Consider the following 115,343-nt stretch of genomic DNA (forward strand, 5'->3'; position numbering starts at 1 on the left):
TCGGCAGCCGGCTGCAGTTGTTCAAGAATTTCACCCGCGGGACGTTCCGAACTGTTATGGATGGAAAACACGGAAGTGAACCCTTTTTCTTCAAGTGTTTTTTTTGCTGCCCTGAAGTCTTCCCCTGTGTAATCCGATATCTTAACAGTCCTTTTCCCCCTACTGGAGACGACTGTGACTTCCGTTTCTTCAGGAACCCTGCTGCCAGGAGAGGGGCTTATCTGAATTACGTCGCCTTCCTCCACGTCATCGGAATAGGCACTTCCTCTTTCCACCTGCAGACTGGAATCGAGAAGAGTGCTGTAAGCATCTTCATATTCCATTCCGGTAACATCAGCCACTTCGACTTCTTTCGGTCCAAGAACCATTGGTACTGCTACAGCCGCCCCTCCACCTATAAACAGAAAAATGATAAATGCGATAATCCAGACTCTGCCCTTTTTCCTCTTTTTCTCCCTCAGAGGTTTGCCGCCTGCATGTCGTAAAGTCTCTTCCGCGCCCCCGGAACGGTAGTCTTCCGTCACCACAGGAATCGCCTTCGTTTCTTCGCCTTCTTCCTCCGGGAGTTTAAAAGGAGCAGGGTTTCTTTCCGTCAGACATCTGCTTAAATCTTCATCCATTTCTTCAACTTCAGAGTAGCGGTGCAGGGGGTTTTTGGCAGTGGCTTTCAATACGATATTTTCTATACTTTGCGGGACTTCAGTATATTTGGATATGGAAGGTGTATCATGCTGGAGATGTTTCAGTGCGACAGATACCGGAGACTCCCCGGAAAAAGGGAGGCGGCCGGTCAATAGTTCGAACAGGACGATACCGAGAGAATAAATGTCTGATCTTCTGGTCGCTGTACCTCCTCTGGCCTGCTCCGGTGATAAATAGTGGACGGAACCGAGCACAGAATTCGTCTGGGTAAGTGCAGTGGAGGAAAGTGCCATGGCTATACCAAAGTCGGTCACTTTCACTGTTCCCTGAGGGCTGATAAGAATGTTCTGAGGTTTAATATCCCGGTGAATCAGACCGTTGGCATGAGCATAATCCATAGCTTCGGTGATCTGTCTCATAATGCCGACAGCTTCAGCAGGGTCGACCGGGGAATGGTACTGTATGTATTTTTTCAGCGTCATCCCTTCTATGAGTTCCATTACCATGTAATAGATGCCCTGTTCTTCGCCCACATCAAATATATTTACGATATTGGGGTGGTTAAGACTTATGGAAGCCTGGGCTTCACGATGGAACCTGGCGATGAACTCTTCATCTTCCCCGTACTCCATGCGAAGCACTTTAACTGCCACTTCCTGCTCGCTGACAGTGTCAAAAGCTAAATAAACATACGCCATCCCTCCGCCGCCAATCATTTCCTTTACAAGAAAGCGGTCATTTAGCCATTGATTTTCAAGCATTATCTTTCACCTTCTTTATCAGTAAAAGCAGACCTTTTAATGACGGCAAGAGAAATATTGTCTTCTCCTCCACGCTCATTTGCCAGGTCAATCCAATGTTGTACGAGCCCTTCGTCCTGCTCGCTGAAGTCCTGGAGTTTTGAGAGTTCCGGATCCGATACCTTATCTGTCAAGCCGTCGGAACAAAGCAGAATTCGTGTAGTTCCTTCTGTTGAAGGAAAGTACAGATCAGGTGAAATATTCTTCTCTGTTCCGATAGCCTGGGTAAGAATATTTTTTCTCGGGTGGTCTTCTGCTTCTTCCTCGGAAATCCGGCCGGCACGTACCATTTCATTAACGAGGGAGTGGTCGCTGGTAGCCTGATGGAACCCGTTAACATCAGCTATGTAACAGCGACTGTCACCGACGTTCACTATGCCGATCATATGCGGTGTACACACGGCAGCTACAACCGTCGTACCCATCCCCTGGTACTCCCTGTGTAGAGAGCCAAGGCGGAGGACTTCCCCGTTGATTTCATGAATTATCTCTTCGAACCAGCCTTTTATATCTTTGGAATCTGTAAAAGACTCCTTTTCGTTAAAAGATGCTTTCATACGATCTACGGCAATTTTGCTTGCTACATCTCCCGCCCGGTGTCCGCCCATACCGTCCGCAACGACGGCCAACCAGAAATTTCCATACGGGTGTTTACTGACAGAACCCGAATCTTCATTGTGAGGTCTTACTTTCCCTTTATCTGTGCGAAAAAGTCCTTCCACACTCTCACCTCATTTCGATTTTTTTCTGAGCAGAGTAACAAAAAATCCGTCGGAGTCCGCATCCTGAGGGAAAATTTGAAGACCGACCCGGGAAACGACCCGATGCTGTAAGTCTTCCGGCACTTTGTCGCCGAAATCTTCCGTTTCAAACGCCGGGTGGCGCTTCAGAAAATCCCGTACTGCTTCGTCATTTTCATGCCGGTCTACTGTACAGGTGCTGTACACCAGCAGACCATTCTCTTTCAACAGTGGTGCCACGTGATCCAAAATATGGTCCTGAACTTCCCTCAATCTGTAAATATCTTCTTCTTTCTTACTGTATTTAATATCGGGTTTACTCCGTATAACTCCAAAACCTGAACACGGAGCATCTACCAGTATATGGTCGAACGTTTCATTGTTATGCTTATCCTGAAGTTTTCTGGCATCGTAATTCTCCGCATGAATGTTCGTCAGCCGGAGAGTATTCGCCTTCTCTCTAATAAGACCTGCTTTCTTCTTATGGAGATCGTAGGCATAAACGGCGCCCTCATTCTTCATCTTTTCGCTTATATGAGTGGTTTTTCCTCCCGGGGCGGCACAGGCATCAAGTACTGTCTGTCCCGGCTCGGGATTCATCAGTTCGGCCACAAGCATGGAACTCTGATCCTGAATAGTCACAAGCCCTTCCCGGAAAAGGCGATGTTTAATGATATTCCCCTCATGTACAATGATCCCCTGGGAGGAAAAGCGGGACTCTTCGACCTCAAACCCGTCCCGTTCAAGTTCTGTTACGGCCTCTGCCCTGCTCAGAAGTAAAGGCTGTACTCTTATGCTTTCCGGCATGCGAAGCTGGTTCGTCATGCACATACTTTCTGTAGTCTCATACCCGTACTGATCGATCCAGCGGTTGACCAGCCAGTAAGGATGGCTCGTTCGTATAGCGAGTCTTTCGGCAGAGTCTTCGATTTCGTCTGCAGAACGGACTCCTTCCCTTTGTACAGACCGCAGAACCGCGTTTGTAAACGAGGCTGTCCCCTTGTGACCTTTTCGTTTGGATATGGATACAGCCTCATTCAACACAGCATGATCCGGGATCCGGTCAAGCATTTCCATTTGATACACGGACATATAAAGGAGCCACTTCACCCAGGGAGTGATTTTCTTCTGCTTTTTCATAAAGGGCTCCAGCCAGTAATCCAGCAGATCTCTGTGCTGAAGCGTTCCATATACGAGTTCGGTGAGAAGACCGGAATCCTGAGAGGAGAATTGGCCATTTTCAATTTCCCGATTGACGAGAACGTGGCTGAACCCGCCTTCTTCCCCGACACGAGTCAAAAGATATAGAGCTGATTCCCGCACTGTATTACTCATCGTTTTCACCCAGCACTTCTCCGATTTCCATCGTCTGGCCGATACCATTGATAAAAGAAGTTCCATCCATCCGTTTTTTACCGGAAGGCTGCAGTTCTGTAATAACAACGCTGTTTCCGTCCCCGCAGACGACGACTATTCCCTCTTTTGTTTTATCCATCACTGTACCGGGAGCCTGGCTCCCGGTCTGGTCGTATTTTTGTGCAGCCCATAACTTCAGCGGTTTCCCGCCCCAGTAAGTATAGGCGACCGGCCACGGGCTCATTCCGCGTATATGCCCCCACACCACGTCACGGGGTAGGCTGAAATCGACGAGTTCTTCCCCTCTTTTAATGGTAGGAGCGAAAGTAGCTTTGGAAGCATCCTGCTCCTCTGCCTCAATGGTGCCATTTATAAGAGATGGTAAGGTTTCCGACAGCAATTCAGCGCCGGTCTGCGCCAGTTTATCATGCAGACTGCCTACATCATCTTCTTCATTCACATTTATCCTTTTCGCGGAAAGCATATCTCCTGCATCGAGTTCCGGAACCATATACATAATGGTTACACCGGTCTCTTTCCTGCCATCCATCAGCGCATAGTGGATAGGAGCCGCTCCCCGATATTCGGGAAGAAGGGATGCATGAACATTTATCGCTCCAAGTCGCGGGTAATCGAGAAGGCTTTTCGGTAAAATCTGCCCGTACGCCGCAGTGATTATCAGATCCGGGTCATACTCCAATATTTTCTGATATTCTTTCTTCACTTTTTCGGGCTGAAACACCGGGATACCCGATGCTTCCGCCGCTTCTTTCAACGGTGGAGGGGTTAAAATCTTCTTTCTCCCTTTCGGCCTGTCCGGCTGTGTTACTACAAGTGAGATGTTGTATCCTTCTTCTATAAGTCTATTCAAAACCGGAACAGAAAAATCCGGTGTTCCCATAAGTACAATGTTCGTCATAAAAATATCCTTCCCTTTACATAAGCTGGTACGGTTGAAAATCAACGATAATCTGTAAACCGTTCTGCTCTTTCATTTCGCTTTCATAGTAATTCATTATTCTCTGAACATACTTCTGCTGGTCCGGTTCTGATTTGTATTTTACCATTGTTTGATAGCGATATCTATTATTGATCCGTTCAAGCGGGGAAGGAGTCGGCCCCAGCACCTCGGCAGTCTCCGAGAGATTCTGCTTCAGATATTGAGCGATTTTTCTGGTGACTTCCTGCGCCTGGAATGTATTGGGGTGCGAAACAGTGAGCAGCGTCAGGTAATAAAAAGGAGGGTAATGGAACATTTTTCTGTACTTCATCTCCTCCTCGTAGAACCGGTTGAAGTCATACGTACTGGCCAGCTGGATGCTGTAATGATCGGGAGTATACGTCTGAACGACCACCTCGCCCTCTTTCTCGTGACGTCCCGCTCGACCGCTCACCTGGGTTAACAGCTGAAACGTCTTCTCGGACGCACGGAAATCCGGGAGATTTAACAGGGAGTCTGCAGCAAGTACTCCTACAAGCGTGACGTTCCCGAAATCAAGGCCTTTGGCTATCATTTGAGTGCCGAGCAGAATGTCCGCTTCATTGTTTCCGAATTTTGTGAGCAGCTTCTCATGTGCCCCTTTTCGCCTCGTAGTATCTACGTCCATCCGAATTATTCTGGCTTCGGGGATCAGCTGTTGAAGATGCTCTTCCACTTTCTGCGTTCCCGTACCAAAATACCGGATCGTTTTACTTTCACATTCCGGACACTTCGAGGGCATCGGTTTTTCAAAAGAACAGTAGTGGCATTTCAGACGTTCCTGATTCCTGTGATACGTCATGGAAATATCACAGTACGGACATTCAACGACGTGCCCGCAGTCCCTGCACATAACGAAAGTGGAGTAACCCCTCCGGTTCAGGAACAATACGGACTGTTCACCCTTTTGGAGACGCTCTTCAAGTTTTGCTTTCAACGACTGGGAAAACATGGACCTGTTCCCTTCGTGCAGTTCATCTCTCATGTCGACCAGTTCCACTGTCGGCATAGCCTGTTCATTCATACGTTCAGGCAGTTCAAGAAGCCGGTAATTTCCTTTTTGTGCTCTGGCGAAGCTTTCAAGGGAAGGAGTCGCCGACCCGAGCACTACCGGGCAGCCATGTTCCGAAGCCCGCTTCAGAGCTACGTCCCTTGCATGGTATCTCGTCCGGTCTTCCTGTTTATAACTCGTTTCATGTTCCTCATCGATGATGATGAGACCGAGGTTTCTGAAAGGGGCGAAAATCGCCGAACGGGCTCCTACTACAACCTGAACGTCCCGCCGCTGGATTTTTCGCCATTCGTCGTACTTTTCCCCGGCGGAAAGCGCACTGTGTAATACTGCCACTTTAGATCCGAATCTACCTTTGAATCGTTCCACCATCTGCGGAGTAAGTGCTATTTCCGGCACCAGCATAATCGCTTCTTCCCCACGTGCCAAAACTTCCTGGATGGACTGCATGTAAACTTCCGTCTTTCCACTTCCGGTCACACCATGCAGCAAATACACATCAGGCTTTTCATTCTTCACCGAATCCACAATCTCATCCATAGCCTGCTGCTGATATCGGGTGAGCGGGGGAGGGCTCGTACTCGTAAAGGTATGGCCTTCATAAGGGTCCCTTAAAATTTCCTGGCTGTAGGATTGCAAATACCCCTTCTTAAGGAGGGGGTTCAGTGAAGCATCCGTCGTCTTTACGAAGTTCAGTAAATCTTTTTTCGGAATAGGATCAGGGTAGTCCACAAAAAAGTCGATCAGAGCCCGCTGTTTTTTAGCCTGTGCAGGTATCTCTGCAATCAGTTCCTCTAATCTCACCGGGTCCGCTCCCGGTTCAATTACAGTGATTTTCCGTTTAGTTTCTTTACTTTTCACTTCATAACGTACATCGAGATAGCCATCATCCACCCACTTCTTTAAGTGATGATATTTGAAAGAAGATGCTTCCCATTCTTCGCTCGTAAGCACGTCACTCCCCTGGAACAGATTTTCAAGCTCTTCGGGAAGGTGTTCTTCTATTCTCCAGATTTCTTTTTTATATTTTGCTTTCAACACCTGTGGAAGCATTACCTGGAGACAGGAAATATAGAAGCTTAGCGTCCGGGAGGCAAGCCATTTCCCCAAACGCAGAAGCTCAGGGGTAAGGACAGGAGTAACATCCAGCACTTCCTCCAGAGATTTGACTTTCTCCACGTCGGTCCTCTCTTCAAATCCTACAACGTACCCGAGTATTTTCCTCGGACCAAATGGTACAATCACCCGCATACCTATGTCGATAACATGAGTGAATTCTTCAGGGATTAAATAGTCAAAAGGCCGGTTCGTCTGGTTCGTCGGAACGTCGACGATCACTTTAGCGATCATACACCCTTCATCTCCTCGGCGATTCTGTAAAGGATCTCTTTCGCCGTTTCCTGTTTATCAAGAAGAGGGAGGGTCTCCTCATTCCTTTTGCTCATCCAGATAACCCGGTTCGTGTCTGCGGCGAATCCCGATCCTTCTTCGGAAACATCGTTAATTACGACAGCATCCAGGTTTTTGCTTTCCAACTTCTGTCTTCCATACTCTTTCACCTGCTGCGTTTCTGCTGCAAATCCGACAAGGAACTGGGTTTCTTTCCGCCTCCCGAGCTCTTTTAAAATATCGGTCGTACGTTCCATGCTTACTCCTAACGCTTCGTCTTTTTTCTTCATCTTGTGTTCGTAAGTTACGGAAGGCCGGTAATCCGCTACAGCAGCCGTTTTAATCGTCACGTCCTGCCCCGGAAAATGTTCGATTACCGATTCAAACATATCGGAGGCGGAAGTAATATCAATTCTGTTCACACCCGGAGGAGTCTCCAGGTTTACGGGTCCGCTTATAAGGGTCACTTCAGCTCCCATCTCGGCGGCCTGCCCTGCAAGAGCGAAGCCCATCTTACCGGTGGAAGGATTGGAAAAGAAACGCACCGGATCGATTTTTTCCCTTGTGGGTCCTGCCGTAATAAGAATTCTCTTTCCCTGTAATACTTTCGTCCTTTTCATTTCATTCTCGAGTACGGTTATAATCGTTTCAGGTTCCTCAAGCCTCCCTTTGCCTACGTATCCGCAGGCGAGATAGCCGTCCCCCGGTTCTATGAATTTGAATCCGAAGCTGTTCAGCTTCTTAAGGTTGGAGATGACCGAGGGATGCTGGTACATGTGCACGTTCATGGCCGGGGCTATATAAACGGGAGCTTCCGTTGCCAGCAAGGTCGTCGTGAGCATATCATCAGCGATGCCGTTCGCAAGTTTTCCGATAAGGTTGGCAGTAGCAGGAGCCAGCATAAACAGGTCAGCCCAGTCAGCCAGGTCTACGTGCTGCACTCCTTCCGGGTCCTGTTCATCAAAAGTGTCATCGTACACAGGCTGTCTCGACAACGCCTGAAAAGTGGAGGCACCGACAAAGTTTTTAGCGTGATCCGTCATGATCACTTTCACGACTGCCCCCTGCTGCGTTAGCTTACTTGTAAGCGAAGCTGCTTTGTAGGCGGCGATTCCGCCTGAAACCCCAAGTACTATCTTCTTATTCTCAAGCATAAACGGTCCCTCCTCAGGTAAATGGAATCCTCTGCTATAAACAAGAGCCGCGCTGTCCACGCGGCTCTTTCCTGAAACTATTAATCTTTCTCCGTACGCGTGTGCACTTTATCCGAATACGAATAGGAAAGTTCCCCTTCTTCGATTTCCTGCAGTGCGACACCGACAGACTGTGGTGACTTCGTCTTTTCAACGAGCGGTTCTGCTCCCTGCTTCAGTTCTCTCGCCCGGCGGGCAGAGAGAGCTACGAGGGTGTATTTCGAACTGATCTGCTTTTGCAGAGAGTCGATGGACGGTTCAAGCATCATGTTAAATCCTCCTCCAGTGCCTGTTTATATTGTTTTGCAACACGGCTTCTTTTGCAATGTTCACTTAGTACGACGGACTGTACTTTAGAGACGGCATGGTCCACATTATCATTTACGATGACATAATCATAATTATCCATCATATCGATTTCGTCTCTTGCAGCTTCCAGTCTCGCCTTAATTTTCTCTTCCGTTTCCGTACCCCTGTTCACGATCCTGTCTTTCAGTTCTTCAAGGGAAGGAGGAATGAGGAAGACGAATACTCCCTCCGGAAAGTTTTCGCGAACCTGCAACGCCCCATTCACTTCGATTTCGAGAAATACGTCCTTACCTTCTTCGAGAGTCTGCTGCACATACGCTTTCGGTGTGCCGTAATAGTTATTCGCATACTCCGCGTACTCTATGAGTTCGCCCTCGGAGATCAGTTTTTCGAATTCGTTTCTCGTTTTGAAGAAATAATCCACTCCGTCTTTCTCACCTTCACGTGGTGCTCTTGTAGTCATGGAGATCGAATATCTGAGGTCAGTATCCTGTTCAAAAAGAGCTTTGCGGACCGTCCCTTTTCCGACACCGGATGGGCCGGATAATACAAATAAGATACCTTTTTCTTTTATCACACCGCTTTTCCTCCTAGTTATCGTCAGAAATTTCTTCGTGACTCAGCACGCGTTGTCCTACTGTCTCCGGCTGCACTGCAGACAGGACTACATGATCGGAATCTGTTACGATCACGGCACGTGTGCGCCTTCCATATGTAGCATCGACCAGCTTGTTGTTGTCTCTCGCAATAGTAATAATCCGTTTGATAGGGGCTGACTCAGGGCTCACAATTGAAATGATGCGATTCGCTGAAACGACATTCCCGAAACCTATGTTGATTAGTTTTAAACTCAAATCCGTATCCTCCCAACAACTTTTGACTAACACTATATTACCCTCATTATAGGCGATTCCAAGCGTTTTCCTCAAGTGATACGCCGGATAATTTAGATGCTTTTCGTTTTATATTCCACAACCATGCAGTATAGTGTAACAAAATTTTTCGGTTTGTGCGATACTTGAACGTACGTTTGTGTTCCGTGCTATACTGTGACAAGAGGTGAAGACATTATGGCATTCGACGGAATCGTAACACGCGCAACGGTTCATGAACTGAACGAAACATTGCAGACAGGAAGAATCACTAAAATATATCAGCCTACGGAAACAGAACTCGTATTTCAGGTGAGAAAAGACAGGACTAACCATTCGTTACTCGTCTCCGCTCACTCTGTTTACTCGAGGTTCCATCTGACGGAAGACTCGTACCACAATCCTAAGCAGCCCCCTATGTTCTGTATGCTCCTTAGAAAGCATCTTGTAGGAGGTTTTCTTGAACGGGTCGAACAGATAGAGAACGAACGGATTGTACACATGCAAATTCGAACGAAAAACGAAATAGGCGACGAGACACTTAAAACGGTAATTATAGAAATCATGGGCAAGCATTCGAACGTAATGCTCGTGGACCGGGAAGGCGGACACATTCTTGACAGTATCAAACACCTGCCGCCAGCCCAGAATACGTACAGGACCATTATGCCCGGACAACCTTACATCGCACCGCCCGGGCAGGGGAAAATTTCTCCCCTGAACCTCGATGGAGAGGATATCGTGCGTAAACTGGACTTCAATTCAGGGAAGATGGACCGGCAGCTTCTGAATATCGTCATGGGCTTCTCCCCTGTCATTACAAAGGAAGTCGTTTACAGAGCCGGTCTCGGAAACGTATCCGGCTTCAGTGAAGCTTACGATTCATTAAAAGAGCTGATCACGTCCCATTCCTATACACCTGCTGTTTACGACGGGGAGAAAGAAACTTTTCACGTTCTGCCACTTGAACACTTGAATGCCGAGCGCACGGTTTATACCTCTGTCAGCAAAATGCTGGATGCTTATTATTCCGGAAAAGCGGAACGGGACCGGGTGAAGCAGCAGGCAGGGGATCTGCACAGATTCCTTAAAAATGAAATCGACAAAAACCACCGCAAAATTAAAAAGCATGAAGAAACGTTGAAAAAATCAGAGGCTTCCGAGGATTATCAGAAATTGGGAGAGCTTCTTACAGCTCACATGCACATGGTTAAAAACGGAGACGCCGAGGTGACGGTAACGGACTATTACAAAGAAGACCAGCCGGATCTCGTCATCGACCTGAACCCTAATAAAACGGCGAGTCAAAACGCCCAGAACTTTTTCCAGACATATCAGAAACTGAAAAACTCTAAAATATACGTCGAAAAGGAAATCAGGAAAACAGAAGGAGAAATCGAGTATCTGGAAAGACTCCTTCAACAGGTGGAAGCCGCAAGAACCCAGGACGTGGAAGAAATCAGGGAGGAATTGCGGGACGAAGGTTATATGAAAAAACGTGTGAACACCGGAAAAAGAAAAAACAAAAAACAGAAACCTTCGCCGGAGAAGTATACTGCTTCCGATGGCACAGAACTGTACGTAGGGCGAAACAATCTGCAAAATGAGTATGTAACCAGCAAACTCGCTAATAAAGAAGATATCTGGCTGCACGCAAAAGATATCCCCGGGTCTCACGTCGTCATTAAAGACAACGACCCCACAGAGGAAACCCTTACGGAAGCAGCTCAGCTGGCAGCTTACTTCAGTAAGTACTCGGCTTCTTCTTCCGTCCCTGTAGATTACACGAAAATCAAGTATGTAAAAAAACCTTCCGGGGCTAAACCGGGATTTGTGACGTATGATCGGCAGAAAACCCTGTTCGTCACTCCGGAAGAAAAATCGATCAGACAACTGCGACGTAACGCTGAAACCGAAAATCGGTCAACCGGACAGTAAGAAGATAAGATTCTGATAAGTAAAAAACTCATACAGGCCCGGCAGCTCAGGAGATATTCTCCGGTTCTGCCGGGCCTTTTCTGTCATTGCAAAGAGCAGCTTCCGGAACTTACGTGCCCTTTTTCTCCTTCATCGAACTCCGCCAATTTTCCAAAACTCTTTTATTTTCTTCATTCAGATTCAAAGTATCGACCAGTTCCGAATAAGTGAGTAAAGAGCTGAAAGAAAGATCTCCCTCACCGAATGCATCTGCTGATTGTGGCAGTTCGTATGTAAATATACTTAAAACTTCCTTCACTTGGGCTCCGGTATCTTTCAATGCTTCTGCAGCCTTCACCGCCGAACCCCCGGTGGAAATGAGATCTTCGATTACGACGACCCTCTGTCCCGCGGTAATCTCTCCCTCAATAAGATTTTCTTTTCCATGCTTCTTTTTGGACCCTCGCACATACACCATCGGCAGCCCGAGTTCTTCAGCCAGCCAGGCTGCGTGAGGGATGCCTGCCGTGGCACATCCAGCAATCACATCCACTTCCCCAGGCAGTTCTTTGATTCTGGCTGCAAACTGCCTGCATATTTCCTTTCTGACGGATGGGTAAGAAATTGTAAGACGGTTATCACAATATATCGGGGATTCAATACCGGAGGTCCACGTGAAAAATTCAGCGGTGTTAATTTGAATAGCCCCGATTTCCATTAATGCCTCTGCTAACTTCACTTTATCCAATCTCCCTTCGTATCGCTTCGTATATTTCTTTCGGATTATCCGCTTCCGTAACAGCTCTTCCCACTACAATGGCGGTCGCCCCCTCCCGCCTCGCTTCCTCCGGAGTAGCTGCACGTTTTTGATCGTGCTTACTTTCCGTTTCCGTACGGATGCCCGGAGTGAGAGTGAGAAATTCTTTTTTTACACGGGTGTTTATCATCTTAGCCTCGTAGACGGAGCAAACCACCCCGTCCATCCCGCATTCCTGAGCCTGCAGAGCGAGGTTCATTACATTCTCCTTCAGACTCGAAGAAATACCAAGCTCTCTATTCAGCATCTCCTCCGTAACGGAAGTCAGTTGAGTGACTGCCAGCACCACCGTATCACCAGCGGCACGCCCGGCACGCTTCATCATTTCTTTTCCGCCCTGGGCATGGACGGTGAGCACTTCTACATCCAGAGAGACAAGACTTTTCACTGCCCCCTCGGCCGTAGCCGGAATATCGTGAACCTTTACATCAAGGAATACCGGATGCCCCCTCTTCCTCAATTCACGCACAATAGCAGGCCCTTCTTTATAGAACAGCTGCATTCCTACCTTAACAGGAACTTTTTCGAGATTGTGCGCTTCCAGAAACTCGAGCGCTTCCTCTTTCCCGGGGAAATCAAGAGCTATATAAAGCGGACGTAACGTTTTCAATAGTGAGCCCCTCCAATCGCTTCTTCCGCAGAAGAAAAACCGTATTCCCGGAGCACTCCGGGTAAGTCAGCAATTATTTCGGGCATGACGAACGGATTGTGGAAATTCGCTGTACCCACGGCCACAGCGGATGCTCCGGCCAGTAAGAACTCCAATACATCTTCAGCAGACCCGATGCCTCCCATGCCTATAATAGGGACGGAGACGTACGGATAAACTTCGTGGATCATACGGATAGCTACAGGTTTGATTGCAGGCCCTGATAAACCGCCTGTCTGATTATGAAGCAGGGGACGTCTCCTCTCTTTCAAAATCTGCATTCCCGTAATGGTGTTGATCATGGACAATCCGTCCGCGCCTGCCTGTTCGCAGGCTACTGCCATCCCCCTTATATCCGTCACGTTCGGAGAGAGTTTTACATAAACCGGTACTTCCGATACTTTTTTTACCTGTCCAACCACGTTCGAAGCGAGGTCAGGATCGGTTCCGAACTGGATTCCTCCTTCTTTCACGTTCGGACAGGAGATATTCAACTCAAGCGCCTGTACATGTGGAGACATTTTCTTTGCTGTTTCTGCATATTCTTCAGGGGAGGACCCTGCTATATTCGCGATTTTCGGAAGTGCATATTCGTTCAGAAACGGCATTTCTTCGCTTATTATTTTATCGACACCCGGGTTCTGTAATCCGATAGCATTCAGCATACCGCTTGAAGTTTCGGCGACTCTCGGTGTTTTGTTACCCAACCGGGGCTCTTTCGTAGCAGCCTTCATAATTACTGCTCCAAGAGTATCGAGATCATAGAACTGCGCATATTCTTTACCGAAACTGAAGCATCCGGAAGCAGGCATGACGGGATTTTTCAATTCCAGTCCGGGTAAATGTACATGCAAACTCATGGCAGTTTCACCCTCCCCTTCGGAAAAACAGGCCCGTCCTTACATACGTTGACGTAACCGCCATCCGTGGTTTCGACAGTACAGGCGAAGCAGGCCCCGATAGCACAGCCCATCCTCTCTTCCATGGAATTATAGCCGGGGATGGCAAGTTGTGCTTCCAGAGCTTTCAGCATGGGGTTCGGTCCGCACGCATAATAAACATCAGCTTCCGGATCCAGCCACTTCGTAACCAGTCCTTTTTCACCGGAAGAACCATCGTCTGTAACTACCGTCACTTCCGCATACTCCTCCATTTCTCTTCTGTAAAAAACTTGATTTACAGATTTGAAACCTAATACAGCACTGACTTTTTTGCCATTCTTATGCAGCTCTTTTGCAAGCCAGAGTAACGGGGGTACACCGACCCCTCCTCCTACAAGCATCACCTTTTTCTGCTCGGGCAGGGTGAACCCGTTTCCAAGGGGACCGAGAACGTTAACCGTCTCCCCCCTCTTTTTGTTCGCGAGGGTTCGTGTACCTTCTCCGAACGTCTTATAGACCACGGTGATTTCCCTTCCGGAGGAAGAAGCAAGTGATAACGGACGTCTGAGCTGATGGGGAGGATCTACAAGGATGTGCACAAACTGACCGGGCTCCGCAGGGAAAAAAACATCAGTCTGTAATGTTATTTCGTACGTACACTCGGCAATTTCTCTATGGTTCACGACTTTCATATCATACGTCTGCACTTGTTACCACCCCCCTTCGATTTGATAACGGCCTTGAGGTAAGGCTCATGGATTTCAATACATCCACAGCTGCAGACGCAGTATCCACGCTTGTAAAGCATGCTTTCCCGTATTCTACAGCTTCCCGCCGGATACGGAACCCGTCCGTATGCGCCTTCCTCTTCCTGTTCAACGTATTAATCACCATCTGCACCTTCTGTTCCCGGATAACTGCCAGGACGCCTTCGTCCTCATCCACTTTTCCTACAGTTGTAACCGGAAGATTTCTTTCTTTTAAAAACCTTGCCGTTCCGGCCGTGGCAATTAAATGAAAACCCAGATCGACGAGTGTGGCTGCGAGCGGTTCCACTTCCTCTTTATCTTTATCCGCTACGGTCAACAGAACGCTTCCGTGTTCCGGAATCTTCATACCTGCTGCCAGCATACCTTTGTAGAGCGCTCTTTCCAGATCTTTATCGTATCCGATCACTTCTCCCGTCGATTTCATTTCGGGCCCGAGGGTAGTGTCGACACTTCGTAATTTTTCAAAGGAAAACACAGGTACCTTTACATATATGCCTTCTCTTTCAGGCACGATTCCGGTAGAGTAGCCTTCGTCCGTAAGTCTCAAACCCGTCATCACTTTCGTAGCCAGTCCGGCCATCTGTATTCCGGTGATTTTGCTCAGGAATGGAACCGTACGGCTGGCACGCGGGTTGACTTCGAGTACGTAAACTTTCTCTTCCTGGACTACAAACTGAATATTGATCAGTCCTTTTAAAGGCAGGTTTTTCGCTATCTTTATCGTTGCTTCTTCCAGTTGTCTGATCACTTCCTGCGAAAGGTTTTGAGGAGGATATACCGCCATCGAGTCACCCGAATGGACGCCCGCCCGTTCAATGTGCTCCATAATACCCGGTATAACCACATCTTTCCCGTCCGTAATCGCGTCAACTTCCACTTCCTTACCGGAAAGATATTTATCTATTAATACCGGATGACCATTGGAGACGAACTTCGATAAGTAATGAGTCAGCTCCTCCTCCGAATAGACGATTTCCATAGCCCTGCCCCCAAGGACATACGAAGGACGTACGAGTACCGGATATCCGACAGCCTGCGCCACGCGGTAGGCATCCTCTTTTTCATCCACGCTTTCCCCTCCGGGATGACTTACCCCGAGATTATTCAGCAATTGTTCGAAGGAGCTCCGATCTTCCGTCTTCCTGATGGAGTCGATGGTCGTTCCGAGAATCGTCACGCCTCTTTCCTCCAGCCCGTCCGCCAGATTCACCGAAGTCTGACCGCCGAACTGCAGAATCACCCCTTCCGGCTGTTCGAGATCCACAACGTTCATGACATCCTCTACAGTAAGCGGTTCAAAGTAAAGTTTGTCGGACACACTGAAATCCGTTGAGACAGTTTCAGGGTTATTGTTGATGATGATCGCTTCATACCCTAACTCTTTTAATGCAAGGACCGAGTGGACCGTAGCATAATCGAACTCCACGCCCTGGCCGATACGGATGGGTCCGGACCCGACAACAAGAACTTTCTTTCTCTTTGTTACATCTGATTCGTTGAAAGTTTCATAAGTGGAGTAGTAGTAAGGGGTCGCCGACTCAAATTCCCCTGCACACGTATCCACCATCTTGTAGACAGGAGTGATACCTTCTGAACGTCTCTTTTCACTGACGTCTGCTACGGTGGTTTTCAGCACGCGTGCAAGATGACGGTCGGCAAAACCCTTCTCCTTGGCCCGGCTGATCAGTTCGGTATTCCAGCCTTTCTCCCCGATCTCTTTCTCCAGAAGAAGAATAGAGTCAATTTTCCGGAGAAAAAAACGGTCTATCCTCGTTTTTTCGTGAATAACTTCGAGACCGATTCCTCTTCTCATCGCTTCCGAGAGGATGAACAGACGCCTGTCATCCGCTCTGTGCATCTGTTCAAGCAGTTTTTCATCCGGGAGACCGGTGAAGTCGGGATCATAGAAGTCACCGTCATTCTGTTCAAGAGAGCGGACCCCTTTCAGAAAAGCCTCCTCAAATGTACGCCCCATTGCCATCACCTCACCGGTCGCCTTCATCTGTGTACCGAGTATACGGTTACCGTCTTCGAATTTGTCAAAAGGCCAGCGGGGGATTTTACACACGACGTAGTCGAGAGAAGGCTCGAAACAGGCAGTAGTCGTTCCTGTAACCGGATTACGGATTTCATCAAGACTCATACCTACGGCGATTTTGGCTGCGATCTTGGCAATCGGGTACCCGGTAGCTTTTGATGCGAGAGCGGAGGAGCGGCTGACCCTTGGGTTCACTTCAATGACGTAGTAATCGAAGCTCTCCGGGTCCATTGCAAGCTGAACGTTACATCCCCCCTCGATTCCCAGTGAACGGATAATTTCTGTGGAGGCATTCCTCATTATCTGATAATCCCGGTCACTCAGCGTCTGTGTCGGAGCTACTACAATCGAATCCCCCGTGTGGATCCCTACCGGATCAACGTTTTCCATAGAACAGACGACGATACAGTTATCTTTTTTGTCGCGCATCACTTCCATTTCTATTTCTTTGAAGCCGGCAATGTTCTTCTCTATGAGGCACTGATGCACCGGCGAAAGATCAAGGCCATTCCTTACAACTTCCGTGAGTTCTTCTTCGTTTCTGCAAATGCCTCCTCCGGCTCCCCCCATCGTATAAGCCGGACGTACAATCACCGGGTAACCGATATGCGCTGCGGAAGTTAAAGCCTCTTTTGCCGTTGATACGATATCACTTTCGGGGACAGGCTGCCCGATTTCCCTCATAAGAGACCGGAATAATTCCCTGTCTTCCGCTTTCTGGATTGCCTGAAGAGAAGAACCGAGAAGTTCAACGTTCATCTCTTTAAGGACTCCTGACTCATCCAGCTCCACGGCCAGGTTCAGCCCGGTCTGCCCTCCAAGTGTCGGCAGCAGAGCATCGGGACGTTCTTTACGTATGATTTTAGACAGAAAGTCCACCGTCAGGGGTTCCATGTAAACCTGGTCGGCGAACGTGTAATCAGTCATGATCGTTGCCGGGTTGGAATTGGCAAGGATGACTTCATATCCTTCTTCTTTCAGCGACTGGCAGGCCTGAGTGCCTGAATAATCGAATTCTGCAGCCTGACCTATAATAATAGGTCCGGAGCCTATAACGAGGATTTTTTTTATATTCTTATGTTCGGACATACGTCTCCTCCTTCCAATTACGTACGATACTTAAAAATCGATCAAATAAGTGGCCGGTGTCTTCAGGACCCGGGGTACTCTCGGGATGGTACTGAACGGAAAACACAGGATATCTCGCATGTTCCAAAGCTTCCACCGTATCATCATTCAGAGAGTACTGAGTGATTTTCAATTCAGTTGACATAATTGAATTATAATCAACTGAATAACCGTGATTCTGGGACGTCATATAGGTACGGTCGTTGACTTTGTCAAATACAGGCTGGTTTACCCCGCGATGGCCGAAAGGAAGTTTTTCCGTCCTTGCTCCACAAGCTCTGGCAATAACCTGATGCCCCATACAGACACCGAAGACAGGCACCTTGCCGATCAGCTTTCTTACTGTCTCTGTCGCCTCCGGTATGTGCGCAGGATTTCCGGGACCATTTGAAAGAAACACTCCATCCGGTTTCTGCCTCATTATTTCTTCAGCAGAAGTATTATAAGGCACTACCGTAATGTGACAACCTCTCTCTGTAAAGGCTCGCAGCAGACCATTTTTCATACCGTAATCGACGACTACAATCCTTTCTCCCCGATGAGGGATGACGTAAGGTTTATCAGTCGAGACGCTCGCCACCTGATCCGTCGGAAGCTCATACTCCCTCATCTCTTCCAGTACTTCCCGTACATTCCTCTCACTGCTTGTGATTACTGCCTTCATCGTCCCGGTTTCTCTTATGATTTTTGTGAGCTCTCTCGTATCGATTCCGCTGATTCCGGGTATCCCTCTTGCTTTCAGAAAAGAATCCAGCGTCTCTTCATTCCTGAAATTAGACGGGTATTCACAATGTTCCTTAACCACCACTCCCGATAAAGATGGAAAGATAGTTTCAAAATCATCCCGGTTCACTCCATAGTTTCCAATCGATGGATATGTAAAAGTTATTATCTGTCCGTAATACGAAGGATCGGACATTACTTCCTGATAACCGGTCATACCGGTCTGAAAGACGATTTCTCCTATTACATCCTTTTCGCTTCCGAATCCGTTGCCGCTGAACACCGTGCCATCTTCAAGAACGAGTCGCTTCATCATTTATTCCACCCTTCCCAGGCGATGTGCCCTTCTATCATTGTGCATTTTGGAATACCGCTCACTTTCGCCCCGTGGAACGGGGTATTTTTTCCTTTGGACAGGAACCGATGTCTGTCGATTTCCTCTTCCGTATACAGGTCAACGAATGTGAGCGTTGCAGGCTGTCCAGGTTCCAAAGTTCTCTGACTCATTGAAAAGACTTTTCTCGGTTTTGCCGTCAGCCATTCTATAAGCTGCCCGGTCGTCCAATTGCCGTTTCTGACAAAAGAGGTGTACAGCAGAGGGAAGGCCGTTTCAAGTCCGGTTATTCCGAAGGGGGCCTTCCTCATGCTCTGCTGTTTTTCATCCTCGGAATGAGGAGCATGATCGGTAGCTATAAAATCAATAGTTCCTTCTTCCAGACCCTGGATAAGCGCCTGACGATCTTCCTCGGAACGTAAGGGAGGATTCATTTTGTACATGGCGTCATCTTTATGTATATCACTTTCATTGAGAAGCAGATGATGCGGTGTAACTTCAGCTGTAATGTTGATCCCTGCATTTTTCGCTTCCCGTATCACTCTGATCGAGGACGCTGATGATACGTGACAGACGTGGTAGTGACATCCGGTTTCACCGGCAAGAATGGCATCTCTTGCTATGTGAACAGATTCTGCACTCGACGGGATCCCCGGCAGCTCCAGTCGTTCGGACACCCCGCCTTCGTGTACGACTCCGGAACCTGCAAGCCCATTATCTTCACAGTGAGCGACGATCGACATCCCGAGAACAGCAGCATTCTGCATCGCTTTTTTCATGAACGAAGCCTCCTGAACCCCCACTCCGTCATCGGTGAATGCAAATGCTCCGGCTTCTTTCAAAGCTTTCATGTCAGTGAGACTTTCTCCTTTCTGCCCAAGAGAAATGGAGGCGTAAGGCAACACTTCCACTACTGCATCATTTTTTATTCTACTCATGAGATTTTTCAGATTTTCTTTCGTATCGGGCACTGGAGAGGTATTCGGCATCGGGCAGACGGTTGTAAACCCTCCTTTGAGAGCAGCTCCCGTACCGGAGGCGATCGTTTCTTTATATTCCGCTCCGGGCTCTCTTAAGTGGATGTGTACATCAGTGAATCCGGGTGCGACAAGGGTACCCCTGGCATCAAAAACCTCTTCCCCGCTAACCTCTCCCATTTGATTTTTAATCTCTGCAATCATTCCGTCTTTTACACGGATTTCACATGGTTGCAAAGAGTTCTCTTTCCATCGGAACGCATTTGTTATTTTCATTGTGCTTCCCCCCCATTAATTCGTCTATTATAGCCATTCTCATGTAGACCCCATTGTTCATTTGCGTAAATATACGTGATCTTTGACACTCCACTAGAGCAGAATCGATTTCAACACCACGATTAACAGGAGCAGGATGGAGAATGATGGAGTGATTCTTCATCCGCCTTTCTCTTTCTTTCGTCAACCCGTAATCCGTAAGATAGGCGGGGATATCCCCTTCCGAGTCGTGGCGCTCCTTCTGTATTCTGAGCAGCATAAGAACATCGCTCGAGGCGACGGCCTCATCCATTGTTACGTACGTCTTCCCCGGTTCCTTCCATTCGTCGGGAGAAGAAAATTGAACCTCTGCCCCAAGCTGCTTCAGAGCGTATGCGTTCGACCTCGCTACTCTGCTGTGTTTGATATCACCCGCAATAGTGACTGTCACACCTTTAAAACAGCCGAACTCTTCATAAATAGTGAACAGATCCAGCAGACTTTGCGTCGGGTGTTCACCCGTACCGTCCCCTGCGTTAATAATCGAGATTCCTTTACATTCTGAAAGTTCCTGAAGAGAATCGCGCTCGGACTGCCTGATAACCAGAATATCGGTTCCTATCGCCTCCAGAGTACGGACTGAATCATACAGCGATTCACCTTTGAGAAGGCTCGACTGCTCCGCTTCCATTTCCAGCACTTCCATCTGCATCCGCCTCTCTGCGACGTGAAAGCTTTGTCTGGTTCTCGTGCTCGGTTCAAGGAAAAGATTCGCTGCAAACCTTCCTTTCCACGTTTTCTGCTCGCCTTTTTTCATGCGTCCGGCGTTTTCAAGAAGTGAATAAATCATTTTGTTACTTAATTGATCCATAGTTAATAAGTGATTCATGGAACCCCTCCTATGCTATTTCTTCATCCTTTTCGAACACTGATTTCTGCTGCTTCTCTTCTTCCGACTGAGGAATAATGAGGTTAAGCACTATTCCCGTCAAAGCCGCAAGTGCCATCCCTCCGAGCTCTACCTGTGGAGACAGCCGGATGAAAGCACCACCCACCCCGATTACGAGAATGACAGACGTGATCACCAGATTCCGGTTATCCCCGAGGTTTACGTTATGGTCGATCATCATACGAAGCCCGCTCGCCGCTATGACTCCGAACAAAAGAATGCTGACACCGCCCATGACTGCCTGGGGTATCGAACTTATCAGAACCGTGACCATTCCTATCCACCCGAATACAATGGCCATAACCGCTGCAAGTCCTATTACGAATACGCTGAAAACCCTTGTTACAGCCAGCACTCCTATATTCTCACCATAGGTTGTGTTCGGCGGTCCCCCGAGCATGCTCGCAATCATTGTCGCCGCTCCGTCACCGAGAATCGTTTTATCGAGTCCGGGGTTCTTCAGAAAATTCCTGCCCGTCACTTTTGATAACACCATTTGGTCACCCGTATGTTCCGCGAGCGTAACGAGAGCAAAAGGCATCATAACCATGGCGATATCCAGACTGAGAACACTGAAAGGTGAATAATCGATAAAGGGAAGGAGGAAGTCCGGCGTCCGGAAGAAAGCCTGCAGAAAGCCCGTAAATGACTCGGCACCGGTCCAGTTTTCCCACTCCGTCTGAATTCCTGATGTGTCTACCACTCCGTTCACCAGTGCAAAAGTATAGCCGGTCGTAATTCCGATTAAGATCGGTATAAGGCGGAATATCCCCCGCAGGAATACCATGGCTATAATTGTAGCTCCGAGTGTGACGAGAGCGGTGGTGATGTGGATAGTACTGTAAACCTTGTCGCTTCCCGGTTCGTACATAGCCATGTCTACAGCAGTGGAAGCAAGCCCGAGGCCGATCACCATAATGACCGGTCCCACTACGACCGGCGGAAGCAGTTTAGTAAGCCACTTTACACCGAAAATCATGATGAGCAGGGAGGCAGCACCGTACACAAGCCCCGCAAGAAAGCTGCCGACCATGGCTCCCGCGACTCCGGAAGATTCGGAGATCTGGGTAATCGGATAAATAAAAGCAAAACTTGATCCTAAGTATGCCGGAACTTTCCCCCGTGTTATCAGGAGATAAGCAAGCGTTCCTGTTCCACTGGCTACGAGAGCTACTGAGGGAGATAGGCCGGTCAGAAAAGGAACCAGTATCGTAGCTCCGAACATGGCAAACAGATGCTGAAGGCTCAGGGCGAGCCATTTCGCCGGAGCCGGCTTCTCTTCAACGTCGTATACAATCTCTCTGTCATTCATTCGAATTCCTCCTCTTTTTGTGCATAAAAAAATCTCTTTGCTTCAATAAGCAAAGAGATCACAGCATCGGTACATAGGTATACCCGTGCCTTACTCCTTACCTTTGAAGCCTCTCGGGACATTCATTAAAGGTATCTTTATTCATTTTTCGTAAATGACTACTTCCTCCTGCTGATCGGTCTCCTCGAGACGTACAGTCACTACTTCTTCCTTAGAAGTCGGGATATTTTTACCGACGTAATCTGCTCGTATCGGTAATTCTCTATGACCCCGATCCACGAGCACTGCCAGCTGAATGGAGGAGGGCCGTCCGAGGTCCACGAGCGCGTCCATTGCGGCACGCACTGTCCGACCTGTATAAAGGACATCGTCTACGAGTATTACTTTCTTATCGCTGATATCGACCGGAAGTTTAGAATCCTTCAGTTCCGGTTCATGATTGTCTGTCACTTCCTTCAGATCATCGCGGTACAGGGTGATGTCAAGCTCTCCCTGAGGAAGGGACGCTCCTTCAATATCTTCGATTTTACTTTTAATTCTCGTGGCAAGAGGAACTCCCCGTGTCTTCACCCCGATAAGCACAAGGTCTTCGATGCCTTTATTTTTCTCCACGATTTCATGCGAAAGTCTTGTAAGGGTCCGCCTGATCGCTGCATCATCGAGTACAGTCGCCTTTTTATTCATATTGCATCCTCCTACAAAAAAACCTTTTCTGCACACGTGGGCAGAAAAGGTCAAAAATCCGGTTCCTTCTCAGCCTCACGGGACTGTCGTTAAAGGTCTCTTATTAACTTGTTGACTATTATTACAAAAGCCCGGGTTTTTGTCAACTCGTTTCTTCCAGTTCAAGCAGAACTTTTTGGAAGTGTTCGGGTGCAGGAGCAGTGAACTTCATTCTTTCCCCGCTTACCGGGTGAGTGAAGGAAAGTGTTTTGGCATGCAGAGCCTGACCTGGAAGGGCGAGCGTTTTCCTGGGTCCATATTTGTGATCCCCTGCCAGCGGATGTTCAATATATCTCATGTGTGCCCGAATCTGATGGGTCCGTCCCGTTTCCAGTTTACAGGTAAGATGCGTGAACTCTTCAAAACGACGTTCCACGGTAAAATGAGTTACCGCATCTTTCCCCTCCTCCGTCACGGCCATGCGCTGACGTTCTTTAGGGTCACGGCCGATGGGAGCATCGATCGTACCGTGATCGTGGGCGATAACCCCGTGAGCAATCGCTTCATACTCCCTTTCCACGGTTTTTTCCTGCAGCTGATCTGCTAAATGCTGATGAGCCTTATCGTGCTTGGCTACCATCAGTAAACCGCTCGTATCTTTATCAATTCGGTGTACAATACCCGGCCGCTCCACTCCGTTAATACCGGAAAGATCGTCACAATGGTATAAAAGGCCGTTTACCAGCGTTCCACTGTAATGGCCGGCTGAAGGATGAACCACCATCCCGACCGGCTTGTTAACTACAAGCACGTCTTCATCTTCGTAAACAATAGTAAGAGGGATATCTTCTTTTTCAATGGCAGCCGGTTTCACTTCCGGCACTGACCATGCTACAAGATCTCCTTCCTGTATTTTATAATTGCTTTTCACGTGTCGTTTATTCACAGAGACGTGGTGTTCCCTTATCCACTGCTGAACCTGAGCACGCGATACATCTTCAAGATGATCACTGAGCCACTTATCTATTCTCTTAGAAGCATCCGCCGCTTCCACATTTAATTGTTCATTCATGGCTGTTCTGTCTCCTTTTGTCTCTTGTCTTCGATAAATGTCGCTATAAGGAATAGTATAACGCCGATGGTCAAAGAAGCATCAGCAACGTTAAAAATCGGGTAATTGTAACTGCCGATGTACACATCTACGAAATCCACTACTTCTTTTCTGAACAGGCGATCGATGAAATTCCCTATTGCTCCTGCAAGTAGAAGAGCTATAGCCACAGCACTCCATCTACTGTTTTTTCCCTGCGTCTGCATGTAGTAGATCAAAAATCCCACAATCAGAACGGTAATAATATAAAAGAAAAGCATCTGGCCCTGTAATATCCCCCATGCGGCCCCCTGGTTCCTGTGAGAGGTAAGCAGAAGAAAGGAATCTATAACGGGTATTCTCTCTCCTATTTCCATATATTTAGTTACCAGCCATTTGCTGATTTGATCTATTGCAATTATCAATAATGAAAGTCCATAAAACCGAAACATTCAAATCCTCCATCCCCTGCGAGTCCTTATTATTATATCATTTATCTACGGGAAGCCAATAGTTATGTATAGAGCAGCGCTCTATGCCAGAGGAGAGCCCTCACGAAATAGTGATCATGACAACACCGAAAAAGTAATGCGCCATTTATCTTTCTTCGTCTGTCCCATCACTTCAGTCAGTTCGCTCCTCCCTTTTCCCCTTAAGGAGATAAGATCCCCTTCTTCAAGCAGAAAAGAGGGGTCATCCACCGTGCGGAAGTTGACTTTCACCTGACCACCCTTAATATACATTACCGATTTTTTCCGCGGCATATTGTAAATCTCTTTCAGTACGACGTCTATCCTAAGCGACGACACCGTAGCAGATGATTCTTTCCACTCTTCTTCCGATGTCATCCGCGAACCCATCTCTATTTCCTTCCACGTCACCGAAGCTTTATTAATCTGCTGCAGCTGCATCTTAATAAAATCACTGATTTCGGCGGCTGCGATAATATGTATAAGGCCGTCTTTGACTATGAGATCTCCAAGCTTTTCACGCTTGATACCGAGAGACATGAATGCCCCTAATACATCCCTGTGTTCCAGGCTTACAAATTTCGCCGGGTAAGAGGCTTCCAGAAGTGTCAGCTGAAAATCCTCCTCTTCAATCGATTCGTATTCCGGAGCTATAATCATGCGGCGTCTTTCTTCATCATCTTTTCCGGAAAATTCCACCTGAAGGTCCGTATTACGTAACAGGGAGGTGGCAATCTGCCGTTCTCTCGGGTTGAGAAAATCCGTGAGTTTTCGCTGAAACCTCATTTCGACGTTTTTCCGCCAGGCTTCCACCTGATCGATGAATGGTCTTTCTTCCTTTCTGAAGTGCTGGTATATTTCCATAGTGTCCTCCTTTTCCCTTACGCCCCGTCTAAACGCGGCACAAGACATTAACCAATAAAGAAAAAAGAACAGAAACTTCAGCTTCTGTTCTTTCTTATGCGACCATTAACATGATATATAACTGCTGAATCCCTCTTGAGGCGAAATTCAAAGTTAAAATCGCAACTATCGGAGAAATATCAATCATACCGAGTGGCGGGATAAATCTGCGGAATTGCTCCAGAAATGGTTCCGTCACTCTGGCCAGTCCCTGCCCGAAACTGGAGTCTCTTGCTCCCGGGAACCAGGACATCAGTATATAGATGATCAGCAGCCAGCTGTATATCTGGATTGCATTGATCAAAAGAGAAAATATCAAACCCACAAAGCATTACCACCTTCTGTTAAATTCGTCCTCGTTCTGCATTATTTCGGAGATGGAACCTGAAATTTCAACGTTTTCCGGCACACATAGGAATGTCTGAGATCCAAGCTTCTGAATATCTCCTCCAATAGCGTAAACTGTTCCGCTCAAAAAGTCCACTATCCGTTTCGCCTGGTCCCGCTCCACCCGCTGGAGATTTATGACCACTGCGCGATGACTTACGAGTTCATCCGCAATATCCTGCGCTTCACTATAATTTCTCGGTTCATGTAAAACCATTTTAGAAGATCGCTGGGCACTTTTCAAACTAACGACGTTCTGCTGTTTATTACTTCTGCTATTCTCCTCCGGCGGCCCGGTTTCGTTTTCTTCATAAGCGTCTTCTTCGACGTATTCATAGTCTTCATCCAGTGTGAAAAAAGATTTGAATCTATTCTTCATACTCATGATCACTCACCTCCATAAGTTTCGTTGCCTACAAGACTTGTACCGATCCGTATGTGGGTGGCCCCTTCTTCGATTGCAATAGTATAATCGTTACTCATACCCATGGAAAGATACTCACAGGGAGCGTGCGCCATATTCTCATTCCTCACCTTATCCCGGAGGGCGCGTAACTGTCTGAATGTTGCACGCAGTTTTTCTTCATCTTCTACATGAGGGGCCATGGTCATGAGCCCGATCACTCTCACTTTCGGATAATCCTCAAGCATTTGTATAAATGGAAGAACATTTTCCGCTTCCAACCCGTGCTTCGAATCCTCTCCGCTTATATTCACCTGAACGAAACAGGACACAGCAGTCTCTGCCCGTTTATCGATTTCTTTAGCTAAAGACTTGCGATCCAGAGAATGGAGGACGTCTATCTGTCCTATCACATCTTTCACTTTCTTCGACTGAAGCGATCCGATAAAGTGCCACTTGGCCTCGTCTTTGATCTGGGAATACTTTTCAAGAAAACCTTCTTTCCGGTTCTCTCCAAGATTTACAATTCCCGCTTCAATAGCCTCTTTGGCTCTTTCTGTGCTTACGTACTTTGTTACTGCTATCGTTGTCACTTCGTCCGGATTCCGTTCAACTTTAGAACAGGCCCGTTCAATAGAATCTTCAATAATAGCTGCATTTTCTTTTACGTTCACTGTCATTGCTCCTTTCAACAGCGAGACTTGACAATATACCCGAGCATTCTCCCTGTATTGCCCCGGTCCCGGCGATGTGAAAAAAACAGCTCCTCATCTGAATATGTACAATGATCAGTGCTGTACACTCTATCTTCGCCAAGACCATGCTCTAAAGCGATTAATCTGTTCATCCGCTTAAGATCTAATTTCCATGTATTCGTATCTACAAGCTGAAGTACGTCATTTCTGTATTTCTCCGAGAATTGTTGAGCCACATTATTATCCACGATATAGTTACTTTTGGAGATACAAGGGCCGATCACCATCTCGATCGATTCCCTTTCCGCCCCTTCCGTAACCAGGGTTTCAATCATTTCTCCCGCCATGTGATTCACTGTCCCTTTCCAGCCGGCATGAGCAAGTCCTATCCAGCCGGTCTGTTTATCGCTGAAATAAAGCGGAACACAGTCGGCGTAAAAACCGGCGAGAAGTGTGTTTTCATTTTTCGTAATCAACCCGTCTGCTCCCTGCACAGCTGATTCCAGATCTTTTACACCTTTTCCCCGGTCCTCTGCGGTCACCGTCTGTACTTTCGTACCATGTACCTGCTCTGGAAAAACCCATCTTTCCAAAGGTACCTCTATCTCTTCCGCTACTACTTCCCGGTTTTTGACCACGCGTTCCGGGTCATCACCAATATGCAGACCAAGATTCAACGATCCCTCGGGGTAGGGAGAGTACCCGCCTTTACGTTTTGTGAACCCGGCAGACACTTCCGGGCTCTTCCAGTTGAATGTCAGTAATTTCTCTGATGACGAAACAAACATAACGCAACACCTCTATTGATTCCCATTTTACCACATGTTAGCCACGTATGCTTTACCAACGCCAATATTCCCTACAGGATTCTGTAGCCTGTGAAGAATGATATACCAATTTATCCTCACTGAAAGCCAAAAGGCAGCTTCATATATCACTCTATAACTTATTCCCTATTTCACTTAAATACATGTCATATTCCTAAAGGTTTACAAACACACCGGCAATCGGTCACGCTGCGCGCTTTTTCCGATAATAAGAAAAAACTTCCGCCCTTAGAGGGACGGAAGTCAGGATTAATTATCTTCTTCTGTTTCTGTTACGAAGGAAGGTTGGTATATCCAGTGTATCTTCTTCCTGAGACGGCTGCTCTTCATTTTGAGGTTCTCTCGTCTCACGTCTCGGAGATTCCTCTCTATGACGGGGCTCGGATGATGTCTGCTGCTGATTGATGTTGCGCTGTCTCGGCTTGTTCTGCCCTTCTTTCATTTGAGCTTCATCAAAACCGGTAGCAATTACTGTAACTACGATTTCATCTTTAAGATTTTCGTTAATCACAGATCCGAAGATGACGTTAACTTCCTGATCAGCTGCAGAAGTAACGATATCTGCTGCTTCCTGAACTTCATACAGGCTGAGGTTCGTACCTCCGCTGATGTTCATCAGTACCCCGTGGGCACCATCGATGGAAGTTTCCAGAAGTGGAGAGGAAATAGCTTTTTTGGCTGCTTCTGCAGCTCTGTCTTCTCCAGTAGCAATACCAATCCCCATTAACGCGGACCCTTTGTCCACCATGATCGTTTTCACATCAGCAAAGTCGACGTTAATCAGTCCAGGTACCGCAATGAGATCCGAAATACCCTGCACACCCTGACGAAGTACGTTATCTGCTTCACGGAACGCTTCAAGCATAGGGGTATTCTTGTCTACGATTTCAAGCAATCTGTCGTTCGGAATGACGATAAGTGTATCAACACTCCCTTTGAAACTGTCGATTCCTCCGGTTGCCTGCGTCGAACGTTTTCTTCCTTCGAAACTGAACGGTCTCGTCACGACACCGACGGTAAGAGCTCCGACTTCTTTAGCCACCTGAGCAATGACTGGTGCTGCTCCGGTACCTGTTCCTCCGCCCATTCCGGCGGTAACGAACACCATGTCAGCCCCCTGAAGCGCTTCTTCGAGCTGTTCCTTGCTTTCTTCTGCTGCTTTTCTTCCTACTTCAGGGTTTGCTCCTGCGCCAAGACCTCGGGTCAACTTGTTGCCTATCTGCATTTTCACTTCTGCTTTCGACATATTCAGAGCCTGAGCATCCGTGTTTACTGCGATGAACTCAACACCCTGAACCCCATGTTCTATCATACGGTTGACAGCGTTTGAACCACCGCCCCCAACTCCAATGACTTTAATGGTTGCTAACTGATCCATGCTCGTATCAAAATCTAACATCATTCGTTCCTCCTAACCGACTTATCACATTCTTTTATTTTAATCAAAAAATGCTTTAATAAATTTTGAAAAACCTGTTTCTTCTTTTTCTTTTGATGATTGTTGCTTTTGTGTTTGGGATTTCTGTTTTGGTTTTTGAGCTTTCGGCTGTTTCGGTGCAGTTTTAGCAGGTTCCCCTATATTCTGCACACTCGGGAAGATATCTTTCCCTTGTATTTTCGCATTGCGGTAAGCAAATTGCAAGGTACCGACCCCACTCGTATATTTAGGGTCACGTACGCCCAGGTAATCAGGAACTGCAAGTCTTAAATTTGCACTGAAAACGTCCTGAGCCAGCTCGAGAACTCCCGGCATGTTCATAGATCCTCCTGTAAGCACGAAACCGCCCGGAAGATCCTGGACTCCCATGCGCTGTAATTCTTTTGCCACCATAACATATACTTCTTCCATTCTGGCTTCAATCATATCAGAGATATCTACCTGATTGTAAGTTTCCTGCTGGTTGCTTCCGATAATGTTTACTGAAAATGTCTCCTGTTCGTTCGCATCCTCATAAAACGCATGGCCATGTTCCACTTTGATACTTTCAGCTTCTTCTGTGGAGGTCCGCAGGCCTACTGACAAATCCTTAGTAATATTGTCGCCTCCCACGGGGATCATAGCTGTGCCGACGAGGTGTCCTTCTTTGAACACCGAGATGGTCGTAGATCCTCCTCCTACATCCATAAGCGCTATCCCGAGGTGTTTCTCATCCTCCGACAGTGCAGCAGTGCCTGTTGCCAGAGGCTGGAGACATACATCAATCACCTCGAGCCCGGCTCTTTCCACGCAGCGCAATGTATTATGCAACACTGTTTTAGTACATGTGATGATCGTTCCTTCCATCTCGAGCCGGACGCCTATCATTCCCCGTGGATCCGTTATTTCATCCTGTCCATCCACGATGAATTCTTTCGGGATTACATCTATGATTTCTCTTTCCGGTGGGACCGAGACGACTTGTGCCGCATCTATAACCCTGGCGATATCTTCATCTTCGATTTCACGATCTTCACTCGACACGGCGACGACCCCATGACAGTTTTGCAACTGTACGTGGTTGCCATTCACTCCTACGACTACGCGGTCGATTTTCATATCCACCATGCGTTCGGCCTGATCCACTGCAGAATGGATAGACTGGACAGTCTTGTCAATATCTACAATGGCACCTTTTTTCATTCCGAGAGAAGGAGCCGTTCCTACCCCTATTACGTTCAGGGAATCATTGGCTACCTCCCCGATTATTGCTTTTATCTCGCTCGTGCCTACATCCAGGCTCACGAGTATTTCTTTTTCATTATTCAATCTGGCGCACCTCCTGTAAACGACCATAAAAAATATTCCATCCAGTATAAGGATAACATTTTTCAGAACCGGTTGATTTAATCAACTGTAATGAATAATTTCTTTTTGAATACTGTTTTTGTTCAACTGCCCGGTGTGTTCACTGTCTCAATATAAAGCCACATCCGGTCTTTCACTGGTTTACAACTTCGGCAGAACGTCAGCCTTCTTCCTCCCGCTCCTGCGGACTTTCTTCTGACGGGATATTTCCCTGCTCCTCTTCCGTTTCCAGTTGTTCTTTGTCACCACCGGCGTATGACTCAAAGTACGTCCCTACACCTACATGGATAACCCCTTCCGCATCCGGATCCAATTGGGAAACGATGGAAGGATAACTGGGCATCTTTTCGGAAAATTGCCGGACAGATGCTATTACCGTGTACCCGTCACTCATGTACAACCGTACTCTGTCCCGTTCGTCTTCGTCCATCCAGTGGATTTCGGAAATCAAGTTCGAAACGCTGGCGGGTAAGGAATTCAGTTCTTTAGCCAATTTCGTTAAATGTTTATTATCCGGGAAGCCGTAGAAGATAGGAGCGTCTCCGCCCGGGTTTTCGACGAGGGCGTCCCCGAGTATCGTTCCGTCCTCAAGGATCGGAGCAAACTGTTCCTCCACCTTAACGTAGGCAATTCTATGTTTCTCATCCAGTGAAATTTCAATACCTCCGGTCAGGGTGCGTCTAACTTCCGTACTGCTGACCTCCGGAAGCCCTTTTATTTTATCGGAAACAGCTGTCGGGTCTATTCCCCATAAATTACTCGTCCCGGTTATACCACTAACTTCTTTGACTTCACTCTTAGTCAGGTCTTCATCTCCTTTGACTTCTACATACCTTACGTGACTAAGTGGAGATTGAAGATATATTACAATCCCTATCAGCAGAGAGAGGAGAATCAGGTAAAAAATCAGCTGGCGGGCAGCTTTCTTTTTTCTTCGTTCTTTCAACTGAGGCATGCGCTCTTCAATTGAAACGACATTCTTTTCTTTCTTCATCTCAGGCTCTCCTTATGTACGTGCAGGTATAACGCCTGAACGGTACAGTTGCAATCCCTTTTATTGTATCACACATAAAAGCTTCTACGTAGTCGATAATTGAAGGAAAATCAAAAAAATTAGACTATTGTTTCAGTCCGGTTCTTCTTTCGGCCAAGCCGTTTAAAAATCCGGGGGCAGAAGGTTCCGAAAATGGAAGAGACCTGCTTCAACAAAACCCCAATCCCTGAAGAGGAGGTGGGGCCTGTTGCATATCATATTCAGAGGTTGCCCACAGCTTCTACAAATTTATTACCCCGTTCCTCAAAGGTACGATACTGATCCCAGCTTGCACACGCCGGGGAGAGCAGAATGACATCGTTCTCTTTTGAATTCCGGTATGCTCTGGCCACAGCTTCTTCCATGGAATCCACCGGAGTGCAGGGGATGTCCAGCTGCCCGGCCACTTCTGCAAGTTTGGCACTTGTTTCCCCGAACACAACTAAGTGTTTCACGTTTTTAAGGTAAGGGGCGAGTCCGTCAAAAGAGTTTCCGCGATCCAGTCCTCCGGCCAGTAATATAACAGGGTTTTCAAACGCTTCAAGCGCATAACGCGTAGCCCGGATATTTGTAGCCTTGGAGTCGTTATAGAAATAGCGCTCCTTTTTTTCCTCTACGTACTGCAGGCGATGTTCCACCCCCTGAAAGCTGTAAAGAACTGCCTGAATAGCCTCATTGGTAACCCCTGCGCTCTTACAGGCTGCAACGGCAGCCAGACAATTCTGCAGGTTATGTTCCCCGACGAGCACGATTTTCTTTCGGTCTGCGACGATCTCCCCGTCAAAATATACGTGGTTCTCATCGGCACTCGCTCCACGACCGTTCTCCTCCAGCGTAAAAGGTACCGCTGCAGCCACAGATTTTTCACGGAAAGTGGAAACGATGCTGTCGTCGTTGTTGAATATAAAGGAATCCTCTTCCATTTGATTTTTCATGATCCTCGACTTGGCTTCGATGTAGTTGTCTCTTGTTTTATGATAATCCAGGTGGCTGTCGAAAATATTAAGCCACACAGCTGTATGGAGACGTAATTTGTCGATACCGAGAAGCTGGAAAGACGAAAGCTCAATAACCATCGTGTCCTCCGTCCCTGTCCTTCGTGCCACCTCACACGCTACCTCCCCGATATTCCCGGCGACGTGCACGTTTCTTCTGTCTTCTTCAAGCATGCGGTGGACAAGAGTAGTGGTGGTCGTTTTACCATTCGATCCCGTAATGCCTATAACGGGACCGTCATGCAGATAAGTTACCAGTTCCACTTCCGTAATGACAGGAATATTCCGCCTTAAAGCTTCCATGACCATTTCATTTTCATATGGTATGCCCGGATTTTTTATGACAATCTCCCTATCCTCAAGGAGTTCGAAAGGATGGCTTCCTGTAATTAACGGGATGCCTGCAGCTGCGAGTTTCACAGCCTGTTCCCCTGTGGAATCCGCGTTCAGGTCATTGACTTTCACGTCAATTCCACTGGTATGCAGAAGGTCTGCAGCTGCAAAACCGCTTTTGGCAAGACCTACCACCAAAGCTTTTTTATAAGGAAAACCTTTTAAGTGTTTCATCCTGCCATCACCTCCATCGATAATCCGAGAGCAGCAAAAAGCAATCCGGCTATCCAGAAAGCAGTGACTACCTTCCACTCTGACCAGCCTTTCAGTTCGTAATGGTGATGAAGAGGGCTCATCCTGAACACTCTTTTACCGGTAAGTTTGAAAGAAGCTACCTGGATAATTACAGACAGGGTCTCCAGTACAAACACACCTCCGACAATAACGAGCAGAAGTTCCATTTTCAAAATTATGGCGATCATAGCTATCGCAGCTCCGAGAGCAAGAGACCCCGTGTCCCCCATAAAAACTTTTGCGGGGTGAGCGTTAAATACAAGGAAGCCAAGAAGCGCCCCTACAATGGAAATGGAGAACAGAGCAGTTTCCACGTCCCCGGTAACTGTCCACGCTAAAATGGCAAAAGCACCAAAAGCGATAGATGCTGTACCTGCGAGCAGTCCATCGAGTCCGTCAGTCAAATTAACAGCATTGGAGCCCCCGACGAGCATCAGGAGAAGCAGAATGCCATATCCTGCCCCCAAATCGACAGACAGATCGGTCGCAGGGATGCTGATTGTCGTACTGAAATCCCCCGTCAGCAGAATAATATAAACTACTGCAGCAATTACCAACTGCATAAGCATTTTCTGTTTTGAAGTCAGTCCCAGGTTTCTTTTCAGAGCCACTTTAATGTAATCATCGAGAAAACCTATAAGTCCGTACCCCAGGAGAACAATTAAAAGAAGGGCCGTTTTCCTCCCTATCCCGTCTCCGAGTATGAACGGAAGAAACAGCAGAGTCGTGATTGCGACTGCAAACAGTACCATGACTCCTCCCATGGTCGGTGTGCCGCTTTTTTTCTGATGGGAAGAAGGGCCTTCTTCCCGTATTTCCTGGCCGAATTTCAATCTTCTTAAAAAAGGGATGACGACCGGAAAAAGGGCTACTGTAATTAAAAAAGCTATTCCGGCTGTCATCAATAATAATAAATCGTTCATTTTCTGAATATCCTCCTTAAACCTTCACGACCGGCACTACTCATTTGTTATGGATTGCACAATCCGTTCCAGTTTCATCCCCCTGGAAGCTTTAATGAGTACGATACTGTCTTCAGTCATCAATTCTTTCAGTTGCCCGGCAAGAAGTTCCGGGTCTTTGAAATGCCGGGTTGTAATGGATGAAAACTTGCCCGCTACTTTATCGCTGATGGCTTTCGAGTCTCCGCCAATTGTAAATACTGCATTGATCTGAGGATTGATCGCCTCGGCCACCTGAGCGTGTAGTTCATTGGAATGCATACCGAGCTCGAACATATCACCGAGCACCAGAATTTTATGTTTTTTCGTATTGTACATCCGTACAAATTCGATTACAGCCTTCATAGATGTAGGAGAAGCGTTGTAAGTGTCATTGAAGACGTGGGCACCGTTCAACCCCGTAAGTTTCTCAAGCCGCATGCCGGTCATGGATAATCGTCTCAAACCGAGCTGGATTTCTTCCCTGTCCATTCCCAGTTTCTGCGCAAGTGTCACTACATACAAAGCGTTTTTAACATTGTGCTTCCCTACTAAAGGTACTTCGTATTGCTCCCCATTCACCTCGAAACGGCTTCCTTCGTCATGCAGGAAGATACCTTTCGCCCTCTGATCGACGTGATCTCTGAATCCGCAGGCGGTCCCTTCCACTCCTCGAAGTAAAGGTTCATCTCCATCAAAAATAAGACTGCTGCCCTCATGGAAACCTTTTGTAATTTCCATTTTTGCTCCTGCGATATTTTGCCTGCTGCCGAGCTGCTCAATATGAGACTCCCCGATATTGGTGATAATCGCGTAATCAGGGCGGGCGATATTGCTCAGCACTTCGATCTCTCCAGCATTGTTCATCCCCATCTCGATTACAGCGACCTCGGTATCCTCAGGCATGGAAAAAATCGTGAGCGGAACTCCGATATGGTTATTCAGATTCCCTTCCGTATGATGGGTTTTGAACTTCTGGGCAAGTACAGAAGCGGCAATATCCTTAGTAGTTGTTTTGCCGTTCGACCCTGTAACAGCCACCACGGCAGGTCCGACGTTCTTAATATAGTTTTGCGCAAGAGTCTGCATCGCTTTTACAGTATCCTCGACAAAGAAAACGGGAAAGTTTTCCGGCACATCTTCCGGAAGTTCTTTCTCTTTCTCCCACAGTGTCGCCACCGCGCCGTTTTCGACAGCTTTATTCAAAAAAGAATGAGCATCAAAATTTTCTCCGGCTATCGGAATGAACAGGCTCTGCTTCTGCGGGGATCTCGTATCGGTCATAACGTGCTCTATTGTTGAATCTTCCCCGGTTTCCCCTCTGTAATCCTCAAAAATAGAGGTAAGTGCTTCAGTCGTTGTTATCATATTACATCCTCCCTTGTTTAACGGATTGTTCGGCTATTTTACGATCATCGAAATCTATTTTCTCCCCGTTGATTTCCTGGTATGTTTCATGCCCTTTTCCGGCGATAAGCAGAATATCTTTACTCCTGCAGGATGTAACGGCTCTTCTTATCGCTTCTTTACGATCAGTGATCCGCCGGTATTCTCCGGAGAGGTGGTCAGTCATATCGTTCAATATCGATTCGGGATCTTCGGATCTTGGATTATCCGAAGTGAAGTAAACGTCGTCTGCAAACGTCATAGCTATGTCTGCCATTGCAGGACGCTTTCCTGTATCTCTTTCTCCGCCGCAACCGATCACTACACGGAGGTCGCCTTCACATACGCCTTTCAACGTCTTCAGAACATTCTCAAGTGAATCGGGAGTATGAGCGTAATCGACTACGATGCCGTAGGATTGTCCTGCAGATACAGGTTCCAGCCTTCCCGGAACTCCTTTTGTCCTGGCAAAAGCGGAAGCGATCGTTTCAAGACCTACCCCCCGGGCAATAGCTGCCCCTGCTGCAGCAAGCATATTATACACACTGAATGTTCCAATCAGGCTGCTTGAAACTTCCACATTACCAGCCGGGGTGACCATTGTAAACGATATTCCCGTTTCGCTCGTGCGAATATCCAGTGCGTGGATATCCCCCTGTTCCAGCCCGTAAGTCAATACCGGCTGCGCTGAGGACTTGATCAGAATGTCCGCAGCAGCATCATTCCTGTTAATTACGGCAAACTTCTTTTTCCCGTTATCGTAGTGATTGCCGAGCTGGGAAAAAAGCAGGGACTTGGCCCGCAGGTAGTCATCCATATCTTTGTGATAGTCCAGATGATCCTGGCTGAGATTAGTAAAGACAGCGACATCAAAATCAAGGCCGTACACTCTCCCCTGGTCAAGGGCATGGGAGGATACTTCCATCATTGCCACATCGACGTCTTCCTCCGTCATTTTGTGAAAAAAGCGATTGAGGCTGACCGCGTCCGGAGTAGTGTTCGATACGTCATACGTCTGTTCGCTGATTTTAGTCTGAATTGTACCGATTACTCCGGTGGACTTCCGATCCTCGGTAAAGATCTCATCCAGCAGGTAGGTAACAGTCGTTTTTCCGTTTGTTCCCGTAACTCCTATCAAATCCAGTCCTGATGTCGGATCGGAATAGAAACAGGAAGCTATCTGAGCCATGGCCCTCTTCGTATCCGATACCACTACGAGCGGAGTGTCTTCAAGTTCAGTATATTCCATCGCTACTATCGCGGCCGCGCCTTGCTCGATAGCCTTAGATATATATTGATGTCCGTCTGTTTTGAACCCTCTGATACATATGAACAGATCTCCAGGACCCACTTCCCGGGAGTCCATAGTTACTCCAGTTATTGTTACGTCGTTTTCGCCATACTTCCTGTAAAAAGAAAGACAGGCGATCAGTTCATTTAACTTCATCCCATTCATCCTAACTTTCTTTGTAGATTACACATTCCTGTATATTATATCAAAAACCTATGTACTTTTGGGTCAAAAAAACATCCGCCTTAAAAGCGGATGTCTTTACCTTAATCGTTCTGTTCATAAAAACGCAAACGTGACGTTATCCTTCCTCGGGAGGTTCAAGTTGCACTTCCACCTGTTTAACCTTCGTCAAATCGGAACCTTCTTCGATACTTTGTTCCTTAATATAGCCGTTCCCTTTCATCTCAAGGGGGATACCGAAGTAATCGGTCAGTCGCTGCGCTTCCCTTTGGGACCAGCCTTCCATATCAGGCATTTCCGGTTGACCTGTAATAACGAAAATATGCTCGCTGCTCACGACATCCTTTTCGCTTTCAGGCAGAACCGCTTCTACTCTGGCACCTTCCCCTATAACAGTAACTTCTTTAAAGCCGCTCAACGCGGTCTTCGCCTTCTCGACAGAAGCTCCCTGCAGGTCAGGTATATCCATCATTTTCACTTTTGATTTCTCCTTCTGTTCCGGAGAAATATTAAGATAGTGAAGACTGTTTTGCATTACTGTTTTAAATACATGAGATACAGCATCCGAACCGACTTCGGAATTCTCAAGCTGAGGCTGGCGGACTGCTACATACATGACCAGTTCAGGGTCATCGGCAGGAGCCATGCCGAGAAATGAGAATGTGTAATTGTTTCTGCCGGAGAGATATCCACCTTCGGATATGTTGGCTGTTCCTGTTTTCCCGGCCACTTTAAAATCCTCCAGTGCAAAAGGTTTACCTGTACCTTTTTCATCACTGACCACTTTACGAAGCAGTTTCCTCATTTTTTCTGCCGTTTCTTCAGAGATCGGCTTTCCAAGTACGGAAGATTCGTTTTCTGTGATTTTATCACTGGAGTTAGCTTCCCTGATTGAATCAAAAACATAAGGCTTCATCATTTTTCCGTCATTCGCAATGGCAGTTGCCGCTGTCAGCAGCTGCAACGGTGTCATCGTCGAGCCCTGCCCATAAGCTGTGGTCACTGTCTCGATGGGACGGTCGTTCAAAATAGTACCCGTCTTCTCTCCCGGCAGATCGATGCCGGTTTTTGCATTGAGGTTGAATTTGCTGATATATTTTTCGAAACGATCCGGCCCAAGCTTTTCGTAACCCAGCTTCGCCGCCGCAACGTTGGAGGATCTGATTAGTCCTTCGTCATATGAGATTGACCCCCACCCGGTTCTGTTGTGATCGGAAATCGTGGAGCCATCTACGGAATACGTTCCGGACTTGAATTTTTCGGAGCCGTCGTAGACTCCTGCCTCCATAGCAGACGCCCATGTGAACATCTTCATGGTCGAGCCTACTTCAAACGGGTAGGCAATCATATCGTTGTACCAATTCTCCACATTGCTTCTGTCATTGGGATCATAGGCGGGGCGATTCCCCATAGCCAGAATTTCCCCTGTATCAGGGTCCATGACACCCGCCATTATCTTACTTGGTTCATACTTCTCTTCCACTTCCGTAAGAGCGTCTTCAAGGAATGTTTGGATTTTCTGGTCTATCGTCAGATACACATCTTCTCCGTCCTCCGGAGGATGTAATACTTCTTCCGGATTCAAAAGTTCCGTACCGTACTTATCACGTTTGTAGGAGATTTTACCGTCTTCCCCTTCCAGGTATTTTTCCATGGATTTCTCCACTCCGGTTACACCCTCTACCCCTTCGTCCGTAGACTTGGCAAACCCGAGTACGTGAGAAGCAAAAGTACCATTCGGATAATACCTCTCCGTTTCCTCAGCAAACGTTACGCCGGAAACAGACTTCTCTTTTAAAGCTTCTTCTATCACTTCTTTATCATCTTTTGCAATATCCCGGCCTTTGCTTCCGAATTCCACCTGAAATTTCCCGCTTTTTTTAGCTTCTTTAATACGCTTTACTACTTCTTCTTTTTCCAGATTCAAATGTCCGGACACCACTTCCCCCACGTCTTCAGGGGAGGTTACGTGTTTAGGTTCGGGAAGATTTTCGGAGTAGGAAGGGTCTACGATCGCCTGCAGGCGATAGGTAGGTCGATCGTAAGCGAGAACCATCCCGTTTTTGCCGTAGATTTCTCCCCGTTCCGAAGGGAGAGTATAGGAGCTTGTTCTTTTTTTCTCGGCCCATTTTTCTAAATCGACTCCCTGAACACTACCGGTAGTCTGTATGTAAAGAAACCTTCCTGCTATCAGAAGGAAGGCGATACTGAAAATGATCAGGAGTAGAGAAGCGCCACGTGATGTGTTTCTGTGCTTCATGATGCGAGCCTCCTGAGTGTTATTTCGAAGAAACGGCCGTGGCCTGTTTCACCTGGGACTGTTCAATATCCAGTCCATGTTTTTTAGCAACATTCAGAATTCTCTCCGGATTTCTGAGTTGCTCTACATCGTAAGTTAACGAATTGTTTACAGACTGCTGCTGTTCAACTTTCCCTTCAAGACTTTCAATATCTCTGTTAAGCGTATCCGTAGCACTCGAAAAACTGATTACGTAGGCACAAGCACACAGTACTGTGCCGCTGATAATGGAATAAAGGTATTTTTCTCCCTTGCTTATCCATTTATTCTTTTTTACTCTGACTTTCACCTGTCTTTTTGCAGGTTCTCTTTCGGGCTGATGATAAGGTTTTATTTTTTCTATACTCACGTCATTTTCCACCCTTTCTCAAAGTGAAATTCTTCTGACCAGGGCCTCACTTTCTCAACTACTCTCAGTTTAGCCGAGCGCGACCTGCGGTTTTCTTCCAGTTCTTCTTCTACTGCTTCTATCGGTTTTCTCGTAATCAAAGTGAAAGGAGGCTGTTTCTCCTCAGGAATGACAGGAAAATTTTTCGGAAGAGGAGGTATTGTACTCCAATGTTTGAATGCCTGTTTGCAAATTCGGTCCTCCAGGGAATGAAAGGTGATAACTGCTATCCTTCCCTCGAGAGATATGTATCGTGCTGCCTGATCAAGCGAGGAAAGAAAAGCCCCCAGTTCATCGTTTACAGCAATACGTATAGCCTGAAACACACGCTTGGCAGGATGACCGCCTTTTCTGCGGGCTGCTGCCGGTATACCTTCTTTAATCAATTCAACCAGTTCTCCTGTAGAGGTTACAGGTGCTTTTTCTCTTTGTTTCTCTATTTTTCGGGCTATCTGTTTCGAAAATTTTTCTTCCCCATATCTGAAAAATATGCGTACAAGGTCTTCATAAGCCCACTCGTTAATCACTTCATACGCACTGATGGTATCCGTCTGATTCATGCGCATATCTAGCGGGGCGTCCTGCTGATAACTGAACCCCCGTTCTTTTACGTCCAGCTGTGGACTTGATACTCCAAGATCGTAAAGGATGCCATCCACTTCTTCTACTCCCCGCGCCTGAAGTTCTTCTTCCAAGTGTCGGAAATTCGAAGGTATGAACGTAATGTTGGATGCATAGTCAGCAAGGTAGTCTCTCGCAGATTCCATTGCGTTTACATCCTGATCGAACACGTAAAGATGACCGCTCGTCAACTGTCTGGCAATCTCCTTACTGTGACCTCCACCCCCGAGTGTGCAGTCAACGTACACCCCGTCAGGCCGGATATTCAATTTTTCAATCGTCTCTGTCTTTAATACGCTGTAATGGTCAAACATGCACTCACTCGTTTCTGTTATTCATAAATCAAGATCAAGCAAATTTTCGGAAAAGGATTCCAATGATTGGCGCGAATCTTCCATGTAGCTGTCCCACTTATCTTCTGCCCACACTTCCAGTCTCGTGGAGACGCCGACGATAACGCATGCCTTTTCAAGATCAGCATGCTCTCTGAGCGGCAGCGGGATATGAATACGCCCCTGATTATCCAGGGTGCTTTCCATGGCGCCCGATAAGAAAAAACGCGTGAAGGCCCGGGCATCTTTTTTAGTCAGGGGGAGGGATTGTAATTTCCTCTCAAGTTTCCCCCACTCTTCAGGAGGATAAATGAACAGGCAATTATCCAGTCCTCGTGTAACTACAAAGGACTCGCCCAGGGAATCCCGTAATCTGCTCGGGATTATTAAACGTCCTTTGGAATCCATATTATGTCGATGTTCCCCCATCAGCATATAGATGACCCCACCTTCTTTATTTAGCGTACCACACTACACCACTTTGTACCACAGTAAACTAACGGAAAACGAAAAAAATCTTTCAATAGAATTAATCTCTTTCCACACTTCGAACGTATAAAGAAAACAGCATAGTAAAAAGAACAAAAAAACCTCCCGGAGCAAGTATCGTCGAACACTGGCGACATACCCCGGGAGGTCTTTCCCTATATATATTTAACTGTAAATCAAATAATGCTGCTGCCGGAAGTCCCATTCATATTCCGGGATCTTCGAAAAGAAATCCCAGCCGAATTCATTGAGGAACGGCAGCGGGTTCCATATCCTCTCCTGAAGCCCACCTTTAGGACGGATTACATCTTCAAGACGACTATAAAAAGCAAGGACGTTTTCATATTTTTTGCGATGCTCTTTGGATATACGGTCTCCCATATCGTCGATAAGCGACTCCATATATTCAAGGTTTTTTTCCGCATAACCTAAGACATCGGGTCCCGTCCTTTCCGCTTCCCTGCGGAAGGGGGCGTGGAGACGCGAGATCTGCTCTTTCATTTCTCTCTTCATTTCCTCCAAAGGAACTACAGAGTGGGACGAGAGGAAGTTGATTTTCTCCTCACTTAATCCGTTACGCAGAACCTCGTAAAGATCGATACCTTCCGTTCTTGCTCTGTTTTTGATCCTGTCGCTGACAAAGGTGAAACTGAGTCTTGGAAGTGTCGGAGGCATCTTTATCGATAACTCCGAGAAAGCAGGTCTAAGCACCGACCAGTAGCTTATTTCTCCCGGTCCTCCTACAAAGCCCAGACAGGGAAGCAGCAGATCCTGCATCAGCGGACGTGTGACGACATTGTTACTCAGCCTTTCGGGCGTTTCCTCGGCTATCATCAATAATTCATCCTCACTGAATTCCACTTCCCCCTGCTTACCCACAAAACGGGATCCTTCCCGCATAAGGAGAACACGCTGCTTTCCATCGTGGTAGAACAGATGGGCATCACTTACTTCTGCATCTATAGTAACAGGATAGCCCTGCCTTTTATTTTCCTGTTCCTGTGCATATACTCCAGAAGCTATAGCTTCATTATGCTCGATCATCTGAATAAAGTAGTCGCTTTCGAGCTTACGTATGGAAGGAGCGTGAGCGTCCAGTACGATCAGCCCCTGATGTTTGAAAAGGCTGGTGAGGAGTTTCGCAAAAAAATCTGAATACGTTCTGGCCCCATCCAGTGCATGATGAACGTGCCGGTAAACATCCATCGTATGCATAGACTCGGGCAGATGTCTGAAACACGCTTCTACGAATTCGGTTGCAGCTTCGCTGTCCAGATCGACGTCGGAAACTGAAGTTTTTCCATCTGTCGTCTGAGAGATTTTTTGTTTTTTCAGACCGTCCTGTTCGAGATAAACATGATTGATTTCTTCAAAGTCATGATCTTCTCCTGCTACCCAGAATACCGGGAGCACAGGTTTACCAAGCATTTTTTCTTTCTGTTTAGCCGCTTCAATGACTGAAATAGCTTTATTGACGGTATACATGGGACCAGTGAGCAAACCAGCCTGCTGACCGGCGATCATCACTGTAGAGTCTTTCTCGTACAAACGCTCAATATGGGCTAATGTTTCAGCTCCCGCTCCGTAATATTCGTTCATTTTTTTCAGAATTTCCACTGTTTCCCCTCTTTTGAAGTCGCGGTTTTGAAGTTCATGTAACCGCTCCTCCCATGAACGTTCCACGAAAGGGAAGTAATCGAATTTATTTGCCAATTTCTCGAAATTGTAACGGTAATCTTTCATCAAAGTATTCGTTTCTCCGAACTGTACCGGATCTATTCTCATCACACATTCTCCTTTATACGCACCTATGTATCTTACATCCTCATAACATTGTACATAATAATCAACCTGCATTCATCTAATCTGTTTACATACGCGGAACGTGAATAAGCAGCAATTAAAATCAGGTCAAATCTTAAACGTTCAGCGCTCCTGCAGCGACTGTACTTAGCAAAAGCATAATATATAGTATGACAAACACAAAGAAAGTAAGTCTCAGAAAACTGGTAAGAGTTTTACGTAACTTCATTTCTCCAGCTGTTCTATACTGAATATACAGCGAAACACCGACCAGGACGAGCAACGAGACGATAACCCAGCCTGAATTGTTCCCTCCAAGCAGCAGGTTCATAAGTTCGCGCACAGCAAAAACCAGAAAAGGAGTACTTATATATACGGCTCCCCGCAGTGCTTTTCCTTTCCTTGCCGTCCACTTCAAAAACAACATATATAACACAACAAAGATTATAGGAGTTATTATTATAAGCAGCCACGAGACCGAAAGGTCGTTTTCAGGCATCTGTCCCACCTTCTTCCTGCATTTTTCAAACTCTATTGTAGCAAACTTGTAACAGATATAGCAGGTAAAAGTAGTCCATTTGATTCTGAAAATTTTTATACTATAATGTAGTTGGAAGCAAGATTGCCGAAAGGAGCGTCACGGTCGATGAGTATCAGTACAGAAGTGCAGCCTTTACTAATCAACTATAAAACACTCGAGGAGTTTAAACGTTTCAAAGAGTATGGTCTTCAGGAACTTACTATGCTCGAAGATTTACAGAGTAACATCGTGGAAAATAACAGCGAATCTCCTTTTTTCGGGATTTATATCGGTAATGCCATGATTGCAAGAATGAGTCTCTATAGAATTTCCGCTAAATATGATAATTATTTCAATCCCCCTCAGGATTATCTCGAACTATGGAAACTGGAAGTACTTAAAGACTATCAGGGCAAAGGTTACGGGAAACAGCTGGTGGACTTCGCCAAAAGCTACCATTTGCCTATTAAAACGAATCCGCGCATTAACTCTCATGGGTTCTGGGAACGTCTCGGTTTCCAGAAAGCTACTTATAACATGGAAAGAGACCGCGGGGAGAACCCTCTCTTATGGTTGCCTGAGGGAGTGGACGAACAACCGAAAGAAGACAGCTGATATCCAGGAAAGAGCCGTTCAGTGAGAACGGCTCTTTTTTAGCGATAAGCCGTCAGACTTTTATTGATTTTTGCGGCTGAAAAACGCATTCACTGCTTTTTTATGAGCTTTGGACGGCCATAAAGCCGCTGACTGCCGCGTTTCCTCTTCCATCTTTCTGTAAAGTACTGAAGTGTCTATATTTTCCATAAGCTGTTTTTTCCAGAATCTGAGCTGTTCCTTGGAACGATTGGTGAATATACCGAGATCCAGTTCGTTTGCCAACCCCTGGAGCCACCCGAGCTGCTTCGCTTCTTCTGCGTCAATAACCTCACTTGCAGTCAACCAGTGGAAAGCCTGGACCGGAGAAATTCTCTCATAAAGAAGCGCTCCGCCTCCCCATCCGGGTACGATACCAAGTTTTCCCTGAACAAAGCCGAACCTGCTTCCTTCTTTTCCTATTCGTATATCACAGGCGGTAGCAAGTTCGCACCCCCCTCCCCTCGCTTCTCCGTTCAAATAGGCGAGCGTCGGCACCGGCAGCGTCGCTATTTCATAAAGTAATTCCTTCATCGGAGAAAGAACCGTATACGCTTCCTCCTCCGATAAATCTCCATGCAGCTCTTTCAGATCTCCTCCCGAACAAAAGGCACGTTCTCCTCTGGAGGTAAGTACAAGTGCTTTCACCTGTTCATTCGCTTTAATTTCTTCAGTAATCTGCCTGAGTTCCATCGTCATTTGTCTGCTGACTGCATTTCTTTTATCTTCCCGGTTCAACGTAACCACAGCCACGTCCTCTTCATAAGTGACATATACCGTTTCCACTGCATCAACTCCCCTTGGTGAGATTAAAAGTCTCTGCTTTCATTCTACATCTTTTTCTGCACATGAAAAGATCGGCGAACAAGACAAAAAAGCATAAAAAAAAGCCTGCGGTCACAGGCTTTTCTTTATGCTTCGACTACTTGCTTGCCATTGTACTGGCCGCAAGAGCTGCACACACGGTGTGGCTTCGTCATCTCTCCGCAATTTTGACATGCCACCAATTTAGGAGCACTCAATTTTTTATGCGTACGACGTTGATTTTTCACCTTTTTGGACGTTCTGCGCTTAGGTACTGCCATTGCTGTCCACCTCCTTTATAAGTAAAGAGAAGAGCGGTCGATGCCCTCTCTATTTCTCTTTTTCATCTAATAATGATTCCAGTTTAGCTAATCGAGGATCTATTTTGCTTTCAGAGTCCGGTTTCTCGTCCACGACTTCCCAGCCATCTCCTTCTTTCGGAGGGACGACGTCAGGATCATCCGAAAAGACACGATAGGGAACCTCCAATAGCACATTCTCCTTTATATAAGGAGTCAAGTCAAGCAGTTCTCCATGCAGCGGGTGTACTTCCGAGTCATCCTCCTCCTCATAATAAGGAGAAAGATTGAAGTATTCCGTAGCCTGAATATTAAATACGAAAGGAACATCCACCAGCGTTCTGGCACAAGGAAGAATCATATCTCCTTCAATGGTCATCGATACTGATATGTTTTCTCCTTTCATTTCTGCCTGACCGGTTACCGAAACAGGAGAAATTTCCCGGATATCATTTTTGGCATCCTCCAAAGAGGAAAGGTCCACATCCCCTTCAAAATGATAAGGGTTGTCCCCTGCCTGTTTTACTTTTTGTATTGGAAATTTCACGGTCATCACCTCATGACAACAAGAGTAATTTTAAAACCAAATAAACGTTTTGTCAACATTTTTTCTTTACACCATCGCTTATCTTTATCTAATGTTAAGATAGAAAGGAAAGGAATGCAAATATAGCAGGAAAGGAAGATCCTATGCAAGCTTCAGGTATTATCGTGGAATACAACCCGTTCCATCTCGGCCATGACTTTCATGTAACACAGGCGAGGAAACAAACCGGCGCTGACTGTATCATCGCTGTCATGAGCGGACCTTTTCTACAGCGTGGAGAGCCGGCTATAATGGATAAATGGGAAAGAGCGAGATCCGCCCTTCTGCAGTCCGTGGATCTAGTGGTTGAACTGCCTCATTTGTTTGCGGTTCAGCACGGGGACTATTTCAGCAAAGGGGCTGTTGAGACTCTGGACAGGTTGAACGTCTCTTCCATCTGTTTCGGCAGTGAAGAGGGAAACATTGCTCCTTTCGTCAACTCCCACAGTAAATGGAAAGACAACCAGGGGAAATTTGACGAACATTTAACCTCTTTTCTGGATAAGGGGATGTCCTATCCGGAAGCATCACGCCTGGCTTACCGGGCTATCGGCGTCGATGAACTTGATTTATCGCAGCCGAACAACATTCTCGGTTACAGCTACGTAAAAGCAATAAAGCAATTTGCTCCTCATATAAAACCGGAGACGATTACGCGTATTGAGAGTGAATATCACGATGAAATAATCAAAGGGAAAATCTCCAGCGCTACAAGCATTCGCAGAGAGATACATACAAAGGGAGAAATCACGGAAGGAGTAAAACAGGCTCTTCCGGATTCTACAGTACAATCCCTCCATAATTACATAAAAGATAAAGGGAAGTTTCATCAGTTCGAAGACTATTTCCCTCTCATTCAACATCTGCTGTGGACATCCTCCCCCGAAGAATTAAGGCAGATCCACGGAATCGAAGAAGGACTGGAACACCGTCTGTTATCAAACATCAACAGAAGCAGTTCGTTCCAGGAAATGATGGAGTCCGTCAAAACGAAGAGATACACCTGGACGAGACTGCAGCGCATATTCGTTCATTTAATAACGAATACAAGAAAAAAAGACAGCTATCTTCTGAACGAATCTGTACCATACGTCCGAATACTCGGTATGAATAAACGGGGGAGACAATACCTTTCCGAACAGAAAAAATATATAGAAGTTCCATTAGTGACTCAGCTTAAACAAATCGATCATCCGCTCTTCGACATTGATCTGAAAGCTCAAAGGACCTACCTTTACCCTCTTTCGGGAAATCAAAGAGTAGAAAGTTACCACCGGGAAAAACTCCCCCCTTTATTCGTTTAAACTCCGAATATCTTAGCTTAAACATATTCGATAAAACACCGGCTCTCCCGGATTCCCGTAATGAAGGAAATCCGGAAGGGCCGGTGAAAACTGAACAGGCTTTTAAACGAAGTAAAGCTTTTATTTATTCTTCTTCAAATAGTCAACCGCTTCCTGGAACGTATCCACCGGAACGATCTCCATATCTGTACCGATGTCCTCGGCAGTCTGTGCGGCTATTTTATAGTTGGAATCCTCCGCTCCTTCTTCATTAGGTGCAAAGAAAACAGAAGCCCCTTCTTCATCAGCTGCAACTACCTTTTTGTCGATACCACCGATCTTCCCGACTTCACCATCATAATTTATTTCTCCTGTACCGGCTATTTCTTTGCCGGATGTTAAATCATATTCCGTCAACTGGTCGTAAATCTCAAGTGAAAACATCAGTCCGGCGCTTGGTCCGCCAATTTCTCCGCTTTCGACACTTACTTCCGGATCCACCTCTACAGATCGGTCGGTTACAAGGGATATACCTATCCCCACTTTCTCTTCATTGTCAGGAAAAGGAGCCAGTTCGACTTCCCTTGTCAGCGTCCCTTTCTCTCTCTCGATGAGAAGGGAGACGCTTTCCCCGGCTTTTTTGTTTTCCACGTAGTTAATAAGGTCGCTGGACTCTTTTACTTCCTGACCGTCAACTTCCACTATACGATCACCGGACTGCAGACGATCTGCGGCTGGCATACCTTTTACCAGCTGCATCACGTAAACACCGTCATACTGGATATCGATCTGCTTTCCGGCAGCTTCGTATGCCACCACCTGGGCTGCTTCCTGGGAGGTTTCCATCATCTGCAGCTGCGCGTGGAAGTATTCCTGTTCGGATACACCCTCCGGCCTGACTTCATCAAGCGGCATCAACTCATAATAGGGTCTGAATTGAGCAAGCAGCCACTGAACTGCAGTCGCCTGACCTCCACGGATTGTAACGAGATGCATATCGCCTTCACTTGCGTATCCTCCATCCACTTCTATAACCGGATCAAGAGCCTCGGCGGTACCGGGCTTGTAAACATAGTATGGTAACTGATAAGAAAATAACACAGCAGTTATCAGTGCAGTAATAACAATAGCTATAATCGTTTTTCTGTTCGGACTCATACCCTTACTCCTTCCTTACCTGTACAGAACGTCTGAAGCAGGTCTGCTTTACTGAAACACAAATATATTTTACATCCCGTCGTTTAGGAAGTACAGCAATCCCTGTCACGTAAATAAAAATACGTGAACCCTTATTTTTCACACTCCGGGTTCACGTATACATACTTTTTGATCAACTTTCCTGTCAGGACAGGTGGACGCTCATCTTTTGAAACGTTCCTGCAGAGCCTTTTCCACGACTTCCGGGACAAGCCCGGTAATCTCTCCCTGATATTTCGCTATCTCCTTGACGATGCTTGAACTGAGGAACGAATACTGATTATTCGTCATTACGAAAAACGTTTCAATCTCTTCATTTAATTTACGGTTCATTGAAGTGATCTGCATCTCGTATTCAAAATCACTGATTGCTCTCAAGCCTCGTATAATCGCCTCAGCCCCGGCTTCTTCGGCGTACTTCATAAGTAGTCCGCCGTAACTCTCCACCGTCACGTTGCTTATCCCGACCGTAGATTCCCTAATCAATTTTTTTCTTTCCTCCACAGAAAAAAGCGGAGATTTACTTTGATTATTAAAAACTACGACCCGTACTTCGTCAAACACTCTGGCAGCCCGTTCTATGATATCAAGATGTCCGTATGTAATCGGATCGAAACTCCCAGGGCAAATCGCTAAACCGGCCATATTATCCCTCCTTCTTATAAAACGCCACTCCGATATTAGAGCCGTACTCTTCCTGCTTGAACATAAATACAGAACCTACCTGCTGAGGCAGCGATTCTGACACATCGTGTTCGCACACTATTATAGCTTTTTCCTCGAGAAGTTGATACTCCTGAAGGTTTTTCAGTAATTCTTCATAAGAAAATTTCTTATAGGGGGGATCAAGGAATACGTAAGAAAAAGTGAGCCCCCTCTTCCCGGCTGCTTTCATAGCTCTGTATGCATCGGTTTTGAAGACTTCAGAGCGTTCCTCGAGCTTCAGAGATTTGAGGTTGTCCCATATCGTTTTAATAGCTGCGGGTTCTTTATCTATGAAAACTGCCTCCTCTGCTCCTCTGCTGAGACATTCGACCCCGAGGCCTCCGCTTCCTGCAAAGCAGTCGAAAACTTTGCCCCCGTCAAAGTAAGGACCAATGATCTGGAATATAGCTTCTTTAACTTTATCAGTCGTAGGCCTTGTGTTGTGTGTGGGTACAGAATAGAGACGCTGCCCTTTGTGACTGCCGCTTATTACTCTCATGCTGATCACCTCCTGTTACAAGGTTTTTCTTAATGCTACCATAAAACGTCCTGCAGAAAAATCATCATTCACCGGAACCATGTATTTTTATTTATCGATGCTCCACTCGGTCGTCATTAGTGAAAGGGCTGACCACTGTTTTATATAAACGGTTTATTACAAAGAGCTGGCGTGCTAGAGTAATAATGATGCAGGGAAGAAAGGAGAAATACTTATGAGACAGAAATTCATTGAACTGGGGGAAGGTTACACGGATATCTATGAACTTGTTGAACTGGGGAAACGTATGCCCGCCCGTGTTGAAGCCGCCCTTGCTTTTCACAGCGAAATTGACGGAAAACCGAAAACGTCTCTCGCCTTAATAATGAAGCCGGCCGAAAAGTTTCAGCCCATATATATATGCAGGGAAGGAATACCAAATCCTCATGAGATTCCGAACACCAGGTTCGATCTGTTCAAAGAAATGACGGACGAAATCGGAGTGGAAATTCAGGAATATACGCTAAAACCATCTACGATGTTTCCTGAAACTGATTTATACTATCAGTATCTGATAGGAATATTAAGAAGTAACAAGGCCCTGGCAAGGCTTACGTGATCGTTCAAAACTAAATAACCCCGACCAGGTCATTTGTGCCCGGTCAGGGTTAATATATCTATAAGAATGCGTGATCGTAACTATATACCGAACTTATAGTCATATTCTTTAGCTTTATCGGGCTTGGCGTTTTCAAAATCCGTTTCTACCTGCGGTTTCCAGGAAGGTTCCACGCGGAGTACATAAGATAATTTATTCAGTGTCTCCATCTTTTCCTCAAGTTCTTCCCGGTTCACGTAAATAACCGCATATTTCCGTTTTTTGGAAGCGTGAATCAAATGCCCGTATTTCTTCAGGTGACGAACATTTTTCATCTGCTGAAAATAAACGATAATCCCCTGTCTTTTAACTCTCATGTTTCACACATCCTTCTTAAGAACAGCCACAGCCGCCGCCACTGCCGCATGAACAGCCGGTGTCTGTGAACACCATCCCGTTCCGTGGGACTTTAATCTGTTCACTTACGCTGAAAGCCACGTCCTGGCTGATATCATCGAGCAGCTTCTGAAGTTCACGTTCAGCACGCTTGTAGCGGGCGACGCTCGGGTGCATATCCATTTCTCTTTTCACACTTCGGATACTTTTCATAATTTTACTGTAATCGGGATGATATCTTCCGAAACGCTGCACTTCTTCATATTGATCTTTCATTTTATTAAAATTACGTATGAGAGTCTGAGCTTCTTCATCTTTGGCAAGGTCGGATTTCGCCTCATAGAACTCTTCCATAACGTCTGATTTCATTATTATCTGGCCTATCTCTTCCGATCTATCCAACAAGTCTACAATTTCCATAGTAGCTAGCATAAAAGGGATTCACCTCCTCCTTTATCATATCAGACTAATACACATAAGAAAATCGTTCTTGAGAAATTCCCCTTTCGCGTGAAAAAGACTAAAATTAACGATAAACCCTTCCGGTTTAATTGCAACTTTCTTCTTTTCATAATAAAATGTTAACTATACATAATTTGTTGTGAGGTGGAGAGTATGAAATTAGAAAACACTGGTATCGAAGATTTAGTACTCGACGTGAAGACGTTGACACGTATCATGGAATCAAACGGGTTTATGCTCGGCGGATCCTGGGACTATGAAAGGGTTACATACGATCATAAAATCGAATCCCCTGAAACGAACATCACTTATTACGTAAGAATCCAGGGGTATGCTCTCAGTGGAGACGTAGATAAAGGAAATGCCGTTATGAAACTTATGACTCCGCTGCTCGGAAAGCATTATTATCCTCATGGAGTCGAGTATGGTGAGGAAGAAGGATTCTCCAAAGATTTAATCGATAAGTCTCATTATTTGATAAGCAAAGTACAGGCTCCGGCAAAAGCGAACCAGACAGACGAGTAATGGATTGGGAGTCGCGCATCGTGAATGATGGGCGACTCTTTTTTCGAACGATTTCTTAAGGGAAAGGAGACACGGCCCCGCGTTGTTTAAACAAATAACTAAACGTCAATGGACATTGATCTTTCTTACAATTATCGGGCTCGCAGCAGCTTATTTCATACTGCCTGTAGCAGTTCCCCTCATAATCGCCTTCATCACCGCCCTATTTCTGAACCCGTCGGTACGCTGGTTTCAGTATAGGTTCCATATAGGCCGGCAATTTGCCGTGTCTATCGTATTTCTCTTGTTTCTTTTACTTCTAGGGCTCGTAGGTACATTCGCCGTAACAAGAGCTGTAGCTCAAATCATACATCTGATTGATAACGCCCCTCTTTATATTTCCCAGCTGAACCAGGTAGTCATCGATTTAAAAGATAATATGAACAACCTTACAGAAATGCTGCCTAAGGAGTTCATTGACGAGACTTCCGATCGTATCGAAGAGAGTTTGGAAAGGTCCACCGAAAGACTTACCGATACATTAAACATAGAAAATGTAACTGCACTGGCAGCTAAAATACCTAATCTGATAGTAAGTCTGCTCGTGTACCTGATCGCTCTCTTTCTGTTTATGCTGGAACTGCCAAGGCTGAAAACGAAAATGCATTCCTACTTGACCGAAGAAACTTCCGAAAAGGTTCAGTTCATGAATGCACGTCTCAGCTATGTCGTATTCGGTTTTCTGAAAGCACAGTTCCAGGTCAGTATCATTATATTTGTAGTTACGCTGGTGGCACTTCTCTTCATTTCACCCGAAGTCGCTATTCTTATGGCTCTGATCACCTGGGCAGTAGATTTCATTCCGATTATCGGTTCCATCGCCATTATAGGCCCCTGGTCCGTTTACATGTACGCTACCGGAGATGTTGCGACCGGAACTCAACTTATGGTGCTAGCTATCGTCCTGCTGGCCATACGACGTACGGTCGAACCCAAAGTCATGGGAACACAGATTGGCCTGTCCCCGCTCGCTACTCTTGTAGCAATGTATATAGGTCTGAAACTGATAGGGGTACTTGGATTTTTCGTAGGTCCTCTCGTCATCATAGCCTTCAATTCCGCTAAAGAAGCCGGGCTGATCAAGTTGAATGTAAGACTTTAATATACCGGTTTCTCACATTAATCTTCACTCGTGAGGAATTTCAGTAAAATGACGTAAATAAATATAATATTCCTCATAAAAAGCGGTCTGCTTGGGGCTTTCCCCCGTACAGACCGCTTTTTGTAATTTTTCCTGAATTTTCTATTTACGCTACCGATCATGTACCCAGAATCGCTTTAATGACGCTGGTCGTGTCTCCCCCGTCATATATAATATATAGCAGAAGATAGACGGCCACTCCGGTTATCGCAGTAAAAAACCATATGATACTGGTGACCGGTCCGATCTTGCGATGCTTTTTAATATTCCGTTTAAGCGCAAGGATGATCGTGATAATACCGAACACCGCTCCGGTTGTCGCAAGCGTTATATGGAAAATCAGAAATACCGTATAATAAATCTTGTATTCCTCAGGTCCTCCAAAGCTTGTATTTCCGACGAAGACGGTCCGGCTTACGTAAATTATGAAAAATATCAGAGCGCTGAGTGCAGCTGCAAGCATAACTTTCTTATGAGCTGATCTTTTATCATTAGCTATGAGAATCCAGCCGATCCCCACCAGAACAGCACTTAGTACAATAAAAGTTGTACTAATTGTCGGCAATAAGGGCATTGTTATCTCTCCTGTACATATTCATTTTGTTCCATCGTTACTTCCGGTATAGGATCGATTATATTTCGTTCCTTGTTGAACCATGAGAAAAAGATGTGCCCGATGATAGCCGCAAAAATAACTTCCTGCATTATTTTCATGATGATCCCGCCAAGCTGCTGATCCTGCAGCAGAGGCATGGACGTAAAGAATTCCGGCCCGTTCAGTGAACCTGCCAGCCCTTCAAGAACTCCGGTAGGTACACATAGACTGAGAGCGTCCATCCAGGCACCGGACTGCGTATATGTCGCATACAGCGGAGCATCAGAGAAAATAATCAGAGCACATGCAGGGGTCAGTAAAACACCACTTCCGAAAATGATGCCTATCTTCAGTAAAGGTCCGAGTCTGTCTACTCCTTCCGTAGGAGGGAAGACGGATACCCACATACAAAAAGCGAAGAAAAGGATAGTGGTGGAAAAACCGGCGTGGACGATTTCGTTCGATTTGGCGAAATCAAAAACTGCAGGCACGTGGTACATGGAAAAGAAACCGCTAAACAGTAATAGTGACAACAACGGTTTTGTAATGAACTTCAGAAACGGCCGTATTACCGGACGGTCAAAAATTCTTCTCCAAACCTCACCCGGCACTCCATTAATGATCAGAAAAGGAAACACGAGATAGTACAGAGCCATCTGGGTCATATGAGCGGCAAACATGATGTGCGCCATTAGATCTATGGGAGACCCTTTAACTATGTAAAGGAGCACTAAACCTGAGAAAAACGTGATCTGTTGGAAACCAGTCGCTTTCTCCTTATCATTACGCCGGCCCGGCCCTGTCAGATAAAAGTATACCAAAGCAAGTACGGCAACGAAAATCATATAGAAAGGGCTCCACAATGCCCGGAATCCGAATATTTGTAATTCTAACCACATCTATCTCACCCCTTAAAATAACTTGCTACCTGTTATTTTAAATCACAACGTTCGAAAATAATAGATATATACCCTATTGTTTTCTAAAATGTCAAATTTGCTTAGTTGAAGTTCTTTCTCTGCACATCTTTCAATTCCTTTCTTCTCCCCAAATATTATGTCAGTCTTCTCAGGAATTTAGCTGAAGGAAAAACGGATGTGGAATTTATATACTTTTACACGAAAAAACCGGAGGAGAGCCCCCGGTTTTTGTTTTACCACCAAATGATTGTAGTAAAAGTAATAATAGTTGCAAGTGCAATTGTCATTCCGCCGAACATGATGATGGTCGGCATGAAATGCCCTTTGTTCTTCATATGCATAAAATAGAACAACTGGAATGCTACCTGAACTCCAGCTAGTAAAAGAAGTGTCGGTTTTATGAAATAAGAACTGATGTCCAGGATTACCATACTAAAAGCAATAAGGGTAAACAGGATCATGAGCGCAAAAGTAATGACCTGCTGCACCATTTCTTCTTTGTTCTCATCTTTCCGTACATTCAATTTGTGCCTTGATACGTTCTCCGTACGTTCCGACATCGCTTACCCCACCTTTCCTAGTAGGTATACTACGGTGAAAATGAAGACCCACACTACGTCAATGAAGTGCCAGTAAAGACTGGATATATAGAATTTAGGTGCGTTATACAAATTCAAACCGCGTTTCTGGTTCCGGATCATCAATGAAGTTATCCAGAAAAGACCAAATAGAACGTGTCCTCCGTGGAAACCGACCAATGTATAAAACCCGGATCCGAAGGCAGAAGAACGGAACGTGAATCCGTATTCGTGGATATAGTGGTAAAATTCATAAATTTCGCATCCAAGAAAACCAAGTCCCAGAAGTACTGTAACTCCCAACCAGAGCTGCATTTTTTTGAAATTGTGGTTCTTCATATGGTACATAGCATACACGCTGGTCAAAGAACTTGTCAGCAGCAGCATAGTCATTATGAAAACAAGCTCTAGCCCAAACAGGTTTTCGGGAGTGTTGTCGCCGGATGTAGATCCGGACAGAGCCAGATATGTTCCGAAGAGAGAGGCGAAAAGTACCGTCTCTCCTCCGAGGAACATCCAGAAACCGACAAATTTATTTTTTCCTTCAAGGGTGGCTTTTTCCGGATCATGGGGCATATGTTTTGGATTTAAAACGTCGTCATGACTCATTCTTTGCCATCCCCCTTTTCAATAAGATCTTCTTTATGAATATGATAACCGAGATCATCTTTGAACGATCTGGTGAACATGGAAGCGAAGAAAAGTCCCATGCCGACAGCAACTGCTATAAACCACAGTTTGTTGTCTACCTGATAAATAAATCCGAAGCCTGCAATAAACAGACCCATTGACATCAGGAATGGAAGTATAGAGCCATTAGGCATGTGAATATCACCAAGCGGTTCCGCAGGAGTAATACCTTTTCTTCCTTCCATCTTCTCGATCCATAATGGATCCAGTCCACGTACGAGTGGAGTCTGTTTAAAATTATAAAATGGAGGTGCAGACGGCAGGGACCATTCGAGAGTACGACCGTCCCAAGGATCTGCAGAAGCTTTAGGTTCCTTAATTGCTGTATAAATTACGTTATACAGGAATATCAGAGTTCCGATAGCCATCAGGAAGGCACCTATTGTACTGATCAGGTTACCGGTTGCAAGACCCTGACCTTCGAAATATGTCCAGTAACGTCTAGGCATTCCCATCAGTCCCAGGAAGTGCTGGATAAAGAATGTCAGATGGAAACCGATGAAAAATGGCCAGAAACCTAAGTGACCCAGTTTCTCGTTCAGTACTTTTCCGAACATCTTCGGCCACCAGTAGTGCATAGCCGCAAATAGACCAAATACTGTACCACCGACAATAACGTAGTGGAAGTGGGCAACCACGAAGTATGTATCGTGATACTGGTAGTCAGCTGCTGCTGAACCGAGCATTACCCCAGTCATACCTCCTATTGTAAATGTAGGTATGAATCCGAGTGCCCAGAGCATAGCGACACTTAGTTTAATACTTCCGCCCCACATGGTAAACAGCCAGTTAAAGATCTTGATTCCTGTAGGTACGGCGATCGCCATAGTAGAAACTGCGAAAATAGAGTTTGCAATCGGACCGAGTCCTACTGTAAACATGTGGTGGGCCCAAACCATGAACCCTAGAAAACCGATCAGCACTGTTGCAAATACCATTGCCGAGTAACCGAAAAGTCTCTTCTTAGAAAATGTAGAGAAAATATCACTGAATGCCCCGAACACAGGAAGAATCAGAATATAAACTTCCGGGTGCCCGAATATCCAGAATAAGTGTTCCCAAATGATCGCGTTTCCTCCGGCAGTTACGTCGAAGAAGGCAGAGCCAAACATACGATCGAACATCATAAGGAATAGACCTACTGTAAGAGCCGGGAACGCGAAGAGAATCAGAACGCTGGTGATGAATGTTGTCCAGGTAAATAGCGGCATGCGCATATAGGTCATACCAGGTGCCCTCATGTTAATGATCGTTACCAGGAAGTTAATACCACCGATCAGTGTTCCTGCCCCCGCTATCTGAAGCCCCATTACGTAATAATCCACTCCGTGTCCCGGAGATGTCGAGGATAACGGTGCATAGTTAGTCCAGCCCGCATCCGGCGCTCCTCCCGTAAACCAGGAAACGTTCAGTAATAGACCTCCAAATAAAAACAGCCAGAAACCAAGGGAGTTAAGGAAAGGAAATGCTACGTCCCTCGCTCCTATCTGCAATGGTACTACGGCGTTCATCAATGCAAATATAAGTGGCATGGCAGCCAGGAATATCATCGTAGTACCGTGCATCGTAATCATCTCGTTGTAAAGACCTGCTGAAATAAAGTTACTGTCCGGCTGCATCAGCTGGATACGTATTATCAGCGCTTCGAGTCCGCCGATCAGGAAGAATAGACCTCCGGCGACCAGGTAAAGGTGCGCAATTTTTTTGTGGTCAACCGTTGTAATATAGTCCCAAATCATAGCACCAATACCGCGCTGTTGTACAATCGCATTACTCACACTATAACCTCCTTTTTAATTATTTACTTCTTGCCGGAAGAGCCATTCACAGAATCAGGAGTAACTTCTGAATGGTCTAACTGCATTAAGTAGTCAGCTATTTGTTGTGCTTCTTTTTCAGATACGTTGTAGCCTTCCATTTTGTTGCCAGGTTTGAACTGATCCGGATCCATAATCCAGTCTACAAGGTTTTCTTTGTTGTGATCGAGAATACCGGCAATTTTCGTACGGTTTCCGAAGTTGCTGAGGTTCGGCCCCACACCTGCTGGAGAGTTCCCTATGGCGTGACAGCCCATACAGCTGTTTTCGAAAGCTTTTTGTCCGTCTTTAGCCGAAGCGGTTTCAGGTGTCGCTTCCGGGTCAATGTTCTGCATATCGGAAACCCACTGATCATACTCTTCGGAACTTACTGCGACTACTCTGAAGTCCATTAACGAGTGTGACTGACCACAAAGTTCGGCACAGTGTCCCCAGTATACACCTTCTTCATAAGCTTCTAAGTACATAGTGTTTTCGTTATCACCAGGGTTTGTGTCCATTTTACCCGCGATGGAAGGTACCCAGAACGAGTGGATAACGTCACTTGATTTCATATCTAAGTATACGCGCTCTCCTGTTGGAATATACAGATCCTGACTGGTCGATATTTCCTGATCAGGATAGTTAAAGTGCCACCAGTACTGGTTACCGGTTACTTCCACAGTAATCGAACCGTCTTCCTCACGCGGTTTTTCGTCTGCAAGGTCGAAAGTCGCCTGTACAGTCGGCACTGCCAGAATAAGGAGAAGCAGTACCGGTATAACGGTCCAGATAATCTCCAGCGATTTGTTACCCTCTGTCTGTTTAGGGATATAGTTCTCCTCACCCTTTTTACGACGGTAACGAATAAGAACGAAAATATAAATAGCCATGACGACCACGAATACGAAAGTCATAATCGCAAGACTGATCACCATAAGATCAAGTAATAGATCTGCCCCGTACCCTTTGGGCTTGAGTGCACTCAGGTTCTCTTCCCCGCACCCGGCAAGGAAAAGTACCAGCACACTAAAAATGAATACCGGACGAAGCTTGCCCATCCAACCTCTCATGTGAAATACCTCTCTTTCTTTTTTGTATTTGAAAGTATATTAATGTGAACTAGGTTTTCACCTAATTTCAAACGTAAGGAAATGGCATAGTTACCAGCACCATTGTAAGGAATAGAATTGTAAGATAATTAAGGGAGTACACAAACATCCATGTAGCCCATTTCTTATCATCTTTCATTACAAAACCGGCTAATGCCAATACAAGCCAACCTACAGATAATACATAAGCGACCGTCAGGAAGACTCCGCCTAAAGAAGCAAGATATAAAGGTAAAGGCAGAAGACATGCGACATATACGACTATCTGTCTTTTGGTCATCTCAAATCCTTTGACTACCGGAAGCATCGGAACTCCTGCTCTCTCATAATCATCTTTCTTTTTCATAGCAAGTGCCAGAAAATGGGGCGTCTGCCATAAGAACATGATAAGAAACAGCATCCACGCTTCCATACGAAGGCCCGGCTCAATAGCAGCCCAGCCTATCAATGGGGGAACGGCTCCGGAGAAACTCCCTATAACCGTGTTTAAAGTATATCTTCTTTTGGACCACATCGTATAAAGGATTACGTAAACAATCCATCCGAACACTCCCCAAAGTGCTGCCTGCCAGGAAGCGAGTGTCAAAACGAGAAAACCGGCTGCTGAAGTGATCAGCCCTCCAATTAAAACAGACTGTAACGACATCGTCCCTGTTACAGTAGGTCTGTTTTGCGTACGATCCATAATCGGATCGATGTCCCTGTCATACCAGTTGTTCAGAATACAGCCGCCTGCAATAACAAGCGCAGTACCAAGGAGCGTCCACAGGAGCGTGACCCATTCTGTCACAACACTTGCCCCGGTGTAGTACAAAGCGAGCCAGAAACCCGCAAAAGTAGTGATCAGGTTCGAATTGATGATTCCAACCTTTATTAAACTTTTAATATCTTTTACCAGGGAAGTCTCCCGGTTCGCTTCTTCTTCCATAACGTGAGCAGACGTAGAATCGACTGTCCTCGGATTGTCCATCACTTGATATTCCTCCTCCTGCCTTTTGCTCAGTACACAAAAGTTACAGAAATATTAACCATTGTCACAAAAAACGTCAAATTAATTGTATCACGGAACCATATTTCTATCTATTCAATTGCTATAAAATTATACAAATGTGACGTAGTTGTGAAAAAAGTGTGTAAAACCTATGTAAATGTGAGGACATATTCATTTTTACCATTACACGACTATTTTTGCAAGGAGACTTTTCATAAATACAGCCCGGCACCTGAAGCCGGGCTGTATTCTATTCAAATTCGATAAGAAGATCTCCCACGTGAATAGCTGAATCATCTGTTACGTGAACGGCTTTAATCGTTCCGTCAAAAGGAGCCTGTACAGTCGTTTCCATTTTCATAGCCTCTGTCACCATCAAATGGTCCCCTTTAGTAACCTTTTCACCTGCTGCAGCCATAACTTTCACAGCAGTACCGGGCATACTGGCTCCGATATGTTTTTCATCTGATTTGTCCGCCTGTGGTCGCACGGCTGTAGTGGCAGTTATGCTATTGTCTTTTACAACTACTTCCCTCGGTTGTCCGTTAAGCTCAAAAAATGCAGTCCTGGTTCCGTCTTCCTGAGCTTCACTTATGGACACCAGTTTCACTATCAAAGTTTTCCCTTTTTCAATGTCTACTGCAATTTCTTCGCCCAGTCTCATTCCGTAGAAAAAAGTGGGGGTGTCGAGCATCGACATATCCCCGTACTGATCAAGGAATTTCTGATAATCCATGTAAACTTTAGGATAAAGTGCATAGCTTATCATATCGAAGCTTGTTACTTGACGGTCCAGCTTATGGAACAGCGTCTCTTTCAATTCTTTGAAGTTAACAGGGTCTAAAAATTTCCCCGGCCGATCTTGAAGAGGCGCTTTTCCTTTCAGAATGAGGTGCTGAAGTTCGGTAGGGAATCCCTGGTAGGGCTGGCCCAGATACCCCTGGAAAAATTCGATGACACTGGCCGGGAAATCAATCGCTTCCCCTTTATTATACACGTCATCTTCGTTCAGATCGTTTTGCACCATGAACAAAGCCATGTCCCCCACCACCTTTGAGGAAGGAGTTACTTTGACGATATCCCCGAACATGTTGTTCACCCGACTGTACATCTTTTTAACTTCATCCCACCGGTCTCCAAGACTTACGGCTTTGGCCTGCTGCTGAAGATTCGAATACTGGCCGCCCGGCATTTCATGTTCATACACTTCTGTATGAGGGGCACGCAGGCCGCTTTCAAAGTCTTCATAATAATTTCTTATATCTTCCCAGTAATGCCCGAGTTTCTCATAAGCTTGTATATCCAGCCCGGGTCTTCTGTCACTGCCTTCGAGAGCATAGTACAAACTGTTAGCACTCGGCTGGGAAGTCATTCCTGCCATTGAACCTGCAGCAACATCCACTACGTCAACCCCGGCCTCAACTGCTTTTGCATACGTGAAAATGCCATTCCCGCTTGTGTCGTGGGTGTGGAGGTGCACAGGAATGGAGACTTTCTTCTTCAACGCACTTATCAGCTGGTATGCAGCTTCAGGTTTAAGAAGTCCTGCCATATCTTTTATCCCTAAGATATGAGCGCCCGCCTCTTCCAGTTCGCCTGCCAGTTCAACATAATAATCCAGGTCGTATTTAGAGCGGTCCGAATCCAGAATATCCCCGGTATAACACATGGCGGCTTCCGCTATTTTACCTGTCTTTCTGACGGCTTCGATGGCAGGTTTCATACCTTCCACCCAGTTAAGACTGTCGAAAATTCGAAAGACGTCTATTCCTGCATTGGCACTTTTCTCTACAAATTCTTCAATCAGGTTATCCGGATAGTTTTTATACCCTACCGCATTGGAAGCACGGAGCAGCATCTGGAAAAGAACATTCGGAGCTTTTTCCCGTAAGTTAAGCAGCCGGGACCACGGATCTTCGTTCAAAAAGCGGTAAGACACATCAAACGTAGCTCCTCCCCACATTTCTAAGGAAAAAAGTTCGGGCAGAAGACGTGCCGTAGGTTCTGCTATCGTTTCGAGGTCTTTTGTTCTCACCCTGGTGGCAAGCAGCGACTGATGAGCATCCCTGAACGTCGTATCAGTAAGAAGTACTTCTTTTCGTTCTTTCAGCCAATTCATCAGTGCTTCCGGCCCTTCTTCATCCAGAATCTGTTTGGTACCTTTCGAAAATTCATCAGTGCGCGGAAGTTCCGGGACCCGCGGATCTGGATAGTCAGGTTTCTTTCTGCCGCCTTCTCCATCATATCCGTTCACCGTTTTATCAGCTATGTGCTGCAGCATTTTGGTGCCGCGGTCTTTTCTTTTCGGAAACACGAATAGTTCAGGAGAATTGTCAATAAATGTGGTGCTGTATTCGCCGTTGATAAACTGCGGATGTTGAATAACATTTTGCAGAAAAGGAATGTTTGTTTTGATACCACGAATTCGGAACTCTTTTAAATTTCTGACCATTTTTTGTGCAGCCTGTTCAAATGTAAGGGCCCAGGTAGACACTTTTACAAGTAAGGAATCGTAGAACGGGGAAATTACCGCACCCTGAAATCCGTTACCTGCATCCAGACGTACTCCGAACCCTCCTCCGGTACGGTAGGCCATGATTTTTCCGGTGTCAGGCATGAAGTTATTCAGCGGGTCTTCCGTCGTAACTCTTGATTGAATAGCGTAGCCGCTCGTAACTAAGTTTTCCTGGGATGGTATCCCTATGTAACTTTCAAACAATGGATGGCCTTCCGCCACTTTGATTTGAGTCTGAACGATATCAATTCCTGTTATCATTTCAGTGATTGTATGTTCCACCTGTACCCGCGGATTAACTTCAATAAAGAAAAATTCTCCATCGGCAACCAGAAATTCCACAGTTCCGGCATTCACATATCCAACATTCCGCATCAGTTTGACAGCTGCGTCACAAATATTCTCCCGCAGTGTGCCGGACAAGGACATACTCGGCGCCATCTCAACCACTTTCTGATGCCGTCGCTGCACGGAACAGTCGCGTTCATAAAGATGTACCACATTTCCATCTTCATCACCGATGATCTGGACTTCGATATGTTTAGGATTTTCAATTAGTTTTTCGACGTAGACTTCTTCACTGCCAAATGCCGCTTTCGCTTCTCCTCTGGCTCTCTCGAAAGCTTCCTCAAGATCTCCGGGAGTCCGGACAATTCTCATGCCGCGGCCTCCGCCTCCCATAGAAGCTTTGATTATAATCGGATATCCGTGTTCTTCGCCGAATTTTTGTACTTCTTCCACTCCGGCTACGGGTTTGTCGGTACCCGGAATCAGCGGAATATCAGCTTTTTGCGCCTGCTCTCTCGCCTTCACCTTGTCACCGAACATTTCAAGCTGCCTGCTCCCGGGGCCTATGAATTTGATATCTTCCTCTTCACAGCGTGTTGCGAAATGGATGTTTTCAGACAAAAAGCCATAGCCCGGGTGAATGGCATCCACCCCTACTTCCTTGGCCACTTCTATGATATTTTCGATATCGAGGTAAGCGTCGATCGGTTTCTTTCCTTTCCCGATCAAATAAGCTTCATCCGCTTTATATCTGTGATAAGAGCCTGTGTCTTCCTGAGAATAAACCGCCACTGTTCTAATATCGAGCTCAGTACATGCACGAAATACCCGGATAGCAATTTCCCCGCGGTTAGCGACGAGTACTTTTTTGATTTTCCTTAATTCTGCCATGATTTCACTCCTCGATTTTTATTGGTGGTCCTCTCCTTGAACTGACCGGGTTCTTTTTCTTTCACTTCTTTCTCTTCATTAAAGCGAACCCCCCTGGCTACGCTGTTCAGCATCCCCGCTGCGAGCATGAATATCAGCAGAGCCGACCCGCCATAACTTACAAAAGGAAGAGGGACCCCTGTTATAGGAAGCAACCCGCTCATAGCCCCTAAATTAATTATCGCCTGTATAGCGACCATGGAAGATATCCCTATGGCCAGTAAAGAACCAAAAGGATCTTCGCACTTCTTAGCTATATAGAGCCCCCGTAACACGAAGAGAGCCAGAAGACCAAGAGTGATCACCACTCCAATGAATCCCAGTTCCTCGGCAATGACCGCCATAATGAAATCTGTATGAGGTTCAGGCAGGTAACCCAACTTCTGGACCCCCTGCCCCAGTCCTTCTCCTGTCAGACCGCCACTGCCAATAGCTATATAAGACTGGATCAGATGATAACCGTCCGCTTCCGGAGTCTCAAACGGCTGGTAGGCGCCCGTAAACCTGGAGGCCCGCTCATCCGTTATCATCTGCTGACTGGCAAGCACCGTGACGAGCACTATACCGCTCACTAGAATCATTACGTGCTTCATTCTGATCCCGGAAGAAATTACAACACTTGCAGCTATCATTGCTATAACGGCGGCTGTACCTATATCAGGCTGCATAATGATTAAGCCGAGCAGTAGCGAAGTCAAATACAAAGGAGGAAGAACCCCTTGAGTGAAATTATCTATGTAGGGCTGCTTTTTTGCATATACAGACGCTAAATAAAGTACCAGTCCGACTTTCACAAATTCGGCGGGCTGGACACTGAATCCCCCGAATACATACCAGGACGTCGCATTGTTCCTCGTCTCTCCGAAAATGAAAACTCCCACCAGTGACAGTATCATAATAAGCACGGTAAGTTTAACGAATCTCCGATACTGCCTGTAAGGGATGAATGCCGCTACGAGAAAGACTGCCAGTCCAATCACTGCCCACTGCAACTGCTTAAGCAGAAAGTGGTTCGGTTCCACTTCGAATTTAACAGGTGCATCCACCATACTCGCACTATAGATCATTACTGTGCCGAATCCTATAAGTACCAATGGTGCGAACATTAAAGTGAAATCTAATGATTTCCATATTTTCATATATCTCATCCCTTAACTAAAGCCTTTTAATATTCTGAAAACGTATATGTAATAAAAAACTCAAATTACAACTGAAGGTCGCAATTTGAGCCTTTACTTATGACCGTTGAGATGCTTCATGTAAAACATTCAGCTGTTTTTCCAGGTTGTCGAGAAGTTCTTTGCCCTCTTCTTCGGTTATAAGATTCAACCTTGTCGCAAAATTGATTTCCCGCGACAATCCGAACATCTGGGTATCCAGTACCTCTTCGTATAACGGGCACTGAGGCATAGTCAAATTATCTATTTGCACTTTAATTAATTGAAGAATTTTATCTGCGTCCGCTTTAAGAAGGGCATATGCTTTCTCCCGCTGATCAACTGCTACATCAGACAACATTCAACTCCCCCCTCTTCTGCATTCTTTCATTTAATATTATCGTTTATCAAGGTGAAATGCAACATAACGATCACCGAATCCTTACCTATTATAGCAAAAAAATAAAAATTCAGCGACAGTAGGACCCGATTTAATGAAATGCCGGAGAAATTCTGCTATCATGTGAAATAAATTGTTTAAGGAAAGGCGGCTATCATCCATGATTGTACAAATTACCGGTAAGGTTACTTACCCTATTACCCTGGACCCCACCGTTTGGATTTTTGACGATCGTAAACTTACGTTTTCCGAAGTTTTTGAAGACGGAATCACTTCCGAGGAAGAAAGGGAAATTGATGAACTGCGCGAACAGGCGGAACGCTTCAATAGAGCCATGTACCAGCAGAAAGTCACTCCACCTGTCAACAAAAGCGTAAACCGCTATGAGAAAGAGCGGGCTGTAAAAGGAACGTTTTTAATGCCTCTGTTACCTTTTTTACATACAAGTGACATTCATGATGAGGCAAAAACAGCAGTTCTTGAAACTTCAGAAGGGGAAAAATCAGTCACCGCAGAGGAAATTCGTGACGCTTATGCCCTGTTTGCCGAAAAAGGAAAGCCTTTGAAGGATGACGGCCCTATTCATCTCTACATGGGGGATGGTTCCAACAAAGACGAACCTATTAAGGGAATTAAAAAAATCAGGTTTGAATAGTCAGTGTTTATACCGACTGTACTGAAACATAGCAAACAACAGAAAGAACCCCCGTTCACCTTTGTGGAACGGGGGTTCTTCTATCAATCCTGGTCTCGGCTTTTTTCAAGAATTTCTCTCTCTTTTTCGGTCAGCTCATTGTAATACTGGACTCCGAACTGGGACCCCTCCGATACCATTTTCGAGTTTTGGAGATTGTCCGCTTCCGGTTCGCCGGCTTCCTGTATCGGCATATCACTCAGATCGTTTGATTTTTTGCTTAACTGACTCACTTTAGAAGTCATTTGAGTTCTCCGCTCTTCATCATACATGAGATATGCAGCAGCTCCACCTGTGATCGCTCCTGCCAAAGCCAGCTTCCATCGCTTTCTCATCTTACCACCCTTTCCTTTAGTGCTACATATAATCTTACCCTATTATACACCATTCAAACTTTTAAAAAACAGCTTCTTTTGAGGAGAAAATATTCAACTGCTGTGATACAATCAGTGAAGAGGTGAGTAGTATGAGAGTACAATGTGTTATATGTGAACATATAGAATCCATCGACAGTAAAAGTCTTCAGGCTAAAAGACTCCGCAATCGCAGGAATTCCACATATATGTGCCAGACGTGCCATGACCGCATCGCCGACAATACTGCTAAACGGGTCAATTCAGGTAACTTCATTTTCCGTCGCGAGATAAAAAACGAACACTATCTCTCCTGATCCCCGTAAAAAAAGCCCTCTCCCGCCTGGAGAAGGCTTTTTCTATGCCTGATTACCGTTTCTCTCTCTGGAGAGCCTCAATCTGTAAAGACCCAGAACCACTGCAGTTACAATTAGACTTTCCGCCAGCGGTAAGTTTAACCCGAGCATAAGCGTCAACAGAAAAGTACCGATAACAAGAACTGTATAGACCACGACGTTTTTAAGTAATGGCAGCTTCTTAGCGAAACCGAGCTTGAAAGTGATTACAGTCAATATGACTATAGTAAGGTATAACCAGAAGAAGCTTTGGAATAAAGATGCAGCTTCGCCTGCATTGTTAAGGTTTATCTCAGGACCGAGACCTCTGAAAAAGAAATCGGCCACCGGCCATAAATCTTCAGGAACTGTCAGTGTTGGTGATGCCTGCATGTTGCTTCCCCCTCAAAGTTATCTTCACTCATCATACTAAATATTTGCAGCTGTGCCAATTGTTTAAGTTACGATTAATTTGTTTTATACTAATATTGGAATCGAGGTGAGAATATTGAGGAATATCTTATTGGCGACTGCTGTAATCTTGTGTTTCGTGTTTACGGGCTTCTCTATAGCTATAGAACTTTTCTGGCTGGCTGCTCTGTTTTTCGTTGCAGGAGGCGGAATTATGGGTTATGGAATCAAAATCAACAAAAATGAGAATACATAATCTTCACCCCTGGCGTTGACCGGTCCGGAAACGCCGCGGTCTCAAAAACGCTCTTCCCGGATTACCAATTCATCAATATATAAAAGGGCCGGCCAGTTTATGGCCGACCCTTGGTATGTTGGAGGTTTTTCATTATTTCTTAAGGTTGATATAGTTCTCCACCGTTTCCCCGTGTATATTCCCTCTTGCAGCACACACACTCGTACGATCCATCATGGACAGAGACCGGTTATCTCCTGTCGTTACTACGCCTCCTACTTCTTCAACGAGCACTTTGCCTGCGGCTATATCCCACGGCATAAGGCTCATAGTCACGTATCCGTCAAGGACCCCTTCAGCAAGAAAGGCAAATTCCAGAGCCGCCGACCCGTAGGATCTCGTGCTTCTGAGACTTTTCACCAGTTCCCTTATACCCGATGCTTCCACAAGCGTGTTCTCTTCCAGGAGCCACGTTGTATTCAATGAAAATATAGAACGCTTCAAAGGTTCTGTAGTCGAAAGCTGAGGAAGACGATTACCGTTTTTGTAAGCCCCTTCTCCTTTTACGGCACTGTAAAGCACGTCATTCATTACATCATAAATCAAACCGATTTTGCCCGTGCCGTCTTCATACACCCCTATCGAAATCGCAAAGTTCCTCTGCTGATGGACGAAATTCATAGTTCCATCGATAGGGTCTACAATCCATACGACTCCTTCAAGGTCGGAGATGTCGTCCCCCATCCCCTCTTCACTGAATATTCTGTGATCCGGAAATTGATTTCTGATTTTATCGGCAAAAAACTTTTCAGTCTGCTGATCCATCTGCGTTACAAGATCGTCCGGTGTTGATTTCGTATCTATTTGCAGAGGTTCGTTAATATTTGCTCTGATGTCTTCTCCTGCTTCGAGAACCCAGGATCTGGCGTACTGCAGTATTTGTTTAGTGTCCATTAAATGAGCTCCTTTTACACCTGTGTTATCTTCAATGTTACCAAAAGCCGCTGATCTTCACACGGATTTCAGTTGCATATCGTGGCGAGGCCCCTTCTTTAGCGGAAAGTGGGCTTTAGACACAGTACCCCTGAATTCTTTCTAATAATCTTCCCCTCCATTAAATTTTTACCATTATCTGTGTTAAACTTTGGATTGTTACTATAAAATGAGGTGATACTATGAACGGGTTCAACGGTTTTTCCGAAAAAGATTTTGACGTTTTTTCTATTGAAGGTTTGGAGAACAGAATGGAAGCGCTCCGATTCCGGCTTTCTCCGAAACTGGAAGAAATTGCCTATGAACTTCAACCGGCGATTTCTGCTGAAACAGGAGAGGAGATGTACGTCCACGTAGCGAAACATGCCCGCAGAAGCAAAAACCCTCCAAATGACACATGGGCGGCGATCGCAAATAATAAACGCGGGTACAAGAAACTTCCCCATTTCCAGATCGGTCTCTGGGGAAACAACGTTTTTCTTTGGCTGGCATTTATTTATGAGCTTCCCGACAAAGAAAGAATAGCGGAAGCTTTTCTGGAAGATTCCGATTTCCTGAAGTCCGAAATCCCTGATCATTACGTACTATCCAAAGATCACACAAAAAACGAGGCCTTCGCATACAATGCAGAGAACTTATCGGAAACACTTCACCGTTTCCGGGATGTAAAAAAAGGGGAGTTTCTCGTAGGGCGCCGCTTTTCTTCAGACGATGATTTATTAAAGGACGGCAATGCTTTTATCAATGAGGCTCAAAAAACGTTTGAAACTCTGCTACCACTGTACAAAAAGGCAATGAACATCTAATAAATGTGAAGGGCCAAAGAAGGTCCCTTCACATTTTAATATAATTGACACCGTCCCGGCCGGACTCTTTGACTACATGATAAGGAGAATATTCCGAAACTTGTTCAAATTGCCTGAACAAAGTTTTTTCTTCGCTTTTTGAAGGCACTATCTGTTTAAAACGCGCATAAGCGAGCTTAAGATCTTCTTTCTTTACACCTTCTTCATAAGCTTTCTCAACCAGGCTGTAAAAATTCACAACGTCTATAATTTCTTCCTTCGACCAGTACTCCTCATCAATAGGGTAAGTATAGCCCATTAGAATTCACCTCCACTTTTCACTTATGTATTCCGCTTCTGAAATAATTTCATCGAATAATTTCCGTACACTTAACACTTCACTGATTCTTGCCGAAACCTGGCCAGCCCACCCGAAACCTTCCTGCTCGATTCCTTCGTAAATGTACTTCTTATTAGCTTCCCCTGAAATATAATCTTTCATTTTATCGTAATCGGCTCCTTCTTCTTCCAGCGAAAGAATTCGTTCGGTCCATGTATTTGCAAGCGCCCGTGCCGGAGAGCCGAGAGACCTTTTGATAACTGCAGTATCGTCCGTACCTGCGCTCACTATTTTGTCCTTATAAGCCTCGTGAGCGTGCACACATTCTTCCGTAGCAATAAACCTTGTACCCATCTCGATACCCTCTGCCCCAAGAGCCAGAGCTGCCATCAGCCCGCGACCGTCCGAAATGCCGCCGGAGGAAATTACAGGTATGGAGACTGCATCCACAACTTCCGGGGTCAATACAAATGTCCCTGTATCTGAACGCCCTATGTGACCTCCACCTTCCTGTCCCACCACCATAACGGCGTCGGCACCTAGTTCTTCGGCTTTTACGGCCTGACGTTTTGCAGCTACAAGTACTATTTTTTTGATCGCAGTACCTTTAAGCAATTCCAGAACGCCTTTTGGATTACCACCTGTTACTGAAACGACAGGTACTTCTTCTTCCACTGCCACTTTCACCATATCCTCGTACGGGCGGCCATGGTTCCCGATGGCAAAATTTACACCGAATGGAAAATCGGTTTTTTCTCTCGTTTTTTCTATTTCTTTCCTCAGCTCTTCGGGAGATTCCAGACTCATCGCGGTGATCTGTCCGAGACCTCCGGCACTGGAAACGGCAGAAGCAAGTTCCGAATAAGCCAGGTAAGCAAGTCCTCCCTGGATGATCGGATATCGTATACCCAATAAATCTGTAACTTTCGTATTCCAATCCATAATATCCCTCCCTGCTTCAAGTGTAGCATAAACTGACCGCAGGTATTACCGCTCTGCAATCTCACAAATTAAAAACCGCCGGGCAGCCCGGCGGTTTCTGGAAGATAGATTATTTCGAGTTGCAAGTAGGACAAGTACCGTAAAGAGTCGAAACCTTTTCGTCCTCGTAGTGCTCGATGACTCTCTGACAATCCTGACAAACAATTGTACCCATTTCTCATCCATCCTTTCTATTTTTGGTATCGCTTTCAATGTAATTTTATTATATGTGTTAATACTGCTTTCGTCAACAGTATAGTATATCTTTTTTATAAAAATGTCATACTAATAAAAGCGGTTAAAATATTCTATTTACAAAAAGGGTTAAAGGAGGAATTTCATAAAAAAACTTCCGCCGTTTATTAATGATAAATCGGCGGAAGCAATCCCTGAAAACTGAAATTCGGCACCTTCCCTCTTAAGGTAGTTTGATCTGGGCGGGGTCAAGCAATGTATAACCTTTCTCTCTTAAACCTGAAATGATATCGTTCAAAGCTTTGTTCGTCCATTCGCGATCGTGCATTAACAGATTAGCCCCGTCACGCAGCAACGGTGTATTGACCATAATATCAGCAAGGCTTGAGGCATCTGTATACTCCTCGTTCCAGTCATAGCCATATGTCCAATTCATAAGGAGCATCCCCTCTTCCTTAACGAGCTGCTCGGAGTACTCTGTATTCTGCCCGAACGGAGCGCGAAAGAAATCAGGGCGCTTTCCGATGATTTCCTCGATTTGATCACTTACTCCTACAATTTGTTCATACTGCTCTTCTTCTGTCAGGTCCTGCAAAGAAGCATGGGTTTCCGTATGGTTACCGATAGGAAAACCCAGGTCGTGGATCTTTTTAAGTGTGTTCTTTTCCTCCTCAGTATCCAGAAAATGGCCATTAACAAAAAAGATAGCAGGAGCTTCTTTTTCTTTCAGTTTTTTAGCCATTTCAAGTGCGTGCTCATCCGGAGCGTCATCAATTGTGAGAAGCGCTACTTTACTCTCGCCTTCCGCCGCCGGAGCAAATGACCAGTCTTCCTGCAGAACATACTTATCACCGGCAGTTTCCTCTTTCTTCTCGCGTTTTTCCTCATCTTTCTCTTTTTTCTTTTCGGCTTCACTTGTCTCTTTCGCTTTTCCTTGTTTGTCTTCCTGGTTCTGTTCATTCTTCTCCTGGCTTTCGCCGGTGCCTGACGTAGCGTCACCGGTGCTGCTGCAGGCTGAAAGTAATAGAAAAATCACCACCATTAACCTTTTTTTCATTTTGAATCCTCCTGTCTAAATATGTAATATCCTATAATTATAGTACAGTTTCCCCATATTCACTATTAATATAAGAAGATTTGTATTATAATATGGAATCGTGACTTATCGAGACGCTATTTGAAGGTGGTCTTTTTCAAATGATGCAGTTTTTGAAGCGGTTTAACTTGTTTGGAGGGCGTACGGTAAAAACCGGGATATCGGTGTTTATTACGGCACTAATCTGTTCTTTTTTCGATCTGCCTGTCATTTTTGCCGTCATTACTGCTGTAGTAACGATTGAACATACAGTGGTAGCCTCTATCAGGAAAGCGGCTGTGCGCTTTCCGGCCGCTGCAATAGGGGCACTGATTGCGGTAATGATGTATTCGATGTTTGACAAAGGAGCCCTTGCTTATGGGCTCGCAGCAATGTTAACGATTGGGATATGTCATAAGCTGAAACTCGATGACGGTATTACTGTTGCAACGATTACTGCAATAGCCATGATCCCTGATTTCGGGGACAACGAAATTGTTTCGTTTATAGTAAGGTTGGGTACTACATCTATTGGTATCGTCGTTTCCACTCTTGTGAATTTCTTTCTACTCCCTCCCAACTATACTACTACGATTCTGAAAAATCTTTACATGATGAACAGAACCGCCAGCCAGCTGCTTCGTAAAATCCTGCTCGATGTTACGGACGAATCCAGGCAGAAGACTTCCTTCCTTAGGCGGTTGCACCGTCAGCTTACTACCAGACTCGAGCGTACGGAAGTTCTCCTGAATTTCCAACGCGAAGAGTGGAAGTACCACAGACATTCAAGGGGCGATTTGAAACAGCTTGTGTATGTGAAAGAACACTTGTCGTTGATGCACCAGATTGTGTATCAGCTCGGTAATATGCTTTATGCCCGCGAGACTACACCTTCATTTGATGAAAACGAAAAAGAATTGATTTTGTACCTTGGGAAACTTTATGCCCAGGTGATTACAGACAAAACTCACACAATAAGTGAGGAGCAATTCAAACTCGTCGAAGACCTCGATCAGCGTCTCTGGGAATGGAGAGAACATCACATTGAGCAGAGATATGGATATCGTCATCATTTCGTCGCGGAAGTAGTGCTTATTTATGAATTATTGTCTTTTCATGACGTTCTCGAAGAAATGCACCTGTTGACGAAAAAGCACGAAGACCATATCATCACTTATGATGATTAAAAACAGGAAAGGATGAAAGCTTGATGAATCAAGTAACAAAAGTATTCTATATTTCAGTAGTTATTGCGTTCTTATTTATCGCATGGGGAGTTGTCCCGGACAGTGTGTTGCCTAACGCCAACCTGTCCAACGTTACATCGCAGATCCAGGGGTTCCTTACCGATAAGTTCGGCTGGTTCTATTTGCTCTCTACTACAAGTTTTGTAATTTTTGCCATATACCTAGTGTTCTCCAAGTACGGGAAACTTAAACTTGGGAAACCGGAAGATGAACCGGAGTATCCGTACATTACCTGGTTCGCCATGCTTTTCAGTGCAGGTATGGGTATCGGGCTCGTCTTCTGGGGCGCTGCGGAACCGTTGTCCCACTTCCACACTCCTGCGATACAGGGACAGGAAGCACAGACACCGGAAGCTGCTTACTCTGCCATGAAGTACACCTTCTTCCACTGGGGAGTACACCCTTGGGCGGTCTACGCAATATTAGCTCTCGCTCTTGCATTTTTCAAATTCAGAAAAAATGCTCCCGGAGTTATAAGTACGGCACTCGTACCTTTGCTCGGTGAAAAGAGAATTCAGGGTCCTATAGGGATCACTATTGATTCCATAGCAGTATTCGCTACAATTTTCGGTGTCGCTACTTCTCTCGGTTTAGGCGCGCTGCAGATTTCCAGCGGGCTTTCGTTTACCATACCGGGACTGGAAGATACTTTCTTCCTTCAACTTATCATTATCGTTATAGTGACGTTCCTGTTTATGATTTCTGCTATGACAGGATTGAACAAAGGAATTAAGTATTTAAGTAACACCAACATCGTTTTGGCGATTTTACTGCTTATTTTCGTTATTTTCGCCGGACCTACAAACTTTATCATGGATTTCTTCACCACTTCCTTCGGCGGTTATATCAGAGACTTACCGTACATGAGTTTTCGTCTGACCCCGTTCTCTCAGGATAATACCTGGATAGAGGACTGGACGATCTTCTACTGGGCATGGTGGATTTCCTGGGCACCTTTCGTAGGTACGTTTATCGCCCGTGTATCGAGGGGACGTACTATCCGTGAGTTCGTTCTGGGTGTCATGCTCGTACCGACTGTATTCGGCGCTCTGTGGTTCTCCGCCTTCGGTGGTACTACAATTGGTCTTGAGTACTTTGACGGTATAGATGTATTTTCCGACATGTCGGAACTGGGTACGGAAGTAGCCCTGTTCTCAGCTCTTGAACACCTCCCTCTCGGAGGCATCATGTCTGCTGTAGGATTGTTGCTGATCAGTACTTTCTTCATTACGTCAGCTGACTCTGCAACATTTGTACTCGGTATGCAGACGACAAACGGAAGCCTGAACCCAAGTCGTAAAGTTAAGTTCACTTGGGGTATTATTCAGGCTGGTGCCGCTGCTGTGCTGCTATGGCAAGGTGGTTTAGGTGCCCTTCAGACGGCAGCCATCATTTCAGCCTTCCCGTTTGCTTTCATCCTGATACTAATCTGTTTCTCACTCATGAAAGCATTCAAAGAAGAAGAAAAACTCGTCGATTTAAGAAAGAAAAAATAATTTGTTAAGCACCCGAGGCTATTAGCCCGGGTGCTATTTTTATGAAAATATACGGAACCTCTTGACGCCTATCAGAAGAAACAACGATCTGTAAAATTTCGATGACATGACCGGAGTCTACAAACGGGTGTCTTTTTCATAACATTTTAATTACATTCCCGGAGTAAACTTTTTTGTTTGTTATTGTTGATGGGAGAGTTACAAGCGAAGGAGATGGTCAGACTGTGAAGTACTCTTTCCTATTCATTTATATAGTATTGTTTACCCTTACCCTGCATTTAACTGCTCCGACTGTGGATGTCATTTATGCTGATGGAAATGACTATGACCTTATAGTCGTTTCTGATGAAGATAACCGGACTCCGAAGTCCTATATGAACGCATTGCTCGAATTCAAGGCCTCTGCTCCCTATTCCTTCAATTTCTCCAAAGAGAAAGTTAATGAACGGGAACTCTCCCGCCCGTTAACGGACGAGCCTGCTATAATCATTATGAAAGATGGCAAGACAATCGGAAAAGTCTCAGGAAACGATTTGAGCACGAATAAAATCGTTGATGAACTTAACAACATACTATCCTGAAAAAGCCATGAGCATGCGCTCATGGCTTTTTTCACGGCGTGGAAGCTTTTAACACCCTGCCTATATTTTATATATCAAAAAAACCCTGCAGAAGGAATTCCTTCTGCAGGGCTGCTGATCTATTACATTGTGTGGATCGGACGACTCATTGCTACTTCAGCTGCTTCCATGCTTATTTCACCTAGAGTAGGGTGAGCATGAATAGTGAGTGACAGATCTTCTGCTGTCATACCTGTTTCAATAGCAAGACCGATTTCGGCTATCATGTCACTAGCGTTAGCACCAGAAACATGTCCACCGATAATCAGGCCGTCTTCTTTTCTTGTAATAAGCTTAAGAAAGCCTTCTGTACTATTCAGTGAGAGCGCGCGTCCATTTGCCTGGAACGGGAATTTGGATTCTTTTACTTCATAGCCGGCTTCTTTAGCTGTTTCTTTCGTGTAGCCGACAGAAGCGATTTCCGGATCGGAGAACGCGACTAGAGGAATAGCCATGTAATCCACTTCCGCTTTCTCTCCGGCAATAACTTCTGCTGCGATTTTACCTTCATAAGAAGCTTTATGGGCCAGAGGAGGTCCAGGAACTATGTCACCAATAGCATAAATGTTTTCGAAGTTCGTACGACTGTGTTTATCCACCTGGATATAACCCTTGTCGTCCATGTCCATGTCCATTTCTTCGAGACCCATTTCATCCGTGTTCGGTTTACGGCCGACGGTAACCAGTACATAGTCTGCTTCTGCCGTTTTTTCTTCGCCGTTCACCTCATACGTAACCTTGACACCGTCCTCAGTTTCTTCCACGCCCTGGGCCATGGCGTTAGTTACTACTTCGACCCCTTTATTCTTCAGGTTCTTCTTAACCGGCTGAACAAGATCTTTTTCAAACCCGTTCAGTATGCGATCCATTCCTTCAAGAATAGTAACTTCCGTATCGAAGTTTGCATATGCAGTACCAAGTTCTGTACCTATATAACCGCCTCCGATAACAATAAGTTTCTTCGGAATTTCTTTTAACTCCAGTGCGCCTGTAGAGTCCAGAACGCGTTCAGAGAATTTGAAATTAGGGATTTCAATAGGACGGGAACCGGTTGCGATAATGCAATCTTTGAACTTGTAAGTCTGTGACTGCTTTTCGTCCATAATTTTCACTGTATTCTGATCGACAAAGTAAGCTTCACCTTTTACGACATCTACTTTGTTACCTTTCAGAAGACTTTGTACGCCGCCGGTAAGTTTCTGAACGACGCCGCCTTTCCAGCTCTGTACTTTGGAGAAATCTACAGTGGTGTTTTCGGATGAAATACCCATATCCTCGTCACCTTTTGCTTTCTGGAAGTTGTGAGCCGCTTCAATCAAGGCCTTGGAAGGTACACAACCGATGTTCAGGCAGACCCCGCCGAGATTGTCTTTTTCTACAATAGTAACTTTTTGACCTGTTTGAGCAGCACGGATGGCAGCTACATAGCCGCCAGGTCCTGCTCCTACTACTAATGTGTCTACTTCAATTGGGAAATCTCCTACTACCATACTTTACGCCTCCATCATAATTAGTTGTGGATCGTGCAGTAAACGCTTGATGTGATTCATTGCCTGCTGTGCAGTTACTCCATCGATAATTCTGTGGTCGAAGCTTAGAGAGACTGCCAGTACCGGAGCTACTACAATTTCTCCGTCTCTTACTACAGGTTTCTCATCAATTCTTCCGATGCCCAGTATCGCGACTTCCGGATGATTAATAACAGGTGTGAACCACTGACCACCGGCAGAGCCGATATTTGTAACAGTAGTGGAAGCACCTTTCATTTCTTCTCCGGTAAGTTTTCCGTCGCGAGCTTTAACGGCAAGCTGGTTCACCTCATCAGAGATAGTAAACATCGCTTTGCGGTCAGCTTCTTTCACTACAGGTACAAGCAGTCCTCTATCCGTATCCGCCGCGATTCCGATGTTGTAATAATGTTTCTGGATAATTTCGTTTGTTTCATCGTCCAGAGACGTATTCAATACCGGGTATTTCTTAAGCGTTGATACAAGAGCTTTCACTACATATGGAAGATAAGTCAGTTTAATATCCTGTTCAGCAGCAACTTCTTTGAACTTCTTACGGTGAGCTACAAGTTCCGTCACGTCCACTTCATCCATAAGTGTAACATGTGGCGCTGTATGCTTCGAGTTCACCATTGCTTTAGCAATCGCTTTACGCATACCGCTCATTTTCTCGCGAGTTTCAGGGTAGGCTTCACCTGATGGAACCTGCTGTTTACCGGAAGACTCTTCCTGAGTCTCTTCTTCTGCAGAAGCCTGAGCTTCCGACTGTTCTCCGTTCGCATAGGCTTCGATATCCTCTTTCAGAATACGTCCGTTTTTACCGCTACCCTGAACTTTTTGGATATTAACATCTTTTTCACGCGCAAACTTCCGTACCGAAGGCATGGCTATTACTCTTGAACCATCATCCTCTTCGCTTTCTGTGGAAGCGGCAGCAGCCGGTTTTTCGTCACTTTGCTCCTGCTCGGCTTCCTGTTTCGAATCTTCTTTGGACTCTTCTTTTGATTCTTCTTCAGATTCTCCACTTTCCTCAGAGGAACCGTCATCGTACCCTTCTGCATCGAACGTAATAATAACTGTACCTACAGTTGTAGTTACACCTTCGTCTACATGGATCTTTTTGACAGTTCCTTCTACTGGAGATGGAATTTCTACTACGGCTTTATCATTTTGCACTTCACAAAGGACATCATCTTCAGCAATTTCCTGTCCTTCCTCTACAAACCACTTTGCAATTTCACCTTCGTGGATACCTTCACCGATATCCGGCAGTTTAAATTCATATGCCATCAGGGATTACCTCCTACTTGGTTTATTTAAAAATTCATTACACTTTCAACTTTTTCGATGATTGAAGTGTGATCAGGGAGCCACACGCCTTCCGCCTGAGTAAACGGATAGAGTGTATCCGGAGCAGTCACACGCAACACTGGAGCTTCGAGATGAAGAATAGCTTTCTCCTGAATCTCGGCCACAACGTTGGAAGCGATACCTGCCTGTTTTTGAGCTTCCTGCAGCACTACTGCACGGTTCGTCTTCTTAACGGATTCGATGATAGTATCATAATCCACCGGGCTCACTGTACGTAGATCGATAACTTCAGCCGAAACTCCATTCTCTTCGAGTTGTTCCGCCGCTTTCAGCGCTGTATGGACGATGGCACCATAACCGATAAGAGTAACGTCAGAACCTTCTCTCTTGACTGCTGCTTTCCCGAGTTCCACTGTATACTCTTCTTCCGGAACTTCTTCACGGAAAGAACGATAAAGTTTCATGTGTTCGAGAAAGATAACAGGATCGTTATCGCGTATAGATTGGATTAAAAGTCCTTTCGCGTCGTACGGATTGGACGGGATTACAACTTTAAGGCCAGGCATTTGCGCCATAGTTCCTTCGAGGCTGTCCGCGTGCAATTCAGGTGTATTGACTCCTCCTCCGAAAGGAGAGCGTATCGTGATCGGCATCGATTCGGTACCACCGGAACGAAAGCGGTAACGTGCCATCTGGCCGGCAATTGCATCCATTGTTTCGAACACAAAACCGAAGAACTGTATTTCAGGGACAGGACGATATCCTGTCAGAGCAAGTCCTATCGCCATACCATTTATACCTGATTCGGCAAGAGGGGTGTCAAACACGCGATCTTCGCCAAATTCGTCCTGCAGGCCTTCCGTTGCACGGAAGACCCCACCGTAGTAACCAACGTCTTCACCGAAGACAAGCACATTTTCATCATTGCCGAGTTCTGTGCGCATTGCATCCGTGATGGCTTGAATCATTGTCATTTGTGCCATGATTTATTTCGACTCCTTTTCAGCGTATTCTTCCCGTTGTTCCTGTAAATTCTGCGGAAGTTCTTCGTACATAATATCCATCAGGTCAGTAACTTTCTGTTTAGCAGTGTTATCTGCTTCCTTGATGGCGGCTTTAATTTCTTCTTTCGCTTTTTCAATCACTTCGTTCTCTTCTTCCTCACTCCATAGATCTTTGCTTTCAAGATACTTACGGAAACGAACGATTGGATCTTTTTGTTCCCATTCGTTATCAGTGTCCTCTGTGCGGTAACGTGTCGGATCGTCCCCGGCCATAGTGTGAGGTCCGTAACGATACGTAAGTGTTTCAATAAGAGTAGGACCTTCACCGTTAATAGCTCTTTCACGGGCTTCTTTTGTTGCTGCATAAACAGCAAGAACGTCCATACCGTCTACCTGTATACCTTCAATACCTGCAGCAACTGCCTTCTGAGCAATCGTCTGAGCAGCAGTCTGCTTTTCGGAAGGTACGGAAATAGCATACTGGTTGTTCTGTACGACAAATACCGTTTGAGCACCGAAGGCACCCGCAAAGTTCACACCTTCATAGAAGTCACCCTGAGACGCGCCTCCGTCTCCTGTGTAAGTTATCGCAATTGTCTTTTCACCGCGCTTTTTGAAGCCGAGTCCTACACCGGCCGCCTGGGTGATCTGAGCACCTATTATGATCTGAGGGCTTACTGCCTTCACCTCTTCAGGCATCTGGTTACCGATATAATGGCCTTTAGAGAACAAGTAGGCTTTGTATAGCGGCAGACCCTGCCAAATCAGCTGAGGAACGTCACGGTAGCCCGGAAGAATAAAGTCATCCTGTTCCAGTGCATAGTGACTCCCCAGCTGTGAGGCTTCCTGTCCTGCTGTAGGAGCGTAAAAACCGAGACGCCCCTGTCTGTTGAGAGCGATGGAACGCTGATCCAAAATTCTTGTGTATACCATACGACGCATAATTTCTTTCAGATCGTCGTCCGAAAGCTCCGGCATAGCCTCTTCGTTTACTATTTCGCCTTGCTCATTCAGAATTTGAAACGTTTCGAACTGTTTTTCAATATTTTCTAGAGTTCGTTTCAATGTCTGTCACCTCTTCCTTTCCATTTGAAATGTAAGTATCACCCTGAAAAAAACTGACTTAACTCCCGCCTGCATTCAGCCAAAGAAAACATTCCGCACCTCTTACCCGCAATACCCGGAGAGGCGTGATATTAATCATCTAATTCGTCCCTCGTAACTGTTACAGGAACGAATCCGTTTTTGACTGGTACAATTGCTCTACCACTAAACAGTCTAGCCTAACAAAAACAAATCCGTCAATACACAGGCCTCCAGTTAGATTAAATACTTCAGTAACTTGCAAAGTCGCCGACGCTGAGGAAATTCAGGGGATCCTTAGGCTGTAATCTGTATTACTCACTTTTACTTTCTGTTACAATTGTAGACGATAATGTTCCCAGTTGCAAAAGAAAAAGACCGTAATTTCTCTACGGCCTTACCCTTTGTTGTTATTATAATTCACGTTCAGGTCGGAAGCTTCATAATATTTCTTTTTCAACTCATTAAACTGTTCAGTCTTTTCATTGAAAGTTTCATTTACTTCCGTGATTTCTGTAAACTTATCATTTACGGAGGTTATTTGCGCACGCAGTTCTTCTTCTGCGACATCCTCTTTTTTCAGCATTGCGTAGAGTTCTTCATCCATCTTCAGCAGTTCTTCGTATAGGGAGTGCATATCTTCATAGGCGTTATAACGTTTGTTCATGGCAGCTACCATATTTCCGGCAGCGGACCCAGCCTCTTCGTTTTCCTCAATGTTACTGATAGAGGATTCTACTTCTTCGAATTCATCCCTTGCTGACTGAATACTTTCATTTTCTGAATCCAGCTTATCTTTTCTTTCCTCGACATTTTCAAGAGCTTTATCGGAAAGCTTCTCGATTTTGTCCATCTCACTTTCTTTTGCTGCAATAATTTCTTTATATAACTCCCGTTCTTCATTTTCCAGGTCATTGATCTGTTTCTGATATTTCTCGAACGGTTCTTCCAATGATACAGTTTCTTCGAGGTGGTCATATATTTCTTCCTGAGCCGTCTGACTGGAACAGCCTGCAAATAAAAATGAACAGCCTGCAATAATGAACAAAACGCTCTTTCTCTTCACCAATCGCTTCCCCCTTAATCAATCAAAAACTTTTATTGTTTTTCATTTCTATCTACAATAGTATAATAGTTGAAATAAAATGAAAAGATGATTTTCCCCGTGGAACCAGGAAAGAAAGGATGAGAACGATGATTACGATGGAAGATATCGTCAGGGAAGGACACCCTGCCTTAAGAAAAACTGCTGAAAATGTAGATCTTCCTCCGAGCTCGGAAGACCGGAAGACGTTGGAGGACATGCTGCAGTTCATCAAAAACAGTCAGGATGAAGAGATGTGTGACCGTTACGGACTTCGCCCCGGAGTAGGGCTCGCCGCTCCGCAAATAGACATCAATAAACGTATGATGGCTGTGCATTTTACGGATACAAAAGATAAAGAATACAGCTACGGACTTTTCAACCCGAAAATCATCAGCCATTCGGTAGAATACACCTATCTTTCTACCGGGGAAGGCTGTTTATCCGTGGACAGAGAGGTGCCCGGATATGTCCCGCGATACCGCAGGATAACTCTGAAAGCTACGACACTTGGCGGGGAAGAAGTGAAACTCAGACTCAAAGACTTCGCCGCAATAGTATTTCAACATGAACTTGATCATCTGAACGGCATCATGTTTTATGATCATATAAATAAAGATCAACCGTATGCCTTACCGGAAAATGCTACTCCGGCCGATTGAGTGGAACCTTCCGATAAAAAAATCCTGCCGCACTTAAACGAGTGCAGCAGGATTTTTTATTATAGCAGACCAACTTCATATACAGCTTTTGTCAGTCCGTCTTTGGAAACATCATCTGTTACATAGTCGCTCACAGCTTTCACCTGGGGCACGGCATTCCCCATAGCAATACCCGTTCCTACATCACGGATCATTTCCACATCATTCGGGCCATCTCCAAAAGCGTAGACGTTCTCCATCGCTACGTCTGCAGACTCGATAAGCTTTCTGATCCCTTCTGATTTCGACCCTCCACTCGGAATAATATCACAGGAATATTTATGCCATCGGATATAATCGAAAGCTCTATGGGTCTGCCGGTAACTCTCAATTTCCTCCCCTTCACAAAATAGAAGGGACTGATACATCTCCCTTTTCTCGTAATAACGGTCATCAACCTCAGGATAGTCGAAACGGAGGGAACCGAGCGCCTGTTCAATACGCCAGCTTCCAGGTCTCGTAGCCATCATATTCTCGTCACTCATGAAGATCACAGGATGATTATTGCTGATCGCTTTCTTATGGAGAGATGCAAGTTCTTCGTATTTCAGAGGATTTTTATATACAGGCTCTCCTTCCAGTACTGCATATTGTCCATTAAAACTGATAAAAGAACTGATACCAAGCTGCTCTCTGATCTCTTTGTACATAAATGGGGCTCTCCCGGTCGCAATCGCACAGTAAACCCCTGTATCCTGAAGTTTTCTGATTGTGTCTATCGTAGATTGCGGTAACTTTTTATCGTGGTCCAAAAGTGTTCCGTCTATATCAAAAAAGGCTAATTTTTTCGTCATCTTTCTTCCTCCCCGGACTGAATATTCTTTGATGGATATACTTTAGCATGAGTGCAATTTTTTTGAAAGGAACTGGTCCCCCCTCTTTCTTGTATTACACGAAAAACAAAAAACTTTACCCTTATAATTAAGTTAGTTGTTTCATTATAAGGAAAACCGTATTATACTATAAGTAACAGGGATTGGGCGGTCATACGTTTTGGTAACAGTTTTCTTCCATTAGCCTGAAGGGAGATGGACGCTGTGATGAAGCGTTTAAGAAGAAAGCTAAAAAAACGTTGGAAACGAATACTCGAGCGAAAGATGTATGCGTGAAGCTTATTTGAATTCCGGGAGAACGTGTGAAGTATGTAATTTTTTAATAAAGGAGAGATAAATGTAATGGTTTACAAAGTTTATTACCAGGAACTTCCGAATGAAGTGCCTGTAAGAGAACGTACAGATTCTATGTACGTAGAAGCAGAAATAGAACGCGAGGTACGTGAAAAATTAGCCGATAAGAACGTAAATATTGAGTATATTGAAGGTTTAAGTGAGGAACACCTTCAGTATGAGCAGCAGGACGAAGATTTCAAAATGGAGTCGTTTTAATAATGAAATTCGTTAAAAACGACCAGACTGCCGTCTTTGCTTTAGGCGGCCTTGGAGAAATCGGTAAAAATACGTATGGCGTCCAATTTCAAGACGAAATTATCCTCATTGACGCCGGTATCAAATTCCCTGAAGACGAACTTCTGGGCATTGACTACGTTATCCCTGACTACACGTACCTTATCCAGAACCAGGATAAAATCAAAGGATTATTCATCACTCACGGACACGAAGACCATATCGGCGGTATTCCTTATCTGTTGCGTGAAATTAACATCCCTGTCTACGCCGGGAAACTGGCAGCAGGCCTTTTGAAAAATAAACTCAGCGAGCATGGATTAACAAGAAGCACTAAGCTTCATGAAATCCAGGAAGATGATGTAATTAAATTCCGCAAGACCTCTGTGTCTTTCTTCCGCACGACTCACAGTATTCCTGATTCCTTCGGTATTGTGGTCAAAACACCTCCCGGTAACATCGTGCACACGGGTGATTTTAAATTTGATTTCACCCCGGTCGGAGAACCGGCAAATATCGCGCGTATGGCTGAAATCGGGAAAGAAGGCGTTCTTGCACTGCTTTCGGACAGTACGAACGCTGAAGTACCGGGCTTCACTAAATCAGAGAGAGTCGTTGGCGAAAATATTCAGAACGTCTTCTCCCGCGCTAAAGGACGCCTGATTTTTGCAACTTTCGCTTCTAACATTTACCGTCTGCAGCAAATGGTGGAAGGTGCTGTGAAGCACAATAGAAAAGTGGCCGTTTTCGGCAGAAGTATGGAATCTTCCATACGTATCGGTCAGGAACTCGGATACATCAACGCTCCCAAAGGTACATTCATAGATGCTCATGAAATCAATCGTCTCCCAGCTCATGAAGTAGCTATTCTGTGTACCGGTTCGCAAGGAGAGCCTATGGCCGCGCTTTCCAGAATTGCAAACGGTACACACCGTCAGATCCAGATCATCCCAAATGATACTGTTGTATTCTCATCATCCCCAATCCCTGGTAATACTATCAGTGTCAGTCGTACCATCAACAAACTTTATCGTGCGGGTGCCGAAGTGATTCACGGACCCCTCAGTGACATCCACACTTCCGGACACGGAAGTCAGGAAGAAATGAAGCTGATGCTCCGTCTGATCCAGCCTAAATTCTTCATGCCGATTCACGGGGAGTACCGCATGCTCAAGGAACATGCCAAACTCAGTGAAGACTGTGATGTGGAACCTGACAATACATTCGTCATGGATAACGGTGACGTGCTTGCGTTAGGCAAAGACGAAGCGATGGTAGCAGGTAAAATCCCATCCGGATCTGTTTACGTGGACGGCAGCGGCATCGGCGATATCGGTAATATCGTTCTTCGGGACCGCCGCATTTTATCCGAGGAAGGTCTTGTAATCGTAGTCGTAAGCATTAATATGAAAGAATTCAAGATTGCTTCCGGGCCTGATATCATCTCCCGAGGATTCGTTTACATGAGAGAATCCGAAGACTTAATCAAAGATGCACAGAAACTTGTAACTAAGCATGTAAATAAAGTCATGGAACGCCGGACGACCCAGTGGTCGGAAATCAAGAACGAAATCACTGATACGATTGCTCCTTTCCTTTTCGAAAAGACAAAACGTCGTCCTATGATTCTTCCTATCATTATGGAAGTATGATTCGATCAGTTTAATAATTATTAAAGCGCGTCCCCCGAAAGACATTCTTCCGGGGGACGCGCTTTTTTTTCATAAGTATCTGTTCAATCTTCTTCCACGACGAGGTGTTTTTCAAAGCGGCTGATGTCTATATCGGCACCGATCACTATCAGTACATCACTTTCTTTTATATTTTCTGTAGCTCTCGGTGAAACGATTATGTCCCGATTTCTTTTGATAGCTACTACGTTACAACCATACTGAGCACGAATATCCAGATCGATGAGTGATTTATCCCGCATCTTGCTTCCGGCTTTTACTTCAACGACGCTATGGTCATCAGATAGCTCAATGTAGTCGAGAATATTGTTGGAGATGATGTTGTGAGCTATCCTTCTCCCCATATCCCTCTCCGGATGCACTACATGGTCAGCACCGATTTTATTCAGCACCTTCTCATGGTAATCGTTCTGTGCTTTTACAGTCAGAGTTTTAGTGCCCAGTTCCTTCAGTATAAGTGTAGCAAGTATACTGGCATGAATATTATCCCCTATTGCCACAATCACATGATCGATGTTCCTTATCCCAAGCTCTTTCAAAGCATTTTCATCAGTAGCATCAGCAATAACAGCATGGGAAGCTATATCTTTGAATTCGTTCACTTTATCTTCATCCGTATCGATTGCGAGGACATCCATCCCCTCTTCACTCAATTCCCGGCAGATACTTCCGCCAAATCTGCCCAGGCCTATTACAGCAAATTCTCTTTTCATCACTAATTCCACCCTTCCTACGCGTATATTATCTCAAAAATAGCCGGAGAGGAAGACCTCTCCAGCTATTTATTTCCTTTAATATAATCTGCATCAAACAGGAACATTCTCATCAGCATCACCAGAGAAGGGATGAGCAACAGGAGCCCGCCTATAAATGCGACTACCAGGGCCAATCCCATAGCATCGGGTGTTACACTTTCGGAAATCGTTACGTGCGGGTAAAGCAGATACGGCAGTTTTGAAACGCCATATCCGAAGAAAGCGAAGAGAAACTGGAGCATTACGGCGATAAAAGCAAAGCCGTACAGTTTTTCACTGTATACGAGAAATACAGCTACCAGATAGAACAACACACTGAGCCCAAACACCCACCAGTAATCGAACAGCCTGTCAAAGTGCTCGGGATTGTGCTGACTCATAGCTATAAACACCGTCATACTGGCGATAATCGTAGGAATGCTCCAAAACAGAGCGTATCTTCTTAACAACGATAAAGCGTCTTTGTCTCCCGCCCTATGTGCATAATAGGACAGAAACATCGAACTGATGTAAAGCACGGAGACGATTGCAAGTAAGACTACACTCCAGGAGTATGGACTGAGCAACAGCTCGGTAATCTGCAGTCTCACCCCGTCTTCCGTTACGTTAAGGAAGCCTCCTTCCGAAATAGTAAGAGCCGTAGAAAGTGAAGCAGGAATCAATAACCCCGTAGCTCCGTAGAGAAACATGAAAACAGAGTTATTTTTTGAGCCGTAACTTTCAAACGCATAGAAGGAACCCCGGATAGCCAACAGTACAATCGCAATGCTTCCGGGTATTAACAGCGCCTGTCCGAAATAGTAAGCCATATCCGGAAAGAAGCCGACGAGCCCTACGAAGAAAAAGACGAAGAAAACGTTCGTCACTTCCCAGACAGGTGATAGATACCTGGAAATCAGTTTATTCATAATATGATCTTTGTTCGTTCTTCTTGCGTAATAAGCAAAAAAGCCTGCTCCAAAATCAACGGAAGCTACAATCAGATATCCGTACAGAAACACCCATAAAACTGTGATACCTATATATTCGTATCCCATTATCGCTCCCCTCCTTTGCCGACTTCCGTGTAAAGATGTTCAAGTTCCACTTCCGCAGGGTGATCTTTGAACATTTTACGCAGAACTACAAGAGTACCGATGCCAAGAACAAAATAAAGAAGGAAAAACAGCAGGAACATAGCTCCCACGTTCGGAGATGTAGTAGCCCCTTCGGCCACTTTCATAAACCCTCTCATAATCCAGGGCTGCCGTCCGATTTCGGCGTACACCCACCCAAATTCAATAGCAAGCATGGATAAAGGACCGATCGTAGTCAGCGCCCAGAGCATCAGCTTATTGTGCGGGTTCCATTTCTTGACGTAGGTCATCAGTACATACAACCCGGATATCAGAAGCACAAACATTCCTATCGATACCATCAGGTCGAAGAAATAGTGAATAAACAACGGCGGTTCTTCGTCGTCAGGAATTTTATCAAGTCCTGTCACTTCCGCATCGAAATTTCCGTAAGCCAAAAAGCTCAAGGCTTTCGGTAATCGTATCTCTCCGGTGATCTCATTATCGTCATTCAGGGTACCGAAAAGCACGAGGTCCGCACCTTCTTCAGTTTCGAAATGCCATTCCCCTGCTGCGAGTTTCTCCGGCTGATGTTCTGCCAGAAATTTTGCAGATAAATCTCCGGCCACAGCCGTGGAGATCGAGAAAACAAGTGTGGCTGTAACTGTCAGTTTCAGCGCGCGTTTCGCATATTCCTGATCTCGTTTCACGAGATACGTTACAGCAGCTATCGTCGCAAGAATCGCTGCTGAAGTCATATAGGCTGATGACACTACGTGAAAGACCTTCGTTGGAGTCGCAGGGTTGAACATTGCTGCTAGCGGGTTTATCGCGTTGATTACTCCATCCTCCACATCGAACCCTGCAGGTGTATTCATAAAGGCGTTCACTGTCGTAATGAAGAATGCGGACAGCGTTCCGCCAATTATAATGGGGATGGAGAGCCACCAGTGAGTCATAGGATTCTTAAAGCGGTCCCACGTATAGAGATATGCCCCGAGGAAAATAGCTTCAAAGAAGAAAGCAAAAGTTTCCATAAACAGAGGCAGGGCAATCACTTTACCGGCCAGCTGCATAAAACTCGGCCACAGCAGAGAGAGCTGCAGACCTATAGCCGTACCGGTAACCACGCCTACTGCCACGATTATCGTGAAGCCTCTCGCCCATCTTTTCGCCATTAACGAATAATATTTATCTTTTTTCCTTATTCCGATGAGTTCGGCTATGGAGATCATGACCGGAACTCCTACGCCGACTGTAGCGAAAATAATGTGAAAAATCAGCGTCATTGCCGTAAGCATCCGGCTCAGCATGACAGAATCCAATTCAATCATTTTATTTCCCCCTCTTAGATAACTGATTACAGTTTGATCCGTATCAGGTTTTGACAAATTTGTGACTTATTTCACAATATCCTGTTACCAACTATAATACCTTACCCTGAGGAAACGTGTCTACTCATAAACCTGTGTCATTTAAGTGAAAAAGAACTTTGTTAACATTCAGTGTCCGAAGCCGCCCGGTAGAGTAAAAGCAGTAGTGGGAGCAGAGGGCATGCCCGCATTTTTTAAGCTTTGCTTAGTCAAAAGACCTGCCGCAATAACGGCAGGTCAGGTAGCATCAAGCATTTGAAACTGGGATTTTACCAACTCATAATATTCCCCTTCTTTTTCCATCAGTTCCTCATGAGATCCGTGCTCCAGAACCTTCCCATTCTCCAGTACAAAGATTTTATCGGCTTCTCTGATAGTGGACAGGCGGTGAGCTATCATAATAGCTGTACGGTTCTTTAAAAGTCTGTTCAGTGCTTCCTGGATTTTCATTTCTGTTTCCGTATCGATACTTGACGTAGCTTCGTCAAGAATGAGAATACTCGGATCAGCAAGGAGAGCTCTGGCGAAAGAAAGCAGCTGTCTCTCCCCTGCCGATAAAATATTGCCCCGCTCTTCTACTTCCGTCCTGTATCCGTGAGGGAGCCGATCAATGAACTCATCCGCTCCCACCACCCGGGCAGCCTCTTTCACTTCTTCATCACTTGCCTCCGGCCTTCCGAACCGGATATTTTCCATAATATCCCCCGAGAAAATGAAGGTATCCTGAAGTACAACACTGATCCGGGAGCGGATGCTGTCGATTTTCGCATCGCGCAGATCGATTCCGTCTATTCTCACTTCTCCTTCAGTAGGATCATAAAATCTGCTGATCAGATTTGCGATTGTAGACTTACCGGAACCGGTGTGTCCCACGAGAGCAACCGTCTCACCCTGTTTTATCTCAAGAGATAAGTCAGGAATGGCTATCCTCTCAGCATCATAGGCGAATTTTACGCGGTCAAACTCTATATGGCCATTCATGCTCTTCAATTCGACCGCATCTTCCTTTTCTTTTACGTTCGGCTGTTCATCCAGGAACTCGAATATCCTCTCTGACGCTGCCATTGCCATCAGCAACTGATTGTACATCTGACCGAGTCTTGATATAGGTTCCCAGAACATACCGAGATAGATAGAGAAGGTTACGAACGTTCCTACAGTGACATCTCCTTCGAGAATTAAGTAAGCACCGTATGCGAGCAGTATAACCGTTCCTATGGCATTACTCATTTCAACGAATGGACGGAACATGGCGCTCTTCCTCGAAGCTTCTTTCCAGGCATTGAAATTACTTGTATTTATTCCTTCAAAATATTCGGCATTTTCATTTTCCTGAGCAAATGCCTGTGTTATCCTCATTCCCTGCAGACTTTCATTTAAATGCGAGTTCAGCTTGGACTGCTCGATTCTGACTGTCTGCCAGGACCTGCGGATGTTCCTTCTCAGTTTTGTGGAAATATAAAACATTAGCGGAAGCACAATAAGAATTGCAATAGCAAGTTTAGGACTCAACGCGAATAAAAGCACCACAATGCCTGTAAGCAGAACGATATCCATCAGTACGTTAATGATTCCGTTCGTAAACAACTCCTGCAGCGAATTAATATCATTCATAATCCTGACAAGAATAGACCCGGCCGATTTTGTGTCGAAGAATCGATGGGAAAGCCGCTGCACGTGAGTAAATAAGTGCCTTCTCAAATCATAGATGACATTTTGTCCCAGTATATTCACGTATTTTATACGAAGATTATTCCCGGCATAACTGATTAGATACATAAGAGAAATACCGATAACGAGCCAGGTCAGAAAAGGGACATCCTTATCCGCTATAGCGCTGTCAATGGCTACACTACCGATAAGGACAGGTACGAACATACGGACTAACGTGGAGACGAGCATAGCCGTAATTGCTATAGGCAGCAGTTTTTTCGTATAAGGACGCAAGTACTTCAGAAGACGCAGCAGTTGTTTCCAATTAAACGGTTTCTCTATAGCCTGGTCCTGGGTGTACTGAAATCTTTCCAGATGCTTTTTATTACGTGCCATTTGACCCCTCCTTTCTTACTGCCGATAAGCTTTAAATATTTTATCCCTGTCTTTATACTGGATATCATAGATTCTCCGGTATGTTCCGTTGTTTACAAGAAGGTCTTCATGTCCTCCTCTTTCCGTCACTCTCCCCCTGTCGAGCACCAGGATTTCATCAGCATGTTTAATAGAGGAAATCCGATGAGCAATAATAAATGTTGTCCTCCCTTTCATTACTTCCCTCAAAGCCTTCTGGATTTTGAATTCCGTTTCCATATCGACAGCGGAAGTGGCGTCATCCAGAATCAATACGGCAGGATCGATAAGTATGGCTCGGGCTATGGCAATCCGCTGTTTCTGCCCTCCCGAAAGACCCATTCCTCTTTCGCCGAGCAGCGTGTCATACCCTTCCGGAGTTTCCATAATAAAATCGTGGGCCTGCGCCCTTTTGGCAGCATTGATAATGTCTTCTTCAGAAGCCAGCGGGTTTCCATAGGCGATATTTTCTTTAATCGTTGTGGAGAACAGAAAGGATTCCTGCAGAACGACCCCTACGTTCCTTCTTAAATGCTGCAAATCGTAATCTTTCACAGGTTTTCCATCCACATAAACACTTCCCGACTCCGGCTCATAGAATCTTGTTAAGACCTGAGTAACACTCGTTTTACCTGAACCCGTAGCTCCGATGAGCCCGATCGTTGTACCGGCCGGAGCGTGGAGCGTCACGTTACGCAAAGCCTTATCCTCTTCCCCCGGGTAAGTCAGAGTTACGTCTTCAAATACTACAGAGCCCCGGATTGGTGCATGTTCCACAGCAGGGTCGTTTATAATATCTTCATCCTCCTCAAGTATACTCAGCAGTCTCTCTCCGGAGGCTTTGGACTGTGAAAACAGGTTGATTACGAACCCGAAATTCATAAGCGGACCGAGCACGAGCCACACGAGGTTAAAGAATGCGACGAGTTCTCCAAGCTGAAGTTCCCCGTTCATTACGAGATACCCCCCATAAGCGAGAAGCACTACGACGCTTACGTTTCCGATGAATTCCATAAGAGGAAAATATCTGGCCCATATGTTTGAAGTATTAATGTATGTCTGGCGATAATCTCCGCTTCTGTCTAAAAATCTGTTAACTTCGAAATCCTCGCGGGACAGTGATTTTACTGTATTCATGCCGCTTATATTTTCCTGTACCCGCGTATTGAGATTACCGTAGGACTTCCTTATTCTTCTGAAAGCCGGGTGTACAATCCGGTCGAAGCGGAAGACTACCACCGCCAAAAAAGGCATAACGGCCATAGTTATAAGTGCCAGAGGAATAGAGTAGTGAAACATAACTCCGAGACTTGCCGTCATCAATAGTATAATGCGTACAAACTCCGAAAACCCGAAGGACAAGAAAAACCGGAATCCGTCCACATCAGCGGTAAGCTTCGACATAATGTCCCCCGTTTTCGCATTATCGTAATAACGGAAGGAAAGACGCTGCAGCTTTTCGTAGAGTGCTTCCCGCAAAGAGAAAACAGAGCGGATGCCAAAATAATCACCGAAATACTGATCGATATAAGTAGCTATCGCCTTTATTCCCATGAGGGCAATAAAAATCAGGCTGATATAAGGTATCCAGGAGTATTTTTCTCCCCGGATCACTTCATCTATAGTAATCTGTAATACAATCGGATATACGACAGTAATAGCAGTTACGAATATTAGCGCGATGATCGACCCTAAAAGCCACATTTTATAAGGCCAGTAATACTGTTTCAGTTTTTTGAATATGTCCATCATTTCACCCCGTTTCCAGTAATCTTAATATATCGGTTTTCGAAATAATTTGCCAGCGTTTTGACAGATTTTTTTAAATTTATTGAAAAATATACGGATAATAAGTTCAGGTTGATTTCTTGATTTATTTTTCTTATTATTTTTTATAAAGAGGAGGGAACAGTATGGAAATATTCGGAATTGAATTTGATCTTGCCGGTATAATAAGTACGGTCTTACCGGTTTTAATTGAAATTGTATTGTTGCTGGTCGCTTTCTCCATTATTAATCCATTGGGATCAAAAGCCATTGCCAAAACGATGGAAACGATGGGAAAGAAAAGAAAACTGGCCCCGGGGCGTATGAAGACCCTGGAAAAACTCAGTGTTAACATATTTTCCTACACTCTTCTTTTCATATTGGTCGTCATGTTACTCGGTGCAGTAAATATAAATATCGGGCCGCTCCTGGCAGGTGCGGGAATTATCGGTCTCGCCGTGGCGTTCGGAGCGCAGAACCTTGTAGCTGACGTAATGACAGGCTTCTTCCTTCTGCTGGAGCGGCAGGCTGAAGTGGATGATTACGTTACAGTAGGCGGTTATGACGGAATCGTGGAAGAAATTGGGATACGCACAACCAAAGTACGCGGTTTTGATGGTACACTTCATTTCATTCCGAACCGGCTGATCGAGGGTGTAAGCAATCATTCGAGGGGCAATATGCGTGCTCTCGTGGACATTCAGATTTCCTATTACGACAATATTGATGAAGCTTTGCACATTTTGCAGGGAGTAGCTGACCGGTTCAGGGATGATGCTCGTTTTAAAGAAGGCCCTGACGTATTAGGGGTCCAGAGCATCGGCAATTCAGAAGTAGTTCTCCGCCTGTTAGGCCATACTGAAAATATGGAGCAGTGGGGAGCAGAACGTGATTTGCTTAAAGCTATAAAAGAATCATTCGATGCAGCAGGCATTGAAATTCCGTTCCCTCATCAGGTCAATATTTTCAAAGACAGGTCAGAAGCCAAAAAGGAAGAGTACAGCTACAATTAATTAGTCAAGAAGCTGAACAGTTTGTTAAGATTTTCCGGAGAGTATCTCGGGGGATTCTGCTTTATCATATAATTGGAAAGTTATGCAGGGGAAGAGTAAATCGCTTATCTTATCATATAAATAACAGAGAGAACGGGAACCGGAGGCTGTCGACCGGTCCCCGTTCTCTCTGTTTAACTTTGTACGGATGCTTCTGAATAAATGAACTTCTAAAGATGATATAAAGTATCTTTGACTATGGATACTCCATACTCCAATGCTTCTTCTTTGGGTTTTAGAGAGGACTGGTGCAGACCTGCTTGTGAATCCACCCCGAGCCAGAACATGAACCCCGGTATTTCCTTCAGCATGTAACCGAAATCTTCCCCGGTCATAGCTCTGTCGGCTTCCCTGCAATCATATCCCATCTCTTTCATAAGAGCAGTGAATTTTTCGGTCACTTCCTCTTCATTATATACCTGATAGTAATTAGCACCGTAATCGATGGTTATATTGCAGTCATTGGAGATTTCCATACCACGGGCTAACTTCTCTATTTCCCCTTTCACATCTTTCATAACAATGCCGGACGTTGTACGGATCGTCCCTTCCAGCCTTGATGTTTCAGCAATAATATTCTGCACCGTTCCCGCCTGTATCTTACCGATGGTAACTACTGCACTGTCCAGAGGGTCTACCCTCCTTGCGACTATTTGCTGAAGCTGGGTCACAAAATAACTCGCTGCTACTGTCATATCGAAAGCTTTATGCGGATAAGCCGCGTGCCCCCCCACACCTTTGAAATCGATGTAAAGCTCACTCGTGTTCGCAAACAGGAGGCCCGGTCTGGTTGAAATAGTGCGCACAGGAAGTTCGGGCGCAACATGAAGGGCAAAAATGGTGTCCGGTTTCCACTTCTTCATCGGCTCGGATCTTAACATGGGTTCTGCTCCCCCGGGCCCTTCCTCCGCAGGCTGGAATATAAACAGAACGTTATTCCGCGGGGGTTCAGCAGCCATGTATTCAAGAGCCCCAAGTGCGATTGTCATGTGGAAGTCGTGACCGCACGCGTGCATTCTTCCGGGGTGTTCGGAAGAAAAAGAATATCCCGTGTTTTCTTCCAGAGGAAGACCGTCGATATCTGTCCGGTACCCGATCGTTTTTGTCGGGGATGTCCCCCGTACGAACACGAATATCCCTGTCCTCCACGTCTCTACTGTGAGATTGTCTCCGGGCATCGTATCGATCATATACAGAAGCAACTGCTGTGTCTTCACTTCTTCGAATCCGAGTTCCGGTATTTTATGAAGAGCTCTTCTCGTTTTAACGTAATCCATTTTTTCGCCTCCTTACCAGAAAAGCTGCCCTTCAGAAAGGACAGCTTCATGATTTAAGATTACTTCAGTTTACGAAGTTCCTGTTTGATTTCAGTCTTCGCTTTCGTCTGGTCATCAATGTCTTTCAGTTTGCGTGCCGGAGACCCTGCCACGAGGGTATTCGGTTCTACATCTTCCGTTACTATAGCGCCTGCAGCAACCACAGCACCTTCTCCTACGGTCACGCCTTCAAGGATAACAGCGTTCGCACCGACTACTACACCATCTTCCACGACTACAGGTTTAGCAGATGGCGGTTCGATGACGCCTGCGAGTACTGCCCCGGCACCAATATGACAATTCTTTCCTACAGTGGCGCGACCACCCAGTACTACGTTCATATCGATCATTGTACCTTCACCGATCACCGATCCGATATTGATGGAAGATCCATACATAATAACGGCTCCGTCTCCGATTTCCACCTGGTCACGGATAATGGCGCCCGGTTCAATTCGTGCGTTGACGTCTTTCAGGTCCATGAGAGGGATAGCAGAATGACGACGGTCATTTTCCACTTCGTAGTCTTCGATGTCTTTTTCATTAGCATCGAGAACGGCTTTAACCGCGTCCCATTCACCGAAAAGGACTCCGGAAGTACCGGAAACAAAGTCCCGCACTTCTTTACCGAAATCAATGTTCGAGAGATTTTCACCTTTTACGTATACTTTCACCGGCGTGGATTTCTCACTGTTAGATATGAAACTGATAATTTCATTTGCATCCATTTGATTCATGTCGTTACCTCCTTATGTATCTCTTTTCTCATCTACTTTACCAAAGCACTTGTGCCGTGACAAGAATAAGCGAGGGGGTTCCTCACTTATTCTTGGATTCGTGATAACTTTTACTGACGTTCTTCAGTATTTCTCTTCTGGTTACAATTCCGTCAAACTCATCATTATCCCCGATAACACATATAAACGGATGGTCGATCAATTTATGAAGTGCGTCGATAAACGTATGGTTTTTCTTCAGGCATGGGACGTCCGGATCCATGACCTCCCGTACGCTTATATCCCCCAGCCTGTTCATTTCAAACTGTTCAAGTCCGAGCGATTCTTCCAGTATTTTCGTTTTACTGATAATTCCTTCGAACTGAAACCGGGAATTCAGAACCGGCACCGATGAATAGCCTGTTTTAATAAGAACAAGCAAGGCGTGTTCAAGCGGGTTGCCGGACTGGACGTGTGCTACTTTTTCGGAAGAAATCATAAGATCTTTCACCAGTAACGTTTCGTTCTTTTCACTTTCCAATTGCAACATTTTCTTCACTCCTCATTCTTTTCACATTACAGGAGCACCTCTTCTATGATACCATATTCCCGCTTCAAAAACGACCGGCTGCAATATCCTGTGATATTTACCTTTATATACCGGATAGTAAACCTTATTTTCTTTTCTTTGCCCGTTAGCTTATAATGAACTTAATAGATTCTGCCTGGAGATGATTAATTGGAAACACATATTTTTTCAAAAAAAGAAGAATTGGCTAATGCCATTACGCACGGCATAGGAGCTGTTTTAAGTATAGCCATGCTCGTCCTTCTCGTAACTTTCTCAAGTTTCGACGGTAACGTATGGACGATTACGGCCTCTGCTGTTTATGGAGCTACGATGCTTCTCCTGTTCCTGTCTTCCACTCTCGTACACAGCTTCCCCCAGGGAAAAATCAAAGATCTGTTCGAAATTTTCGACCATGCTTCCATTTACCTATTCATAGCAGGAACGTACACCCCCATCCTTCTTATAGCACTTGGCGGTAAGCTCGGTTGGACCCTTTTCGGCATCGTCTGGGGAGCTGCTTTAGTGGGTGTCGTATTCAAAATATTTTTCGTTAAGAAATTCGTAGTGCTCTCCACACTGATTTATGTACTTATGGGGTGGATGATTGTTATCGCGTGGGACGCCCTGACAGCTTCCCTGGCCCCGGGCGGCGTCATCTTTCTCGTCGCGGGCGGACTCGCATATACGGTGGGGGCTCTGTTCTACGTATGGAGAGGTTTCACTCATCACCATATGATATGGCATCTTTTCGTACTTGCAGGGGCTATCCTTCATTTTGTCACTGTATTCTTTTATATAATTTAAACGATTTTCGAAATCGGACATTTCTTTACGTCGATACGAAAAAAAATCTTCACAAAAGAAGAAGGCTTGAGAGGCTTTTCCTCCCGAGCCTTCTTCTTTTTTAAAAAGGAAACTGGTTCAACCATTGTCCGCCATCAAGAGTTACCACCTCTCCGTTCATATAGGAAGCATCCTCCGATAAGATGAACCCTGCCAATTTCGCAATTTCCTCAGGAGTTCCGACCCGTCCAAGAGGTACAGAACTAAGCGTACGCTTATAAGCATCTTCCGACTGGAATAACTTCTCCGCTCCCCCGGTTCGTTCAATCGGGCCCGGAGCAATAGCGTTGACTCTCACCCCATACCTGCGTCCCCATTCAACGGCCAGTGTTCTTGTCATAGTCAGGACCCCTGCTTTTGCAGATGCCGAATGCACTACTCCCGCTCCCGCGTTCCAGGCATACGTGGCCACCATATTAAGTATGCTCCCTTTGGTTTTGTTCGCGATCCAGTAGTTCATAACCTCCCGGCTGCAGTAAAACGTCCCGTTCAGAACTATATCGATGACTGATTTCCATCCATTCGGAGACATTTCTTCCGCTTTTTGGATGAAATTTCCTGCTGCATTATTTACTAAATGGTCAATCCTGCCAAATGTATCGTGTGTCTTTTCCACCATCTTTTTCACATCTTCCGGTTCTCTTACATCCATTACTACCCTTAGAATTCTTTCCTGTCCCTCTGCATTGCTCAGGGCTTCATTCAGTTTATCTTCGTTTCTTCCCGTGATGACAACATTTGCACCGTTTTCAAGAAAATGAGTGGCCATTGCCAGACCCATTCCGCTTGATCCACCTGTAATTATGACTGTCTCTTTCTTCATTTTATCAGCTCCTTATATTAAAAACAGTTCGCCAAAAAAAAATGAATACCTGCTCATTTTTCGTTTTTCGACATTTTTGTGAAAAGAATGGGACGTATAATCTTTCATGATACAATGTATACGTCAGAAAGGAGTAAACAATGAAAAAACTTTTTATATTGCTCTCATTATTATTCATCAGTGCCTGTGGCAGTACTGCGGAAATAGATTCAAACATGTCCCGTGACATAGTCGATCTTTCGGCTAAAAACCAGCACGGAGAACAAGTGGATGTTAAAGAAGAAATGAAAGGCGACTACTGGGTAGCCAATATGATTTTCACAAGCTGCACCACCGTGTGCCCCCCTATGACGAGCAATATGTCGCGACTGCAAGACCAGATTGAACAAGAAGGGCTGGACATCAGACTGGCTTCCTTTTCTATAGACCCGTCTACAGATGACGTAAAGACACTGAAACAGTTCGCGGATAAATACAATCCCGATTACGGGAACTGGAGTTTCTACACCGGTTATCCTTTCGAAGAAATCAAGGAACTTTCTATTAAATCATTCCAGTCTCCGGTGCAAAAACTTGAGAACTCCGATCAGTATGCCCATGCCACCGGATTCTTTCTCGTAACACCCGAAGGTAAAGTCATCAAAAACTATGAAGGAACGAACAGTGAGGCTATGGAGACGATTATGAGTGATCTGAAGAAGATCAAGGGCGCTTCATAATTACTTTGCATTATATGTGCCCCCCCTATACAATAGAAGAAGCACGGGTAGAAAGGAGAAAATTATGAACGAAAAACCGTTTTCCCCGCGGGAAATTGCGGAATCTTTATATGTGGTCAACCGCCATGCCAAGACCGCCCCTGATCCGAGACAGCTGTATGAATTGAAAAAAGAAGTGGTTGCCAAGCTTCTCAAAGAAGGAAAAGCCAAAAAAATCGGACTGCATTATTCCGACCGTCCCAGATTGAGCAAACAGCATTCCACCTTACTGATAGAAGTCTCCGGGTATTATTTTCATATTCCTGCTCAGAAAAAAGACTTTCAGGAATTAAAACATTTAGGGAAAGTCGATACCAGCTTCCGCAACCCCAAAGCAAGAACTTCTCTTTCTAAATCCAGGCGTACTCTTCAGCAATATTTAGGTAAACAACTCAAAAAACCTTCACCTGTATCCTCGTACGGAAGTATGCTCGGCAATCAGAGCGTCGTCCCCTGGAATCAGCGGGTCCGACGTTAATCGACGTAAACCTTTCTTGAATATTTGTTCCGAGGTAAAGACGCTGTAATTTAGCGTCTTTTCTATTTTTATCAAAGCAATGTAACCTTTTCCCTTCTACCCTTCGGCAAGGAAAATGATTTATGGTACTATCAGTGGGTAAGTTTATGTATGAAACAGCGTCTCTATTCTTCATATCGTCGCAGATATCGGACGACTATCGTTTATTAATGTGAAACAAAAGGTGGTTATAAAGTGGAATACTTATTGAATGAACAAGTAAAACAACTTCAAATCTCGGGGATCCGGCAGTTTTTTAACATGGTCAGAGACTATGAGGACGTCGTCTCCCTTACTATTGGCCAGCCTGATTTCCAAACGCCGGAGCGGGTGAAAAGTGCCGCGATCACTTCTATTGAAGAAAACAAAACTGCATATACCATGAACGCCGGAATTCCGGAGTTAAGACAGGCCATAGCGGAGGATGTGGAAAAATACGGCTTGCACTACGATGCGGATTCCGAAATCATCGTTACTGTAGGGGCATCCGAAGCTATAGATATCAGCCTTAGAACTATATTGAGTCCCGGTGATGAAGTGCTTCTTCCATCCCCGGTATATCCCGGATACGAGCCTCTCATAAAAATGGCCGGGGCCAGCCCTGTCCATGTGGATATTGCTCCGTATGATTTTGTATTGACGAAAGATGCAATAGAATCTCACATCACGGACCGAACGAAAGCGGTCATCATGCCTTACCCGTCGAACCCGACCGGGGTCTCCCCTTCTTTCGGACAGCTCGAGGAAATTGCCCGATTTATGCAAAACAAAGAAATGTTTGTCATAGCGGACGAAATCTACAGTGAGCTGGTTTATAAGAATCCTCACACCTCCCTTGCGTCATTCCTGGGTTTGAAGGATAAGGTGGTAGTCATAAACGGGGTGAGTAAATCCTTTTCTATGACCGGCTTCAGAATCGGGTATGTTCTTGCACCGGACTGGATGCGGCAGCATATGTTGAAAGTCCATCAGTATAATGTTTCCTGCGCCTCTTCTGTGAGTCAACACGCCGCTCTGGAAGCGCTGAAGAACAATCAGACTGAAATAGAACGGATGAGAGCCACTTACGAAAAACGGAGAGCTTTCGTTCTGGAGAAATTAAAAGACATCGGCCTCTCCTTCGTAGAGCCGGACGGGGCATTTTACGTCTTTATCCAGTTTCCTTCCGCCAAAAGCACTTTCGAGACCGCTGTAGGTTTAGTCGAGAAATCCGGGATAGCTTTAGTGCCAGGCAGCGCCTTTTCCGAGGGGGGCGAAGGTTACATGCGCCTCTCTTACGCTTATGACCTTCCGACTCTCGAAAAAGGGCTTGAAAGACTCCGCCACTATGTAGAGCATCATCTATAGGTTCATGTACTTCTTCTATGCTATAATAGGAGTAGTATTTGTAATTACAGGAAGGAAGATTCCAATTGGCTGCAAAACAAAAAAATGAATGGCTGGAATGGGGTAAAGCGATTCTGGTCGCTGTAGTTTTGGCTTTTATCATTCGTAATTTTCTCTTCGCCACCTCTATTGTCGAAGGAGCCAGCATGGACCCTACTCTTGAGAACGGAGAGCGTGTAGTGTTCAATAAAGTGGTATATCATCTGGATGAACCCGAATTCAACGATATAGTCATCATCGAGCGTCCTGAGAAAAGTTATGTGAAACGCGTCATCGGTGAACCCGGAGACACAGTGGAAGTGAAAAATCATGAATTGTTCGTTAATGGAGAAAAACAGAAGCAGAACTACCTGGACCAAAGCTCTATTCAGGCGACAAGGGATTATGGACCGATAAAGGTGCCGGACGGAAAATACTTCGTCATGGGCGATAATAGAGCTGTCAGTAAGGATAGCCGGAATGGACTGGGTATGATTGAGGAAGAAGAAATTATCGGACGGACCGAACTTGTAATTTTCCCCTTTGGAGAAGCAGAGAGAACGGAATAATCGAGAGAAATGAAAGAGGGAAGCTGCCGGTAATGGCAGCTTCCCTCTTTTGCGTTTTCAGCCGTTATCAAGAACAATAAATCCGATGAGTGCGATAAGGACAAATAAAAGGATCAAAAACATTGTGATTTCCATGGAGACCTTCACCTCCTAGTGTATGTATATTTCATGTTATAGTAGACAGGTAAACCTTAAACTATATCTATTCTAACCGTTTTTGATTTCAAATGAAAGAGGTGGACCATGGGAGACAGGATATTTTACTTTTTCACCGGCTGGTTTATAGTAGGTTTTATTCTGGTGCCGCTAGATCTTGTCCCTCCCTGGCTGGAGTGGGCAAACAGCGTATTTCTGATTGCTGCCGGTATAGTCGCCGTAACCTATTTTATACATACTTATAAGAAAAAAGCAGGTCTGTTTTACAGTACACTGGTTTTCACAGTGAGTATTGCTGTAGAGCAATTCGGTGTACAGAGCGGCTTTCTGTTCGGCAGTTATGAATATACGGCACGTTTCGGTATCAAAATCCTCGATACCCCCATAACTATAGGTTTTGCGTGGTTACTTGTGATGGGGTGCGCCGATGTTATCGCCCGGGGGATAGTCCGCCATTCCCGTTTCCTTCTTGCGATAGTCGGAGCGCTTGTTGCGGTGACAATGGACCTTATTCTTGATCCTGTTGCTTTTCAGGTGAAAGAATACTGGATCTGGGGAGAAGGCGGTTTATATTACGATATACCTTCTCAGAACTTTTTAGGCTGGTTTGTACTCGCTTTTCTTTTCCAGTCGGTCCTCGGTTTCTTTACCCATCATCCTGTTTCTGTCTGGCAGACGCGTATGAGCCTGGTTTTCCTCGGCATGATTGCCATGTTCAGCGTGACTGCCTTCGCGGGAGGTCTTTTGTTAGCTCCGATACTCGTTCTTATTCTGGGGGCTTTCTGGTATACTTTGTTCAAAAGAAAGAAGGCTCGTCATGAAATATCCGAATAAAAGCAGATGGATTGAAAGCGGCTTCCGAAGAGTGAGCCGCACACTCATCCGTCGTCAATTCCATAATGTCTATATTGCCAAAGACTCCGGGACTTCTCCTTCCTATGGGTTGTTTCTGATCAACCACTCCAGCTGGTGGGACGGGCTGCTTCTCCATTTACTCAATGATAAAGTGTTGCAGACAGACAGTCATATTATGATTGATGAGGAGGGAATGGAGCGGTTTCCGGTATTTTCCAGGGTCGGTGGCTTCTCAGTAGATCATAACTCTCTCTCTCATACCAGACAGGCACTTCTTTACACCGAAAAGCTGTTAAAAGAGAAAAAAGGAGTCTTTCTGTTCCCCCAGGGCGGAGAAAAACATCAGGAGGCCCGTCCTCTCCGTTTTCAAAAAGGGGCAGGTTTCATTATTAGGAGATGTCCTTCGGAACCGGTGACCCCGGTTGTCATTTACTATTCATTCGGTCATAACAGGAAACCGGAAGCTTACATTCAAATCGGTCCCGCGCAAAAAGGGAACGTTTCTGTCATCGACTGGGAAAAAACTATGGAGCAACAGCTCGATGCACTGAAGCAAAAGGTGATGCAGGAAGATTCCGATTCGTTCAAAGAACTTCTTTGATATTCTTTCTCCTTCATGAGTCCATGCGGAGAAGGGCGCGGTATGGGAAGCAAAACGTGAATTTGTACAGGTACCTGGAGGAGGGAGAGTAATGGTTACTATTTTTTTGATATTAGCAGGGGTGCTTTTTCTTTGGACTATATTCAATTCTATGTTCATGCCGGGTTTAAAATCGAATAATCTGCGCCGGATCGCTCCGGTTTCAATTCTCATCCCCCTTAGAAATGAAGAGTTTAACGCAGGCCCACTCGTAGAATCATTGAAAAAAATCACCTATCCCGATCTGGAAATTCTTCTGTTGGACGATCATTCGGAGGACCGGACTTTCGCCCTTCTTTCGGAAGCAACCGCTGATGATCCGCGGTTCCGGCTTTTCAAGGGGGAACCTCTCAAAAAAGGATGGACCGGTAAAGTATTTGCCTGTCACCAGCTTTCCCGTCTGGCCCGGGGAGAGTATATGCTTTTTCTCGACGCAGATGTCCGGGTCTCGCCCGATATCGTCACAAAACTGCTCGCTCTCACCGGACAGAAACAGGCCTCTTTTATTTCAGGCTTCCCTTCCTTTACAGACCGGAGTCTGCTCGGACGGCTCCTTGTACCGATGCAGCATTTTGTCATTCACATGCACCTTCCTCTCTTCATGGCTAACAAGACAGAAATCCCTATGTTCACTGCAGCTTTTGGAGGATGTCTGTTTATCGAAAGAGAAGCTTATGAAGAGATAGGAGGGCACACGGAGGTATTCGATTCCCTGGTGGAAGACGTACATCTCGCGAAAAAGATGAAGGAAAACAAAAAACGTACCATACTCGCTAATGTAACGTCAGACGTATCCTGCCGGATGTATGAAAGAAACACGGATGTCTGGAAGGGGTTCCAGAAGAACATTTTCCCCGGTCTCGGCCGCTCTTTACCACTGGCTCTTCTGCTTGTACTGCTTTATACAGGGCTCTTCCTCTTCCCTTTTGCAGCTGCTTTAATTACAGGAGGAAGCTGGTGGGGTGTCTGTCTTCTGCTCGTTGCTGTTAAAATGTTCGTTGATGTCCGTACAGGTCATCCGTGGTGGATTTCTTTGCTCCTCCCTGTGTCCGCTATTTCAGTGATTCTTGTTCTCTTTTCCTCCATAAAAGTCGATCGTCAGAAGAAACAATATGAATGGAAGGGGCGTACGTATTCATGAAAACGATTATTGTGGGCGGAGGTCTTGCGGGATTATCCGCAGCTGTAACCCTCGCCTCTGAAGGAGTGGAAACTGTTCTTTATGAAAAAAGTTCCCATTTCGGAGGAAAAATGAAAAGTGTCGATATGGAAGGATTCCATTTCGACTTCGGCCCCAACACTATCACCATGCCCTACGTATTCGAAAATGTGTTAAGAAAAGGAGGTATGGGAGGATCGTTAAGCTATCAGAAACTTTCCACTCATACACGGAACCAGTTCCCTGATGGTACCGTTTTTGACCTTTCTTCCGACCGTGACGTAATGATCAGACAGCTCAACAGGATAGATGAGAAAGGAGCCAGGCGTTACGACCGGTTCTCCGAGGCCATTTCGAAACTTTTCGACACCTCTTATTCTTCTTTTCTCACACGCGTCTTCACCGGTAAAAACGATTATTTCTCCGCATCGCTTCTCACAAGTACGATGCAGGTACGGCCGATGCAAAGTATGAGCAGCTTTTACCGCCGATATTTCTCCTCCCCTCATGTACTTGACGCTCTGAACAGGTACGCCACTTACGTCGGGTCGGATCCTTATCGCGCCCCGGCAACGTTTGCGATGATCGCTTATCTGGAACTTATGGAGGGAGTGTATTACGTTCAGGGAGGCAATACCAAAATTGCCGAAACTATGGTCCAGGCAGCCGAGAATTGTGGTGCCTCGCTTCACAAAAACCGTGAAGTCGTTTCTTTGCTGAAAAAAGGGAAAAGAATTGAAGGCGTAGTGCTGGAGGACGGAGAAAAGGTAAAAGCTGACAACGTTATAATCAACGGAGATCTTGCGCATACACTTCCTTCTCTTCTTGAAGAAGAGCAGCCTGAATACGACCCTTCGATCTCTGCCTTTGTTATTCTTGCCGGAATCGACGGTGCACTTCCGCTGCACCACCATCACCTATTCTTTTCGGCAGACTATAAGAAGGAATTCAGCGAACTCCGCTCCGGTAAATATCCCGAAGACCCGACGATTTATATAGCAACATCCCGCAAATCCGATCCTTCGATATCCCCGGGCGGGGACAATTGCTTTATTATGGTAAATGCTCCTCCAGGCAAATCTGCAGACAAAGAAGAATATAAACAGGTGATATATAATAAACTGGAAAATAGCGGAATTCACCTATCCAAGAAGATTCTATTCGAACAGATCTGGACACCTTTTGATATTGAAAAAGAATTCTCCAGTTTCCAGGGCGCTCTTTACGGCCCAAGTGTCAATAACCGAAAACAGGCTTTCCTCCGGCCACGGAACAAATCCGACCGATTTGATAATCTGTATTTTGCCGGCGGCAGCACACATCCGGGAGGAGGTTCACCGATCGTAACTCTCAGCGGACAAAATGTAGCGAACTATCTTGTAAATAAAATAGTGAACTGAATGACGATTAAAAAAAGATCATTGCAGCCTGGCAATGATCTTTTTCTTTTGCTCGTCACTTATATATACTCTCTTATTGAACACGTCGTAATTCTCCTGTCTTACAGCTTCAAGAATATTCATATATAATAGCGCGGCCCCTTTCACCGGGAGCCTAGAAGTTACAGGGTATTCGTTAAGAGAAATCATAGCCTTTTCATAGTAGCTCTCTGCTTTTTCGGCAAGTGATTCCCAAGCCATAATGAATTCCGCAGACTTTGTCTTACTGATCAATTCTTCCCTTGTATAGCCGAAAGCCTCATAGTGCTCTCTCGGTATATAAATTCTTCCCCGCGCCAGGTCTTCTCCTACGTCACGCAGTATGTTCGTCAGCTGCATAGCGTACCCTAAATAGATGGCATCCTGTTTCAATACTTCACACTTTCCGGGTGCCAGGATAGGAAGAAGCATCAATCCTACGGTACTCGCCACATTATAGCTGTAGGTCAGCAGTTCATCCATCGTAATCATTTCAACATCCTCAAGATCCGTTTCCTGTCCCCTGATCATATCGTGAAAAGGAGCAAGATCCAGATCGAATTTCCTTCTGACATCATCGAGAGCTATCCAGAAATGACGTTGTGGCACCTCTTCCCGTCTCTCGAATCTTATCAACTCCTCCTTTACTTCAGCCAGCTCCCGTACCGGGTTTTCCCCTTCATCCACGACATCATCCACGTGACGGCAGAAACCGTAAACGGCCCACACCGCGCGTTTACGATCCCGCGGCAAGTAGGAGAAAGCTTTAGCGAAAGTTTTTGAATGATTTTTAATGACAGTATGACATTTCGCATATGCCTGTTCAATTTCCACGACATTCACCTCAATTATAAATAACCTCTCCCATTAGTTAGTTCTCCCGCAAGCAGCTTCGCTCCCTGCATAACTATCGGTACTCCGCCTCCGGGATGGATGGAAGCTCCTACCGCGTATAATCCATCGATCGGGTAAGGACGGAACTGCGGTCGAAATACGCCGGACTGTCCGAGAGTAGGTCCAATACCAAAACTACCGCCTTTATACAAACCGGAAAGTTCCGCTTCTTTAGGGGTTCTCATCCGGAACCATTCCATATGATCACGAAGTCCGGGGAAGGCTTCTTCTTCGAGAGTATCTATAGCGTATTCTACCAGACTTTCCTCTTTCCCGTAATCAATGGATGCATCGGCCGGGACCGGGATGAGAACGTACAGCACCCCTTTACCCGGAGGAGCGAGGGTGTCGTCGACAACGGATGGATGAAACGCATATATAGACGGGTTGGCAGGAACTTTTTTCTCTTCAAATACTTCTTTCATGTGCGCACTGAAATTATTCGTCATAAAAAATTGGTGGACCGGCTGCTCTTCATATATTTTATCTGTACCAATATAAAGCAGCACACAACCTGAGGAAGGAGTGTAAGACTTGTTCAGCTGGTAACTTTTTGGCATAAGGGCGTCCATCGATGGAAAATCTCCATTGTAGATGACTTCGTCCGCAGCCTCTTCCCGGCCATCCGCGCATCGGACTCCGGTCGCCTTCCGCCCGTTGAGAAGAACAGCCTGCACCTCACAGTTTGTGACAATATCCACGCCCCGGACCTTGAGCTCTTCGGTGAGGATATCTATTACCGTAGCGTATCCACCTTTTACGTACCATATCCCTTCCACTTGTTCACTGAGAGAAATGAACGAGTAAATAGAAGGAGACCTGGAAGGGTTGCCGCCTATATAGAGAGACTGGAGACTGTAAATATCGAGAAGATGTTCCGAAACAAAATATCTGCTCATAAAAGACCGGATCGATTTATGTGCTTTCATTCCCCACAATAATTTCAAAATATCGGGATGAAGAAATTTTTTTCTGTTCTGAAACGTCTGTCCGAGTATTTGCGCCTTTCCTTTTTCAAACCAGGGCTCCATCTCTTTCAGGAACTTCAGATAACCTTCCTTTTCCTCCGGGAAAACTTCGGAAAACTCCCTCAGCTGCTTCTCTTTATTCTGAAATTTACGGAATTTTGTCCCATCCGGAAAAGTCACCTGATACATCGGCTCCATCGGCATAAGAGGTATCCGTTCTTTCTCGATACCGCCTTCCTTCATCAGGTCAAGCAGCATTTCAGGAAGAAGTACAATCGTCGGTCCCTGATCAATCCGGCTTTCTCCGTGCTTTTCAAAGACCATCCTGCCTCCCGGTTCCCCTGCTTTTTCTAACACTGTCACTTTCCTCTGCTTATCCCGCGATAAATACAGAGCGGTCATCAGTCCTCCGATGCCCGAACCGATTATTGTCGTTTTTTTCATGATTTACCAATCCAATCGCTCGTTATTTTTGCGGATTCCAAAATAGTCGGCAGACCGCTTCCGGGATGGGTCCCTCCCCCTACGAGCCAGGTATTATCAAGTTCCTCGAAGCGGTTATGGGGTCTGAAATACATCATTTGTGAGAGCTGGTGTCCAAGACTGAATGTGGCCCCTTCATAGACTTCAAAAGTCCTCTCCCAGTCTTTTGGAGTAATGATTTTTTTAACAGTGATGTGATCTCTCAAGTTTTCGTACCCTGTCTCTTTCTCAATACGATCCAGCACCACCTGTTCCACTTCTTCCTTTTTCCTGTCCCAGTCGATGCCGGAAAGGTTATTCGGTACCGGGGCAAGAATGTACAGGGCGGAATGCCCTTCCGGAGCCAGAGTGCTGTCAGTCACACTCGGATTCTGTATATAGATGGAGGGCTCATCGGAAACTTCCAGCGTACTCGTCAATTCCTCCACGTTCTTTTTGTAATCCGAAGAAAAAAGAATGGAATGATGAGGCATATCGTAAACTTTATCCACCCCTGCATAAATCATAAACGTGGAACAGCTGAGTTTTTTCTTTTTGATATTTTCTTCTTTGTATTTTTTCAAAGAATCCTGATCAACCAGTTTGGTCATCGCCTGGGCGAAATCAGCATTGATTACGATTTCATCGGATTCGACACGTTTACCGGATTCGAGTTCCAGCGCTGTGGCTCTGTTGTTCTCCGTTTCAATTCGGGTAACTTTTTCCCTGAAGTGGATATGCCCCCCCAATTCCTCAAAAACCTCAGCCATAGCTTTGGAGAGTCGATTCACTCCTCCAATCGGGTGGAACACTCCGTATTCATGTTCCATATACGACAAAATGGAGAAAGCACCCGGGCATTCCCACGGGGACATTCCCAGATATTTGGCCTGGAACGAAAATGCCACTTTCAGTTTTTCATTATCGAAATAGCGGGATAACACATCGTAAACGGATTTACCTAACGTCAGCTCCGGCAGTGCTTTCAGAACGCGGGGCGACAGATAATCGAGCATACGATTGTGTTTATGCTGAAGAATCGGAGTCAGTCTGTCCATTTTTTTCTTATTTTCTCTCATAAATCTTAAGTATCCTCTTTCATTACCCGGGAAATGCTCCGTGATCGACTGAAGCATCTTATCCTGCTGATGATACATCGGCACCCGGGTACCGTTGAACAACAGCTCGTACATGGGAGTGAGCTGTCTCATATCCATGTAATCTTCCATATTCCGCCCCGATTTCTGAAATAATTCCTCCACGAGATGAGGCATGCTGAGAAACGTCGGGCCTATATCGAACGTGTAACCGTCTAGCTGCCATGACCCGTTCCTGCCACCGACCCTGTTGTGCTTTTCGTATATGTGCACATCATTTCCTTCGGCTGCCAGAATCATTGCAGATGCAAGACCTCCAGGGCCGGCTCCAATGATTGATACTTTCTTCATGCCGTCACCTTCTCTCTATTTATATTATGCACAGTACCCGTTTTATTAACTCTCTAGTCTTATTTTTCGACAGCTCTGAATCTCACGCACAGAACCTTTCTATTGCAGGCATCATCTTCTCCCGTTCGTCACTTACCACAAAAAAGCGGGAAACCGAATTGTCCGGTCTCCCGCTTTTTCATTTCTGGCTGGGATGATACAGGCTGTTTTAAAATCAGTAACAGCCCTTATCCGATAATAACTCTCTCTTTCGGATAATGATAATTCCCTTTCTTCCTTTTTTCATTAAAGGAAAACAGGAATGTCAGTATCCCTATCCTTCCAATGAACATTAATCCCATCAGTAATAATTTCGTAAAGGAAGTCAATTCCGGAGTAATTCCGAGCGACAGCCCCACTGTTCCGAACGCAGAACATACTTCAAACAATATCTCGGAGAGAGAGAATGGCTCTACCACGGAGATTACGAGCACAGAGATGAATACGGTAAGGACGGCCATAATAGTGACGACCACAGCCCGGTTCAAATCCTCCGTATACACTTCTCTTCTGAAGATACGTATACTCTGTTTCCCTCTTGCGAACGTTAAAATGTAAATGACGACAAGAGCAAAGGTGGTCGTCCGGATCCCGCCGCCGAAACTGCTCGGAGAAGCTCCGACGAACATGAGGGAGGACATGAACAGATGCGTCTGTTCCGTAAATTGGCTTATATCCATCGTGGTGAGTCCGCCACTTCTGCTGGTTACCGACTGGAACAGTGCATAAAACAGAATTTCGTGCCAGGCCCGCCCGCTCAAGAAATGATTGAATTCAAGTACTACTATCATTACGGCTCCCAGTAAAATAAGAGCAAAAAAAGTGATCGACGTCAGTTTCGTGAACAGGGAGAACCTGGTCCGCTCCCCGCTTTCGAACAGATACTGCTTCAGTTCAATCAGTACCGGAAAACCGATTGCCCCTGCAATAATCAGCATCATATTAATAAATTGAACGAAATAATCGTCCCGAAAAGGGATAAGCGAGGCTCCTGTTATATCAAAACCGCCATTGGTCATTGCACTTACTGCACCGAAAAATCCCTGCAAATACGCTTCTCCGGGTTCAAAGTACTGGAGGTAATATGTACCGAGAATCAGGAAACCTATAAACTCGATTAAAAGAACGATGAAAACGATCTGAAGAACGAGACGGACGATACCGGAGAAGTCCGACTGGTTCTGGTCCGTCATTATGAGTCGCCGCTCCCGCAGACCGATTTTTTTACGAAGCAGTATCCAGATAATCGTTCCAAAGGTCATTATACCTATCCCGCCGAGCTGCAGCATCAGTGCGATCATGAAGTAACCTACTGTACTGAAGGTCTCCGGTATCGACACAGTCGCAAGACCGGTCACGCTGACGGCACTCACTGCGATGAACAGCGTATCAATGAACGCTATATCCACTCCCGGCGCATAAGCAATAGGTAATGACAGAAGCAGAGTAGCTACCGTAACTGCAAATAAATAAAATAGTGCGATCAATTGAAAAGGTGAAAGTGTCCGTACCCAGTCGAATTTCCTCTTAGCTATAGCCATCCGTTTAACTCCTTACTCACATCAATTCCCTTCATTATATAGAAAATCAAAAGCGTTGTATAGACGTTATCGGGATGTGGAAGATGTCCGACGTTTAAACTCCTCGAGCAGCTTCTCCCCCTGGTATCCTTCTTCGAGTATTACCTGAAGCAGTTTCTCCACCTGCTCCTGTTTTTTATCCACTATCGTCCCCATAAAAAGTACGTTTATCGCTTCTTCAAAATCGTTGACTTCGAGCGGATAAACCAGGAATGTGGCAGGAGAATTGCTTTTTTTTGTGATAATCACCTGAATCATCACTTTTTCATTATTTTTTACGAAAGCACGAAAATAATTTTCATGGTCTTTATCGAGAAATGCCTCTATGAGCCAGCGTCCATGATCATCTTCTCTATTAATGATAAGTCCGTCTTTCAGTTCTATGGACCGGAGGGTTATGTCCTCCTCCTGTTCTTCGATTACATCAAGCGATACAAGCTTGAATGTCTTCATATTTCTCTTCTCCCCCTTCCCTGCATCTGTGTACATTATAGAATAGGTCACCCAAAAGCGAAAGCCGCTGGAGATCCTTAGTAACGGACGCAGTATTTTTCCCTGCGCTTCTCGAGCAGATCTTTTCCCTTGAAGTTACAAAAAAACCGCCCTCGGTCCGGGCGGTTGTGTAACTAAATTCAGAAAGGGCTGCTCAGTTTAAAACTTACAACTTTCTTTTCTGTGAGGGTGTCTATAGCGAATTTCACTCCTTCTCTGCCTATACCCGAGTCTTTCGTCCCGCCAAAAGGCATGGCATCGATTCTGAAATCACTACTGTCATTGACCATAACTCCACCGACCTGCAGGTTCTGCACCGCATAGAACGCACGATTTACGTCTCTCGTAAAAATCCCTGCCTGGAGGCCGTATTCAACATCATTGGATTTATCGACAGCTTCTTTAAGATTCTGTACCGGCTCCACCAGTACCACGGGTCCAAAGATTTCCTCTTTGGCGATTGTAGAATCCGGAGGAACGTTAGTGAGTATGGCCGGTTCCACATAAGCTCCGTTCCTTACGCCCCCTGTTTCAACCCTTGCTCCCCCTGCTTTTGCTTCATGAATCCATTGCTCTACACGTTTTGCTTCTTTTTCTGAAATCAGGGGACCGACATCTGTGTCCTCGGTGAACTTATCCCCCATCTTCAGTTTTTTCGTTTCTTTAATAAATTCCTCAAGGAAAAGCGGGTAGGAGTCCTGTTCCACATAGACTCGCTGCACACTGATACAATTTTGCCCGGCTGCACTGAACCCTCCATCTGTACAGGCTGCGACGGCATCTTTTAAATCAGCGTCATTCAGGACGATGACCGGAGAATTTGAACCCAGTTCCATGTTGACGTGTCTGGTACCGGTCTTCTCGGTGATTTTTTTCCCGGCATCCGTACCACCTGTGAACGACAGCGCCTTAATATACGGGTGATTCACCAGCTCTTCACCAATTTCCCTTCCCGGACCGGTCACTACCGACAACATTCCCTCCGGCAGACCGGCTTCCGTAAAAGCTTCGGCCAGTTTAAGAGCGCTCAAAGGGGTCTCAGAAGCCGGTTTTAGAACGACTGCGTTACCACCGGCAATGGCGGGACCCAGTTTGTGGGCGACCAGATTCAGAGGATCATTGAAGGGGGTGATAGCACCTACTACTCCTACCGGGAAGTGATAGTAATAACCGACTTTATTTTCGTTTCCTTCCACCTGGTCGAAGTTTATTGTTTCCCCCTGGATCCGTCTAGTCTCTTCTGCGGCAATTTCGAGCGTCTGAGCGGAGCGCGCAACTTCTCCTCTGGCTTCATTTATCGTTTTACTGCTTTCTGAGGCAATCGTTCTGGCAAATGATTCGGCATTATCCGATACATACCGGCTTACGTATTTCAATATACGGATCCTTTCATGGACAGGCCACGATTCGAGGGAACTGAATTTCTTATGGGCAGACTCAATAGCATACTTCATATCTTCTTTCGATGCTCTCGGCACCGTCGCAATACACTCGTTATTCTGAGGATTTATTACGCTGATGGTTTCTTCCCGTTGCACCCATTCTCCTGCTAACAGCATTTTCACTTCCTCGGTTCTTGTTGTCTTCATACCTTCCCTCCTCTACAGCTTTTCAGGCTTTCGTTCCTTATGATAATGAATCAGGTCTATGAGCAGCGAAAAACCCGTTTCTTTTCTTCCGGCCCCTGCTCCCGTCAATAACACCGGACCCAGAAGGTCACACTCATACAGTATGGCATTAGTCGCCCCGCTTACCCCGGCGAGGGGGTGATCCTCTTTTATTTTCTCAGGAGCTACACTTCCGGTGACCGAGCCGTTTCCGTTTCTTTCCACTTTTCCGATGAGTCGCCATTTTTCCCCGTTAGCCATGGCGTTTTCCACATCTTCCATTCTCATTTCCGTTATACCTTTGCATTCGATATCCTTATAATCGAGTGGCTGGTTCATCAGATAGTTCGATAAGATCGATACTTTATACCTTGCATCATAACCTTCCACATCATTGGTCGGGTCGGCTTCGGCGTAACCGTTGGCTTTCGCCTGTTCGAGGGATTCATCATAAGTTTTTCCTTTTTCCATTTCCGTCAGAATATAATTGGTGGTGCCGTTCAGTATACCGCTGATTCTGTTAATGTCATTCCCGGCCAGAGTTTCTTCAGGCATCCGGAGGGCCGGTGTACCACTCATGACCGTGCCTTCGAACCCGAAAAACACCCCGTGATCTCTGGCCATCTCTTTCAGTTCATTGTATGCGAGGGCTACCGGACCTTTGTTCGTAGTAATTACGCTTTTTTTACCGGCAAACGCTTTCCTGCAATGGGTGATCGCCGGTTCTCCTGTATTGACATCCGTAAACGTCACTTCCACAATTACATCCGCATTTGTCGTTTCTATCGTTTCGATACTGGAGAGGCCCTTTATGACCCCCGGCTGTTCCGGATAATTTTCGACAGAGCCGTCTTTTCTTATACACTCGAGCAGCTGCTGCACGTCGAGACCTTTTTCCTGATATACGGAGCCTTTCATCAGATCCGATACGGCTACGATTTTCGTTTCAAGTCCATATCGCTCATGCAAGTTCTCCGCTTTCTCTTCAAGTATTTCGACGAGGGCCTGACCTACGCCGCCGAAACCGATCATTGCAATATTCGTCATTCTATCCCTCCTGATTCTTCCAGTAGGATTGTAAGATTCCTACCATAATATCAAGGCCTTTCTGAAGGGCCTGCTCATCTATATCGAAGTCCGGTTGGTGAAGCATCCTTTCCTTTTCCAACCCGCAACCGAGGAAAAACATCGTGCCTTTCAAGCGGTTGACCATGTGGCTGAAATCTTCACTTCCCATGCCGAAGGGCTCGTTGTATATTTCAAAGTTCGCCGCTGCCTTTCTTACTACTTCATTAAGATCTTCGTCATTAATGAGAGCCGGCTCCCCTTTCTGGATCTTCCACTGGTACTGGCCTCCGAGTGAATGGATCATATTAATCTTTTCGAGCAATTCTTTTTCCAGCTGATACCGGACCTGGTCCGTGTATGACCTCATCGTTCCGTAAATATCCACTCGGTCAGGGATAATATTACTCGCGGTCCCGGCATGAATTTGTCCTACACTAATCGTGCCTATTTCCAGCGGATGCATTCTCCGCCCCGTCATGCTATAGACTGTCTGCAGAAACTGTGTGGTCATCCATATTGGATCCGCGCCCTGATGAGGATAGCCGGCATGTGCTCCTTCACCGAAAATCGTGATATGAAATTCATCATTGTTAGCCATGCTCGGTCCGTCGTTCACCTGAATTTCTCCCGTGCGCAACCACGGGCACATATGCAGAGCGTATATAGCATCTATATCTTCAAGAAGCGGGGAGCGGATCATTTTCTCGGCACCCGTCTCCCCTTCTTCATCCGCCGTCTCTTCGGCTGGCTGAAAGATAAGCTTGATCGTCCCTGTGATCGTTTCTCTGTGTTCCTTCACCCAGTGAGCTACGCCGAGAAGGATGGCACAGTGAGCATCATGACCGCAGGCGTGCATCACCCCTTCATTCACTGACGCATATCCGGCGGAGGACTGTTCAGTGATGGGGAGTGCGTCCATATCTGCACGCACACCGACAACCGGCCCTTCTCCGTTCGAAATGACGGCCACAATACCGTAGCCTCCTACCTGTTCGTGAACTTCGAAGCATTCAAGCTTTTTTAATTTTTCCGCTATATACGCACTTGTCTCTTTTTCCTCGAAACTGAGCTCCGGATGCTGATGCAAATGGCGCCGCCATTCCACCATGTGGTCAGATAAAGTTTCCGGTCCATACATCTCCATTCCTCCTAGCTTTTCGGAGAAACCTTCTGCTCGACTTTTTCGAAAGCCTGCTTCAGATCAGCTTTCAGATCTTCTATATCTTCAATCCCGGCAGAGTAACGGATCAGTCCTTCCGGTATGCCCATTGCTGCCCTTTCTTCCGGTGTACATTCCACATGGGAAGTTGTACGTGAAGGTCCTACGATCGTTTCTACGGCTCCCAGGTTCGCGGCCTTATTGGCAAATTGTAAAGCCGGAATGAATTCACGCACCGTCTCTACTCCTCCTTTTACGGAGAAACTGAGCATACCTCCGAAACCATGCATCTGTTTTTTAGCGATATCATAGTTCACATGCTCCTCAAGTCCCGGATAAAATACGTCTTCCACAATATCAAATGTCTTCAGATATTCGGCGATGTCGTGAGCGTTTTTATTCTGCTGGTCTATGCGCAGTTTCAACGTCTTCATTCCTCTGAGCAACAGGTAGGCCGACATAGGATCCAGTGTGGCCCCGTTGATTTCTCTATAATGATACACCTGTTCCACCAGTTCCCTGGAGCCCACAAGCGCGCCGCCAAGAGCATCTGCGTGGCCCCCCAGAAATTTGGTGGCACTGTGGATAACCAGATCGACACCAAGATCCAGCGGGTTCTGATTTACAGGGGTGGCGAACGTATTGTCGACGATTACGATAGCCCCGTTGGCTTTCCCCACTTTGGCCATGCGTTCGATATCGGTGATCTTCACCGTGGGGTTCGTAGGTGTCTCAAGATACAGGATTTTACATCCTTTCTCCACTTCGGCTTCGAGTACCTCATGATTGGCTGTTTCGCATAATTCCACATCCACGTTCATTTTCGGAAGAAACTCGGTGAAAATCTTATTCGTCCCGCCATAAGTGTCCTTAATGGAAACAATTCTGTCCCCCGGAGTGAGGAAGGTGCTCAGCGTGTTACTGATAGCAGCCATCCCGGTGGAAAAACTGGTGGCAGCCTCTCCTCCTTCGAGATTTTTGATCTTATCTTCGAATGCTTCCACGGTCGGGTTCGTATTTCTTCCGTAAATGTGACCTTTCTTCTTGCCTGTGGCTACTTCATACCACTCATCCATATCCTCATAACCGAAGGAAACGCTATGAACCACGGGTACCTGCGTCGCGCCAAAAGCCAGCTGATCTTTCTCTCCTGCCCAAATGGATCTTGTACTGAATTTACCTTGTGTCATGATCATCATCCTCCTATAATTTGATTAGCGTATCTTGCGATGGCCGTATCCTGGGCTCCCGTGCCAGAAAGGTCGGTCACTGTTATCTGTTCTTCATTTCTTCTGGCGACGACCCCTTTGCCGGTAATCTCGCCCAGTTCGATCGTATTCTCTATTATATTGTTGTCGTTACAGGCACGAAGTTCCCCGAGCCTTCTGGACTGCAGCAGGGAATCACATGTAACGACGTCCGCTGTCGCCAAAACTTCTTCAGAAAGTTCCTGTTTATGCTCGGCGTCCGAGCCCATGGCTGTTATATGAAGACCCGGGTGCAGCCACTCTGCCTGCACAATCGGTTCACTGGCAGGAGTCGTGGTGACGACTATATCGCTTTTTCTCACAACTTCTTCAGCAGTCGCCGTGACAGTAACAGGAAGTCCAAGTTTCTCTTCCATTTCCTCCTTGAATTTCTCAGCCTTCTCCAGTGATCGCCCCCACACCCGAACATTTTTTAATGAACGAACGATGGTAAGCGCTTCCAATTGATATCTCGCTTGAGAGCCGGTCCCGATAATTCCGGCAGATGCACTATTTTCCCTGCTTACATGTTTTGCGGCTACAGCTCCGGCTGCCGCGGTCCTTAAATCAGTTAAGAGACCCTGATCTGCAAAAATTTTACGGATTTCCCCAGTCTCACTGTCTATCAGAATCATCATTCCATTCGAAGTCGGCAATCCTTTTTTCGGGTTATCAAAGAATCCGGTGGATAGCTTCACGCAAAAGCTTTCATACCCCGGGATATAAGCCGATTTAATATCAACCTCACCATTAAACTCAGAGATATCT

115 protein-coding genes (2 of these 115 running past the window's edge) are annotated in these 115,343 nt (G+C 45.6%); 26 read left to right on the forward strand and 89 right to left on the reverse strand.

Annotated elements, in window-relative coordinates; translation table 11 throughout:
* The 9 genes from pknB to remA form a co-directional block, all read right to left on the reverse strand.
* Nucleotides 1-1,403, reverse strand: the 5' portion of a protein-coding gene (pknB, locus tag BLU03_RS00890) for a Stk1 family PASTA domain-containing Ser/Thr kinase (RefSeq protein ID WP_093104918.1). 505 nt of this gene lie to the left of the window's left edge; the window shows 1,403 of its 1,908 coding nt (coding positions 1-1,403); its start codon is at nucleotides 1,401-1,403; its stop codon lies off the left edge, out of view.
* Entirely contained in the window at nucleotides 1,403-2,164 is a 762-nt protein-coding gene (locus BLU03_RS00895; RefSeq protein WP_093104920.1) for a Stp1/IreP family PP2C-type Ser/Thr phosphatase, read from the reverse strand. Before BLU03_RS00895 ends, pknB begins: the two co-directional genes overlap by 1 nt.
* 9 nt (nucleotides 2,165-2,173) lie before the next feature.
* Nucleotides 2,174-3,517, reverse strand: a complete 1,344-nt coding sequence (rsmB, locus tag BLU03_RS00900) for a 16S rRNA (cytosine(967)-C(5))-methyltransferase RsmB (protein WP_176765372.1) — start codon at nucleotides 3,515-3,517, stop codon at nucleotides 2,174-2,176.
* Nucleotides 3,510-4,457, reverse strand: coding sequence for a methionyl-tRNA formyltransferase (gene fmt, locus BLU03_RS00905; protein WP_093104926.1), 948 nt, complete (start codon nucleotides 4,455-4,457; stop codon nucleotides 3,510-3,512). Before fmt ends, rsmB begins: the two co-directional genes overlap by 8 nt.
* Nucleotides 4,458-4,473: 16 nt before the next feature.
* Nucleotides 4,474-6,879 carry a primosomal protein N' gene (gene priA, locus BLU03_RS00910; protein ID WP_093104929.1) on the reverse strand — a complete coding sequence of 802 codons (2,406 nt, stop codon included), beginning with the start codon at nucleotides 6,877-6,879 and terminating at the stop codon, nucleotides 4,474-4,476.
* Nucleotides 6,876-8,072: a bifunctional phosphopantothenoylcysteine decarboxylase/phosphopantothenate--cysteine ligase CoaBC gene (gene coaBC / locus BLU03_RS00915; protein WP_093104931.1), complete on the reverse strand. Its 1,197-nt coding sequence runs from the start codon at nucleotides 8,070-8,072 to the stop codon at nucleotides 6,876-6,878. Before coaBC ends, priA begins: the two co-directional genes overlap by 4 nt.
* Nucleotides 8,073-8,152: 80 nt before the next feature.
* Entirely contained in the window at nucleotides 8,153-8,380 is a 228-nt protein-coding gene (gene rpoZ, locus BLU03_RS00920) for a DNA-directed RNA polymerase subunit omega (protein ID WP_008589805.1), read from the reverse strand.
* Entirely contained in the window at nucleotides 8,377-8,997 is a 621-nt protein-coding gene (gmk, locus tag BLU03_RS00925) for a guanylate kinase (RefSeq protein WP_008589803.1), read from the reverse strand. Before gmk ends, rpoZ begins: the two co-directional genes overlap by 4 nt.
* 13 nt (nucleotides 8,998-9,010) lie before the next feature.
* The gene (remA, locus tag BLU03_RS00930) at nucleotides 9,011-9,274 is read right to left on the reverse strand and encodes an extracellular matrix/biofilm regulator RemA (protein WP_008589801.1); all 264 of its coding nucleotides are present in this window, start codon (nucleotides 9,272-9,274) and stop codon (nucleotides 9,011-9,013) included.
* A 216-nt stretch (nucleotides 9,275-9,490) separates the two neighbouring features.
* On the opposite strand from remA, the gene BLU03_RS00935 reads away from it, so the two are divergent.
* On the forward strand, nucleotides 9,491-11,230 hold the full coding sequence (locus BLU03_RS00935; RefSeq protein WP_093104934.1) for an Rqc2 family fibronectin-binding protein: 1,740 nt from the start codon (nucleotides 9,491-9,493) through the stop codon (nucleotides 11,228-11,230).
* 109 nt (nucleotides 11,231-11,339) lie between these two features.
* Here the strand turns inward: BLU03_RS00935 and pyrE are convergent, their stop codons facing one another.
* The 30 genes from pyrE to BLU03_RS01085 form a co-directional block, all read right to left on the reverse strand.
* Nucleotides 11,340-11,948 (reverse strand): orotate phosphoribosyltransferase, encoded by a 609-nt coding sequence (pyrE, locus tag BLU03_RS00940; protein WP_093104937.1) that lies wholly within the window; start codon nucleotides 11,946-11,948, stop codon nucleotides 11,340-11,342.
* Between the two features lies 1 nt (nucleotide 11,949).
* Entirely contained in the window at nucleotides 11,950-12,636 is a 687-nt protein-coding gene (gene pyrF / locus BLU03_RS00945) for an orotidine-5'-phosphate decarboxylase (protein ID WP_093104939.1), read from the reverse strand.
* A complete protein-coding gene (locus tag BLU03_RS00950) occupies nucleotides 12,633-13,535 on the reverse strand; it encodes a dihydroorotate dehydrogenase (RefSeq protein ID WP_076570319.1) in 903 nt (300 codons plus the stop codon). The genes pyrF and BLU03_RS00950 overlap by 4 nt, the downstream gene beginning before the upstream one ends.
* Nucleotides 13,532-14,248: a dihydroorotate dehydrogenase electron transfer subunit gene (locus BLU03_RS00955; RefSeq protein ID WP_076570643.1), complete on the reverse strand. Its 717-nt coding sequence runs from the start codon at nucleotides 14,246-14,248 to the stop codon at nucleotides 13,532-13,534. The genes BLU03_RS00950 and BLU03_RS00955 overlap by 4 nt, the downstream gene beginning before the upstream one ends.
* 1 nt (nucleotide 14,249) lies before the next feature.
* Entirely contained in the window at nucleotides 14,250-17,453 is a 3,204-nt protein-coding gene (gene carB / locus BLU03_RS00960) for a carbamoyl-phosphate synthase large subunit (protein WP_093104941.1), read from the reverse strand.
* Entirely contained in the window at nucleotides 17,440-18,528 is a 1,089-nt protein-coding gene (gene carA, locus BLU03_RS00965) for a glutamine-hydrolyzing carbamoyl-phosphate synthase small subunit (protein WP_093105585.1), read from the reverse strand. Before carA ends, carB begins: the two co-directional genes overlap by 14 nt.
* A complete protein-coding gene (locus BLU03_RS00970; protein WP_076570312.1) occupies nucleotides 18,528-19,802 on the reverse strand; it encodes a dihydroorotase in 1,275 nt (424 codons plus the stop codon). Before BLU03_RS00970 ends, carA begins: the two co-directional genes overlap by 1 nt.
* Complete coding sequence (locus BLU03_RS00975; RefSeq protein WP_076570310.1) at nucleotides 19,750-20,670, reverse strand: aspartate carbamoyltransferase catalytic subunit; 921 nt, start codon at nucleotides 20,668-20,670, stop codon at nucleotides 19,750-19,752. Before BLU03_RS00975 ends, BLU03_RS00970 begins: the two co-directional genes overlap by 53 nt.
* A gap of 10 nt (nucleotides 20,671-20,680) precedes the next feature.
* Nucleotides 20,681-22,042 (reverse strand): uracil-xanthine permease family protein, encoded by a 1,362-nt coding sequence (locus BLU03_RS00980; RefSeq protein ID WP_076570308.1) that lies wholly within the window; start codon nucleotides 22,040-22,042, stop codon nucleotides 20,681-20,683.
* A 141-nt stretch (nucleotides 22,043-22,183) separates the two neighbouring features.
* Nucleotides 22,184-22,726 (reverse strand): bifunctional pyr operon transcriptional regulator/uracil phosphoribosyltransferase PyrR, encoded by a 543-nt coding sequence (pyrR, locus tag BLU03_RS00985; RefSeq protein WP_076570305.1) that lies wholly within the window; start codon nucleotides 22,724-22,726, stop codon nucleotides 22,184-22,186.
* Between the two features lie 142 nt (nucleotides 22,727-22,868).
* Entirely contained in the window at nucleotides 22,869-23,777 is a 909-nt protein-coding gene (locus tag BLU03_RS00990; protein ID WP_093104943.1) for an RluA family pseudouridine synthase, read from the reverse strand.
* On the reverse strand, nucleotides 23,774-24,247 hold the full coding sequence (gene lspA, locus BLU03_RS00995) for a signal peptidase II (protein WP_076570301.1): 474 nt from the start codon (nucleotides 24,245-24,247) through the stop codon (nucleotides 23,774-23,776). Before lspA ends, BLU03_RS00990 begins: the two co-directional genes overlap by 4 nt.
* Before the next feature lie 114 nt (nucleotides 24,248-24,361).
* Nucleotides 24,362-25,129 (reverse strand): YlmH family RNA-binding protein, encoded by a 768-nt coding sequence (locus BLU03_RS01000; protein WP_093104946.1) that lies wholly within the window; start codon nucleotides 25,127-25,129, stop codon nucleotides 24,362-24,364.
* Nucleotides 25,130-25,223: 94 nt separating this feature from the next.
* A complete protein-coding gene (locus tag BLU03_RS01005; protein ID WP_093104949.1) occupies nucleotides 25,224-25,493 on the reverse strand; it encodes a YggT family protein in 270 nt (89 codons plus the stop codon).
* 6 nt (nucleotides 25,494-25,499) lie between these two features.
* The gene (locus BLU03_RS01010; protein WP_093104951.1) at nucleotides 25,500-25,940 is read right to left on the reverse strand and encodes a cell division protein SepF; all 441 of its coding nucleotides are present in this window, start codon (nucleotides 25,938-25,940) and stop codon (nucleotides 25,500-25,502) included.
* A 2-nt stretch (nucleotides 25,941-25,942) separates the two neighbouring features.
* A complete protein-coding gene (locus BLU03_RS01015; protein WP_008589768.1) occupies nucleotides 25,943-26,632 on the reverse strand; it encodes a YggS family pyridoxal phosphate-dependent enzyme in 690 nt (229 codons plus the stop codon).
* A gap of 14 nt (nucleotides 26,633-26,646) precedes the next feature.
* Complete coding sequence (pgeF, locus tag BLU03_RS01020) at nucleotides 26,647-27,441, reverse strand: peptidoglycan editing factor PgeF (protein WP_093104954.1); 795 nt, start codon at nucleotides 27,439-27,441, stop codon at nucleotides 26,647-26,649.
* A 292-nt stretch (nucleotides 27,442-27,733) separates the two neighbouring features.
* Nucleotides 27,734-28,879, reverse strand: coding sequence for a cell division protein FtsZ (gene ftsZ, locus BLU03_RS01025; RefSeq protein ID WP_008589762.1), 1,146 nt, complete (start codon nucleotides 28,877-28,879; stop codon nucleotides 27,734-27,736).
* Nucleotides 28,880-28,918: 39 nt separating this feature from the next.
* Nucleotides 28,919-30,226 carry a cell division protein FtsA gene (gene ftsA / locus BLU03_RS01030; protein ID WP_008589760.1) on the reverse strand — a complete coding sequence of 436 codons (1,308 nt, stop codon included), beginning with the start codon at nucleotides 30,224-30,226 and terminating at the stop codon, nucleotides 28,919-28,921.
* Between the two features lie 199 nt (nucleotides 30,227-30,425).
* The gene (locus BLU03_RS01035) at nucleotides 30,426-31,259 is read right to left on the reverse strand and encodes a cell division protein FtsQ/DivIB (RefSeq protein ID WP_093104957.1); all 834 of its coding nucleotides are present in this window, start codon (nucleotides 31,257-31,259) and stop codon (nucleotides 30,426-30,428) included.
* Nucleotides 31,260-31,519: 260 nt separating this feature from the next.
* Nucleotides 31,520-32,860, reverse strand: coding sequence for a UDP-N-acetylmuramoyl-L-alanine--D-glutamate ligase (gene murD / locus BLU03_RS01040; protein ID WP_093104959.1), 1,341 nt, complete (start codon nucleotides 32,858-32,860; stop codon nucleotides 31,520-31,522).
* Complete coding sequence (gene mraY, locus BLU03_RS01045) at nucleotides 32,857-33,843, reverse strand: phospho-N-acetylmuramoyl-pentapeptide-transferase (RefSeq protein ID WP_093104962.1); 987 nt, start codon at nucleotides 33,841-33,843, stop codon at nucleotides 32,857-32,859. Before mraY ends, murD begins: the two co-directional genes overlap by 4 nt.
* 36 nt (nucleotides 33,844-33,879) lie before the next feature.
* Nucleotides 33,880-35,229: a UDP-N-acetylmuramoyl-tripeptide--D-alanyl-D-alanine ligase gene (locus tag BLU03_RS01050; protein ID WP_008589753.1), complete on the reverse strand. Its 1,350-nt coding sequence runs from the start codon at nucleotides 35,227-35,229 to the stop codon at nucleotides 33,880-33,882.
* 1 nt (nucleotide 35,230) lies between these two features.
* Nucleotides 35,231-36,694, reverse strand: a complete 1,464-nt coding sequence (locus BLU03_RS01055) for a UDP-N-acetylmuramoyl-L-alanyl-D-glutamate--2,6-diaminopimelate ligase (protein WP_093104965.1) — start codon at nucleotides 36,692-36,694, stop codon at nucleotides 35,231-35,233.
* A gap of 145 nt (nucleotides 36,695-36,839) precedes the next feature.
* Complete coding sequence (locus tag BLU03_RS01060) at nucleotides 36,840-38,981, reverse strand: penicillin-binding protein (protein WP_093104967.1); 2,142 nt, start codon at nucleotides 38,979-38,981, stop codon at nucleotides 36,840-36,842.
* A 19-nt stretch (nucleotides 38,982-39,000) separates the two neighbouring features.
* Nucleotides 39,001-39,369, reverse strand: a complete 369-nt coding sequence (gene ftsL, locus BLU03_RS01065) for a cell division protein FtsL (protein WP_008589745.1) — start codon at nucleotides 39,367-39,369, stop codon at nucleotides 39,001-39,003.
* Nucleotides 39,366-40,343 (reverse strand): 16S rRNA (cytosine(1402)-N(4))-methyltransferase RsmH, encoded by a 978-nt coding sequence (rsmH, locus tag BLU03_RS01070; RefSeq protein ID WP_093104970.1) that lies wholly within the window; start codon nucleotides 40,341-40,343, stop codon nucleotides 39,366-39,368. The genes ftsL and rsmH overlap by 4 nt, the downstream gene beginning before the upstream one ends.
* Before the next feature lie 21 nt (nucleotides 40,344-40,364).
* Nucleotides 40,365-40,796 (reverse strand): division/cell wall cluster transcriptional repressor MraZ, encoded by a 432-nt coding sequence (gene mraZ / locus BLU03_RS01075; RefSeq protein WP_076570280.1) that lies wholly within the window; start codon nucleotides 40,794-40,796, stop codon nucleotides 40,365-40,367.
* Between the two features lie 219 nt (nucleotides 40,797-41,015).
* Entirely contained in the window at nucleotides 41,016-42,635 is a 1,620-nt protein-coding gene (gene bshC, locus BLU03_RS01080) for a bacillithiol biosynthesis cysteine-adding enzyme BshC (RefSeq protein ID WP_176765374.1), read from the reverse strand.
* Nucleotides 42,636-42,768: 133 nt separating this feature from the next.
* Complete coding sequence (locus BLU03_RS01085) at nucleotides 42,769-43,152, reverse strand: DUF3397 family protein (RefSeq protein WP_008589738.1); 384 nt, start codon at nucleotides 43,150-43,152, stop codon at nucleotides 42,769-42,771.
* Nucleotides 43,153-43,299: 147 nt separating this feature from the next.
* Here BLU03_RS01085 and BLU03_RS01090 point away from each other — a divergent pair, with 147 nt between their 5' ends.
* A complete protein-coding gene (locus tag BLU03_RS01090; RefSeq protein WP_008589736.1) occupies nucleotides 43,300-43,788 on the forward strand; it encodes an N-acetyltransferase in 489 nt (162 codons plus the stop codon).
* A 60-nt stretch (nucleotides 43,789-43,848) separates the two neighbouring features.
* On the opposite strand, the gene BLU03_RS01095 is transcribed toward BLU03_RS01090, so the two are convergent.
* The 3 genes from BLU03_RS01095 to BLU03_RS01105 all read right to left on the reverse strand — a co-directional run bounded on the left by BLU03_RS01095 (nucleotide 43,849) and on the right by BLU03_RS01105 (nucleotide 45,456).
* On the reverse strand, nucleotides 43,849-44,592 hold the full coding sequence (locus BLU03_RS01095; RefSeq protein ID WP_093104976.1) for an enoyl-CoA hydratase/isomerase family protein: 744 nt from the start codon (nucleotides 44,590-44,592) through the stop codon (nucleotides 43,849-43,851).
* Nucleotides 44,593-44,717: 125 nt separating this feature from the next.
* Nucleotides 44,718-44,891, reverse strand: coding sequence for a 50S ribosomal protein L32 (rpmF, locus tag BLU03_RS01100; protein WP_008589733.1), 174 nt, complete (start codon nucleotides 44,889-44,891; stop codon nucleotides 44,718-44,720).
* Between the two features lie 49 nt (nucleotides 44,892-44,940).
* The gene (locus tag BLU03_RS01105) at nucleotides 44,941-45,456 is read right to left on the reverse strand and encodes a YceD family protein (protein ID WP_008589731.1); all 516 of its coding nucleotides are present in this window, start codon (nucleotides 45,454-45,456) and stop codon (nucleotides 44,941-44,943) included.
* 143 nt (nucleotides 45,457-45,599) lie between these two features.
* On the opposite strand from BLU03_RS01105, the gene BLU03_RS01110 reads away from it, so the two are divergent.
* On the forward strand, nucleotides 45,600-46,799 hold the full coding sequence (locus BLU03_RS01110; protein ID WP_093104981.1) for a nucleotidyltransferase: 1,200 nt from the start codon (nucleotides 45,600-45,602) through the stop codon (nucleotides 46,797-46,799).
* Nucleotides 46,800-46,919: 120 nt separating this feature from the next.
* Here the strand turns inward: BLU03_RS01110 and BLU03_RS01115 are convergent, their stop codons facing one another.
* From BLU03_RS01115 to rsmD, 3 genes are all read right to left on the reverse strand, one after another.
* Nucleotides 46,920-47,936: a SepM family pheromone-processing serine protease gene (locus tag BLU03_RS01115; protein ID WP_008589727.1), complete on the reverse strand. Its 1,017-nt coding sequence runs from the start codon at nucleotides 47,934-47,936 to the stop codon at nucleotides 46,920-46,922.
* Between the two features lie 201 nt (nucleotides 47,937-48,137).
* Nucleotides 48,138-48,620 carry a pantetheine-phosphate adenylyltransferase gene (gene coaD, locus BLU03_RS01120; RefSeq protein WP_076570272.1) on the reverse strand — a complete coding sequence of 161 codons (483 nt, stop codon included), beginning with the start codon at nucleotides 48,618-48,620 and terminating at the stop codon, nucleotides 48,138-48,140.
* 1 nt (nucleotide 48,621) lies between these two features.
* The gene (gene rsmD / locus BLU03_RS01125) at nucleotides 48,622-49,179 is read right to left on the reverse strand and encodes a 16S rRNA (guanine(966)-N(2))-methyltransferase RsmD (RefSeq protein ID WP_076570269.1); all 558 of its coding nucleotides are present in this window, start codon (nucleotides 49,177-49,179) and stop codon (nucleotides 48,622-48,624) included.
* Between the two features lie 214 nt (nucleotides 49,180-49,393).
* Here rsmD and BLU03_RS01130 point away from each other — a divergent pair, with 214 nt between their 5' ends.
* Complete coding sequence (locus BLU03_RS01130; RefSeq protein ID WP_008589722.1) at nucleotides 49,394-49,777, forward strand: DUF7147 family protein; 384 nt, start codon at nucleotides 49,394-49,396, stop codon at nucleotides 49,775-49,777.
* 80 nt (nucleotides 49,778-49,857) lie between these two features.
* On the opposite strand, the gene BLU03_RS01135 is transcribed toward BLU03_RS01130, so the two are convergent.
* Both BLU03_RS01135 and BLU03_RS01140 read right to left on the reverse strand, forming a co-directional pair.
* A complete protein-coding gene (locus tag BLU03_RS01135) occupies nucleotides 49,858-50,133 on the reverse strand; it encodes a YlbG family protein (protein WP_008589720.1) in 276 nt (91 codons plus the stop codon).
* A gap of 16 nt (nucleotides 50,134-50,149) precedes the next feature.
* Nucleotides 50,150-50,584: a YlbF family regulator gene (locus tag BLU03_RS01140; RefSeq protein ID WP_008589718.1), complete on the reverse strand. Its 435-nt coding sequence runs from the start codon at nucleotides 50,582-50,584 to the stop codon at nucleotides 50,150-50,152.
* Between the two features lie 183 nt (nucleotides 50,585-50,767).
* Here BLU03_RS01140 and BLU03_RS01145 point away from each other — a divergent pair, with 183 nt between their 5' ends.
* Both BLU03_RS01145 and ytvI read left to right on the forward strand, forming a co-directional pair.
* Complete coding sequence (locus BLU03_RS01145) at nucleotides 50,768-51,139, forward strand: YugN family protein (RefSeq protein WP_008589716.1); 372 nt, start codon at nucleotides 50,768-50,770, stop codon at nucleotides 51,137-51,139.
* Between the two features lie 82 nt (nucleotides 51,140-51,221).
* On the forward strand, nucleotides 51,222-52,280 hold the full coding sequence (gene ytvI / locus BLU03_RS01150) for a sporulation integral membrane protein YtvI (protein ID WP_008589714.1): 1,059 nt from the start codon (nucleotides 51,222-51,224) through the stop codon (nucleotides 52,278-52,280).
* A gap of 157 nt (nucleotides 52,281-52,437) precedes the next feature.
* Here the strand turns inward: ytvI and BLU03_RS01155 are convergent, their stop codons facing one another.
* The 10 genes from BLU03_RS01155 to BLU03_RS01200 all read right to left on the reverse strand — a co-directional run bounded on the left by BLU03_RS01155 (nucleotide 52,438) and on the right by BLU03_RS01200 (nucleotide 64,252).
* Nucleotides 52,438-52,893, reverse strand: coding sequence for a DUF420 domain-containing protein (locus BLU03_RS01155; protein WP_008589712.1), 456 nt, complete (start codon nucleotides 52,891-52,893; stop codon nucleotides 52,438-52,440).
* A 2-nt stretch (nucleotides 52,894-52,895) separates the two neighbouring features.
* The gene (gene ctaG / locus BLU03_RS01160) at nucleotides 52,896-53,813 is read right to left on the reverse strand and encodes a cytochrome c oxidase assembly factor CtaG (protein WP_076570263.1); all 918 of its coding nucleotides are present in this window, start codon (nucleotides 53,811-53,813) and stop codon (nucleotides 52,896-52,898) included.
* 254 nt (nucleotides 53,814-54,067) lie between these two features.
* Nucleotides 54,068-54,394: a cytochrome c oxidase subunit IVB gene (ctaF, locus tag BLU03_RS01165; RefSeq protein ID WP_076570260.1), complete on the reverse strand. Its 327-nt coding sequence runs from the start codon at nucleotides 54,392-54,394 to the stop codon at nucleotides 54,068-54,070.
* A 3-nt stretch (nucleotides 54,395-54,397) separates the two neighbouring features.
* Nucleotides 54,398-55,021 carry a cytochrome (ubi)quinol oxidase subunit III gene (locus BLU03_RS01170; protein ID WP_008589707.1) on the reverse strand — a complete coding sequence of 208 codons (624 nt, stop codon included), beginning with the start codon at nucleotides 55,019-55,021 and terminating at the stop codon, nucleotides 54,398-54,400.
* A complete protein-coding gene (ctaD, locus tag BLU03_RS01175; protein WP_143023809.1) occupies nucleotides 55,018-56,841 on the reverse strand; it encodes a cytochrome c oxidase subunit I in 1,824 nt (607 codons plus the stop codon). The genes BLU03_RS01170 and ctaD overlap by 4 nt, the downstream gene beginning before the upstream one ends.
* Before the next feature lie 62 nt (nucleotides 56,842-56,903).
* On the reverse strand, nucleotides 56,904-57,971 hold the full coding sequence (gene coxB, locus BLU03_RS01180; protein ID WP_076570257.1) for a cytochrome c oxidase subunit II: 1,068 nt from the start codon (nucleotides 57,969-57,971) through the stop codon (nucleotides 56,904-56,906).
* A 67-nt stretch (nucleotides 57,972-58,038) separates the two neighbouring features.
* Nucleotides 58,039-58,980 (reverse strand): heme o synthase, encoded by a 942-nt coding sequence (gene cyoE / locus BLU03_RS01185; RefSeq protein ID WP_093105588.1) that lies wholly within the window; start codon nucleotides 58,978-58,980, stop codon nucleotides 58,039-58,041.
* A 271-nt stretch (nucleotides 58,981-59,251) separates the two neighbouring features.
* Nucleotides 59,252-62,695: a pyruvate carboxylase gene (pyc, locus tag BLU03_RS01190; RefSeq protein ID WP_093104984.1), complete on the reverse strand. Its 3,444-nt coding sequence runs from the start codon at nucleotides 62,693-62,695 to the stop codon at nucleotides 59,252-59,254.
* Nucleotides 62,683-63,873, reverse strand: coding sequence for a putative lipid II flippase FtsW (gene ftsW / locus BLU03_RS01195; protein WP_076570251.1), 1,191 nt, complete (start codon nucleotides 63,871-63,873; stop codon nucleotides 62,683-62,685). Before ftsW ends, pyc begins: the two co-directional genes overlap by 13 nt.
* Nucleotides 63,874-63,970: 97 nt before the next feature.
* Complete coding sequence (locus BLU03_RS01200) at nucleotides 63,971-64,252, reverse strand: YlaN family protein (protein ID WP_008589694.1); 282 nt, start codon at nucleotides 64,250-64,252, stop codon at nucleotides 63,971-63,973.
* A 199-nt stretch (nucleotides 64,253-64,451) separates the two neighbouring features.
* Between BLU03_RS01200 and BLU03_RS01205 the strand changes: the two genes are divergently transcribed.
* Nucleotides 64,452-64,946: a hypothetical protein gene (locus BLU03_RS01205; RefSeq protein WP_076570249.1), complete on the forward strand. Its 495-nt coding sequence runs from the start codon at nucleotides 64,452-64,454 to the stop codon at nucleotides 64,944-64,946.
* A gap of 83 nt (nucleotides 64,947-65,029) precedes the next feature.
* Here the strand turns inward: BLU03_RS01205 and BLU03_RS01210 are convergent, their stop codons facing one another.
* A complete protein-coding gene (locus tag BLU03_RS01210) occupies nucleotides 65,030-65,320 on the reverse strand; it encodes a hypothetical protein (protein ID WP_076570247.1) in 291 nt (96 codons plus the stop codon).
* 131 nt (nucleotides 65,321-65,451) lie between these two features.
* Between BLU03_RS01210 and BLU03_RS01215 the strand changes: the two genes are divergently transcribed.
* The gene (locus tag BLU03_RS01215) at nucleotides 65,452-65,655 is read left to right on the forward strand and encodes a YlaI family protein (RefSeq protein ID WP_093104986.1); all 204 of its coding nucleotides are present in this window, start codon (nucleotides 65,452-65,454) and stop codon (nucleotides 65,653-65,655) included.
* Between the two features lie 42 nt (nucleotides 65,656-65,697).
* Here the strand turns inward: BLU03_RS01215 and BLU03_RS01220 are convergent, their stop codons facing one another.
* A complete protein-coding gene (locus BLU03_RS01220; protein ID WP_093104989.1) occupies nucleotides 65,698-66,066 on the reverse strand; it encodes a YlaH-like family protein in 369 nt (122 codons plus the stop codon).
* Between the two features lie 115 nt (nucleotides 66,067-66,181).
* On the opposite strand from BLU03_RS01220, the gene BLU03_RS13500 reads away from it, so the two are divergent.
* A complete protein-coding gene (locus BLU03_RS13500; RefSeq protein WP_158221308.1) occupies nucleotides 66,182-66,340 on the forward strand; it encodes a hypothetical protein in 159 nt (52 codons plus the stop codon).
* Nucleotides 66,341-66,472: 132 nt separating this feature from the next.
* Here BLU03_RS13500 and BLU03_RS01225 read toward each other — a convergent pair whose 3' ends face one another.
* Nucleotides 66,473-67,273: an inositol monophosphatase family protein gene (locus BLU03_RS01225; RefSeq protein WP_093104991.1), complete on the reverse strand. Its 801-nt coding sequence runs from the start codon at nucleotides 67,271-67,273 to the stop codon at nucleotides 66,473-66,475.
* A gap of 221 nt (nucleotides 67,274-67,494) precedes the next feature.
* Here BLU03_RS01225 and BLU03_RS01230 point away from each other — a divergent pair, with 221 nt between their 5' ends.
* A complete protein-coding gene (locus BLU03_RS01230) occupies nucleotides 67,495-68,118 on the forward strand; it encodes a YktB family protein (protein ID WP_076570236.1) in 624 nt (207 codons plus the stop codon).
* 28 nt (nucleotides 68,119-68,146) lie between these two features.
* Here the strand turns inward: BLU03_RS01230 and BLU03_RS01235 are convergent, their stop codons facing one another.
* The 4 genes from BLU03_RS01235 to BLU03_RS01250 form a co-directional block, all read right to left on the reverse strand.
* A complete protein-coding gene (locus tag BLU03_RS01235; RefSeq protein ID WP_076570233.1) occupies nucleotides 68,147-68,416 on the reverse strand; it encodes a UPF0223 family protein in 270 nt (89 codons plus the stop codon).
* Nucleotides 68,417-68,422: 6 nt separating this feature from the next.
* On the reverse strand, nucleotides 68,423-69,379 hold the full coding sequence (locus tag BLU03_RS01240; protein ID WP_076570230.1) for an NAD(P)H-dependent flavin oxidoreductase: 957 nt from the start codon (nucleotides 69,377-69,379) through the stop codon (nucleotides 68,423-68,425).
* A 109-nt stretch (nucleotides 69,380-69,488) separates the two neighbouring features.
* On the reverse strand, nucleotides 69,489-69,593 hold the full coding sequence (locus tag BLU03_RS01245) for a GapA-binding peptide SR1P (RefSeq protein WP_073991988.1): 105 nt from the start codon (nucleotides 69,591-69,593) through the stop codon (nucleotides 69,489-69,491).
* Between the two features lie 243 nt (nucleotides 69,594-69,836).
* A complete protein-coding gene (locus BLU03_RS01250; protein ID WP_093104994.1) occupies nucleotides 69,837-70,670 on the reverse strand; it encodes a polysaccharide deacetylase family protein in 834 nt (277 codons plus the stop codon).
* 140 nt (nucleotides 70,671-70,810) lie between these two features.
* Here BLU03_RS01250 and BLU03_RS01255 point away from each other — a divergent pair, with 140 nt between their 5' ends.
* From BLU03_RS01255 to BLU03_RS01265, 3 genes are all read left to right on the forward strand, one after another.
* Nucleotides 70,811-71,875 carry an FUSC family protein gene (locus tag BLU03_RS01255; protein WP_093104997.1) on the forward strand — a complete coding sequence of 355 codons (1,065 nt, stop codon included), beginning with the start codon at nucleotides 70,811-70,813 and terminating at the stop codon, nucleotides 71,873-71,875.
* Between the two features lie 23 nt (nucleotides 71,876-71,898).
* Nucleotides 71,899-73,431 (forward strand): glycine betaine uptake BCCT transporter, encoded by a 1,533-nt coding sequence (locus tag BLU03_RS01260; RefSeq protein ID WP_093104999.1) that lies wholly within the window; start codon nucleotides 71,899-71,901, stop codon nucleotides 73,429-73,431.
* A gap of 224 nt (nucleotides 73,432-73,655) precedes the next feature.
* Entirely contained in the window at nucleotides 73,656-74,012 is a 357-nt protein-coding gene (locus BLU03_RS01265) for a hypothetical protein (RefSeq protein WP_093105002.1), read from the forward strand.
* A gap of 122 nt (nucleotides 74,013-74,134) precedes the next feature.
* Here BLU03_RS01265 and lpdA read toward each other — a convergent pair whose 3' ends face one another.
* The 5 genes from lpdA to BLU03_RS01290 form a co-directional block, all read right to left on the reverse strand.
* On the reverse strand, nucleotides 74,135-75,541 hold the full coding sequence (lpdA, locus tag BLU03_RS01270) for a dihydrolipoyl dehydrogenase (protein WP_076569605.1): 1,407 nt from the start codon (nucleotides 75,539-75,541) through the stop codon (nucleotides 74,135-74,137).
* 3 nt (nucleotides 75,542-75,544) lie between these two features.
* Entirely contained in the window at nucleotides 75,545-76,849 is a 1,305-nt protein-coding gene (locus BLU03_RS01275; RefSeq protein ID WP_076569603.1) for a dihydrolipoamide acetyltransferase family protein, read from the reverse strand.
* 26 nt (nucleotides 76,850-76,875) lie between these two features.
* On the reverse strand, nucleotides 76,876-77,853 hold the full coding sequence (locus BLU03_RS01280) for an alpha-ketoacid dehydrogenase subunit beta (RefSeq protein WP_076569601.1): 978 nt from the start codon (nucleotides 77,851-77,853) through the stop codon (nucleotides 76,876-76,878).
* Between the two features lie 3 nt (nucleotides 77,854-77,856).
* Entirely contained in the window at nucleotides 77,857-78,939 is a 1,083-nt protein-coding gene (pdhA, locus tag BLU03_RS01285) for a pyruvate dehydrogenase (acetyl-transferring) E1 component subunit alpha (protein ID WP_076569599.1), read from the reverse strand.
* 415 nt (nucleotides 78,940-79,354) lie between these two features.
* Nucleotides 79,355-80,023, reverse strand: coding sequence for a YkyA family protein (locus tag BLU03_RS01290; protein WP_008589657.1), 669 nt, complete (start codon nucleotides 80,021-80,023; stop codon nucleotides 79,355-79,357).
* Between the two features lie 128 nt (nucleotides 80,024-80,151).
* On the opposite strand from BLU03_RS01290, the gene def reads away from it, so the two are divergent.
* A complete protein-coding gene (gene def, locus BLU03_RS01295) occupies nucleotides 80,152-80,703 on the forward strand; it encodes a peptide deformylase (protein ID WP_008589656.1) in 552 nt (183 codons plus the stop codon).
* 59 nt (nucleotides 80,704-80,762) lie between these two features.
* Here the strand turns inward: def and BLU03_RS01300 are convergent, their stop codons facing one another.
* Nucleotides 80,763-81,536 (reverse strand): Cof-type HAD-IIB family hydrolase, encoded by a 774-nt coding sequence (locus BLU03_RS01300; RefSeq protein WP_076569593.1) that lies wholly within the window; start codon nucleotides 81,534-81,536, stop codon nucleotides 80,763-80,765.
* Between the two features lie 381 nt (nucleotides 81,537-81,917).
* Here BLU03_RS01300 and BLU03_RS01305 point away from each other — a divergent pair, with 381 nt between their 5' ends.
* Entirely contained in the window at nucleotides 81,918-82,127 is a 210-nt protein-coding gene (locus BLU03_RS01305; protein WP_076569591.1) for a DNA-dependent RNA polymerase subunit epsilon, read from the forward strand.
* A gap of 2 nt (nucleotides 82,128-82,129) precedes the next feature.
* Nucleotides 82,130-83,797: a ribonuclease J1 gene (rnjA, locus tag BLU03_RS01310; RefSeq protein WP_008589648.1), complete on the forward strand. Its 1,668-nt coding sequence runs from the start codon at nucleotides 82,130-82,132 to the stop codon at nucleotides 83,795-83,797.
* Between the two features lie 83 nt (nucleotides 83,798-83,880).
* Here rnjA and BLU03_RS01315 read toward each other — a convergent pair whose 3' ends face one another.
* The 5 genes from BLU03_RS01315 to BLU03_RS01335 form a co-directional block, all read right to left on the reverse strand.
* Nucleotides 83,881-84,549 carry a potassium channel family protein gene (locus tag BLU03_RS01315; protein WP_076569654.1) on the reverse strand — a complete coding sequence of 223 codons (669 nt, stop codon included), beginning with the start codon at nucleotides 84,547-84,549 and terminating at the stop codon, nucleotides 83,881-83,883.
* A gap of 65 nt (nucleotides 84,550-84,614) precedes the next feature.
* Nucleotides 84,615-85,628 carry a cytochrome d ubiquinol oxidase subunit II gene (locus BLU03_RS01320; RefSeq protein WP_176765375.1) on the reverse strand — a complete coding sequence of 338 codons (1,014 nt, stop codon included), beginning with the start codon at nucleotides 85,626-85,628 and terminating at the stop codon, nucleotides 84,615-84,617.
* Nucleotides 85,628-86,980 carry a cytochrome ubiquinol oxidase subunit I gene (locus BLU03_RS01325; protein ID WP_076569586.1) on the reverse strand — a complete coding sequence of 451 codons (1,353 nt, stop codon included), beginning with the start codon at nucleotides 86,978-86,980 and terminating at the stop codon, nucleotides 85,628-85,630. The genes BLU03_RS01320 and BLU03_RS01325 overlap by 1 nt, the downstream gene beginning before the upstream one ends.
* Before the next feature lie 276 nt (nucleotides 86,981-87,256).
* Nucleotides 87,257-89,068, reverse strand: a complete 1,812-nt coding sequence (locus BLU03_RS01330) for an ABC transporter ATP-binding protein (protein WP_093105005.1) — start codon at nucleotides 89,066-89,068, stop codon at nucleotides 87,257-87,259.
* A 15-nt stretch (nucleotides 89,069-89,083) separates the two neighbouring features.
* Nucleotides 89,084-90,835, reverse strand: a complete 1,752-nt coding sequence (locus tag BLU03_RS01335) for an ABC transporter ATP-binding protein (RefSeq protein WP_093105590.1) — start codon at nucleotides 90,833-90,835, stop codon at nucleotides 89,084-89,086.
* A gap of 164 nt (nucleotides 90,836-90,999) precedes the next feature.
* Here BLU03_RS01335 and BLU03_RS01340 point away from each other — a divergent pair, with 164 nt between their 5' ends.
* Entirely contained in the window at nucleotides 91,000-91,866 is an 867-nt protein-coding gene (locus BLU03_RS01340) for a mechanosensitive ion channel family protein (RefSeq protein WP_093105007.1), read from the forward strand.
* Between the two features lie 209 nt (nucleotides 91,867-92,075).
* Here the strand turns inward: BLU03_RS01340 and BLU03_RS01345 are convergent, their stop codons facing one another.
* The 3 genes from BLU03_RS01345 to cbpB all read right to left on the reverse strand — a co-directional run bounded on the left by BLU03_RS01345 (nucleotide 92,076) and on the right by cbpB (nucleotide 94,487).
* A complete protein-coding gene (locus tag BLU03_RS01345) occupies nucleotides 92,076-93,182 on the reverse strand; it encodes an N-acetyldiaminopimelate deacetylase (RefSeq protein WP_093105010.1) in 1,107 nt (368 codons plus the stop codon).
* Between the two features lie 59 nt (nucleotides 93,183-93,241).
* Nucleotides 93,242-93,958: a 2,3,4,5-tetrahydropyridine-2,6-dicarboxylate N-acetyltransferase gene (gene dapD, locus BLU03_RS01350; protein ID WP_008589630.1), complete on the reverse strand. Its 717-nt coding sequence runs from the start codon at nucleotides 93,956-93,958 to the stop codon at nucleotides 93,242-93,244.
* Between the two features lie 82 nt (nucleotides 93,959-94,040).
* On the reverse strand, nucleotides 94,041-94,487 hold the full coding sequence (gene cbpB, locus BLU03_RS01355) for a cyclic-di-AMP-binding protein CbpB (RefSeq protein ID WP_008589628.1): 447 nt from the start codon (nucleotides 94,485-94,487) through the stop codon (nucleotides 94,041-94,043).
* 189 nt (nucleotides 94,488-94,676) lie between these two features.
* Between cbpB and trhA the strand changes: the two genes are divergently transcribed.
* Complete coding sequence (gene trhA, locus BLU03_RS01360; protein WP_093105013.1) at nucleotides 94,677-95,312, forward strand: PAQR family membrane homeostasis protein TrhA; 636 nt, start codon at nucleotides 94,677-94,679, stop codon at nucleotides 95,310-95,312.
* Nucleotides 95,313-95,412: 100 nt separating this feature from the next.
* Here the strand turns inward: trhA and fadH are convergent, their stop codons facing one another.
* Nucleotides 95,413-96,174 carry a 2,4-dienoyl-CoA reductase gene (fadH, locus tag BLU03_RS01365; protein WP_093105015.1) on the reverse strand — a complete coding sequence of 254 codons (762 nt, stop codon included), beginning with the start codon at nucleotides 96,172-96,174 and terminating at the stop codon, nucleotides 95,413-95,415.
* Nucleotides 96,175-96,314: 140 nt separating this feature from the next.
* Between fadH and BLU03_RS01370 the strand changes: the two genes are divergently transcribed.
* The 8 genes from BLU03_RS01370 to BLU03_RS01405 all read left to right on the forward strand — a co-directional run bounded on the left by BLU03_RS01370 (nucleotide 96,315) and on the right by BLU03_RS01405 (nucleotide 103,593).
* Complete coding sequence (locus BLU03_RS01370; RefSeq protein ID WP_093105018.1) at nucleotides 96,315-96,893, forward strand: SCO family protein; 579 nt, start codon at nucleotides 96,315-96,317, stop codon at nucleotides 96,891-96,893.
* A gap of 64 nt (nucleotides 96,894-96,957) precedes the next feature.
* Nucleotides 96,958-97,410 (forward strand): YkyB family protein, encoded by a 453-nt coding sequence (locus BLU03_RS01375; protein WP_093105020.1) that lies wholly within the window; start codon nucleotides 96,958-96,960, stop codon nucleotides 97,408-97,410.
* A 234-nt stretch (nucleotides 97,411-97,644) separates the two neighbouring features.
* Nucleotides 97,645-98,796: an aminotransferase class I/II-fold pyridoxal phosphate-dependent enzyme gene (locus BLU03_RS01380; RefSeq protein WP_093105023.1), complete on the forward strand. Its 1,152-nt coding sequence runs from the start codon at nucleotides 97,645-97,647 to the stop codon at nucleotides 98,794-98,796.
* A 65-nt stretch (nucleotides 98,797-98,861) separates the two neighbouring features.
* A complete protein-coding gene (lepB, locus tag BLU03_RS01385) occupies nucleotides 98,862-99,383 on the forward strand; it encodes a signal peptidase I (RefSeq protein WP_008589616.1) in 522 nt (173 codons plus the stop codon).
* 243 nt (nucleotides 99,384-99,626) lie between these two features.
* Nucleotides 99,627-100,373 carry a carotenoid biosynthesis protein gene (locus BLU03_RS01390; RefSeq protein ID WP_076569569.1) on the forward strand — a complete coding sequence of 249 codons (747 nt, stop codon included), beginning with the start codon at nucleotides 99,627-99,629 and terminating at the stop codon, nucleotides 100,371-100,373.
* Nucleotides 100,357-100,995 (forward strand): lysophospholipid acyltransferase family protein, encoded by a 639-nt coding sequence (locus tag BLU03_RS01395; RefSeq protein ID WP_076569567.1) that lies wholly within the window; start codon nucleotides 100,357-100,359, stop codon nucleotides 100,993-100,995. Before BLU03_RS01390 ends, BLU03_RS01395 begins: the two co-directional genes overlap by 17 nt.
* A gap of 91 nt (nucleotides 100,996-101,086) precedes the next feature.
* Nucleotides 101,087-102,175, forward strand: coding sequence for a glycosyltransferase (locus tag BLU03_RS01400; protein WP_093105026.1), 1,089 nt, complete (start codon nucleotides 101,087-101,089; stop codon nucleotides 102,173-102,175).
* Nucleotides 102,172-103,593, forward strand: a complete 1,422-nt coding sequence (locus tag BLU03_RS01405) for a phytoene desaturase family protein (protein WP_245698659.1) — start codon at nucleotides 102,172-102,174, stop codon at nucleotides 103,591-103,593. Before BLU03_RS01400 ends, BLU03_RS01405 begins: the two co-directional genes overlap by 4 nt.
* An 18-nt stretch (nucleotides 103,594-103,611) precedes the next feature.
* Here BLU03_RS01405 and BLU03_RS01410 read toward each other — a convergent pair whose 3' ends face one another.
* The 10 genes from BLU03_RS01410 to BLU03_RS01455 all read right to left on the reverse strand — a co-directional run.
* A complete protein-coding gene (locus BLU03_RS01410; protein WP_322787558.1) occupies nucleotides 103,612-104,445 on the reverse strand; it encodes a phytoene/squalene synthase family protein in 834 nt (277 codons plus the stop codon).
* A gap of 14 nt (nucleotides 104,446-104,459) precedes the next feature.
* Nucleotides 104,460-105,917, reverse strand: coding sequence for a phytoene desaturase family protein (locus BLU03_RS01415; protein ID WP_093105034.1), 1,458 nt, complete (start codon nucleotides 105,915-105,917; stop codon nucleotides 104,460-104,462).
* Nucleotides 105,914-107,383 carry a phytoene desaturase family protein gene (locus BLU03_RS01420; protein WP_093105037.1) on the reverse strand — a complete coding sequence of 490 codons (1,470 nt, stop codon included), beginning with the start codon at nucleotides 107,381-107,383 and terminating at the stop codon, nucleotides 105,914-105,916. Before BLU03_RS01420 ends, BLU03_RS01415 begins: the two co-directional genes overlap by 4 nt.
* A gap of 227 nt (nucleotides 107,384-107,610) precedes the next feature.
* Nucleotides 107,611-108,963, reverse strand: a complete 1,353-nt coding sequence (locus tag BLU03_RS01425) for a TrkH family potassium uptake protein (RefSeq protein ID WP_093105039.1) — start codon at nucleotides 108,961-108,963, stop codon at nucleotides 107,611-107,613.
* Between the two features lie 66 nt (nucleotides 108,964-109,029).
* Nucleotides 109,030-109,455, reverse strand: a complete 426-nt coding sequence (locus BLU03_RS01430) for a YwpF-like family protein (protein ID WP_093105042.1) — start codon at nucleotides 109,453-109,455, stop codon at nucleotides 109,030-109,032.
* 179 nt (nucleotides 109,456-109,634) lie between these two features.
* Entirely contained in the window at nucleotides 109,635-111,083 is a 1,449-nt protein-coding gene (locus tag BLU03_RS01435) for an aldehyde dehydrogenase family protein (protein ID WP_093105045.1), read from the reverse strand.
* Nucleotides 111,084-111,095: 12 nt separating this feature from the next.
* Nucleotides 111,096-112,148 carry a homoserine dehydrogenase gene (locus tag BLU03_RS01440; protein ID WP_093105048.1) on the reverse strand — a complete coding sequence of 351 codons (1,053 nt, stop codon included), beginning with the start codon at nucleotides 112,146-112,148 and terminating at the stop codon, nucleotides 111,096-111,098.
* A gap of 1 nt (nucleotide 112,149) precedes the next feature.
* Nucleotides 112,150-113,307, reverse strand: a complete 1,158-nt coding sequence (locus BLU03_RS01445) for a M20 metallopeptidase family protein (protein WP_008589593.1) — start codon at nucleotides 113,305-113,307, stop codon at nucleotides 112,150-112,152.
* 11 nt (nucleotides 113,308-113,318) lie between these two features.
* Nucleotides 113,319-114,518, reverse strand: coding sequence for a cystathionine gamma-synthase family protein (locus tag BLU03_RS01450; protein ID WP_093105052.1), 1,200 nt, complete (start codon nucleotides 114,516-114,518; stop codon nucleotides 113,319-113,321).
* 5 nt (nucleotides 114,519-114,523) lie between these two features.
* A protein-coding gene (locus tag BLU03_RS01455; RefSeq protein ID WP_076569548.1) for a cyclodeaminase crosses the window boundary here: on the reverse strand, nucleotides 114,524-115,343 show its 3' portion. The gene runs 128 nt beyond the window's last position; 820 of the gene's 948 nt are visible here — the last part of the coding sequence; its start codon lies off the right edge, out of view; the stop codon is at nucleotides 114,524-114,526.

Origin of the sequence: Salimicrobium album, assembly GCF_900107115.1 — a bacterium.
GTDB classification, from domain to species: domain Bacteria; phylum Bacillota; class Bacilli; order Bacillales; family Halobacillaceae; genus Salimicrobium; species Salimicrobium album.

What these genes read in the sequence shown, in the direction of transcription:
- BLU03_RS01390 (WP_076569569.1), top strand. Translation starts at nt 99,627, where the DNA reads ATGGGAGACAGGATATTTTACTTTTTCACCGGCTGGTTTATAGTAGGT.
- bshC (WP_176765374.1), bottom strand. Translation starts at nt 42,635, where the DNA reads ATGAGAATAGATCCGGTACAGTTCGGAGAAACGAATACTTTGATGAAA.
- BLU03_RS01450 (WP_093105052.1), bottom strand. Translation starts at nt 114,518, where the DNA reads ATGACACAAGGTAAATTCAGTACAAGATCCATTTGGGCAGGAGAGAAA.
- BLU03_RS00975 (WP_076570310.1), bottom strand. Translation starts at nt 20,670, where the DNA reads ATGAATCACTTATTAACTATGGATCAATTAAGTAACAAAATGATTTAT.
- BLU03_RS01115 (WP_008589727.1), bottom strand. Translation starts at nt 47,936, where the DNA reads ATGAGTCCGAACAGAAAAACGATTATAGCTATTGTTATTACTGCACTG.
- BLU03_RS01090 (WP_008589736.1), top strand. Translation starts at nt 43,300, where the DNA reads ATGAGTATCAGTACAGAAGTGCAGCCTTTACTAATCAACTATAAAACA.
- ctaD (WP_143023809.1), bottom strand. Translation starts at nt 56,841, where the DNA reads ATGATTTGGGACTATATTACAACGGTTGACCACAAAAAAATTGCGCAC.
- BLU03_RS01340 (WP_093105007.1), top strand. Translation starts at nt 91,000, where the DNA reads ATGGAAATATTCGGAATTGAATTTGATCTTGCCGGTATAATAAGTACG.
- ctaF (WP_076570260.1), bottom strand. Translation starts at nt 54,394, where the DNA reads ATGTCGGAACGTACGGAGAACGTATCAAGGCACAAATTGAATGTACGG.
- BLU03_RS01140 (WP_008589718.1), bottom strand. Translation starts at nt 50,584, where the DNA reads ATGCTAGCTACTATGGAAATTGTAGACTTGTTGGATAGATCGGAAGAG.
- BLU03_RS00990 (WP_093104943.1), bottom strand. Translation starts at nt 23,777, where the DNA reads ATGAATGAACAATTAAATGTGGAAGCGGCGGATGCTTCTAAGAGAATA.
- fmt (WP_093104926.1), bottom strand. Translation starts at nt 4,457, where the DNA reads ATGACGAACATTGTACTTATGGGAACACCGGATTTTTCTGTTCCGGTT.
- pyrR (WP_076570305.1), bottom strand. Translation starts at nt 22,726, where the DNA reads ATGAATAAAAAGGCGACTGTACTCGATGATGCAGCGATCAGGCGGACC.
- BLU03_RS01145 (WP_008589716.1), top strand. Translation starts at nt 50,768, where the DNA reads ATGAAATTAGAAAACACTGGTATCGAAGATTTAGTACTCGACGTGAAG.
- mraZ (WP_076570280.1), bottom strand. Translation starts at nt 40,796, where the DNA reads ATGCTGATGGGGGAACATCGACATAATATGGATTCCAAAGGACGTTTA.
- BLU03_RS01205 (WP_076570249.1), top strand. Translation starts at nt 64,452, where the DNA reads ATGATTGTACAAATTACCGGTAAGGTTACTTACCCTATTACCCTGGAC.
- BLU03_RS01440 (WP_093105048.1), bottom strand. Translation starts at nt 112,148, where the DNA reads ATGACGAATATTGCAATGATCGGTTTCGGCGGCGTAGGTCAGGCCCTC.
- BLU03_RS01260 (WP_093104999.1), top strand. Translation starts at nt 71,899, where the DNA reads ATGAATCAAGTAACAAAAGTATTCTATATTTCAGTAGTTATTGCGTTC.
- coxB (WP_076570257.1), bottom strand. Translation starts at nt 57,971, where the DNA reads ATGAGAGGTTGGATGGGCAAGCTTCGTCCGGTATTCATTTTTAGTGTG.
- mraY (WP_093104962.1), bottom strand. Translation starts at nt 33,843, where the DNA reads ATGAACGATTTATTATTATTGATGACAGCCGGAATAGCTTTTTTAATT.
- BLU03_RS01420 (WP_093105037.1), bottom strand. Translation starts at nt 107,383, where the DNA reads ATGAAGAAAGTATCAATCATTGGAGCCGGCCCTGGAGGTCTTGCATCT.
- dapD (WP_008589630.1), bottom strand. Translation starts at nt 93,958, where the DNA reads ATGAATCAAATGGATGCAAATGAAATTATCAGTTTCATATCTAACAGT.
- BLU03_RS01235 (WP_076570233.1), bottom strand. Translation starts at nt 68,416, where the DNA reads ATGGGCTATACTTACCCTATTGATGAGGAGTACTGGTCGAAGGAAGAA.
- BLU03_RS01010 (WP_093104951.1), bottom strand. Translation starts at nt 25,940, where the DNA reads ATGAGTATGAAGAATAGATTCAAATCTTTTTTCACACTGGATGAAGAC.
- BLU03_RS01245 (WP_073991988.1), bottom strand. Translation starts at nt 69,593, where the DNA reads ATGGGTACAATTGTTTGTCAGGATTGTCAGAGAGTCATCGAGCACTAC.
- lpdA (WP_076569605.1), bottom strand. Translation starts at nt 75,541, where the DNA reads ATGGTAGTAGGAGATTTCCCAATTGAAGTAGACACATTAGTAGTAGGA.
- BLU03_RS01430 (WP_093105042.1), bottom strand. Translation starts at nt 109,455, where the DNA reads ATGAAGACATTCAAGCTTGTATCGCTTGATGTAATCGAAGAACAGGAG.
- rsmD (WP_076570269.1), bottom strand. Translation starts at nt 49,179, where the DNA reads ATGAGAGTAATAAGCGGCAGTCACAAAGGGCAGCGTCTCTATTCTGTA.
- BLU03_RS01435 (WP_093105045.1), bottom strand. Translation starts at nt 111,083, where the DNA reads ATGAAGACAACAAGAACCGAGGAAGTGAAAATGCTGTTAGCAGGAGAA.
- murD (WP_093104959.1), bottom strand. Translation starts at nt 32,860, where the DNA reads ATGAAACACTTAAAAGGTTTTCCTTATAAAAAAGCTTTGGTGGTAGGT.
- BLU03_RS01155 (WP_008589712.1), bottom strand. Translation starts at nt 52,893, where the DNA reads ATGCCCTTATTGCCGACAATTAGTACAACTTTTATTGTACTAAGTGCT.
- BLU03_RS01305 (WP_076569591.1), top strand. Translation starts at nt 81,918, where the DNA reads ATGGTTTACAAAGTTTATTACCAGGAACTTCCGAATGAAGTGCCTGTA.
- coaBC (WP_093104931.1), bottom strand. Translation starts at nt 8,072, where the DNA reads ATGCTTGAGAATAAGAAGATAGTACTTGGGGTTTCAGGCGGAATCGCC.
- BLU03_RS00955 (WP_076570643.1), bottom strand. Translation starts at nt 14,248, where the DNA reads ATGAAAGTCGTGAACCATAGAGAAATTGCCGAGTGTACGTACGAAATA.
- coaD (WP_076570272.1), bottom strand. Translation starts at nt 48,620, where the DNA reads ATGGCCGGTTTAGCGATTTGCCCTGGGAGTTTCGATCCGATTACATAC.
- BLU03_RS01215 (WP_093104986.1), top strand. Translation starts at nt 65,452, where the DNA reads ATGAGAGTACAATGTGTTATATGTGAACATATAGAATCCATCGACAGT.
- ftsW (WP_076570251.1), bottom strand. Translation starts at nt 63,873, where the DNA reads ATGAAAATATGGAAATCATTAGATTTCACTTTAATGTTCGCACCATTG.
- BLU03_RS00950 (WP_076570319.1), bottom strand. Translation starts at nt 13,535, where the DNA reads ATGAGTTTGCATGTACATTTACCCGGACTGGAATTGAAAAATCCCGTC.
- BLU03_RS01220 (WP_093104989.1), bottom strand. Translation starts at nt 66,066, where the DNA reads ATGCAGGCATCACCAACACTGACAGTTCCTGAAGATTTATGGCCGGTG.
- BLU03_RS01135 (WP_008589720.1), bottom strand. Translation starts at nt 50,133, where the DNA reads ATGAGAGTTAAAAGACAGGGGATTATCGTTTATTTTCAGCAGATGAAA.
- BLU03_RS01200 (WP_008589694.1), bottom strand. Translation starts at nt 64,252, where the DNA reads ATGTTGTCTGATGTAGCAGTTGATCAGCGGGAGAAAGCATATGCCCTT.
- BLU03_RS01425 (WP_093105039.1), bottom strand. Translation starts at nt 108,963, where the DNA reads ATGGCTATAGCTAAGAGGAAATTCGACTGGGTACGGACACTTTCACCT.
- BLU03_RS01230 (WP_076570236.1), top strand. Translation starts at nt 67,495, where the DNA reads ATGAACGGGTTCAACGGTTTTTCCGAAAAAGATTTTGACGTTTTTTCT.
- carB (WP_093104941.1), bottom strand. Translation starts at nt 17,453, where the DNA reads ATGTCCGAACATAAGAATATAAAAAAAATCCTCGTTATAGGCTCCGGA.
- BLU03_RS00970 (WP_076570312.1), bottom strand. Translation starts at nt 19,802, where the DNA reads ATGAAAATAACAAATGCGTTCCGATGGAAAGAGAACTCTTTGCAACCA.
- BLU03_RS01320 (WP_176765375.1), bottom strand. Translation starts at nt 85,628, where the DNA reads ATGGGATACGAATATATAGGTATCACAGTTTTATGGGTGTTTCTGTAC.
- BLU03_RS01370 (WP_093105018.1), top strand. Translation starts at nt 96,315, where the DNA reads ATGAAAAAACTTTTTATATTGCTCTCATTATTATTCATCAGTGCCTGT.
- cyoE (WP_093105588.1), bottom strand. Translation starts at nt 58,980, where the DNA reads ATGGACAATCCGAGGACAGTCGATTCTACGTCTGCTCACGTTATGGAA.
- BLU03_RS01445 (WP_008589593.1), bottom strand. Translation starts at nt 113,307, where the DNA reads ATGTATGGACCGGAAACTTTATCTGACCACATGGTGGAATGGCGGCGC.
- fadH (WP_093105015.1), bottom strand. Translation starts at nt 96,174, where the DNA reads ATGAAGAAAGAGACAGTCATAATTACAGGTGGATCAAGCGGAATGGGT.
- BLU03_RS01225 (WP_093104991.1), bottom strand. Translation starts at nt 67,273, where the DNA reads ATGGACACTAAACAAATACTGCAGTACGCCAGATCCTGGGTTCTCGAA.
- BLU03_RS01280 (WP_076569601.1), bottom strand. Translation starts at nt 77,853, where the DNA reads ATGGCACAAATGACAATGATTCAAGCCATCACGGATGCAATGCGCACA.
- rnjA (WP_008589648.1), top strand. Translation starts at nt 82,130, where the DNA reads ATGAAATTCGTTAAAAACGACCAGACTGCCGTCTTTGCTTTAGGCGGC.
- rpoZ (WP_008589805.1), bottom strand. Translation starts at nt 8,380, where the DNA reads ATGATGCTTGAACCGTCCATCGACTCTCTGCAAAAGCAGATCAGTTCG.
- pyc (WP_093104984.1), bottom strand. Translation starts at nt 62,695, where the DNA reads ATGGCAGAATTAAGGAAAATCAAAAAAGTACTCGTCGCTAACCGCGGG.
- priA (WP_093104929.1), bottom strand. Translation starts at nt 6,879, where the DNA reads ATGATCGCTAAAGTGATCGTCGACGTTCCGACGAACCAGACGAACCGG.
- pgeF (WP_093104954.1), bottom strand. Translation starts at nt 27,441, where the DNA reads ATGTTTGTTTCGTCATCAGAGAAATTACTGACATTCAACTGGAAGAGC.
- BLU03_RS01250 (WP_093104994.1), bottom strand. Translation starts at nt 70,670, where the DNA reads ATGAAAAAAAGGTTAATGGTGGTGATTTTTCTATTACTTTCAGCCTGC.
- BLU03_RS01375 (WP_093105020.1), top strand. Translation starts at nt 96,958, where the DNA reads ATGAACGAAAAACCGTTTTCCCCGCGGGAAATTGCGGAATCTTTATAT.
- BLU03_RS01415 (WP_093105034.1), bottom strand. Translation starts at nt 105,917, where the DNA reads ATGAAAAAAACGACAATAATCGGTTCGGGCATCGGAGGACTGATGACC.
- ctaG (WP_076570263.1), bottom strand. Translation starts at nt 53,813, where the DNA reads ATGTGGTTAGAATTACAAATATTCGGATTCCGGGCATTGTGGAGCCCT.
- BLU03_RS01325 (WP_076569586.1), bottom strand. Translation starts at nt 86,980, where the DNA reads ATGATTGAATTGGATTCTGTCATGCTGAGCCGGATGCTTACGGCAATG.
- BLU03_RS01300 (WP_076569593.1), bottom strand. Translation starts at nt 81,536, where the DNA reads ATGACGAAAAAATTAGCCTTTTTTGATATAGACGGAACACTTTTGGAC.
- BLU03_RS01315 (WP_076569654.1), bottom strand. Translation starts at nt 84,549, where the DNA reads ATGAAAAGAGAATTTGCTGTAATAGGCCTGGGCAGATTTGGCGGAAGT.
- BLU03_RS00935 (WP_093104934.1), top strand. Translation starts at nt 9,491, where the DNA reads ATGGCATTCGACGGAATCGTAACACGCGCAACGGTTCATGAACTGAAC.
- BLU03_RS01035 (WP_093104957.1), bottom strand. Translation starts at nt 31,259, where the DNA reads ATGAAGAAAGAAAAGAATGTCGTTTCAATTGAAGAGCGCATGCCTCAG.
- rsmB (WP_176765372.1), bottom strand. Translation starts at nt 3,517, where the DNA reads ATGAGTAATACAGTGCGGGAATCAGCTCTATATCTTTTGACTCGTGTC.
- BLU03_RS01050 (WP_008589753.1), bottom strand. Translation starts at nt 35,229, where the DNA reads ATGATAACAACGACTGAAGCACTTACCTCTATTTTTGAGGATTACAGA.
- BLU03_RS01345 (WP_093105010.1), bottom strand. Translation starts at nt 93,182, where the DNA reads ATGGATTACGTTAAAACGAGAAGAGCTCTTCATAAAATACCGGAACTC.
- BLU03_RS01255 (WP_093104997.1), top strand. Translation starts at nt 70,811, where the DNA reads ATGATGCAGTTTTTGAAGCGGTTTAACTTGTTTGGAGGGCGTACGGTA.
- BLU03_RS01400 (WP_093105026.1), top strand. Translation starts at nt 101,087, where the DNA reads ATGGTTACTATTTTTTTGATATTAGCAGGGGTGCTTTTTCTTTGGACT.
- BLU03_RS01170 (WP_008589707.1), bottom strand. Translation starts at nt 55,021, where the DNA reads ATGAGTCATGACGACGTTTTAAATCCAAAACATATGCCCCATGATCCG.
- BLU03_RS01335 (WP_093105590.1), bottom strand. Translation starts at nt 90,835, where the DNA reads ATGGACATATTCAAAAAACTGAAACAGTATTACTGGCCTTATAAAATG.
- BLU03_RS01240 (WP_076570230.1), bottom strand. Translation starts at nt 69,379, where the DNA reads ATGGATTGGAATACGAAAGTTACAGATTTATTGGGTATACGATATCCG.
- cbpB (WP_008589628.1), bottom strand. Translation starts at nt 94,487, where the DNA reads ATGTTGCAATTGGAAAGTGAAAAGAACGAAACGTTACTGGTGAAAGAT.
- BLU03_RS01000 (WP_093104946.1), bottom strand. Translation starts at nt 25,129, where the DNA reads ATGGAAATATACCAGCACTTCAGAAAGGAAGAAAGACCATTCATCGAT.
- BLU03_RS01210 (WP_076570247.1), bottom strand. Translation starts at nt 65,320, where the DNA reads ATGAGAAAGCGATGGAAGCTGGCTTTGGCAGGAGCGATCACAGGTGGA.
- carA (WP_093105585.1), bottom strand. Translation starts at nt 18,528, where the DNA reads ATGAAGCGACTCGTTCTTGAAGATGGCACGGTGTTCAGCGGCAACGGA.
- BLU03_RS01275 (WP_076569603.1), bottom strand. Translation starts at nt 76,849, where the DNA reads ATGGCATATGAATTTAAACTGCCGGATATCGGTGAAGGTATCCACGAA.
- BLU03_RS01395 (WP_076569567.1), top strand. Translation starts at nt 100,357, where the DNA reads ATGAAATATCCGAATAAAAGCAGATGGATTGAAAGCGGCTTCCGAAGA.
- ftsZ (WP_008589762.1), bottom strand. Translation starts at nt 28,879, where the DNA reads ATGTTAGATTTTGATACGAGCATGGATCAGTTAGCAACCATTAAAGTC.
- rsmH (WP_093104970.1), bottom strand. Translation starts at nt 40,343, where the DNA reads ATGTTTGACCATTACAGCGTATTAAAGACAGAGACGATTGAAAAATTG.
- BLU03_RS00980 (WP_076570308.1), bottom strand. Translation starts at nt 22,042, where the DNA reads ATGAATGACAGAGAGATTGTATACGACGTTGAAGAGAAGCCGGCTCCG.
- BLU03_RS01060 (WP_093104967.1), bottom strand. Translation starts at nt 38,981, where the DNA reads ATGAAGCACAGAAACACATCACGTGGCGCTTCTCTACTCCTGATCATT.
- BLU03_RS01055 (WP_093104965.1), bottom strand. Translation starts at nt 36,694, where the DNA reads ATGAAGTTAAATGAACTGATCGCCTGTCTTTCTTTTTACAGGAAGTAT.
- BLU03_RS01405 (WP_245698659.1), top strand. Translation starts at nt 102,172, where the DNA reads ATGAAAACGATTATTGTGGGCGGAGGTCTTGCGGGATTATCCGCAGCT.
- def (WP_008589656.1), top strand. Translation starts at nt 80,152, where the DNA reads ATGATTACGATGGAAGATATCGTCAGGGAAGGACACCCTGCCTTAAGA.
- BLU03_RS01330 (WP_093105005.1), bottom strand. Translation starts at nt 89,068, where the DNA reads ATGGCACGTAATAAAAAGCATCTGGAAAGATTTCAGTACACCCAGGAC.
- BLU03_RS01110 (WP_093104981.1), top strand. Translation starts at nt 45,600, where the DNA reads ATGCAAGCTTCAGGTATTATCGTGGAATACAACCCGTTCCATCTCGGC.
- BLU03_RS01130 (WP_008589722.1), top strand. Translation starts at nt 49,394, where the DNA reads ATGAGACAGAAATTCATTGAACTGGGGGAAGGTTACACGGATATCTAT.
- rpmF (WP_008589733.1), bottom strand. Translation starts at nt 44,891, where the DNA reads ATGGCAGTACCTAAGCGCAGAACGTCCAAAAAGGTGAAAAATCAACGT.
- BLU03_RS01085 (WP_008589738.1), bottom strand. Translation starts at nt 43,152, where the DNA reads ATGCCTGAAAACGACCTTTCGGTCTCGTGGCTGCTTATAATAATAACT.
- lspA (WP_076570301.1), bottom strand. Translation starts at nt 24,247, where the DNA reads ATGTTTCGGTTTTATGGACTTTCATTATTGATAATTGCAATAGATCAA.